General features: G+C 69.5%; 88 protein-coding genes and 5 pseudogenes (2 of these 93 only partly in view). 39 read left to right on the top strand and 54 right to left on the bottom strand.

Annotation, left to right across the window (positions count from 1 at the left end):
* Positions 1–1,900, top strand: partial view of a M4 family metallopeptidase gene (locus ABZ453_RS07650; RefSeq protein ID WP_359012555.1) — the 3' portion only. The gene continues 365 nt to the left of window position 1, outside the view; 1,900 of the gene's 2,265 nt are visible here — the last part of the coding sequence; its start codon lies beyond the left edge, outside the window; the stop codon is at positions 1,898–1,900.
* Between the two features lie 86 nt (positions 1,901–1,986).
* Here the strand turns inward: ABZ453_RS07650 and ABZ453_RS07645 are convergent, their stop codons facing one another.
* The gene (locus ABZ453_RS07645) at positions 1,987–2,628 is read right to left on the bottom strand and encodes a hypothetical protein (protein ID WP_359012553.1); all 642 of its coding nucleotides are present in this window, start codon (positions 2,626–2,628) and stop codon (positions 1,987–1,989) included.
* Between the two features lie 242 nt (positions 2,629–2,870).
* Between ABZ453_RS07645 and ABZ453_RS07640 the strand changes: the two genes are divergently transcribed.
* A complete protein-coding gene (locus ABZ453_RS07640; protein WP_359012551.1) occupies positions 2,871–3,680 on the top strand; it encodes an SDR family NAD(P)-dependent oxidoreductase in 810 nt (269 codons plus the stop codon).
* Positions 3,681–3,753: 73 nt separating this feature from the next.
* Here ABZ453_RS07640 and ABZ453_RS07635 read toward each other — a convergent pair.
* The 11 genes and pseudogenes from ABZ453_RS07635 to ABZ453_RS07585 all read right to left on the bottom strand — a co-directional run.
* Positions 3,754–3,906 (bottom strand): annotated as a pseudogene (locus tag ABZ453_RS07635) (cytochrome P450); the annotation flags it as partial.
* A 138-nt stretch (positions 3,907–4,044) separates the two neighbouring features.
* Positions 4,045–4,764, bottom strand: a complete 720-nt coding sequence (locus tag ABZ453_RS07630; RefSeq protein ID WP_359012549.1) for a beta-glucanase — start codon at positions 4,762–4,764, stop codon at positions 4,045–4,047.
* A 190-nt stretch (positions 4,765–4,954) separates the two neighbouring features.
* Positions 4,955–8,053 carry an alpha-N-acetylglucosaminidase TIM-barrel domain-containing protein gene (locus tag ABZ453_RS07625; protein ID WP_359012547.1) on the bottom strand — a complete coding sequence of 1,033 codons (3,099 nt, stop codon included), beginning with the start codon at positions 8,051–8,053 and terminating at the stop codon, positions 4,955–4,957.
* A 20-nt stretch (positions 8,054–8,073) separates the two neighbouring features.
* On the bottom strand, positions 8,074–8,970 hold the full coding sequence (locus tag ABZ453_RS07620) for a CARDB domain-containing protein (protein ID WP_359012545.1): 897 nt from the start codon (positions 8,968–8,970) through the stop codon (positions 8,074–8,076).
* Positions 8,967–9,896 (bottom strand): hypothetical protein, encoded by a 930-nt coding sequence (locus tag ABZ453_RS07615; protein WP_359012543.1) that lies wholly within the window; start codon positions 9,894–9,896, stop codon positions 8,967–8,969. The genes ABZ453_RS07620 and ABZ453_RS07615 overlap by 4 nt, the downstream gene beginning before the upstream one ends.
* Before the next feature lie 5 nt (positions 9,897–9,901).
* Complete coding sequence (locus ABZ453_RS07610) at positions 9,902–11,332, bottom strand: alpha-L-fucosidase (RefSeq protein WP_359012541.1); 1,431 nt, start codon at positions 11,330–11,332, stop codon at positions 9,902–9,904.
* A gap of 10 nt (positions 11,333–11,342) precedes the next feature.
* On the bottom strand, positions 11,343–13,442 hold the full coding sequence (locus ABZ453_RS07605) for a GDSL-type esterase/lipase family protein (RefSeq protein WP_359012539.1): 2,100 nt from the start codon (positions 13,440–13,442) through the stop codon (positions 11,343–11,345).
* A gap of 104 nt (positions 13,443–13,546) precedes the next feature.
* Positions 13,547–13,900, bottom strand: coding sequence for a beta-galactosidase (locus tag ABZ453_RS07600; protein WP_359012537.1), 354 nt, complete (start codon positions 13,898–13,900; stop codon positions 13,547–13,549).
* Positions 13,897–17,535 (bottom strand): beta-galactosidase, encoded by a 3,639-nt coding sequence (locus tag ABZ453_RS07595; RefSeq protein WP_359012535.1) that lies wholly within the window; start codon positions 17,533–17,535, stop codon positions 13,897–13,899. Before ABZ453_RS07595 ends, ABZ453_RS07600 begins: the two co-directional genes overlap by 4 nt.
* Positions 17,532–19,397 (bottom strand): glycoside hydrolase domain-containing protein, encoded by a 1,866-nt coding sequence (locus ABZ453_RS07590; protein ID WP_359012533.1) that lies wholly within the window; start codon positions 19,395–19,397, stop codon positions 17,532–17,534. Before ABZ453_RS07590 ends, ABZ453_RS07595 begins: the two co-directional genes overlap by 4 nt.
* A gap of 54 nt (positions 19,398–19,451) precedes the next feature.
* Positions 19,452–22,481: a TIM-barrel domain-containing protein gene (locus tag ABZ453_RS07585; protein ID WP_359012530.1), complete on the bottom strand. Its 3,030-nt coding sequence runs from the start codon at positions 22,479–22,481 to the stop codon at positions 19,452–19,454.
* Positions 22,482–22,864: 383 nt separating this feature from the next.
* Between ABZ453_RS07585 and ABZ453_RS07580 the strand changes: the two are divergent.
* Positions 22,865–22,969 (top strand): annotated as a pseudogene (locus ABZ453_RS07580) (sugar ABC transporter permease); the annotation flags it as partial.
* A gap of 143 nt (positions 22,970–23,112) precedes the next feature.
* On the opposite strand, the gene ABZ453_RS07575 reads toward ABZ453_RS07580, so the two are convergent.
* Positions 23,113–23,901: a DeoR/GlpR family DNA-binding transcription regulator gene (locus tag ABZ453_RS07575; RefSeq protein ID WP_359012528.1), complete on the bottom strand. Its 789-nt coding sequence runs from the start codon at positions 23,899–23,901 to the stop codon at positions 23,113–23,115.
* A gap of 373 nt (positions 23,902–24,274) precedes the next feature.
* The gene (locus tag ABZ453_RS07570) at positions 24,275–25,003 is read right to left on the bottom strand and encodes a FadR/GntR family transcriptional regulator (protein WP_359012526.1); all 729 of its coding nucleotides are present in this window, start codon (positions 25,001–25,003) and stop codon (positions 24,275–24,277) included.
* 334 nt (positions 25,004–25,337) lie between these two features.
* Between ABZ453_RS07570 and ABZ453_RS07565 the strand changes: the two genes are divergently transcribed.
* Positions 25,338–27,569 (top strand): alpha-L-fucosidase, encoded by a 2,232-nt coding sequence (locus ABZ453_RS07565; protein WP_359012524.1) that lies wholly within the window; start codon positions 25,338–25,340, stop codon positions 27,567–27,569.
* Positions 27,570–27,665: 96 nt separating this feature from the next.
* Here ABZ453_RS07565 and ABZ453_RS07560 read toward each other — a convergent pair whose 3' ends face one another.
* From ABZ453_RS07560 to ABZ453_RS07505, 12 genes are all read right to left on the bottom strand, one after another.
* Positions 27,666–28,385 (bottom strand): FadR/GntR family transcriptional regulator, encoded by a 720-nt coding sequence (locus tag ABZ453_RS07560; RefSeq protein WP_359012522.1) that lies wholly within the window; start codon positions 28,383–28,385, stop codon positions 27,666–27,668.
* Between the two features lie 2 nt (positions 28,386–28,387).
* Entirely contained in the window at positions 28,388–29,386 is a 999-nt protein-coding gene (locus tag ABZ453_RS07555) for an aldo/keto reductase (protein ID WP_359012520.1), read from the bottom strand.
* Positions 29,387–29,408: 22 nt separating this feature from the next.
* Entirely contained in the window at positions 29,409–30,446 is a 1,038-nt protein-coding gene (locus ABZ453_RS07550) for a sugar kinase (protein ID WP_359012518.1), read from the bottom strand.
* On the bottom strand, positions 30,443–31,072 hold the full coding sequence (gene eda, locus ABZ453_RS07545; RefSeq protein ID WP_359012516.1) for a bifunctional 4-hydroxy-2-oxoglutarate aldolase/2-dehydro-3-deoxy-phosphogluconate aldolase: 630 nt from the start codon (positions 31,070–31,072) through the stop codon (positions 30,443–30,445). Before eda ends, ABZ453_RS07550 begins: the two co-directional genes overlap by 4 nt.
* A complete protein-coding gene (locus ABZ453_RS07540; protein WP_359012514.1) occupies positions 31,069–31,830 on the bottom strand; it encodes an SDR family oxidoreductase in 762 nt (253 codons plus the stop codon). Before ABZ453_RS07540 ends, eda begins: the two co-directional genes overlap by 4 nt.
* On the bottom strand, positions 31,827–32,870 hold the full coding sequence (locus tag ABZ453_RS07535) for an alcohol dehydrogenase catalytic domain-containing protein (protein ID WP_359012512.1): 1,044 nt from the start codon (positions 32,868–32,870) through the stop codon (positions 31,827–31,829). The genes ABZ453_RS07540 and ABZ453_RS07535 overlap by 4 nt, the downstream gene beginning before the upstream one ends.
* On the bottom strand, positions 32,867–33,304 hold the full coding sequence (locus tag ABZ453_RS07530) for an RbsD/FucU family protein (protein WP_359012510.1): 438 nt from the start codon (positions 33,302–33,304) through the stop codon (positions 32,867–32,869). The genes ABZ453_RS07535 and ABZ453_RS07530 overlap by 4 nt, the downstream gene beginning before the upstream one ends.
* Positions 33,305–33,316: 12 nt before the next feature.
* Positions 33,317–34,204, bottom strand: a complete 888-nt coding sequence (locus tag ABZ453_RS07525; protein ID WP_359012507.1) for an amidohydrolase family protein — start codon at positions 34,202–34,204, stop codon at positions 33,317–33,319.
* Complete coding sequence (locus tag ABZ453_RS07520) at positions 34,197–35,522, bottom strand: L-fuconate dehydratase (RefSeq protein ID WP_359012505.1); 1,326 nt, start codon at positions 35,520–35,522, stop codon at positions 34,197–34,199. The genes ABZ453_RS07525 and ABZ453_RS07520 overlap by 8 nt, the downstream gene beginning before the upstream one ends.
* Before the next feature lie 92 nt (positions 35,523–35,614).
* Positions 35,615–36,655: an ABC transporter permease gene (locus ABZ453_RS07515; RefSeq protein ID WP_359012503.1), complete on the bottom strand. Its 1,041-nt coding sequence runs from the start codon at positions 36,653–36,655 to the stop codon at positions 35,615–35,617.
* A complete protein-coding gene (locus tag ABZ453_RS07510) occupies positions 36,648–38,213 on the bottom strand; it encodes a sugar ABC transporter ATP-binding protein (protein ID WP_359012501.1) in 1,566 nt (521 codons plus the stop codon). The genes ABZ453_RS07515 and ABZ453_RS07510 overlap by 8 nt, the downstream gene beginning before the upstream one ends.
* Positions 38,214–38,260: 47 nt before the next feature.
* Positions 38,261–39,325 carry a sugar ABC transporter substrate-binding protein gene (locus tag ABZ453_RS07505; protein ID WP_359012499.1) on the bottom strand — a complete coding sequence of 355 codons (1,065 nt, stop codon included), beginning with the start codon at positions 39,323–39,325 and terminating at the stop codon, positions 38,261–38,263.
* Between the two features lie 340 nt (positions 39,326–39,665).
* On the opposite strand from ABZ453_RS07505, the gene ABZ453_RS07500 reads away from it, so the two are divergent.
* Positions 39,666–40,190 carry a pyridoxamine 5'-phosphate oxidase family protein gene (locus ABZ453_RS07500; RefSeq protein ID WP_359012497.1) on the top strand — a complete coding sequence of 175 codons (525 nt, stop codon included), beginning with the start codon at positions 39,666–39,668 and terminating at the stop codon, positions 40,188–40,190.
* A gap of 277 nt (positions 40,191–40,467) precedes the next feature.
* Here the strand turns inward: ABZ453_RS07500 and ABZ453_RS07495 are convergent, their stop codons facing one another.
* A complete protein-coding gene (locus tag ABZ453_RS07495) occupies positions 40,468–41,784 on the bottom strand; it encodes a ferredoxin reductase family protein (protein ID WP_359012633.1) in 1,317 nt (438 codons plus the stop codon).
* A gap of 158 nt (positions 41,785–41,942) precedes the next feature.
* Here ABZ453_RS07495 and ABZ453_RS07490 point away from each other — a divergent pair, with 158 nt between their 5' ends.
* On the top strand, positions 41,943–42,992 hold the full coding sequence (locus ABZ453_RS07490; RefSeq protein ID WP_359012495.1) for a LacI family DNA-binding transcriptional regulator: 1,050 nt from the start codon (positions 41,943–41,945) through the stop codon (positions 42,990–42,992).
* Positions 42,993–43,007: 15 nt separating this feature from the next.
* Here the strand turns inward: ABZ453_RS07490 and ABZ453_RS07485 are convergent, their stop codons facing one another.
* Positions 43,008–43,964 (bottom strand): expansin EXLX1 family cellulose-binding protein, encoded by a 957-nt coding sequence (locus ABZ453_RS07485; RefSeq protein WP_359012493.1) that lies wholly within the window; start codon positions 43,962–43,964, stop codon positions 43,008–43,010.
* Positions 43,965–44,185: 221 nt separating this feature from the next.
* Here ABZ453_RS07485 and mgrA point away from each other — a divergent pair, with 221 nt between their 5' ends.
* Positions 44,186–45,229, top strand: coding sequence for an L-glyceraldehyde 3-phosphate reductase (gene mgrA / locus ABZ453_RS07480; RefSeq protein WP_359012491.1), 1,044 nt, complete (start codon positions 44,186–44,188; stop codon positions 45,227–45,229).
* Between the two features lie 48 nt (positions 45,230–45,277).
* Here the strand turns inward: mgrA and ABZ453_RS07475 are convergent, their stop codons facing one another.
* Positions 45,278–45,451 (bottom strand): hypothetical protein, encoded by a 174-nt coding sequence (locus ABZ453_RS07475; protein ID WP_359012631.1) that lies wholly within the window; start codon positions 45,449–45,451, stop codon positions 45,278–45,280.
* Positions 45,452–45,533: 82 nt separating this feature from the next.
* A complete protein-coding gene (locus tag ABZ453_RS07470) occupies positions 45,534–47,987 on the bottom strand; it encodes a SpoIIE family protein phosphatase (protein WP_359012489.1) in 2,454 nt (817 codons plus the stop codon).
* 518 nt (positions 47,988–48,505) lie between these two features.
* Here ABZ453_RS07470 and ABZ453_RS07465 point away from each other — a divergent pair.
* Positions 48,506–49,051 carry a hypothetical protein gene (locus tag ABZ453_RS07465; RefSeq protein WP_359012487.1) on the top strand — a complete coding sequence of 182 codons (546 nt, stop codon included), beginning with the start codon at positions 48,506–48,508 and terminating at the stop codon, positions 49,049–49,051.
* On the opposite strand, the gene ABZ453_RS07460 is transcribed toward ABZ453_RS07465, so the two are convergent.
* The 3 genes from ABZ453_RS07460 to ABZ453_RS07450 form a co-directional block, all read right to left on the bottom strand.
* A complete protein-coding gene (locus ABZ453_RS07460; RefSeq protein WP_359012485.1) occupies positions 49,033–49,884 on the bottom strand; it encodes a hypothetical protein in 852 nt (283 codons plus the stop codon). The two genes, ABZ453_RS07465 and ABZ453_RS07460, sit on opposite strands and share 19 nt — an antisense overlap.
* Positions 49,885–50,296: 412 nt before the next feature.
* Entirely contained in the window at positions 50,297–52,057 is a 1,761-nt protein-coding gene (locus ABZ453_RS07455) for a glycoside hydrolase family 6 protein (RefSeq protein ID WP_359012483.1), read from the bottom strand.
* A gap of 289 nt (positions 52,058–52,346) precedes the next feature.
* Positions 52,347–53,744 carry an IS1380 family transposase gene (locus ABZ453_RS07450; protein ID WP_359012629.1) on the bottom strand — a complete coding sequence of 466 codons (1,398 nt, stop codon included), beginning with the start codon at positions 53,742–53,744 and terminating at the stop codon, positions 52,347–52,349.
* A gap of 730 nt (positions 53,745–54,474) precedes the next feature.
* Here ABZ453_RS07450 and ABZ453_RS07445 point away from each other — a divergent pair.
* The 12 genes and pseudogenes from ABZ453_RS07445 (at position 54,475) to ABZ453_RS07390 (ending at position 75,676) form a co-directional block, all read left to right on the top strand.
* Positions 54,475–55,599 carry a cellulose binding domain-containing protein gene (locus ABZ453_RS07445; protein WP_359012481.1) on the top strand — a complete coding sequence of 375 codons (1,125 nt, stop codon included), beginning with the start codon at positions 54,475–54,477 and terminating at the stop codon, positions 55,597–55,599.
* Between the two features lie 224 nt (positions 55,600–55,823).
* Positions 55,824–56,846, top strand: coding sequence for a LacI family DNA-binding transcriptional regulator (locus ABZ453_RS07440; protein ID WP_359012479.1), 1,023 nt, complete (start codon positions 55,824–55,826; stop codon positions 56,844–56,846).
* Positions 56,847–57,419: 573 nt separating this feature from the next.
* Positions 57,420–59,018 (top strand): arabinofuranosidase catalytic domain-containing protein, encoded by a 1,599-nt coding sequence (locus ABZ453_RS07435; protein WP_359012477.1) that lies wholly within the window; start codon positions 57,420–57,422, stop codon positions 59,016–59,018.
* 93 nt (positions 59,019–59,111) lie between these two features.
* Entirely contained in the window at positions 59,112–61,562 is a 2,451-nt protein-coding gene (locus ABZ453_RS07430; RefSeq protein WP_359012475.1) for an RICIN domain-containing protein, read from the top strand.
* Positions 61,563–61,621: 59 nt separating this feature from the next.
* The gene (locus ABZ453_RS07425) at positions 61,622–62,767 is read left to right on the top strand and encodes a ricin-type beta-trefoil lectin domain protein (RefSeq protein WP_359012473.1); all 1,146 of its coding nucleotides are present in this window, start codon (positions 61,622–61,624) and stop codon (positions 62,765–62,767) included.
* A 138-nt stretch (positions 62,768–62,905) separates the two neighbouring features.
* Positions 62,906–64,306: pseudogene (locus tag ABZ453_RS07420) on the top strand (endo-1,4-beta-xylanase); the annotation flags it as partial.
* 406 nt (positions 64,307–64,712) lie between these two features.
* Entirely contained in the window at positions 64,713–66,140 is a 1,428-nt protein-coding gene (locus tag ABZ453_RS07415; protein ID WP_359012471.1) for an arabinofuranosidase catalytic domain-containing protein, read from the top strand.
* A gap of 42 nt (positions 66,141–66,182) precedes the next feature.
* Positions 66,183–67,811 carry a ricin-type beta-trefoil lectin domain protein gene (locus tag ABZ453_RS07410; protein WP_359012469.1) on the top strand — a complete coding sequence of 543 codons (1,629 nt, stop codon included), beginning with the start codon at positions 66,183–66,185 and terminating at the stop codon, positions 67,809–67,811.
* A complete protein-coding gene (locus ABZ453_RS07405; protein WP_359012467.1) occupies positions 67,808–69,283 on the top strand; it encodes an arabinofuranosidase catalytic domain-containing protein in 1,476 nt (491 codons plus the stop codon). The genes ABZ453_RS07410 and ABZ453_RS07405 overlap by 4 nt, the downstream gene beginning before the upstream one ends.
* 69 nt (positions 69,284–69,352) lie before the next feature.
* Complete coding sequence (locus ABZ453_RS07400; protein WP_359012465.1) at positions 69,353–71,185, top strand: RICIN domain-containing protein; 1,833 nt, start codon at positions 69,353–69,355, stop codon at positions 71,183–71,185.
* Between the two features lie 47 nt (positions 71,186–71,232).
* Positions 71,233–73,641, top strand: a complete 2,409-nt coding sequence (locus ABZ453_RS07395; RefSeq protein WP_359012463.1) for a ricin-type beta-trefoil lectin domain protein — start codon at positions 71,233–71,235, stop codon at positions 73,639–73,641.
* A gap of 52 nt (positions 73,642–73,693) precedes the next feature.
* The gene (locus tag ABZ453_RS07390) at positions 73,694–75,676 is read left to right on the top strand and encodes an alpha-L-fucosidase (RefSeq protein ID WP_359012461.1); all 1,983 of its coding nucleotides are present in this window, start codon (positions 73,694–73,696) and stop codon (positions 75,674–75,676) included.
* 25 nt (positions 75,677–75,701) lie between these two features.
* On the opposite strand, the pseudogene ABZ453_RS07385 reads toward ABZ453_RS07390, so the two are convergent.
* A pseudogene (locus ABZ453_RS07385) lies at positions 75,702–75,875 on the bottom strand (helix-turn-helix domain-containing protein); the annotation flags it as partial.
* Between the two features lie 161 nt (positions 75,876–76,036).
* On the opposite strand from ABZ453_RS07385, the gene ABZ453_RS07380 reads away from it, so the two are divergent.
* The 7 genes from ABZ453_RS07380 to ABZ453_RS07350 all read left to right on the top strand — a co-directional run bounded on the left by ABZ453_RS07380 (position 76,037) and on the right by ABZ453_RS07350 (position 82,585).
* Positions 76,037–77,377, top strand: coding sequence for a ricin-type beta-trefoil lectin domain protein (locus tag ABZ453_RS07380; protein ID WP_359012460.1), 1,341 nt, complete (start codon positions 76,037–76,039; stop codon positions 77,375–77,377).
* 204 nt (positions 77,378–77,581) lie between these two features.
* Positions 77,582–78,391, top strand: coding sequence for an alpha/beta hydrolase (locus tag ABZ453_RS07375; protein ID WP_359012458.1), 810 nt, complete (start codon positions 77,582–77,584; stop codon positions 78,389–78,391).
* Entirely contained in the window at positions 78,388–79,215 is an 828-nt protein-coding gene (locus tag ABZ453_RS07370) for an SDR family oxidoreductase (protein WP_359012456.1), read from the top strand. The genes ABZ453_RS07375 and ABZ453_RS07370 overlap by 4 nt, the downstream gene beginning before the upstream one ends.
* 78 nt (positions 79,216–79,293) lie before the next feature.
* Positions 79,294–80,283 (top strand): alpha/beta hydrolase, encoded by a 990-nt coding sequence (locus ABZ453_RS07365; protein WP_359012454.1) that lies wholly within the window; start codon positions 79,294–79,296, stop codon positions 80,281–80,283.
* 14 nt (positions 80,284–80,297) lie between these two features.
* Positions 80,298–80,777: a cupin domain-containing protein gene (locus ABZ453_RS07360; RefSeq protein ID WP_359012452.1), complete on the top strand. Its 480-nt coding sequence runs from the start codon at positions 80,298–80,300 to the stop codon at positions 80,775–80,777.
* A 43-nt stretch (positions 80,778–80,820) separates the two neighbouring features.
* Positions 80,821–81,705 carry an alpha/beta hydrolase gene (locus tag ABZ453_RS07355; protein WP_359012450.1) on the top strand — a complete coding sequence of 295 codons (885 nt, stop codon included), beginning with the start codon at positions 80,821–80,823 and terminating at the stop codon, positions 81,703–81,705.
* Between the two features lie 46 nt (positions 81,706–81,751).
* Positions 81,752–82,585, top strand: coding sequence for an alpha/beta hydrolase (locus ABZ453_RS07350; RefSeq protein WP_359012448.1), 834 nt, complete (start codon positions 81,752–81,754; stop codon positions 82,583–82,585).
* Positions 82,586–82,592: 7 nt separating this feature from the next.
* Here ABZ453_RS07350 and ABZ453_RS07345 read toward each other — a convergent pair whose 3' ends face one another.
* From ABZ453_RS07345 to ABZ453_RS07335, 3 genes are all read right to left on the bottom strand, one after another.
* On the bottom strand, positions 82,593–85,382 hold the full coding sequence (locus ABZ453_RS07345; RefSeq protein WP_359012446.1) for an AAA family ATPase: 2,790 nt from the start codon (positions 85,380–85,382) through the stop codon (positions 82,593–82,595).
* Between the two features lie 84 nt (positions 85,383–85,466).
* On the bottom strand, positions 85,467–88,181 hold the full coding sequence (locus ABZ453_RS07340) for an AAA family ATPase (protein ID WP_359012445.1): 2,715 nt from the start codon (positions 88,179–88,181) through the stop codon (positions 85,467–85,469).
* Between the two features lie 235 nt (positions 88,182–88,416).
* Positions 88,417–88,740, bottom strand: coding sequence for a hypothetical protein (locus tag ABZ453_RS07335; protein ID WP_359012443.1), 324 nt, complete (start codon positions 88,738–88,740; stop codon positions 88,417–88,419).
* A gap of 118 nt (positions 88,741–88,858) precedes the next feature.
* On the opposite strand from ABZ453_RS07335, the gene ABZ453_RS07330 reads away from it, so the two are divergent.
* Positions 88,859–90,502 (top strand): serine hydrolase, encoded by a 1,644-nt coding sequence (locus tag ABZ453_RS07330; protein ID WP_359012441.1) that lies wholly within the window; start codon positions 88,859–88,861, stop codon positions 90,500–90,502.
* A gap of 214 nt (positions 90,503–90,716) precedes the next feature.
* Complete coding sequence (locus ABZ453_RS07325) at positions 90,717–91,214, top strand: peptidoglycan-binding domain-containing protein (RefSeq protein WP_359012439.1); 498 nt, start codon at positions 90,717–90,719, stop codon at positions 91,212–91,214.
* Between the two features lie 42 nt (positions 91,215–91,256).
* Here the strand turns inward: ABZ453_RS07325 and ABZ453_RS07320 are convergent, their stop codons facing one another.
* From ABZ453_RS07320 to ABZ453_RS07310, 3 genes are all read right to left on the bottom strand, one after another.
* The gene (locus tag ABZ453_RS07320; RefSeq protein ID WP_359012438.1) at positions 91,257–94,085 is read right to left on the bottom strand and encodes a BTAD domain-containing putative transcriptional regulator; all 2,829 of its coding nucleotides are present in this window, start codon (positions 94,083–94,085) and stop codon (positions 91,257–91,259) included.
* 218 nt (positions 94,086–94,303) lie between these two features.
* A complete protein-coding gene (locus tag ABZ453_RS07315) occupies positions 94,304–94,603 on the bottom strand; it encodes a hypothetical protein (RefSeq protein ID WP_359012436.1) in 300 nt (99 codons plus the stop codon).
* 158 nt (positions 94,604–94,761) lie between these two features.
* Positions 94,762–95,223, bottom strand: a complete 462-nt coding sequence (locus ABZ453_RS07310; RefSeq protein ID WP_359012434.1) for a hypothetical protein — start codon at positions 95,221–95,223, stop codon at positions 94,762–94,764.
* Between the two features lie 749 nt (positions 95,224–95,972).
* On the opposite strand from ABZ453_RS07310, the gene ABZ453_RS07305 reads away from it, so the two are divergent.
* Positions 95,973–96,704 (top strand): alpha/beta hydrolase, encoded by a 732-nt coding sequence (locus tag ABZ453_RS07305; protein WP_359012432.1) that lies wholly within the window; start codon positions 95,973–95,975, stop codon positions 96,702–96,704.
* A gap of 127 nt (positions 96,705–96,831) precedes the next feature.
* On the top strand, positions 96,832–97,251 hold the full coding sequence (locus ABZ453_RS07300; RefSeq protein ID WP_359012430.1) for a hypothetical protein: 420 nt from the start codon (positions 96,832–96,834) through the stop codon (positions 97,249–97,251).
* A gap of 16 nt (positions 97,252–97,267) precedes the next feature.
* Here ABZ453_RS07300 and ABZ453_RS07295 read toward each other — a convergent pair whose 3' ends face one another.
* The 7 genes from ABZ453_RS07295 to ABZ453_RS07265 all read right to left on the bottom strand — a co-directional run bounded on the left by ABZ453_RS07295 (position 97,268) and on the right by ABZ453_RS07265 (position 102,964).
* Entirely contained in the window at positions 97,268–97,633 is a 366-nt protein-coding gene (locus ABZ453_RS07295; RefSeq protein ID WP_359012428.1) for a hypothetical protein, read from the bottom strand.
* Positions 97,634–97,741: 108 nt separating this feature from the next.
* A complete protein-coding gene (locus ABZ453_RS07290) occupies positions 97,742–98,329 on the bottom strand; it encodes a 3'-5' exonuclease (RefSeq protein ID WP_359012426.1) in 588 nt (195 codons plus the stop codon).
* A 190-nt stretch (positions 98,330–98,519) separates the two neighbouring features.
* Positions 98,520–98,936 (bottom strand): nuclear transport factor 2 family protein, encoded by a 417-nt coding sequence (locus tag ABZ453_RS07285; RefSeq protein ID WP_359012424.1) that lies wholly within the window; start codon positions 98,934–98,936, stop codon positions 98,520–98,522.
* Between the two features lie 87 nt (positions 98,937–99,023).
* On the bottom strand, positions 99,024–99,455 hold the full coding sequence (locus tag ABZ453_RS07280) for an Rrf2 family transcriptional regulator (protein ID WP_359012422.1): 432 nt from the start codon (positions 99,453–99,455) through the stop codon (positions 99,024–99,026).
* Between the two features lie 196 nt (positions 99,456–99,651).
* Entirely contained in the window at positions 99,652–101,097 is a 1,446-nt protein-coding gene (locus tag ABZ453_RS07275; RefSeq protein ID WP_359012420.1) for a HAMP domain-containing sensor histidine kinase, read from the bottom strand.
* Positions 101,094–101,834 carry a response regulator transcription factor gene (locus tag ABZ453_RS07270; protein WP_359012627.1) on the bottom strand — a complete coding sequence of 247 codons (741 nt, stop codon included), beginning with the start codon at positions 101,832–101,834 and terminating at the stop codon, positions 101,094–101,096. The genes ABZ453_RS07275 and ABZ453_RS07270 overlap by 4 nt, the downstream gene beginning before the upstream one ends.
* 722 nt (positions 101,835–102,556) lie before the next feature.
* On the bottom strand, positions 102,557–102,964 hold the full coding sequence (locus ABZ453_RS07265) for a peptidase (RefSeq protein WP_359012418.1): 408 nt from the start codon (positions 102,962–102,964) through the stop codon (positions 102,557–102,559).
* A 508-nt stretch (positions 102,965–103,472) separates the two neighbouring features.
* Here ABZ453_RS07265 and ABZ453_RS07260 point away from each other — a divergent pair.
* Complete coding sequence (locus ABZ453_RS07260; protein WP_359012625.1) at positions 103,473–103,742, top strand: alpha/beta hydrolase; 270 nt, start codon at positions 103,473–103,475, stop codon at positions 103,740–103,742.
* On the opposite strand, the gene ABZ453_RS07255 is transcribed toward ABZ453_RS07260, so the two are convergent.
* The 4 genes from ABZ453_RS07255 to ABZ453_RS07240 all read right to left on the bottom strand — a co-directional run bounded on the left by ABZ453_RS07255 (position 103,671) and on the right by ABZ453_RS07240 (position 108,128).
* Positions 103,671–105,101: an FAD-dependent oxidoreductase gene (locus tag ABZ453_RS07255; RefSeq protein WP_359012623.1), complete on the bottom strand. Its 1,431-nt coding sequence runs from the start codon at positions 105,099–105,101 to the stop codon at positions 103,671–103,673. The genes ABZ453_RS07260 and ABZ453_RS07255 overlap by 72 nt on opposite strands.
* A 28-nt stretch (positions 105,102–105,129) precedes the next feature.
* Positions 105,130–106,233: a DUF6545 domain-containing protein gene (locus ABZ453_RS07250; protein WP_359012621.1), complete on the bottom strand. Its 1,104-nt coding sequence runs from the start codon at positions 106,231–106,233 to the stop codon at positions 105,130–105,132.
* Between the two features lie 96 nt (positions 106,234–106,329).
* The gene (locus ABZ453_RS07245; RefSeq protein WP_359012416.1) at positions 106,330–107,523 is read right to left on the bottom strand and encodes an MAB_1171c family putative transporter; all 1,194 of its coding nucleotides are present in this window, start codon (positions 107,521–107,523) and stop codon (positions 106,330–106,332) included.
* Positions 107,520–108,128 (bottom strand): toxin, encoded by a 609-nt coding sequence (locus ABZ453_RS07240; RefSeq protein ID WP_359012414.1) that lies wholly within the window; start codon positions 108,126–108,128, stop codon positions 107,520–107,522. Before ABZ453_RS07240 ends, ABZ453_RS07245 begins: the two co-directional genes overlap by 4 nt.
* Before the next feature lie 317 nt (positions 108,129–108,445).
* Here ABZ453_RS07240 and ABZ453_RS07235 point away from each other — a divergent pair, with 317 nt between their 5' ends.
* From ABZ453_RS07235 to ABZ453_RS07225, 3 genes are read left to right on the top strand one after another with little or no spacing between them, the layout of a single operon-like run.
* Positions 108,446–108,844 carry a VOC family protein gene (locus ABZ453_RS07235; protein ID WP_359012412.1) on the top strand — a complete coding sequence of 133 codons (399 nt, stop codon included), beginning with the start codon at positions 108,446–108,448 and terminating at the stop codon, positions 108,842–108,844.
* Positions 108,845–108,868: 24 nt separating this feature from the next.
* Entirely contained in the window at positions 108,869–109,180 is a 312-nt protein-coding gene (locus ABZ453_RS07230) for a glycoside hydrolase family 2 TIM barrel-domain containing protein (protein WP_359012410.1), read from the top strand.
* Positions 109,128–109,721, top strand: a complete 594-nt coding sequence (locus ABZ453_RS07225; RefSeq protein ID WP_359012408.1) for a glycoside hydrolase family 2 TIM barrel-domain containing protein — start codon at positions 109,128–109,130, stop codon at positions 109,719–109,721. The genes ABZ453_RS07230 and ABZ453_RS07225 overlap by 53 nt, the downstream gene beginning before the upstream one ends.
* 34 nt (positions 109,722–109,755) lie before the next feature.
* On the opposite strand, the gene ABZ453_RS07220 is transcribed toward ABZ453_RS07225, so the two are convergent.
* Together ABZ453_RS07220 and ABZ453_RS07215 are read right to left on the bottom strand one after the other, a co-directional pair.
* On the bottom strand, positions 109,756–110,415 hold the full coding sequence (locus tag ABZ453_RS07220) for a zinc ribbon domain-containing protein (RefSeq protein WP_359012406.1): 660 nt from the start codon (positions 110,413–110,415) through the stop codon (positions 109,756–109,758).
* Positions 110,416–110,596: 181 nt separating this feature from the next.
* Complete coding sequence (locus ABZ453_RS07215; RefSeq protein ID WP_359012405.1) at positions 110,597–110,722, bottom strand: hypothetical protein; 126 nt, start codon at positions 110,720–110,722, stop codon at positions 110,597–110,599.
* A gap of 164 nt (positions 110,723–110,886) precedes the next feature.
* Here ABZ453_RS07215 and ABZ453_RS07210 point away from each other — a divergent pair, with 164 nt between their 5' ends.
* Positions 110,887–111,135: a hypothetical protein gene (locus tag ABZ453_RS07210; protein WP_359012403.1), complete on the top strand. Its 249-nt coding sequence runs from the start codon at positions 110,887–110,889 to the stop codon at positions 111,133–111,135.
* Positions 111,136–111,257: 122 nt separating this feature from the next.
* Here the strand turns inward: ABZ453_RS07210 and ABZ453_RS07205 are convergent, their stop codons facing one another.
* Complete coding sequence (locus tag ABZ453_RS07205; RefSeq protein WP_356950009.1) at positions 111,258–111,476, bottom strand: hypothetical protein; 219 nt, start codon at positions 111,474–111,476, stop codon at positions 111,258–111,260.
* Positions 111,477–111,688: 212 nt separating this feature from the next.
* Between ABZ453_RS07205 and ABZ453_RS07200 the strand changes: the two are divergent.
* The 3 genes and pseudogenes from ABZ453_RS07200 to ABZ453_RS07190 form a co-directional block, all read left to right on the top strand.
* Positions 111,689–112,036: pseudogene (locus ABZ453_RS07200) on the top strand (transposase); the annotation flags it as partial.
* Positions 112,037–112,524: 488 nt separating this feature from the next.
* The gene (locus ABZ453_RS07195) at positions 112,525–114,075 is read left to right on the top strand and encodes an alpha-L-arabinofuranosidase B (RefSeq protein WP_359012400.1); all 1,551 of its coding nucleotides are present in this window, start codon (positions 112,525–112,527) and stop codon (positions 114,073–114,075) included.
* Between the two features lie 146 nt (positions 114,076–114,221).
* A protein-coding gene (locus tag ABZ453_RS07190) for an alpha-L-arabinofuranosidase B (RefSeq protein ID WP_359012398.1) crosses the window boundary here: on the top strand, positions 114,222–115,343 show its 5' portion. Its footprint extends 435 nt past the window's final position; 1,122 of the gene's 1,557 nt are visible here — the first part of the coding sequence; its start codon is at positions 114,222–114,224; the stop codon falls past the right edge of the window.

The following is a 115,343-nucleotide window of genomic DNA, read 5'->3' as shown; positions in this document are numbered from 1 at the left end:
CCACGACAACAGCGGTCGTATCACCGTCACCAAGGCGAGCCGGGCGGCCCTCACCGTGTCCTCGCTCAGCGCGAGGATCCGTTCGGCCGTCGCCGCCGACAAGGCTGAGACGGCCTCCGAGCACGCCCGGGTCAAGGGCTCGAAGATCGAGCGCAAGCCGCGCCTGGTGATCTGGGCAGGCTCCGGAAAGCCCGTCCTGGCCTGGGAGAGCGTCGTCGCCGGCGTGCAACGGGACGGCACCCCCAGCGAGTTGCAGGTCGTCACCGACGCCAGCACCGGAAAACAGCTCCTGGCCGACGAGAAGGTGGACACGGGCACAGGCACCGGCGAGTACGTCGGCACGGTCCCGCTGGGCACCACCCAGTCGGGATCGACGTACCAGCTCACCGACCCCGACCGCGCGGGGCACAAGACGTACGACCTCAACCAGGGCACGTCGGGCACCGGCACCCTCTTCACGGACGACAACGATGTCTGGGGCAATGGACTGCCCTCGAACCGTCAGACCGCGGGCGTCGACGTGGCGTTCGGTGCCGCGGCCACCTGGGACTACTACAAGGAGACGTTCGGCCGCAACGGCATCCGCAACGACGGTGTCGCCGCCTACAGCCGTGCCCACTACGGAAACAACTACGTCAACGCCTTCTGGCAGGACTCCTGCTTCTGCATGACCTACGGCGACGGAGAGGGCAACACCCACCCGCTGACCGCGCTGGACGTCGCGGCCCACGAGATGAGCCACGGTGTCACCGCCGCCACCGCGGGCCTGAACTACTCGGGCGAGTCCGGCGGCCTCAACGAGGCGACCTCCGACATCTTCGCCGCCGCCGTGGAGTTCTACGAGAATCTCCCGGCCGATCCCGGCGACTACCTGGTCGGCGAGAAGATCGACATCAACGGCGACGGCACCCCGCTGCGGTACATGGACAAGCCCTCCAAGGACGGTGCCTCCGCCGACAGTTGGAGCCCCTCCCTCGGCGGCCTGGACGTCCACTACTCCTCGGGCCCCGCCAACCACTTCTTCTACCTGCTCTCCGAGGGCAGCGGCGCCAAGACCGTCAACGGCGTCTCCTACGACAGTCCGACCTACGACGGTCAGTCGGTCACCGGCATCGGCATCCAGAACGCCGCCGCCATCTGGTACCGCGCCCTGACGACGTACATGACCTCCACCACCGACTACGCCGGCGCCCGCACCGCCACCCTGTCAGCCGCCGCCGACCTCTACGGCGCCTACAGCCCGACCTACCTCGCCGTCGCCGACGCCTGGGCAGCGATCAACGTCGGCCACCGCATCGCCCTCGGAGTCAACCTCGCCCCGATCGTCGACCAGACCAGCGGTATCGGCCAGGCGGTCAGCCTCCAACTGGACGCCTACACCACCAACTCCGGAGCCGCTCTGACCTATGAGGCCACCGGGCTGCCCGACGGCCTGAGCATCAGCCCGAGCGGTCTCATCACCGGCACGCCGACCACCCTCGGCACCGGCGATGTCACCGTCAAGGTCACCGACAGCACGGGTGCGTCCGTCTCGAAGACCTTCAGCTGGCGGATCGCCTATGTCTACGCCAACTCCACCCGCGTGGACATCCCGGACAACGGACCCGCCGTGGAGTCACCGGTGACCATCACCGGCCGCGACGGCAACGCCTCCGCGACCACTTCCGTCTACGTCAACATCGTCCACACCTACCGCGGTGACCTGACCGTCGACCTGGTCGGTCCCAACGGCACCGTCTACTCCCTGCTCAACCGCAGCGGCGGCTCCGCGGACAACGTCGACCAGACCTTCACCGTCGACGCCTCCGCGCAGCCGCTCAACGGCACGTGGAAACTGCGCGTGCAGGACCGGGCATCCATCGACGTCGGCTACATCGCCCGCTGGCAGCTCACGCCCTGACCCATGAACGACACACCGCTGCCCGGACCCGCCGGTCCGGGCAGCGGCACGGAGACATACGGGGGAGTTGAAGTTCCACGGAGTCGTCAGACAGGCTGTTCCGTCTCGGCTTCGTCCTTCGGGTCGGGCTGGGTGGCTTCGGGGGTGGTGTAGAAGACCGAGCGGCCCTGCTTGGTGCGCTGCGCCTGGTTCTTGGCAACGAGCCCTTCGAGGGTCAGGCGCACGATCTTGGTCTTGATCTCCCGGTCGGGGTGCTGTTGTTCGAGTTCGGCGGAGATCTCGGCGGCGGAGCGGGGCTCGTGCAGGCCGGCCAGGTGTTCGCGGACGAGGTCGACGAGTTTGGGCACGGCTCGCGGCCCGGCCGATGAGGCGGCGGTGCTCCGCTTACGGGCCTCCTTGCCGGCCGGCGCGGCCTCCTTGCCGGCTGACTTGTCGGTCCGCCTCTGCTTGCCCGAGCGCGATACGGGCGCGGGCGCCCGCTTACGGGGCGCGGGCACTGCCGTGGCTGTTTCGGGCTCCGGTTGTGCGGGAGCGCTGGGAAGTCCGAGGGCCTGCTGGACATTCACCAGGATGGTGTGGTCGTGCTGGAGGGCGCCCAACTGCTCCTGAAGTGCCTCGATCTCCTCGCGGACACGGTCTTGCTCCTTGAGGTTGCGCTCCAGGTCACTGGCTACCTGTGCGCCGTACTGTGTCGTCAACTCGGTTGTCACAGCGTTGGTTTCGGACATGGTCCTCACTCCTTTTCCCGGTTGCCTCGGCCGCCGATCGGCAGACGGCAGCATGTGCGGTGTCCTATGCGTACGCTGCACGGCCTGGTGACGCGTGATTCGCCGTGGTTGCTGCCGCACAGCTGTGTCGTAGCGATGGTACGGAAGGAATGAGCATTGTTCTCCATTACATGTCTGAATGCCAGCGGAGCGGAAGCCTGACCGACCTGGTTGCCACCGGTGGAGTGGGTTACCCGGCCCATATGACTGACATACGACCCCTCGCCCTGGTCACGGGCGCATCCGGTGGAATCGGCCTAGAGCTGGCACGGCGGTTCGCCCTGCACGGCTACGACCTCGTGGTGAACGCCGAAGACGAACGGCTGGAGTCCGCGGCACGGGCTCTGCGGGAGACGGGCGCGGAAGTCCGCGCGGTGCGCGCCGATCTGAGGGCCGCCAAGGGCCGGTACCTGCTGCTGGACGCGCTGGATGGGCTGACGATGGACGTCGTCGTCCTCAACGCCGGGGTCGGCCAGGGCGGCGCGTTCGTGGACACTGATCTCACCGACGACCAGGAGGTCATCGATCTCAACGTCACCGCCACCGTGCGGCTGGCCAAGCCACTGCTTCGGGGCATGGTGAAGCGCGGCGCGGGACGGATCGCGTTCACCTCGTCCGTCGCGGCGACGATGCCCGGTGCCTTCCAGCCGGTGTACAACGCCTCCAAGTCGTTCGTGCAGTCCTTCGCCCAGGCATTGGCGGAGGAGGTGAAGGACACCGGTGTGACGGTCACCTCGTTCATGCCGGGCCCGACGGACACGGACTTCTTCCGCAGGGCGGGCACGGCGGACGACACCCGGATCGGCACCATGAAGAAGGACGATCCCGCCACAGTGGCCGAGCAGGCGTTCGAGGCGATCATGAAGGGCGAGAAGAAGACCGTGGCCGGCTCGCTGAAGACGAAGGCCCAGGAGATGGCGGGGAAGGTGCTGCCCGACGGGGTCAAGGCCGTGGCGCACCGGCGGATGGCGGAGCCGGGAACCGGCAAGGACCCCGAGCAGCCGACGGAATGACGTGAGAGCGACCGTCGTCGCGTACCACCGGGCACCGGACAGAGAGAAACGCCCGTGTCATGTCACACGGTCGTCAGCGTATGCGCGCCGGGCACCCGCACGTCCCGCACGTCCCGTAGGCGAAGCCACTGCGCACGCGCGCCGGCATGCGCCGCAGGGAGATCCTCAGGTCCTGGTCCGGGACGGTGAATTCAAGATCGTCCAGGCGGAGCGCGAGCGCCTCGAGCTTGGCGAGAGCAGGCAGCGAACGGTCGATCAAGGGTGAGGTCGGCACCTCCATGCCCACCGGGTGCCCATGCCCGGGGCCGGGACACGTGCGGCCGGCACGCACGCCCTGCCATGGGGAGCCGACGCTGTTCGCTGATCAGGAGCCGGCACCTGCCTCCCACTCGCTACGGGCGTCCAGGACTGCCTGGTGCGGCACCGAGGGCATCGGGGGGCGGTGCACGGCGAGGGTCTCGACGCGGAAGGACAGTTCGGTGGCTGCGGGGTCGGGGGGCGGGTGGTAACGGCCCGCGCAGACAGAGAGGTTGACGATCAGGTAGGCGTGCCAGTGAGCGCCTACGCCCCGTCCGTCGGCGAAGACCTCCGTCCCGTCGAGCGACCACACCACATCCCGGCGGCCGAATGTGACCTCCAGTTCGATGGTCGCGCCAGGACGTACCGCCGGACTTCGGAGATACTTCTGCCCTTGCCGGACATGGTTGGACAGTTCCAGGAGATCCGGGTTGTCGGGGTGGTACTCGAAGACGTCGACCTCGTTGCCTCCGTCCCGCCAGGTCCAGATCGCCGGCCACGCGCCCAGCCCGGCGGGCAGGCGGACCCTGGCCCTGAGCCGGTCGCCGGTGCGCACGGTGAAGCCTTCCTCGCTTCCCTCGGTGGTGAGCAGGCCGGTGTTCCACCAGCCGTCCGTTCGGCGGGTGGCGCGGAACGTTCCCGTGCGGGAGTAGGCGGGGTCCGACGTGAGGTAGTCCAGCTTGTTGTCGCCCGGGTTGGTCGGGCCACCGTCGGGATAGGCCCAGGAACGCCCCGCGACCCACTGGCGTTCGGAGGTGAAATCGGCTGTGAAGACAACATCGCTCACTAGCGTGCTCCGTGGTGGTCGAAAGCGGTGCGGGATCGTCCGAGTGCTGCCCGTGCGGGCCCTTGGCCACTCGGTTGTCACCGGACCGGGCTTCCTCTTCGTCCTCCTGAGGGAAAGGTGTGTGCGGTGGGGTCGAACGCGTGGATGAGACGCGAATGCAGGAACCCTTCTTGATGCCGGGTTGCAGGGGTCAGGTCACCTTGAAGCCGTCGAAGGTGACCATGCCCCGTGTGCCGGTCCAGCCGTTGGCCGCGGTCATGAAGATTCCGATGTCCTGTGCGGCGGCCGCACCCGAAGGGGTGGCGGTGCCCACCGTCGTCCAGGTGACGCCGTCCGTGCTGGCCTCCCCGAGGTACGAGGCGCCGGATCTGGTCAGCCGCAGCCGCACCGGCGCGGTGAAGGACCCCGACAGTTCGATCGAGTCGAAACGGCCGTCGCCGTCGGCGTCCCAGCTCAGCGCGCACCCGTTGGACGGCGTGACCGCCAGGTTCACATAGCCGGCGCTTCCCTGAGCAGCCAGGTCGTCGCGGACGACGATGCCTGCCCGCGCCCAGCCCCCGGTCGGATCCTGGGCGGTGACCCTGACCTCGGCGACGGTCGTGTCGAGACAGGCGCCCGCCCGGTACACGGCCCCGAATTCGTTGGTGGCGCCCCACAGGTCCGCCCCGGCGCCCTCGATGGCGATCTCGTCCCCGGACTGGCCGAACACCGCGTCGTTGTAGGAGACCGTGCGGTACGGGTCCTCGACTCCGGTGGCGGCCAGCAGCCGTACCGGCGCCACCGCCTTCCCGCCGCCCGCGTACACCGCCGCCGCGACGACCTGGCCGACCAGTTGCGTGGGCTCGCCCGCCAGAGAGATCTCGAAGCGGGCGGTGAACGTGCCACCGGACGTCACCGAGGGCGTGCGCACCGGATCGAGCGGTTTCGCCGTCATGCCCTTGGGGACCGCGACGGAAAGGGTCACATCGCGTGCGGGCGTGAACCCGTTTCGGTTGGTGAAGCTGACCGTCACCGTCGCGGGCGTGCCCTCGGCCACCGCCGCCCGGTCGGCCGCCGCGGCGAGGGCCGCCTGATGGGGAGAGGCGGCGAGCAGGTCGCGCACGCGGCGGGCCAGGACGTACGCGGAACCGTGGGGTTCGGTCGGATGAGTCTCGTGTGCGTGCGCCCAGCCGTCCTCCAGGGCGAACCAGTCGATCGTCGCCGGGTCCTTCTCCGTGGCGAGGGCGTCGAAGAACGTCTTCCAGCGGGTGCGGTAGAGGCCGCCGACCAGCCCGGACCACTCCCGGTTCGCGTAGTCGTGCAGGCCCTCTTCGCTGCTGGCGCGTCCGCCCCACGTGGTGAGGAGGGAGCGGACGTCGTACTCGAGGCGGTCCTTCTCTGCCCGGTCGCTGCCCCAGGAGCGGGCGTCGGCGAGCCACCGCCCCAGCAAGTGCGGGCCGGAGGTGGCCAGCAGGTCGTCGAGGAGGTCCATCCAGGTCAGCCAGGTCCTGGTCAGTCGGCCGAAGAGGGCTCTGTCCCCTGCCGCGTGCGCGGCTTTGATCTGCGGCAGCAGTACCCGGCTGCGGTTGGACAGGACCTGCCGGGCCACGTCCACGACGTCGTACCGGTAGGCCGAGCTGCCCCGCAACTCGGGGCGTACGGCGAGGAGTTCGGTGAGCGCGGTGTCGAAGGCCGTGGTGTCGTAGCGGTCCTTCTCCGGGCCCCAGGCGGCGGCCTTGTTCGCCGTCAGGCTCGGACGGGCGCCGAACAGGCCGTCGGGGGCCTCGCTCCAGGAGTCCGCGCGTGACATGTCATACGCGGTGTCGCGGATCGTCTGCCAGGCGGCGGCTGCGTGCCGGTCCCGGCCGCCGTAGCGGGAGAGGGCGTAGGCGGCGAACCAGTCGTCCAGGTCGACGGTTCCCGGTGTCCACGCGAGGTCCGTCAGCAGAGCCAGGGCGGGCGCGTTGTTGTCCGCAGCCTCCGGCATCGCCGCGATACCGGCGAGTGAACTGCCCTCCTTGTCACGCCATTTGGGGTACTGCTCGACCCAGTCCGGGGCATTGGCGCCGATCGGCGTGTGTCCGCCGAAGTTCCAGATGCTGCCGAAGGCGTACGGGGTGCCGCCCCAGTCGCTCTCCCGGTCGGTGACGGTGGTGTACCGGTCCGACAGCCCGTCCACGATCAGCATCCGGCTCCTGTCGACGCCGTCGAGCAGTGCCCTGGAGGGGTTGGTCTGCCAGCCGAGGATCGCCCACACGGCCCCCGGGTGTGCCTTCCGCAGCGCCGCCTCGACGGCTTTCGCGGCCTCGCCCACCGGCACGTCTCCGGGGTTTCCGCCTTCGTGGAGCAGGTCCATCTTGTACATCGTGCTGTCACCGAACCGCTCCGTCTGGGCGCGGTAGAAGGCGGCGGCCACCTCGCGGAAGGCCATGGTGCGCGGGTCGAGCCAGTCGGGGCGTTTGAATGCGCCCCAGGTGCCCTGTGCCACCACCGCCGCGTCCCCGCCGTGCTGGGCCGGGAAGTCGTCCGGAACGGTGCCGTAGTAGCCCGGCAGGACCGGCGTCATGCCCAGGTCGCGAATCCGGTCGACGATCTTCCCGGCGAGCGCGGCCCGCCGCTCGATGAGCTGCCTTGAGACCGGTCCGCCGAAGCCCGACATGTTCTGCAGCAGCCACCAGGGCTGGTGGGCGGGGGCCGGAATCCAGGCGCGCAGCGCGGCGTCGGAGTAGCCGAAGCGGCGGAAGGTGTCGTAGTACACGGCGTCACCGCCGATGTAGACGAGGACCCGGTTGACTCCGTGCAGGGCGAGCACGTCCAGCTCGTGCTGCCAGGCGTCCCAGGTGCGGTAGGCGCCGGTGTAGCCCTCGTTGGTGTCGTTGAAGGCGAAGCGGTGCGGCACGTCGGCCGTACCCGTGATCTCCTCGGCGGGCGCGGGGAGGGTGCGCGGCAGGTTCAGCTGCTCGCCGGTCCAGGAGACGGAGGCGTGCGCGGTCCGCCGCAGGTAGGTGTGCAGGCCGGTGAGCAACACCCCGGTACTGGTGCCCTCCACCGTGATGTGCCCGGCCCGGCCGGTGACCCGGAAGCGGTCGGTGTCGTCGGCGAGGGCCCGCAGGGTGATCTGCCGGTGGTGGTCGGGCAGCACCCGCTTCAGCGCCGCCGCGGCGGGGGCGGTGTCGAACAGGGTGCCGCCGGACGCGTACGCGCCCTGCGGCCGGGCCAGCAGTGCGCCGCCGCCCAGCGCGACCGTCCCCGTCAGGACCCGTCTGCGGGTGACACCTGTGACGCCTAGGTCGCCTCGGTTGCTGTGCATGAACGTCCTTCCGGCAGGGCTCAGTTGACCGTCATGGCGAAGATGTGCAGGGCGGGGACGCCCGACTGGAGGCCGTCGCTGACCTTGGGCAGGACCAGGGAGCGCAGCTCCTTGCCTGCCGTCAGGTCGACACCGAAGGTGAACAGGCTGACGGGGCTGTCGTCCCGGCCGGTCGCGATGTGGCGGTAGGGGACCACCACCGCGGCGGCCGAGCTCGACCCGTACCAGTCCTGGACGGCGACGGAGAAGGGCTGTTCCGTGCCGTCGCCGTAGACGACCTTGCCGTCGCCCCTGCCTTCTCCCCAGGTGCTGGTGCCGAGGAAGGACAGGCGGGAGCCGGAGCCCGACAGCAGCACGGTCTGGCCGGCACTGACGACGTTGTCGAGGTTGCCGGGCGCGGTGTCCGGCCAGGTGAAGGTCACGCCGTCGTACGTGACCTCGGCCCCCGGAGTCAGCCCCACCGACGCCAGCGCCTCGGCGGACAGGCTGGAGTGCGAGCCGTCGATGTCGGCGACGGTGAGGGCGTTGTCGGAGGCGATCCCCGCGTTGTCGAAGGCTCCGTGCAGCGAGCGGTAGGGCAGCAGGACGGAGGACGTGGCGCGCGTGCAGTCGGAGCCGTGGCGGTGCACGTCGAACAGGGCGTGCGCGGTGAAGGTCGTCCGGCCCTCGGCGTCGTCGGAGAGCCGGGTCCGCCAGGTGCGGGTCACCGACCGTCCGGGCGCGAGACTGCCCAGGCTGTCCGGTTCTCCGCTGCCGTCCACGGCGAGATAGAGCGTGGTGCCGCGCAGCGCGATCCTGCTGGTGTTGGTGAGCGTGGCGGTCAGGGTCACGGTCTTGCCCGGTTCGGGGGCGGCCGGGGTGACGGTGAGTGAGACGGGCGGCGGGAGGAAGTCCTCCTCGGGGCGGTAGGCGCTCAAGACTCCTCCACGGTGAAGCGGTCGAACACGGCCCTGATCGTCGTGCCGGGATGGTTGAGGTTCACCGCGCTGGCCACACAGCCGGCGTCCAGCGTGCCGGTCGCGGAGGGCACGGTCACGCTTGCGATCTCGTTCCAGGCGAGGCCGTTGGTGGTGGAGTACGCGGTATAGGTGGTGCCGGAGCGGATCAGGCGCAGCCAGGCGGGGTGGGTGGAAGCGCCGCCGCCCGCCCAGGTGTCGAGGTGTCCGTCGCCGTCGCTGTCGGTCATGAACTCCACGCCGTAGGACTGCGACATGGTGAGCACCGCGTAGCCGCCCTCCTCCGGAGCGGTCAGGTCGTGGGCGACGGCGATCCCGTATTTGGCGCTGGGGTTGTCGCTCCCGGTGAGACTGACCGTCTTGACCTGCACGACACTCGATGCGGCGACGGATCCGGGAAGGCGGATGCCGCCCTTCTCGTCACGGCCGCCGGACAGGTCGGCGCCGCCCGCCCAGATCACCAACTGGCTGCCGTACTGGCCGAACCGGGCGTCGTCGGTGGTGGCGAACGTCTGGTACGGGTCGCGCACGCCGTTCGGCTCATAGGGCACGCTGACGGTCTTCGCGGCCCGCGCGCAGTCGGAGCTGCGTCCGTCCACGTCGAAGACCAGGTGCGCGGTGAACGCGACGTCCCCGGCGACGTCGGCCGGCATCGACGTACGCCAGCTGCGGGTGATCCTGGCGCCGCGGCGCACGTCACCGAGCGGGATGGTGCGTGCGGCTGCCGTCGCGCCGGGGTCCACCAGGTACAGGACGGCGCCGCGCAGGGGGAACGGGCAGTCGTTGACGAGGACCGCGGTGCCGGTGACGGCGTCGCCGCCGGCCGGTTCGGTCGGTAGGGTGGTGACGGTGAGGAGGGGACCGAGGGTGTCCGTACGTGCGCTCACGCCGCTCACCGCCGCTCCCAGTCGACGGTGAACGTGTTGGCGATCTCGCTGGGCAGTGTCTCCGGGACGCCGATGTGGACCTTGCCGTCGGAACGGGTCCATTTCAGCGGGCGGTTGTGGCCGAGCAGTCGGATCCGCGAGGTCGCGGAGTGGGGGATGTCGGCCGGCAGTGAGAGGGTGCCGCTGGGGGCACCGAGGACGATGATGTTGAACTTGCCCGGGCTGACCGTGTACCGGATGCCGAGCGGGCTGCCCTCCTCCTCGGCCCGCAGCCACGGCGTCGAGCCGTACACCGCGGGCCCGTTCACCTTCAGCCACGCCCCGATGTCCCGCAGGCGCCGTTGCATGACGTCGGGAATGGTGCCGTCCGGCTTCGGCCCGATGTTCAGCAGCAGGTTGCCGTTCTTGCTGGTGACGTCGGCGAGCAGATGGACGAGGAACTCGGAGGTCTTGTAGTCCTCCTCGATCTCGAACTTGTTGTAGCCCCAGGAGTAGCCCATGGTGATGCAGCACTCCCACTTCTGGGGGTCCATGGTGGGGTTGGTGCGCTGTTCGTACGTGGCGAAGTCGAAGTGCGTGTCGAAGCGGTCGTTGGCCACGACCCCCTTGGGGCGACTGCGGTTCTTCGCCTGGTTGTAGTAGTGGGCGAGGGGCTCCTCGCTGCGCCACGGCGGATTCCCGGACGGCCGGAACCACTGGCCGTCCGCCCAGAGCAGTTCCGGATCGTAGCGGTCGATGATCTCGTACAGCTGCTTCAGTTCGTAGGCGCCGATGTAGTCCTCGACGGGCTGGTAGCCGGTCATCGGGACCTCGGCGCCGGTGTAGGCGTTCTTCATCGGCCGGCCGAGCGCCGGGTTGAAGAACTCGCCGAGCGAGTAGTACAGGCCGGGCCGTACCGTGCCGCGTCTGCGTGCGGCCGCCATCAGCTCGCCGACCAGGTCCCGCTTCGGCCCGTACTTGCCCGCATGACGGTCCGTCACCTTGCTCGGCCACAGGGCGAAACCGTCGTGGTGCTTGCTGGTCAGCGTGAAGTACTCGGCACCCGCCTGCTCGAACAGCCGCACCCAGGCGTCCGGGTCGTAGTTCTCGGCCCTGAACTGCGGGATGAAGTCGTCGTAGAGGAAGTCCTGCCCGTAGGTGTCGCGGTGGTACTTCCAGGTGGGATCGGTGTCGAAGCTCTGGTACCACAGGTACCACTCGGCGGCCATCTGGCGGGCGGAGCCGGCGGGGACGGAGTAGACGCCCCAGTGGACGAAGATGCCGAACTTGGCGTCCTTGTACCAGCGCGGTACGGGGTGGGTGTCGAGGGACGCCTTCGTGGGCCGGTAGTCGGGGATGCCGCCACTGATCGCGCGCGCGGCACCGGGCGGGGCGAGGAGCACAGCGGAGCCGAGGGCCGTGGCCGTGGTCAGGAAGCGTCTGCGGCTGACGTTCACAGGGGACCTCTCAGTCGGCGGTCGAGAAGGAGTCGAAGACGGCTGTGGTGGTCTGGTCGGGGTGGTCGAGGTTGACGGCGCTCGCGACCATCCCCGCGTCGAGACCGCCGGCTGCGGACGGCACGGTCGCGGTTCCGATCCGCCGCCAGGTGGTGCCGTCAGCGCTGGCGTACGCGGTGTAGGCGGTGCCGTCGCGCGTGAGCCTGAGCCAGGCGGGGTGGTACGAGGCGCCGCCGCCCGCCCAGGTGTCGAGCTTTCCGTCGCCGTCGCTGTCGGTCATGAACTCCACGCCGTAGCTCCTGGACATGGTCAGCACCGCGTAGCCGCCCTTGTCCGGGGCGGTCAGGTCGTCGGCGACGGCGATCCCGGCCTTGGCGGAGGGTCCGCTGCCGGTCTGTTCGACGACACGGGCGGTGACGCTGCCGGAGGCGGGCACGGCGTCCGGCACATGGATGGCGGCCTTCTCGTCCTTCCAGCCGGCCAGGTCCTGACCACCCGCCCAGATCGCGAACTGGTCGCCGTTCTGGGCGTATTGGGCGTCCTCGGCGGTGGTGTACGTCCGGTACGGGGGGTTGACCGCGGACGGCACGGGGGTGACGTCGGCGGTCACCGTGTCGGTGTCGTGGCGTGTCCGGCCGCCCTGTCGGAACGAGGTGCTTACGCCGATGTCGTACGGCCCCCAAGCCGTGCCGGCGGACGGGGTGACCCGCCAGGTGACGGTGCAACTCCCGCCGGGAACGAGGGAGTTGGTGCGTGTTGGCCCCTCGGCCTCGGCGGTCCAGCCGTGCGGCAGACGCAGTCCGGTGGTGACCCGGGTGACGGCCCGGGGGCCGGTGTTGGTGACGGTCGCGGTGATCTCCGTGGCGCGGCCGGTCGGCAGACTCGGACGGTGCGGGCTGAACCGGACGCGGGCCGACGGGCAGTCGCGGGCCACGCCGAGGCCGGCGAGGTCGACCGCGTCGGCGAACGCCTTCATCCCGTCGTCGTTGGGGTGGAGGTGGTCACCCGAGTCGAAGGCGGCGGCGTAGCGGGTGGCATCGTCCGGATCGCGTACCGCCTTGTCGAAGTCGGCGTAGCCGTCGAAGACGCCGTCGTCGCGGACGAACGCGTTGACCTTCTGCCGGTCGGCCTCCTTGGCCTCGGTCCAGTAGTCGCCCCAGCCGCGGTACGGAACGACGGTGGCGCCGATCACCCGCAGCCCGCGGGCGTGGGCGCGACGGGCGATCTCCTTCATGCCGGCGATCACCTGGTCGCCGGTGGCGCCGCCCCAGCTGAGGTCGTTGACACCTTCGAAGAGGATCACCGTCCGGGCGCCCGGCTGGGACAGGACATCGCGCCGCAGCCGGTCCAGTGCCGAGGGGTTGCCGTCGGTGCCGGCCGTGATGCGGTTGCCGCTGATGCCCTCGTTGAGCACCCCGGCGGTGGAGGTGCAGGCCGACAGCCGAGCCGCGAGGTAGTCGGGCCAGCGCCGGTTCGCGTCCGAGGTGGAGGCGGCCCCGTCGGTGATGGAGTCGCCCAGCGCGACGACGGAGCCCCGTGCCCGACCGCCCCGCACGTCGACTCCGGTGAGGAAGGGGAAGGTGGAATCGGTCTTGGTGAACGCGCCCCCACCGGCGTCCCCGGCGTGGTCGCCGCCGCCGTCGGGTGTCCAGTAGACCGTCTGGAGCCCCATCCAGTGCTGGCTGACGTGAGTGAGCCTGCCGGGGAAGTACAGGCTGACCACCAGATCGCCACGGGCCGCGACGGGAATCCGTAACCCGTCGCTCGCCGCCTGCCCGTGGGCCGGGATCGTCACGGCCGCCTTGCCGCCGAACGTCAGATCGCGCGGACCCGACACGGACGAGCCATCCGCGCGCCGGCCCACGGTCGCGTGGCCGATCGTCACCGGCTGGTCGGTGAACTCGTTGGTCAGCCGGATCCGCACGCTCGTCCCGCCCGCGCTGACGTGCACCGGGATCCGCACGGTCACCTCGGAGGTGCCGGGGTCGTACGAGGCGTGCTGCGCGGTCGCCCACGTCCCCGTCCACGCCTGCGGCCGGGTCCCGGCCTCGGCCGAGGCCGCCGGCAGCAGGGCCGCCAGTACGGCTCCCACGGCCGCGACCGAGTTCACGAAAAGTCGGTGCCCTCGCCGGTGTCCCAACAGTCCGTCCATGCGTCCTTTCCTTTGTCCGGCGTTCGCGGGATGCGGTCCCACCGCTTGTCCGCGTTCGGGCATCACGCGCCGCCCCCGCGACTCAGCCTGGCGTCTGCCCAGTCAGCGTGGTCGAGGGCGTTGCCGTCCCCGCCGTCGGAGACGACGACCGTGGAGCGGGCGCGGCCGTTCTGGGGCATCAGCCAGCCGGGGAAACCGCCGCCGTCCGTCTCGGCGTTGATGTACGGGCCGGGACGCGCGATGACGTACAGCCCCGCGTCCTGGGCCATGTCGAGCAGCTTGTCGACGTCACGGACACCCGAGAAGTCGTACGGGCTGGGCAGCCGCCAGTAGTGGAACTCGCCGGACCACACGGTCGGCAGCAGGGTGGACGCGAGGCCGGCCAGAGCGGTCCGCCATCGCTTGGCGAGGCTCATTCGGTGACTCCCGTGCAGGTGAGGTGGGCGGCGGCCCAGTCGGCGTGGTCGGTGGAGACGTCTCCTCCGCTGTCCACCGTCAGGTCCAGCCAGCGGGCGCCGGTGACGTCCACGTCGACCGGCGTGCCGGGGTCGGAGCCTCGGAGGGTCGGGGTCGTGAAGAGGTCGCGTCCGTCCGCGGTGAGCTTGAACGAGACGCTCCCGCTGTCCCCGACCTCGTCGTCCACACCGACCGTGGCCGTGAACCGGGTGCAGAGGCCGCCGAGGTGGACGCGTACCTGGCTGTCGGCGTGCACGCCCAGGCCCTTGGTGTACGTCGTGCCGGCGATGGTCAGGGTGTGTCCGTCACCGGCCGCGTTCTCGCCGTTGGAGGTGTCCTTCTCGACCGGACCCCAGCCGTTGACGGCCCGCACGAGCGGCAGATCGCTCACGTACACGTCCCCGGCGGGTGCGGGCGGCGGTACCTGCACGGCCCGTTCACCGACCGTCTGCGCGGTGCGTCCGCCCTGCCGGTAGGAGGCTGTCGCCGGCAGCAGGGCGTACGGAACTGGGTCGGCGGGCGGAGTGACGGTGTACTGGGCGGTGACCGTGGCACCAGGGGCGACCCGGGCGAAGTGGGTCGGGCCGTCCGCCTTGGCCGTCCAGCCGTCGGGGGTCCTCAACGTCAGGTTCACGTCGCGTGCCGCCTTCTCGGGGACGTGGAAGGAGACGGTCGCCCGGCCCGTCTCACCGGTGCTCAGGAAGGGCTCGGCGGCCACGGTCACTTCGGCACCTGTCGTCGGGTTCGCGTACGTCTTCGCGTCGTACGACGGTGCCCGCACCGTCCCGATGTGGATGCCTCCCGCGCTCGCGCCGAGGTCGACGAGGCGCGCGGAGTCCGGTCCGGAGCCGTCGTGCGTGGACCAGACCGCGAGGGCGATGGTGTTGATGCCGTGTTCGTCGAGCAGACCGCTCGGGATGACGAAACGGGACTGCGGACCGGTGTCGGCGAGATAGCGGCCGATGAGCCAGCCGTTCACGAAGATCTGGGCCCGGTAGTCCTTGCCGCCGTTGCCGTCGGCGAGTTCGAGGGCGAGGGGGGTGTCCTGGCCGCGGGGCAGGTCGAGCCGGGCCGTGGTGCGGTACCAGCGCACGCCCGGGCCGGACTGCGCGGACTGTGCGGGGAGGGTCGTACGGGTCCAGGATCCGTCCGGGTAGCCGGGCAGGGACCAGCCGGAACGCTCGCCGTACAGACCGCCGTTGTTGTATCCGCCGCGTGCCGTGTCGACGGGGTGTTCGCCACCTCGGGTGCCCTGGATCTTCCAGGTGATGGTGGAGTCGGCGCCGATGAGGTCGGCGGAGAGCAGTCCGCGCGGTTCCTTGGAGTAGTCGTGACCCCATTCCTCGTTGTGGCCGGCGTTCTCGGCGAGGATCGCCAGCACGTTGTCGCCGCCTTCCGCGAGGGCGCCGTCGGGGATGGCGAAGGTGTGTCTGCCGTCGCCGTAATGGCCGAGGTAGCGACCGTTCAGCCAGGCCGCGTAGCTGCCGTGCGGGCCGGTGTTCGTGTTCAGGGTCACCGCGCTCGTGCGGCCCGTGGTCCGGAAGCGGCCCCGGTACCAGACGTCGCCCTGGTGGAAGCCGTACTCGTCCATGGCGAGGACGGGGGTGTACCCGGCGAGGTCAGGGTTGTTGGCGGTGAGGTGGTCGGCGACGGTCCACGCCAAGTCGTCGAAGGCGGGTGCGGACTCGGGGTTCTCCCCCCGCGTCCGCCACTCGTCGAGGGCGGGGAGTTCCACCGGGCGGGGTGCGGAAGTGACCGTGGTGCGGCGCCCGTTCCACGTCACGTGCGTGGCGTCGGCGATGACCTCGATCTTCGCGGCCTTCGTCGAGTCGCCCGTCAACTTCACTGTGCCGTGGTCGACGTGAGCCGTACGGAGCAGGGACGGGCCTCGCACCAGCACCGGCCCGTCGCTCGTGTCCTGTCGCCACCACTGAGCGGTCTCCTGATCGTCCGCGATGAGCAGGACGAGGTCGCCGATGCGTACCCGGATGAGGCCCCGGTGGGTGTAGTTCAGCCGCACATCACCGCGTTCGGCGTCCCAGGTGACGTCCGCCTTGCCCTCCAGGACGGTGACCTTGGGCCTGGACCTGTACCGCAGTACGGTCTCTGCCGCCTCGCCCCTCCTCCCGTACAGCAGCGCCACGTCGTCGGCGCCGATGCGGGCGTGGGTCATGATCTCGGAGGTGGAGTAGACGAGCCGCTGCCGTTCGAGGTCATAGTCGGCGACCAGGATCTTGGCGTCCCGGCCCGCGACCGTGACGTTGCCCTGCTGCGGGACGCGTGGGTAGTCGCCGTCCCGGCCGGACAGGGAGAAGGTGGTGGTGTCGGTGGTCTTCACCCGGGTGTCGGCGTGGCGGAGGGTGAAGAACTGGGTGCCGTCGTCGGGGTTCACCCTCCTGTCGATCCGCAGTGCGTCGTCGCTCGGCGCCGGCGCCGGGGCCCTGTCCGTTCGGGCCAACGGCTTCACCGCGTTGACGAAGTAGCCGAGCCGCTTGAACTCCTGGTATTTGTCGGTCAGTTGCCGTGACTCGGTGATCGGTGCGCCGTAGTCGTACGACGTGTAGACGGCGTTGGGGTCGGCGAGCCAGCCCCAGTTGGTGCCGCCGTACGTCATGTAGAAGGACTGGCCGGTGACGCCCGCGGCGATGTTCATCTTGCTGAACACACGGCTGAAGGCCGTGCCGGTGAGCTCGCGGCAGGCGTCGTAGCCGGAGCCGCCCCACGGGTCGAAGGCACCGCCCTGTGCCTCGGGGATGATCAGCGGGGACTCGGGTTTGAAGTCGTTGACGTAGGAATAATCGGGCAGGTCCTTCCACGTATCGGGGGCGGAGCAGTCGAACCCCTGGGGGTAGGCGTCGAAGCCGTAGATGTCCGGGGCGCCCTTGCCGCTGACCCAGTTCCTGTTGGGGCCGCCGTCGTTGACGAAGGTCGGGATGTCGATGCCGTCCTCGCGCGCCCAGTCGATGAGGGTCTGCATGTAGTCGGCGGACAGGCCGCCGCCCTGGTACTCGTTCTCGACCTGGTACAGGATCACCGACCCCGTGCCGCGGGTGAGCTGGTGACGGGCGATGATCGGGTTGATCCGGCTCATCCACTCCCGGGCGTCCTTCATGTACCCCTCGTCGGAGGTGCGGTTCACGCCCGCGTGCGTCTTGCGCCAGGCCGGTAAGCCACCGCCGGACACCTCCGCGTTGATGTACGGGCCCGGGCGGGCGATCACATACAGGCCCGCGCGTTCGGCCTCGTCGAGGAGTCGCTCGACATCGCGGACGCCGGTGAAGTCATAGGAGCCGGGGGCGGTGGAGTGGTAGCCCCAGTCGAAGTACAGGGAAACGGAGTTGAATCCGGCGGCCTTGATCTTCTGCAGCACGTCGTGCCAGGCGTCGGGGCTCGGCAGCCGGAAGTAGTGCAGCTCGGCGCCCCACAGGTACACCGGTTTCCCGTCGATGCGCACCGAGTACCGGTCGTAGGTGACGGTGTGCGCCGGTGGCGCGGCAGTTGGCGCCGATCGGGGGGCGGCCTGCACGGCGGGCGCGGTCAGGCAGCAGGCTGCGAGCAGTGCGGCCGTGAGCGGCGCGAGCCAGGTTCTCCTCACGACGTCAGCGCCTTCACGACCGCGTCCCGCGCGGTTTCGACGTCGGTGACGTTCTTCGTGCGGCCGTCGAGGTCGCGTGTCGCCGTGTCGAGGGCCTGGGTCAGGACGTCGCCGTCACTGGTGCCGCCGTCCTTCGTGCGCAGCTCCTGGATCAGCTCGAAGTCCTCGATGCCGTCCTTGAGTTGCTCCCATCGGACACTGGACATCGGGCCGTTCTTGCCGGGATAGACCAGGTACTCGTCGCCCTGCGTGAAGATGTAGACCGGCTGGCTGAAGGGATCGGACGTCCAGCTGTTGTACGACCAGCGAAGGAAGCCGTCCAGGTGGCGCTGTGCGGCGATCCACGGCAGCATCCGGGCCTCCACGGCGGGGGAGTAGGACAGCGTGTTGGGGTGGGCCGGGGTGCCGTAGACGTAGAAGGTGGTGACCTTGCCCTCGGCGCGGCGCTCCTCGGCCTTCGCCGCCGTCATCTGGTCGATGGTGTCCCAGCTGACGGACAGGTCGGACGCGAGGTCGGCGGTGCCGGCCGAGCCGGCCACGGAGATTCTCTGGTCGAACTGCGGTGCGACCTCGTGGACGAAGTCCCTGACGACCGTCATGGATGCCACCGGCCGCTCGTCGAACGACAGATACGTCCGGTCCAGCCAGCCCTTGGCCCGCAGGTGCTTGACGAAGGCGGGCAGGAACGTCCCCCACGCCTCGCGCCAGCGGTCTCCGCCCAGGTCGACGTTCTGGTAGACGCTCTTCCCGGTCCGGGTGTCGGTGTAGGTGAGGTGCTCGCCGTCCTGGAACGCGAGCATGGAGAACGCCCCGATGTCGGGGCCGACTCCTGCCTTCAATGCCGTGCGGACGTACCTGTCCCAGCGGGAGAAGTCGAAGGAGAACCGGGTGCCGTCCCACTTCCAGGCGACCATGCTGGAGTAGGGGGTGGCCGTCTGCGACCGGCGGGTGCCCAGTGACCACTGGTGGTGCCACGGGTTGTCGACGACGGTGGTGTTGACGACCTTCTGGCCGTGGCCCGCCAAGTCCTTGTCGTAGGCCTCGATCAGCTTCCAGTGCCGGTCCGACCAGGGCTCGACACCGGCGTTGAGCGCCATGGTCTCCGGCTGTGCCCACACGTCGAGGAAGAAGCGGTAGTCCTTCGGGTCCGGTAGGGCGGCGTTCGCCACCTGGACGGAGAGCGGGTGGGTGACCTTGGTGCCGTCGTCGGCGCTCACCCTGAGCGTGCCGGTGTAGGTGCCCGGGGCGGCGGTCTTCGGGATGTGGAAGGTGAACCACAGCGGCTGTGCCGCGTAGGCGGGTACGTCGACCGAGGGGCTCTCCTGCAGCGCGTCGCCGACGACGTCCGGGTCCCGGTCGCCAGAGACCTCGGTCGGGGAGCTGACCTGGTCGATGGTGGCCGACCAATCCATCTCGGTCTTGGAGCGCTGCACGGGCACGTACTTCACGAAGCGGACCTGTGTCCCCGCGCCGGAGATCCTCGCCCCGCCGGGCCCGGTGAGGTCGCCGACACTCGCCCGCACGCCGTGCAGGTCGTGGCCGGAGGCGATGGCCAGCTGGGCGGAGACCTGCTCGTTGCGGACGGCGGAGAGGGACAGGTCGCGGGTGTCCTTGCCCTGGATGGCGGTGGTCGGGTAGCGGGGGACGCGCACCTCGGCGGAGGAGGCGAAGGATCCGGTGGGCACCCAGGTGATCGTGTCCCTGGTGCCCATGGCGTCGGCGACCTTGACGGTCAGCCAGGTGGTCGTCGCTCTGTCGTTGACGTCCGTGGTGGATCTGCCGGTACCGGCGATCGCCGTGGTTGTCGCGGCTATGACAACCCCGGCGGCGAAGGCGGCGACGGCCGTCGGAACGCGTGACATGGTCCGGGCCCCTCTCAGGCTCGTACTGGACTTGGTCGAAGGCCGGGCGGTGGTTCAGGAAGTGACGGAGAAGGCCTTGAAGTCGGCTTCGGACGTGGACCCGGGGTAGTTGGCGTTGACGGCGCTGGCGACCAGCCCCGCGTCCTCGTTCCCGGCGGCCGACGGCACCTGCGCGGTGCCGACCGTCGTCCAGGTCTCGCCGTCCTTGCTGGTGTACGCGGTGTACGTCGTGCCGTCCCGGACCAGCCGCAGGTGGGCCGGATAATACGTCGAGCCGCCACCGGCCCAGGTGTCGAGGACGCCGTCGCCGTTGCTGTCGGTCATGAACTCGAGCCCGTAGCTCCTGGTCATGACCAGGACCGCGTAGCCGCCCTTCGCCGGGTCGGTGAGGTCGTTCGCGATCGCCACCCCGGACTTGGCCGCCGGGCTGACGCCGCTCTGCGAGACCAACTGCGCCTGGACGCTGGCCTGTTCGCCTGCCGCGCCGGCCAGATAGAGGGCGCCCTTCTCGTCCTTCCAGCCGGACAGGTCCTGACCGCTCGCCCAGATGGCGAACTGGTCGCCGGCCTGCGCGTACTGGGCGTCGGTGGTCTGTGCCGTGCGGTAGGGATCGTGGACGGCGCCGGGGGCGGCTTCCACCGTGGCCCGCACGGTGTCGTCGACGGTGACGGTCCTCCCGGCGGTGGTCCTGTAGGTCACCGTGCCGGTGAGGTCGTGGCCGCCCCAGTCCGCGTCGGCGGCCGGGGTGACCGTCCAGGTGGTGGTGTACGCGGCGCCGGGTGCCAGGGAGCGCGCGGTCGCGGCACCGGTGGGCCGTGCGGTCCAGCCGTCGGGCAAGGTCAGGGAGGTGCGGACGGCGTTGAGGGCCGTGGTGCCCCAGTTGGTGGCCGTGGTGGTGACCTCGAAGGGCTTGCCGGAGCCGGTGCTGGGTGCGGCCGGGCCGAACAGGACGGACGCGGCCGGGACGTCGTCGCGCTTCAGGGCTCGGATCGCTTTCAGGGCACCCTTGGCGCCGAGCTTCACGAACGTGGGTGTGACCCCGAGCGGCGCGGCGTACCCCTTGAGGGTCGCGGGGCCGTGGACGACCGTGCCGTGGTTGACGTCGAACCAGGCGCCGGAGGGCAGGTACACCGTGCGGGTGGCGCCGGAGCCGAGCTTGGGCGCGGCCAGCACGGCCGGGCCCAGCATCCATTCGTCCGCGACCGTGTAACTCGGTTGGTCCTTCGGGAAGTCGAAGAACAGCGGGCGCATGATCGGGTCGCCGGTCCTCAGCGTGGCCCGCACCTGGTCCCACAGGTAGGGGGCCAGCCGTTCGTGCGCCTTGATGGCGGCTCTGTACAGGTCGATGGTCTGCTGGTCGTATGTCACTTTCTGGCCGGTGGTGACGTCGTTGGTCTCCACAGGTGAGGTGGAGGCGTACATCAGTGGCATGAGCGACGCCGACTGCGCCCACCTGATCAGGACGTCCTTACTCGGAGCGGCCTGCCCGCCGGAGCCTCCGATCATGTCGGACTCGACGAACGGGTAGCCGATCGTGGAGATCGCCAGGTTCTGGCTGACGGACGCCTTCAGGGAGTCCCAGCCGGTGCCTTTGTCGACCTGGCGGGTGACGAAGCCCGCCTGGTGGGCGGTGGAGTTCCAGTGGACCCGGATGCCGGCGCCCTGCAGGTCGTAGGTGTCGGCCAGTTGGGTGCCGAGCTTCTGGTAGTCCGTGGCCTGGTGGCCCTGGCGTGGCGCGCACTTCTCGTCGAAGAAGCGGGTGTCGAACTTCAGTCCGTCGATGCGGTACCTGTCCATCAGGGTCTTGAGGTTGCCCTCGTACCAGGCCTTGGCGTCGGGGTTGGCCAGGTCGATGATTCCGGCTTGGCCGTTCCACCAGGTCACCTCGCACGGCTTGCCGGTGTCCTTGGCGTCCATGAGCAGATAGCCGTGGTCGGCCGCGTACTGGTAGTTGGCGGAGTCGAGGTTGATCCACAGGGTGACCCAGAGACCGAAGTCGAACCCCATGGCGTGGATCTTGTCGGACAGGCCCCTGGGATCGGGGAAGGTTGTGGGGTCCCAGGTGAGGTTGCCGTAGTTCGACTCCCACTTGTCGTCGAGCTGGATGGTGTGCCCGCCCAGGCCGTTGTCGTGGAGCTCGGTGGCGTAGGCGAGCAGCTTCCGCTGGTCGACCTTGGTGTAGAACTGCGCCCAGGAGTTCCACAGCGGCTTGGCGTACTGCTCGTACGTGGCGTCGCTCTTGGCCGGTTTGCCGACGATGCCGATGTAGTCGCGGTAGACGGCGAGCGGGGTCGACTCGACGAAGACGGTGGCCTTGTAGGTGGAGGCCGCGTCGACGGTGAAGCGGCCGAGGCCGTCCTTGCCGCCGTTGATCGAGACGTCCATGGTGTCGCCGGTGTCGACGCGCAGTCCGGTCGAGGCGGAGGTGTACCAGAACGGATCGATCATGTTGTACGAGGCGGGGCCGAAGCCGGTGTGCTCCACCTGGCCGCTGTCCAGCGGCCAGGGCTGGTCGACCCCCGGTCCGCCCTGCGGCGTCTGCGCCTCGCCGTGGCCGTACCAGTGACCGGCCGAGGACAGGTCGTAGACGAGGCCGAGTTGCTTGGGTCCGCCGCCGTGGACGTCCCAGTCGAGCTCGTAGCGGTCGGCGCGAGGCGTGATCCGGGCCTCCACCGTGGCACCGTCGAGCGTGCTGTCGGCGGTGACGGTCAGGACCCCGTTCTTCCACGTCCAGCCCGTGACACCGGTCGCGTGCTGCCAGGTGCCGTCCGCCGTGGTGAAACGCAGGGCGCCCGTGTCACCGGAGGCGGTGGCGAGGACCGTCCTCCCGGCCCGGCGCGTGGTCAGGGCGAGTTCGTCGGTGGCCACGTCGAGGCTGTAGCCGGGGGCGTCGGCCGAGCCCGGCACGGAAACGGTGACGGCGTGCGCGGAGCGGGTGACCTTCGGCCCACCGGTGGCGGGTGCGGCGGGGCGGGTGGAGGCCGCTGCCGCGACGGTGGATCCGGTGACGGGCGCCACCAGCAGCGCGCAGCTCAGGATGGCAGCGATCAACAGGCCGCCGGTGCTGCTCAGTCGGGGGTGCACTCGTGTCCTCCTGTCGGACAGGACGGGGGCTCGGAAGCGGCGGTACGAGGTGCGGGTCGACGTGCGGAGTGCACGGCCACGACGAAGCGCGTGCCGGGCAGGGCGGGCGAAGTGCTTGTTGTTGCGTGAGCATGCAAGATTTCAAGCGATTTCGCACATGCTCTTGCTGTAGGCGCCACCTGTCAACATGTCAGGCACGCGGCCTTCCGAGCCTCCCGGGGACCGTCGTCGACCCGCTGTCGTCCCTGGTGGCGGTCGGTTCCGTGCCTTTGGTGAGAGGCCTTGCCGGGCCCAGAAACCGCTTGTAACGGAGGGGTAAATTCTGCGCCCCCGTCGCGATCCGCCCCGCCGGGATACCCCCCGAGGCGCCGCCGGGTCAGGCCATCAACGTCATCGACGTGTTCAACTCGTTCCCCTTCATCCGGGCCATGACGCGCGGCGGTCCCGGCTTCGCCACCGACACGACCACCACGTACCTGTACAAGCTCGCCTTCGACAACCAGTCGCGTGTGAATCCTCAACGCGTACTTCACGAGCATCCCCCAGGAACTGGAGGAGGCCACCACGGCGCCGGGCTGACCGTGGGCGGTGTCCGGGGACGACGCCGGAGTACACACCGCGGCCGGTGGCGTCAGGCGCGGATGACCTCGACGCCGGCCGCCATGAACGACTCGGTCAGCTGGTCCGAGGCGGCCTTGTCGGTCACCAGGACGTCGATGTCCTCCACCGGGCAGATGCGGGCGAAGGCCCGCCGGCCCAGCTTGGAGGCGTCGGCGACCGCGACGACCTGCTGCGCCCGGCGGGCCAGCGCCCGGTTGATGCTGGCCTCGCCCTCGTGGTGGGCGGTCGCCCCGTGGGCCACGTCGATGGCATCCACCCCGATGAAGACCTGATCCAGCGCGATCTCCGCGAGCAGTTCGGTGGCCAGCGGTCCGATCAGCTCATAGGACGCCGGCCGGGCCACCCCGCCGGTCACCACGAGCTTCACATGACGCCGTACGACCAACTCGTTGGCGATGTTCAGCGCGTTGGTCACCACGGTGACCGCCGTCTCCGCACCGCCGGAACTCAGGTCGGCGCGGGTGGCCAGCGCCCGCGCCACCTCGGTGGTCGTGGTGCCGCCGTTCAATCCCACCACGGCGCCGGCCTTCACCAGCCCGGCGGCCGCGTGCGCGATCCGCTCCTTCTCCGGAGCGTTGCGCGCGGCCTTGTAGCGCAGCGGCAAGTCGTAGGCGATCGCGTTGATCACGGCTCCGCCGTGCGTGCGGGTCACCATCTGCTGGCGGGCCAGCTCGTCGAGGTCGCGCCTGATCGTCGCGGCGGAGACCTGCAACTCCTCGGCGGCTGCCTCGACTTCGATCCGCCCGTCGCGGGTCAGCATCTCGAGCAGCGCGCTCCACCGGGCCTGCGGTGCCGCCATGTCTCACAACTCTCTGTCGCTGGTGTGCGCAGCGACGTGCGCACCTCCATGGAACCAGTGTGCGGGATTGGGTATTTTATGGCCTTCAAACGAGCAAAATGCTGCACCTTTGCCAAACTTTTCTCGCGACCGCACTCCCCGAAGTCCGCGACCGGAGGTCGGCGGTGGCACTGACTCCCGCATTCCGTCAGATCAGCGAGAACGCCGTACGGTTCGACGGCGGTCGGCTCGCCCGGAGATCCCGAAAAGGCACGCGCCGCGCCCACCGCTGTCGACCCCCGGCCGGCCCTCACCGCGGCGCGCCGGGCCATGGCCGACGCGGTCGCGTCCGCACTGCGGACCCTGTCGAACGGCGGACAGGGCGGGCGGACCGTCAGCCCTGCTTCTCCGGCGTCCCGTTCTCTTGTGTGGAACCGGCCGCACGCAGGTGTTCTCGCAGCCAGTGCTCGGTGTTGCTGACGTGGAGCAAGGCCGCTGCCTGGCTCACCGCGGCGTCGCGGGTGAGGAGGGCCTTGTAGATCGCCTCGTGTTCGGCGAGGGTCCGCCCGGAGGACTGGTCGTCCAGCTGGCCCCGCCAGATGCGGGCACGCAGGGTGCGGCCCGAGATGCCTTCGAGGAGCGTCAGCAGGCTTTCGTTGCCGGTGGCGGCCACGACGGCGCGGTGGAAGGCCGCGTCGTGGGCGTTGAGCCGCTCGACATCGTCGCTCGCCTCCCGCATCGCGTCCAAGTGGCCCTTGACCTCCGCCAGTTGCTCATCGGTGATCCTGGCGGCGGCCAGTCCGGTGGCGAGTGGTTCGAGCAGCCGGCGGACCTCCATGAGATCCAGCAGGGCACCCGTGTCGCTCTGCAGCAACTCCACCGCGCCGCCGAGTCCCTCCAGCAGCAGGCTGGGCTGGAGGCTGGTCACGTAGGTGCCGTCGCCGCGCCGCACCTCGAGGACCCGGGCCACGGCCAGCGCCTTGACCGCCTCGCGGGCGAGGTTGCGGGAGAGGCCCAGCTGCGCGGCGAGCTCCGGCTCCGGGGGAAGCTTCGCGCCCGGCGGCAGTGCGCCGGAGCGGATGAGCTCACGGATCTGCCCGATGGCCCTGTCTGTCAGGGACAACGTGAGCTCCTTCCGTGAGTGCGTCATGCGGTCCGGTACGCCGGTTGCCGCGGCGGCGCGTCAGGTGTGGCGCTGATGATACCGGGAGGTGATGGGGGTCCGTCGCCGTAGCTCCAGAGCCTCAAGACATTCTATGTTTGCGTGTATACATAGAGTATCGAAAGGTATTTTCGGGAGAAAATCGCAGGTGAGAACCTGTTTTCATCCCTGCACGCCCGTTGACATGATGCGGACACATGGCGGAGCTTCTTCCGTAACAACCGGCGCAGCGGGTCGTGGGCGTCGCGCCGGTCGCACCTCTTCCGTCTGCTTCCGTCCGTCACAGGGATGCCCCATGCCCAGTTCGATCAACAGACGTCAGTTCCTGGCCGGTGCCACCTGTGTGGCCGCGGCAGCCGTCGCAGGGGGAGTGTTCGGCGCCGGCAGTGCGCAGGCCGCCCCCAGCACCTACACAGCCACGTGGACGTCGGTCAACCAGCACCCGCCCGCTCCGGAGTGGTTCCAGGACGCCAAGTTCGGGATCTACTTCCACTGGGGAGTCTTCAGCGTCCCCGCCTATGACAGCGAGTGGTACCCGCGCAACATGTACATCGGCGGGAGCAACGCCAACACGCACCACGTCGCGACCTACGGCGACCCCTCGGTGTGGCCGTACCACAACTTCATCAACGGAGCGAACGACAAGGCGGGCCACTTCACCCAGTTCGCACCCAAACTCAAGTCCGCCGGAGGGAACTTCGACCCCGACGAATGGGCCCAGCTGTTCGTCGACGCCGGAGCGAAGTTCGCCGGACCGGTCGCGGAGCACCACGACGGGTTCTCCATGTGGGACTCGCAGGTCAACGAGTGGAACTCGGTCGCCAAGGGTCCCAAGCTCGACCTGCTGAAGCTGTTCACCACGGCGATCCGCGCCAAGAACCTGAAGCTGCTGGTGGCGATGCACCACGCCTACAACTTCAACGGCTACTACGACCACGTGCCGGCCCAGACCGACCCCAGCCTGAAGAAGCTTTACGGGCAGTTGGGCACCACCGCGGAGAACCAGCTCTGGTACGACAAGCTCAAGGAGGTCATCGACCGCGCCCAACCGGACATCCTCTGGGAGGACTTCGACCTGAACAAGGTCGACGAGACCCAGCGCCTGAACTTCCTGTCGTACTACTACAACCAGGCCAACTCCTGGGGCAAAGAGGTCGTCGCCACTTACAAGGACGGCTACAACGGCCACGGCGAGATCTTCGACTACGAGCGCGGCGGCCCGGCCGACCTGACCGCGCCCTACTGGCTCACCGACGACAGCATCTCCAGCTCGAGCTGGTGCTACACGCAGGGCATCGGCTACTACAGCACCCAGCAGATGCTGCACTCCCTGATCGACCGGGTCAGCAAGAACGGCAACATGCTGCTGAACATCGCGCCGATGGCCGACGGCACGATCCCCCAGGCACAGAAGGACGTCCTGCTGGGCATCGGCGACTATCTGAAGCGCTTCGGGGAGTCGATGTACGCGACCCGGGCCTGGACGCAGTACGGCGAGGGCCCGACCCGGATGGGCGGCGGCTCGTTCACCGCCCCGCTCGTCGGCACCGCACAGGACATCCGCTTCACCCGCAGCAAGGGCAACACGGTGCTGTACGCCACCGTCCTCGGCTGGCCCGGCAGTTCACTGAAGATCAAGACCCTGAGCTCGGACCGGATCAGCCTCTCCTCGCTCACCTCGGTGAAGCTGCTCGACTCGACGGCCGGCACCTACATCAACCTGGCCGCCCCGACACAGGACTCGTCCGGGCTGACCGTGACGCTGCCCTCTTCGGCGCCGTACTCCGCGGGCGCCTACGTCCTCAAGCTCAGCTTCTCCGGCCCGATCCCCCCGCTGAAGCCGGCGGTCGGTGCCGTGGTCTACCAGGACGTCAACTACTCCGCGAACTACGCGGTGCTCGACCCTGGCACCTACACGGCCGACCAGCTGCAGCTGGCCGGGCTGGATGCCCAGAGCATCTCCTCCCTGAAGCTGGCGGCCGGGAACCAGATCATCGCCTACAGCGGCGACAACTTCACCGGCACGTCCTGGACCTTCACCGCCGACAATCCCGACCTCCGGGTCACCGGCCAGAACGACCAGATCACCTCCCTGAAGGTGCAGTTCAATCCGGCCACCTACTTCCGCATCACCAACGTCACCGACGGCCTGGCCCTGGACAGCGGCGGGAACGTCGCGTCGGGATCCAACCTGAAGCAGTACACGTGGGACGGCAGCCCCAACCTCCAGTGGCAGCTCGTCGAGGTCGGCGGCGGCTACTACAAGCTGGTCAACCGGACCAACGGCATGGTCGCCGACGGCTGGGGTGCCACGTCCAACGGCTCCGCGGCCCAACAGGCGGCGTGGAACGGCAGCAACAACCAGCAGTGGACGGTCACCCACCGCGGAGAGGGCATGTGCAGCATCGCCAACCGGGCCACCGGTCTCGTCCTGGACGGCGGCGGCAACGTGGCCTCCGGGTCGGTCACCAAGCAGTGGGGCTACGGCAGCAGCACCAACCTGCTGTGGACCTTCACCGCCCAGTGACACGGGCGTGAAGCCGGCGAACTGAGGGGATGCCCGGACGGAGAACCGTCCGGGCATCCCCTCGCTCTCCGTCGCGGCGGCGCGGACGCCTTCGTCTCACTCATGGGATCCCGTCATCGACACGGCCTCCGTGGACTCCAGGTGTTGCCGCAGCCACTGCTCGGTGTTGTTGACGTGCACCAGGGCCGCGGCATGGCACAGCACGCCATCACGTGCGGCCAGGGCAGCGTAGATCGCCTCGTGCTCCGCGAGCGTACGGGCCGCAGCGCGGGTGTCCACCAGACCACGCCAGATCCGGGCACGCAGGGTGCGGCCCGAGATGCCCTCCAGCAGGGTGATCAGCGTCTCGTTGCCGGTGACGTCCACGATGGCGCGGTGGAACGCCACATCGTGCGCGTTGAGCCGCTCGACGTCGTCGCGCGCCTCGCGCATGGCGTCCAGATGCCGCTTCACCTCCGCCAGCCCGTCGTCCGTCAGCCGGGCGACGGCCAGGGCGGTGGCGGCGGGCTCGAGCAGCCGTCGCACCTCCATGAGGTCCAGTACCGCCCCGGGGTCGCCCTGGAGCAGTTCCACCGCTCCGCCCAGGCCCTCGAGCAGCAGGCGCGGCTGCAGGCTGGTGACGTACGTGCCGTCGCCCCGTCTGATCTCCAGCACGCGCGCCACGGACAGTGCCTTCACCGCCTCGCGTGCGAGATTGCGGGAGAGCCCGAGCTGGGCGGCCAGCTCGGGCTCCGGAGGCAGTTTCGCGCCCGGAGGCAGAGCTCCGGAGGCGATGAGTTGGCGGATCTGGGTGATCGCCTTGTCGGTCAGGGACACGGTCAACTCCTACCGCCGGCTGCGAAGGGGGTCTCGGGTCGGAGGAGCCCTTGGTCACGCAGGTCGTGCCAGAGTTCCCGGGGAATGCGCTGTTGGTGCAGCCGCGCGTTGCGCCGGACCTGTGCGGGGTCGCGCATGCCGAGCGTGACGTTCATGACGCTGGGATGAGTGAGGGGGAAGGCGATCGCGGCGGCGGGCAGGGTGGTGCCGTGGGCCTCGCAGACGTCGGCGATGGCGCGCGCACGGTCGACGAGTGCGGGCGGGGCGGCCTGGTAGTCGTACTTCATGCCCTCGGCGGGCCGGTCCTTGGAGAGCAGGCCGGAGTTGAAGACGCCGACGGCGACGACGCTCTTGCCGTGTTCCTGCGCGGCGGGCAGGACGTCGTCGAGGGCGGACTGGTCGAGGAGCGTGTAGCGCCCGGCCAGCATCACCACGTCGGCGGCGGTCTCGCGCAGGAAGCGGGCGAGCATGGCGGACTGGTTCATGCCCGCGCCGATCGCCCCGATCACGCCTTGGTCGCGGAGTTCCGCGAGGGCGGGCATGGCCTCGTCGGCGGCCTGTTGCCAGTGGTCGTCGGGGTCGTGGAGGTAGACGATGTCGAGCCGGTCCAGGCCGGTGCGTTTCAGCGTTTCCTCGAGGGAGCGCAGCACGCCGTCGCGGCTGAAGTCCCATTGGCGGCGCAGGTCGTCGCGGACGACGAAGCCCTCGGTGTCGACGCCTGTCGGGTGTTCGTTGGGGACGAGGAGGCGGCCCACTTTGGAGGAGATGACGTACTGCTCGCGGGGGCGGCCGCGCAGGGCGGCGCCCAGGCGGTGCTCGGACAGGCCGAGACCGTAGTGGGGAGCGGTGTCGTAGTAGCGGATGCCCGCGTCCCAGGCGGCGTCGAGGGCGGCGGCCGCCTCCCCGGCGGTGGTGGTGCGGTAGAGGTTGCCGATGACGGAGGCACCGAAGCCGAGTTCGGTGACCTCGACGGCCGTGTGAGGAATCTTACGGCTGCGCAAGGGGTGCTCCTGACGGGGGCGTTCAGCGTTGGACGTGGGCCGTGGTGCCTGCGAGGAGGGCCTCGACCTCGGTGAGGGTGGCCATGGAGACATCGCCGGGAGTCGTCATCACCAGGGCGCCGTGGGCGGTGCCGTAGGCGAGGGCGCGTTCCAGGCCGGCACCGGTGAGCAGCCCGTAGATGAGGCCCGCGGCGAAGCCGTCACCGGAGCCGATCCGGTCCAGGACGTGCAGACCGGGCATGCGGGGGCCGCCGACCAGGCCGGTCTCGGGTGACCAGGCCAGCGAGGACCAGTCGTTGACCCCGGCCGAGGGTACTTCGCGCAGAGTCGTCGCCAGCACTCTCGCCTGCGGTATCCGGGTCGCGACCGCGGCGAGCGCGTCGGGTACCTCGTCGTGGGTCAACCGCAGGGCGCCCGGGTGTGGGCCCGCGAGTCCGAGGGCACCCACGACGACGTCGGCGTGCCGGGCCAGGCGCAGGTCGGTCTCGCGGGCCCGTTCGGCGCCACCCCGGCCGTCCCACAGGCTGGGCCGGAAGTTGGGGTCGTAGGAGACGGTGACGCCGTGCCGGCGGGCGGCCGCCATGGCCTCGTCGGCGACGTCGACGGTGGTGTCGGACAGTCCTGCGAAGATCCCGCCCGTGTGGAACCAGCGCACCCCGGCCGAGAACACCGTGTCCCAGTCGATGTCCCCCTTGCGTAGTTGGGAGACGGCGGTGTTCGCGCGGTCGCTGACGCCCAGCGCCCCGCGGACGCCGAAGCCGCGCTCGACGAAGTTCAGGCCGTTGCGGGCTGTGCGCCCCATGCCGTCCGCCGCGACCCAGCGAAGGTGCGAGGTGTCGACGCCGCCCTGGAGGATCAGGTCCTCCACGAGGCGGCCGACCGCGTTGTCGGCGAGGGCGGTGACCACGGCGGTGCGCAGTCCGAAGCAGCGGCGCAGTCCGCGTACGACGTTGTACTCGCCGCCGCCCTCCCAGACCTGGAAGCTGCGGGCGGTACGGATCCGGCCCTCACCGGGGTCGAACCGCAGCATCACCTCGCCCAGGGCGATCACATCGGTCACGGTGCAGTCCTCTCCACTGCCTCGGCGGTCAACCGGCGGATCTCGTCGTACGCGCCGCGTTCGAGATGGCCGGGCGTGGCGATCCAGCTGCCGCCCACGGCGAGGACCGACGGGTGGGCCAGATAGCCGAGCAGGTGGTCGGGGCCGATGCCGCCGGTCGGCACGAAGCGCGCCTGCGGGAAGGGGGCCGCGAGCGCGCGGAGCATCCCGGTGCCGCCGAGCGGTTCGGCGGGAAACAGCTTGACCGTGTCGATGCCCGCCTTCAACGCGCGCATCAACTCGGTCGCCGTCGCCACGCCCGGCGCGACCGGTACCCCCAACTCGCGTGCCTTGGCGATGACTTCCTCGTCGAGACCGGGCGAGACGAGGAACCGGGCCCCGGCCGCCACGGCCCGCTCCGCCTGCTCCGCGGTGACCACGGTCCCGGCGCCGACGGTCAGCGCGCCGTGCGCCGCCATCGCCTTGACGACCTGTTCGGCGTCGCGTGTGCGGAAGGTGACCTCCGCACAGCGGGCGCCGCCCGTCGCGAGCGCGTCGGCCAGGGGGCCGGCACTCGCGACGGACGGCACGGTGAGCACGGGCAGCAGACGCGACCCCGCCAGTACGGCGGCCAGGTCGGTGGTCATCGTCCGAGCCATCCGCCGTCGACGGGCAGGATCGTGCCGTGGATGTAGTCGGCGGCGGGGGAGGCGAGGAAGACGGTGGCGCCGGCGAGGTCGTCGGCGCTGCCCCAGCGTCCGGCGGGGATGCGTTCCAGGATGGCCTTGCTGCGGGACGGGTCGTCCTGGAGGGCCTGGGTGTTGTCGGTGGCGATGTAGCCCGGGGCGATGGCGTTGACGTTGACGCCGTGCGGCGCCCACTCGTTGGCCAGCGCCTTGGTGAGACCGGCGACGCCGTGCTTGGCGGCGGTGTAGCCGGGGACGGTGATGCCGCCCTGGTAGCTGAGCAGGGAGGCGGTGAAGACGACCTTGCCGTGTCCACGGTCCACCATCGTGGCGCCCACGGCCCGGGTGAGCGCGAACTGCGCGGTGAGGTTGACCTGCAGGACCAACTCCCAGTCGGCATCACTGTGCTGGGCGGCGGGGGTGCGGCGAATGGTGCCGGCGTTGTTGATGAGGATGTCCACCGGGCGTTCGCGTCCGGCGAGGTTCTCGCCCAGGGCGCGTACGGCGGCGGGGTTGGCGAGGTCGGTGCGGATCGCCTCGAACGAACGCCCGGCGGCGACGACGTCCTTCTCCACCTGGCTCCCGGACTGTTCCAGGTTGGCGCTGACGCCGATCACGTCCGCTCCGGCTTGGGCGAGCGCGCGGGCCATCGCCCGGCCGATGCCGCGTCGGGCGCCGGTGACGACGGCGAGCTTCCCCGTGAGGTCGAAGATGCTCATACGGCGGCTCCCTGGGTGTCGTCGGTGCAGTCCACGAGGATTTTCATCACGTCTCCGCCGCTCTCCAGCGCCTCGAAGGCGGCCGGTGCCTCGGTCATCGGCACGATCTTGGTGATGAGGCGCTGAGCGGGGATGGTGCCGTCGGCGACCAGGGCTACGGCCCGTTCGAAGTCGCCGCGGTCGTACAACCGGGCGCCCACCAGGGTGAGTTCGCGCCAGAAGAAGCGGTGCAGGTTGATCTCGCGGGGCCTTGGGTGGATGGCGACCAGGCACAACCGGCCCCGCACGCCGAGGGCGTCGACGGCGGTGTCCACACCGCCGGCGGCGCCGGAGACCTCGAAGGCGACGTCCGCTCCCGCCTCGCCCGTCCACTGCTGGACGAGTTCGGTGATGTCGGCGGCGGCCGGATCCCAGGTGCTCAGGCCCAACTCCTCGGCCAGCAGCCTGCGGTGGGCGTTGAGTTCGACCACGCGTACCTCGGCGCCGGTGGCCCGGGCGACCAGGGCGATGAGGATGCCGACGGGTCCGCCGCCGACCACGACGACCTTCTCGCCGTTCTTCACCGCCGCTCGGCCCACGTCGTGCACCGCGACCGCGGTCGGTTCGACGAGCGCGGCCCGGTCCAGGGGCAGGGTGGCGGGCAGCCGTATGAGGGTGGAGGCGGGCACCGTCCAGCGCTGCTGCATGGCGCCGGGGGAGTCGATGCCGATGAAGTCCAGGTGCTGGCAGATGTGTTGGTGGCCGGCGCGGCAGGCCGGGCAGGTACCGTCCCAGCGCAGCGGCATCACGGTCACCGCGTCCCCGGGCCGCCAGCCCTCGACGCCGGGTCCGACGCGGACGATCCTGCCCGCCATCTCGTGTCCCAGTACGGCGGGCGTGGCGACCCGGGCATCCATGTCGCCGTGGAAGATGTGCAGGTCGGTGCCGCAGATGCCGACGTAGGCGGGGGCGAGTTCCACCTCGCCCGGGCCGGGCTCGGAGCCTGCGGCGGGCGCGGTGTCCAGGGTACGGGCGGAGGTGTAGCGGACGGCGAGAGTCATCGTGGGGTCAGGGTCCCTTCCGCGCGGACGCCGATGGTCAGCAGCAGGTTGGCGTAGGTACGGGTGTCGCCGGTGACGACGGCGAGGGCCAGGTCGGGGGAGCGGGCGGCCTCGTAGAACGCGAAGCGGCCGAGCGTGTCTATGGGCACGGGTGCGAGTCGGGAGCGGTATTCGGCGATGGCCGCAGGTTCCGGCTCGCCCTCGGGCGGAACCATCACCTGCGCCGACTCCACGGGCAGGGCGCGCAGCAGCACGTCCAGGACGGTGGTGACGTCGAGGGTGCCGGGTGCCAGGTTGAGGTGGACGGTTCTGGCTCGTTCGCCGACGGCGGTGCTGGCGGGGTAGTGGCCGTCGGCGAGCAGGACACGGGCACCGTGTCCTGCTCCGGCCAGTGCTTCGAGGATGCCGGGGTGCAGTAGTTCGGTCAGCAGCACGCGGTCCTCTCCTTACTTCTGGTTCTCGTGGTCGGACAGGCGGTAGAAGGCTGTCGCCGTGTCGCAGAGCACCGCCTGCTTCTCATGCGGCGAGCAGTCGTCCAGCAGGTGCTCGACGGTGGCCGCCCAACGGGACCACCCTCCGGCGAGGACACAGACGGGCCAGTCGGAGCCGAACATCAGCCGCTCGGGGCCGAAGGCGGTCAGCAGGACGTCCCAGACCGGGCGGATGTCGTCGATCGTCCAGGTGCGGTGGTCGGCCTCGGTGATCAGTCCGGAGACCTTGCACCGCACCTGGGGGTAGTCCGCCAGCACGCGCACCTGGCGCGCCCAGTCGGACAACGAGGCGTGTCCGATGGGTGGTTTGCCCGCGTGGTCCAGGACGAGCGGGAGGTCGGGGAAGCACTGGGCGAGGCGGATCGCCTGGGGGAACTGGTGACTGCGAATGAGCACGTCGTAACCGAGGTCCCGGTCCTGCACGGCGCGCAGGCCCCGTTCGACGGACGGCTGCTGCAGCCACTCCGGGTCCGACTCGCCCTGCACCAGGTGGCGCAGGGCCCGCAGGTACCCGCCCCCTGGCCGGGCGCGCAGTTCGTCGAGTACGTCGCCGATCGCGGGGGACGTCAGGTCCGCCCAGCCGACCACAGCGCCGACCAGGCGGTCCTGGCCGGCGAGGTCGAGCAGATCCGCCGTCTCCTCCGCGGAGGTCACGCACTGCACGACCACCGTGCTGGTCAGCCGGCGCCCAGCGAGGGGCCGCTCGGCGGCCCGTCGCAGGTCCTCGATGCCGTGACTGCGGCGGATCGGCTCGAGACCGGGCTCCTCCAGCCATGGCTGGGGCCGGCGGTCCAGGTCCCACACGTGGTGGTGGGCGTCGACCAGGGGGAGGGATTCAGACACGGGCGGACCAGACGGGACCGTCGGGGTAGCTGTACTCCTTGAGGGAGGCGGGGTGCATCTGTGCGCTCAGTCCGGGCAGCGTCGGCGCGAGGTAGTGGCCGTCGACGATGCGGACCGGGTCCACGAAGTGCTCGTGCAGGTGGTCGACGTACTCGATGACCCGGTCCTCGGTGGTGCCGGAGACGGCGACATAGTCGAACATCGACAGGTGCTGCACCATCTCGCACAGGCCGACGCCGCCGGCGTGCGGGCAGACAGGCACGCCGAACTTCGCTGCCAGCAGCAGGATGGCGATGTTCTCGTTGACGCCGCCGACGCGGGCGGAGTCGATCTGCACGATGTCGACCGCGCCGGCCTGCAGCAGCTGCTTGAACACGACGCGGTTGGCGATGTGTTCGCCGGTGGCGACCTTGATGGGGGTGAGCGCCTTGCGGACGGCGGCGTGTCCGAGGATGTCGTCGGGGGAGGTGGGCTCCTCGATCCAGTACGGGTCGTAGGGGGCCAGGGCGCGCATCCAGTCGATGGCGGGCTGGACGTCCCACCTCTGGTTGGCGTCGACGGCGATGCGGATGACCGGGCCGACGGCCTCGCGGGCGACGCGCAGGCGCCGTATGTCGTCCTGCAGGTCGGCGCCGACCTTCAGCTTGATCTGCGTGAAGCCGTCCGCGACGGCCTCGCGGGCGAGGCGGGCCAGCTTCTCGTCGGAGTAGCCGAGCCAGCCAGGGGTGGTGGTGTAGGCGGGGTAGCCCTGGTCGAGGAGGCGGGCGATGCGCTGCTCGCGGCCCGGTTCGGCCCGGCGCAGGATGTCGAGCGCTTCTTCGGGAGTGAGCGCGTCCGACAGCCAGCGGAAGTCCACCTGGGCGACCAGCTCCTGCGGCGACATCTCGCCCAGCAGACGCCACACGGGCTTGCCCGCGCGCTTGGCGGCCAGGTCCCAGGCGGCGTTGACGACCGCGCCGGTCGCCATGTGGATGGCACCCTTCTCCGGTCCCAGCCAGCGCAGCTGCGGATCGTGGACGAGGGAGCGGGAGAAGGCGCCCAGGTCGGAGCAGACCTGCTCCACCGACAGGCCGACCACGTACGGGGCGAGGGTGGCGATGGCGGCGGCCTGGGCGTCGTTGCCGCGTCCGGTGGTGAAGGCCAGGGCGTGACCCTCCAACCCGTCGCCCGCATCGGTGCGCAGGACCACGTAGGCGGCGGAGTAGTCGGGCTCGGGGTTCATGGCGTCCGAGCCGTCGAGGTGTTCGGAGGTGGGGAACCGCACGTCCAGGACGTCCAGGGCGGTGATGCGGGCGGATGCGGGAACGGGGGAGGACATGGCGGCAACTCCTGTGAGTGGCAAGGGAGATGGGTCCCCTTGCGACGAGACGTGAACGCGGCGGAGGTCGGGCGGCCTACGGGCCGCCCGGGTCACTCCTGGACCTTGCCGCCGGTGATGCGGGAGATGGCGAGGGCGACCAGGATGATCAGACCGTTGAGGGCGCCGATCCACTGGGCCGGGACACCGGCCAGCGTCAGCACGTTCTGGATCATGAAGAGCAGCAGGATGCCGCAGAACGCGCCGAACATGGTGCCCTTGCCGCCGTTGAGGCTGATCCCTCCGATGACGGCGGCGGCGAACACGGTGAAGATGTAGCCGTTGCCCTGCGCGGAGGCGACCGAGGCCAGACGTCCGGAGAGCAACAGCCCGGCGAGCGCGGCGAGCACGCTGCCGGTGACGATGACGATCCACAGCACCCGGTCGGTGCGGATGCCGGCCGCCTTCGCGGCGTCGACGTTGCCGCCGATGGCGTACAGCGAGCGGCCGAAGCTGGTCCAGCCGAGCACGACGATCGCGACGGCGAACAGGGCCAGGCAGATCCAGATGGAGGCGGGCATGCCGAACCATTCGGCGGTACCGGCGTAGAGCATCGACTGCGGGAGCTGGAAGAAGGTCTGGCCGCCGGAGATGCCGGTGAGGATGCCGCGCAGCACGATCAGCATGCCGAGCGTGACGATGAAGCCGTTGAGGCCGAAGCGGATGATCAGCAGCGAGTTGATCACACCCACGAGCGCGCCCACGGCGAGGGTGATGGGGACCGCCCAGGCGCCGGGGAGCAGACCGAGTCCGTGTCCGGCGCCGGCCGGGACGACCAGCCAGGCCGCGACGCCGGGCGCCAGGCCCATCGTGGACTCCAGGGAGAGGTCCATCTTCTTGACGATCAGGATCATCGTCTGGGCGAGGACCAGCAGGGCCATCTCGGACATGGTCTGCAGGACGTTGATGAGGTTGTCGGCCTGCAGGAAGACCGGGTTGACGATCTGGCCCACGATCGCGATGACGACGATCGCCGGGACGAGCGCCAGATCGCGCAGCCGTGCCAGGGGGATCCGGCCGCCGAGCAGCGCGGTGCGCTTGTGCCCGGGGTCGACGGACTGGGCGGCGGCGTCCGCGAGGACGGTTTCAGGCATCGAGGTCCACTCCTTCCATCGCGGCCACGAGGTCGTGGTCGTGCCAGCCGCGGGGTATCTCGGTCGTGACCCGGCCCTGGAACATCACCAGGATCCGGTCGCACATGCGCAGGTCGTCGAGTTCGTCGGAGGCGATGAGCACTCCGGTGCCGGACTCGGCGGTCTCCTCGACCTTGCCGAGGAGGAACTCCTTGGAGCGCACGTCCACGCCGGCGGTCGGGTTGATGAGGACCAGCAGGCGGGGGTCGTCGGCCAGGGCGCGCGCCATGACGACCTTCTGCTGGTTGCCGCCCGACAGGGAGGAGACGGGCAGGTCCGGTCCGGGGGTCTTGATCGCCAGGTTCTCGATCATGCCCTCGGCGAGCCGGTCCCGGCGGCCGCGGCTGAGGAAGCCGTTCTTCCCGAGCCGCTTGGGCACGGACAGGGTCGCGTTGTCGGCGATCGACATGTCCGGCACGAAACCCTGGTGGTGCCGGTCCTGCGGGACGAACCCGGCGCCGGCCGCGAGCGCGGCGGGCACGCTGCCCGGCCGGGGCCGGCGCCCGGCGATCTCCAGCTCCCCGGTCGCCGCGGCCCGCAGTCCTACGACGGTCTCGGCGACCTCCGTCCGTCCGCTGGCGGCGGCACCCGCGAGGCCGACGATCTCACCGGCGCCCACCTGGAAGGTCACGTCGGTATAGGTGTCGTCGCTGCCCAGGGCGTGTACGGACAGCGCGGGTGCGCCACTCTCGTCCAGGCTGCTTGCGCGCTCCTGCCGCCGGTCGGCCGCGGCCTCACCGGTCATGGCGGCGACCAGCTCGGCGCGGGGCAGTTCGGCGACCGGTGCGGTCACGATGTGCCGGGCATCGCGGAACACCGTCACCATGTCGCAGATCTCGTAGACCTCCTGGAGATGGTGGCTGATGAACAGGAAGGTCACGCCCTGGCGTTGCAGGTCGCGGATGCGGTCGAAGAGCCGGTTGATGGCCGCCGCGTCGAGCTGTGCGGTGGGCTCGTCGAGGATGATGAACCGGGCCCCGAAGGACAGCGCCCGGGCGATCTCGACGAACTGCCGCTGCTCCACGCTGAGTTCGCCCGCTGGGGACTGCGGGTCGACGTCCACCGACCAGGCCGACAACAGCTCCTGCGCCCGGTGGCGGACGTCGGTCCAGCTGATCAGCCGGTTGCGGCCGTGGTGGTGGCGGTTCAGGAAGAGATTCTCGGCGACGGTCAGCGTGGGGATGATCGTCGACTTCTGGTAGACACAGGCCACGCGCCGGCGCCACGCGTCGCGGTCGCTGACCCGTGGTGCCGGGTCGCCGCCGAAGGTGACCGTGCCCTCGTCGGGGGCCTGCAGGCCGGTCAGGACGGACACGAGGGTCGACTTGCCGGCCCCGTTGCGGCCGACGAGCGCGTGGGTCTCGCCGGGCCTGATGGTGATCCGTGCTCCGTCGAGGGCAACCGTCGGACCGAATCGTTTGACTATGCCCGCCGCCTCGACGACGGGCGGGGCCGCGGAGGCCCGCCCGTCGTCCGCCGGGGCGGGCGCGGGGGTGACAGTACGCTCCCCGTCGCTCATCTCAACCGCCTTGTACTGGATAGCCGTTGGGTCCCTGGGAAGGCAGGTCAGCCGAGGTTGTTGCCCCACAGCGACGTGTCGTCGCTCTTGACGCTGGCCACGCCGCCGTAGGTGGCGCCGTCGGCGGTGACCAGGGGAGCGGAGAGCTGGTCCTCCAGCACACCGTCACGGACCTTGATGATCGTGCTGTCGTGGTCGGTCTTGCCCGGCTTGAACGTCTTCCCGTCGATCGCGGCCTTCAGGTAGTACAGGGCGTACTTGGCGTACAGGTCGGCGGGCTGGGAGACGGTGGCGTCGATCTTGCCCGCGGCGATGTCCTTGAGCTCCTCGGGGATACCGTCGTTGGACACGATGAAGACGTGCTTCTTGTCCTTCGGACCCACCAGCAGGTTCTTCTGCTTGAGCACCTGCAGCGTGCCGGCCAGGCCGAAACTGGACTCCATGTAGACGCCCTTGATGTCCGGGTTGGCGGTGAGGTCCGTCTGCAGCTTCTGCGCCGCGACGGCGCCGTCCCAGTTCGTGGCCTCGCCGAACACCTTGATGCCGGGGTAGTTCTTCTTCATGCAGTCGTTGAACGCCTCGGTGCGGTCACGGCCGTTGATCGAGTCGAGGCCGCCCTCCAGCATGACGACCTTGCCCTTGCCGCCGAGCTTGGTGCCGAGGAACTGGCAGGCCTTCTCGCCGTAGGCGCGGTTGTCGGCCCGTACCACCATGAACACCTTGCCGCTGTCGGGACGGGTGTCGACGGTGACGACGGGGATCTTCTTCGCCTCCAGCTGGGCCAGGGTCGGCGCGATCGCCGCGGTGTCCTGCGGCGCCATGGCTATGCCCTTGACGCCCTGGCTGATGAACGTCTGTGCGTTGGCGGTGAGCTTGGCGACGTCGTTCTGGGAGTTCGTGGTCTTGAGGGACAGGCCGAGCTGCTTGGCGAAGTCGGGCGTGTACTTGATGTACGAGTTCCAGAAGTCGGTGTCGGACCGCGGGTAGTCGACGCCCACGAGCGGCTTGTCGCTCGACGAGGCGGAGCTGCCGGAGCCGCCGCTGCACGCGCTGAGCAGCGTCAGTGCGCAGACGACGGACGCGGTGGAGCTGAGTGCGGTTCTGAGTCTCATGGGTACTTCCTCGCGCTTGTCCCGGAGGCGGGGTTGTTACGCCGGTGCGACGATTGGGTGTCGCTGGTGGAGAGATGGGATGTTTATAGATTGGGGGCTGCGGGGTTGTCTAGGGGTGGGACGAAAACGGGGGAGGATTTGCGGGAGGTAATGGGGCAGGGATGATGCGACATGGGATGTCGACGTCAGATCCATCCCATCAATGTTGCTCATCTGTGATGGGATGTCTCTTGCGTCGAGATCGCGACCGATGAGTTTCGTCGCGGACCCGGGTCATCACCAGGAGACGGCGCCGGCTCGCCGACGCCCACGGCTGACCATGCCTGAGAGGGGCCACGCCATGCTGACCAGCGAACCGGATGTCTTCCTGGGACCCTTCTCGTCCCCAAGCGCGCGAGCGACGCCGTGGGAGTCGGCGTTGGCGGTCATCGCTGAGGCGGAAGTGTTCTGGCTGTCCACGGTGCGGCCTGACGGGCGACCGCACGTGACACCGCTGCTGGCTGTCTGGAGTCTGGGCGGACCGTGCTTCACCACCGGCGGCCAGGAGCGCAAGGCGCGAAATCTCGAACGCAATCCCCGCTGTGTGCTGACGACCGGCACGAATGCCTTGAACGGTGTGGACGTCGTCATCGAGGGCGCCGCATACAGAGTGGACGGGCGCTCCGAGCGGGAACAGGCCGTTGCGGATTTCGAGCGCAAGTACGGCACGCATCTGACCAGCTCTGAGGGCACCTGGTACGGGTTGGGCGAGGCCGTCGTCGCCGGCGACGTCAGGCTGTATCGAGTCGAGCCGACTGTGGGATTCGCCTTCGGCAAGCTACCGACGTCCAGCGAGACCCGCTACGCATGGCCGCCGCGTCGGTGACTCGAAGGGGGCGCAGGGTGACGCCGAGCCGCAGTGGCGCCCGGGGACCAGGGCCGGCTACCACTCGTTCACCTTCGCGGCTCCTTCGCGAGTTGATGTCGGGCCGCTGCCATGAATGGCTGTCCACTCGGGCACATAGGTGCTCGGCAGAACGAAGACACCACGTTCGGCTGGGTGGGCGGGGGCGGCAGCCACGGCTATGCCGACCCCGCCACCAGCACCTCCTTCGCCATGACCAAATGTCGACACGAGGGACGTCCTGGATCCCGCCCGCGTCTCAGGCCAGGCCGAACCGCTCCGCGTGCACCTGCCCTCGGGACACCCCCAGCGTGCGCAGCGCACCGAGTACGGTCGACGTCATCGCCGGCGGCCCGCAGACGTACACGTCGCGTTCGGCCACGTCCGGCACCAGGGCCCGCAGACCGTCCGGCTCGAAGGGCGACGCCCCCTCGCCCCGCCGGCCAGTGAGCAGGTGCAGCCGGCCGCCGCGGCGGGCCACCAGCGTACGCACCTCGTCGACCAGGACCGCGTCGCTCTCACTCCGCACGCGGTACAGCACGACGACATCACCGGCCGAATCCTCCTCCAGCAGCGCGCGGATGGGCGTGATACCGACACCTCCGGCGATCAGCAACGCATCGGACCGGGTTCGGTGCAGTGACGTGAACGCCCCGTACGGGCCCTCGACGAAGGCGCGGCTGCCGACCTTGAGGTGTCGCAGTCCGGCGCTGGTGCTGCCGAGCGCCTTGGCGGTCAGGCGCAACGTCTTGCCGTCGGGCGCCGCCGACAGCGAGAACGGATTGGCCAGCCACCAGGGGTTGTGCCCGGGAAACCGCCAGATGCAGAACTGCCCGGCACGGACCGGCAGTCTGTCGAGATGGCGACCGGTGACGTGCACCGAAACCACGTTGTCGGATTCCACCACCACCGCGGCGACCTTGAAGCGGTGACGGACGTTGCGCCACAGAGGCATGACGACCCGCCCCGCGATCAGGGCACCGAAGGCGAACAGCCACAAGGCCCACCAGTAGATCTCCGCGAAAGCCGAGGACTTGAACGTGGTGGTCTCCCGCAACTGGTGCACGAACGCCAGCCCCAACGCCACGTACAGCAGCAGGTGCAGACCGTGCCAGACCTCGTAGGGCAGCCGCCGTCTCACGTAGCGGGCGGAGACCCCGGCGATCACCACGACGATTGCCGCCGCACACATCCCCAGCAGGGAGGCCGGCACGTCGGCCAGCGAGGAGAACGTCTTCGGTACCGACGTGCCACTCAGTTTCGCGAAGCCCAGCACCACCAGGACGGCGTGGGCGAGGATGGTCCACAGCAGGGTGAAGCCGACCCATCGGTGCCACACCGTCAACCGGTCCATGCCGATGCGGCGGTCGAGCCACGGCAGCCGTGCCACCAGCAGCAGCTGGAACAGCATCAGTACGGCGGCGTGCAGGCCGAAGAACTTGGCGACCGTGAGCACTCCGTTCTGACCGGTACCTGCCGTGAGGAAGAGCACCTCGATGATCACCAAGTTGACGACGACGAAAGTCCACAGCGCCCGACGCGCCGCCACGACCGGAGATGTGGTGCTTCGCCGCACCTGCGTATATGTCGCTTCCACCGAGTCCTCTTCATGTCCTGGTGACGTGTTCACGCTTGAGCCCCGTCCGCCGGCAGCCGGAGCCGTCGCCGGGCACGCTGACTGATTAAGCTCTTAACCACAAGGCGTCACAGGGCAGTTGGGAACGTGGGGTCCGTATGACGAGTTCGCGTGTCTGGCGACGTCCCACGCTGGACGCCGTGGCCGCCTGGGCCGGCGTGTCCACGGCCACGGTGTCCAACGCGCTCAACGGCACCGGTCGGCTCTCCGAGGCGACCAGGCAACGCGTCCTGGCCGCAGCCGGCGAGCTCGGCTACGCCCCCGCCAGCACTGCCCGCGCCCTGGCCCGCGGTGCCACCGGGGTGCTCGGCCTGACCATGACCACGTACGGCGACCTGCCCGTCCCCTACACCGAGATCCCGTTCTACGCACACCTGGTGCTGGCTGCCATGGCGGCGGCACACCAACGCGGCTACCTGCTGCAGGTGATGCCGAACTCGATGTCGCCGTGGATGTGGCTGAACACCCCGATGGACGGCGTCATCCACGTCGGTCCACGCGCGGACGACCACGTACGTTCCCTGCTGCGCGAGCGCGGCATCCCCATGGTCTGCGAAGGCCGGCCGCCCGAAGCGCATTGGTGCGACGCGTGGGTCGACGCCGACCACGACACGGGTCTGCGGCTCCTGCTCGACCACCTCGTGGACTCCGGTGCCCGGAGGATCGGGCTCACCCTGCCCGTGCACGACGACGCGTACCCGCACCTGATCGCCGACGCCTACCGGACCTGGTGCGCCGAACAGGGCGTGCCCGTCCTGGTGGAGGAGTACGCGTCGATGCCCGACTACTTCACGGCGGAACAGGAGGCGGCCGCCCGGCTTCTCGACCACGATCCGAGACCGGACGCCGTCCTCGGCGTCTACTCCGACTCCGGTCACAACATCCTGGCCGCCGCGCGCCACCACGGTCTTCGGGTACCGCGGGATCTGCTGGTGGCCTGCGTCAGCGAGGACCCCGACTACGCCACGACCACCCCACCCGTCACCACGCTCAGCCTCCGCCCGGACCGCACCGGCGACGCGGCGGTCGACCTGCTGATCGCCGTCATCAACGGCCGCGCCGGGGTGGACCGGCGTCGGCTCGTACAGCCGGTGCTGATCCCTCGCCGGTCCACACGGCGCCCGTCGAGGGATACGCGACGACCGTAGCTGTGGCCCGCGTGCTCAGTGGCGGGCGAACTGCACCTGGGTGTGCTGCACGACGTTCGGCTTCACGGCGAGGCCGCTGACGGTCAGTTGCTGGCCGTAGATGTCCGTGATCCTTATGGAGCTGCCGCATCCGGCGCCGTCGGCGGAGAGGAAGTAGTTGTAGCCGGTCCGCGGCAGCCGCCGCCAGCCGCTCCCGGTCCGTACCTCCAGTCCCGTCACCGGGTTGCGGTGGTCGATGACCTGGATGCCGCACCAGTAGGCGCTGGACCCCGTCTTGTACCGGATGGAGATGTTGCCGATCGAGCTGGGGCTCACCAGGCTCCAGGTGATCGCGAGCCGGCCGACCTGGAGATCGGCGAGTTTGGCGAAGGCCTGCTGGCTGAGGTCGAGTTGCCCGGGAGCGCAGGGCAGTGGGCATTCATTGGTGATCCGTACGGTGACGGACCTGCCGTTGGCCGCGCGCACGAGCACGTACGCGCCGCACGCCCTGGACGTCTCGTAGTCGGTGGTGTTCATCGCCGCGATCATGAGGTCGGGGCTCGGGCCGAACAGACAGGCACCGTCGCCGTCCTTGGCCTCGTAGGCGGTGGCGACTCCCTTGTAGGAGGTCCCGGGCTGGATCCGCCCTGCCGACGACGTAGTGGCGGCCGTCCTGCGCGGTGCCGGCGGGGTGACCTTGACCGACTTCCGCGCGGCGGGGGTGGCCGCGGAAGCTGTCGGCTTGGGCGTGCCGGTCGGGGAAGCAGTACTGGCCGACGCGTCCGGTGTGCCGGTCTCAGCCGTGGTGGTGGATGTGACCGCAGTGGTCGCGACCGGCGTGGCCGCGGCGGCGACCGCATCGGCCTTTCTGTCCGGGACCAGCCCCATGACGAAGTAGGCGAGAACGCCGGCGACGCCCACCCCCACCGTGGCCCCCAGCACGAGCCTGCGTCTTTGCCTGCGCCGCCGCGCGGCCTGCCTCGCTGTCTGCATTGTCTGTCCGTTCGGGAGATCGAGCTGATGGTGCACTCTTCAGTGACCGCCCGAGGCGAAAAGGTTGCCGGACCCTGGACGCCCCGCCTGCGCGGATTCAGAATCGACGGTGCTGAATCCGATGCGCGGGAAGGGTTGGACTTCTCGATCACGGCGGAGGAAGGTGGGCACGGTTCCCGCCCCCCGGGGCATCCCGCATCGCACCACCCGGAGACCATCCGATGAACCACGTGGCGAACCCCGAGCGCTACGACGGCCCCATGCGTTACCGGCGCACCGGACGCTCGGGACTCGACCTGCCCGTCCTGTCCCTCGGCTACTGGCACAACTTCGGTGACGACCGCCCCTTCGAAGTGCAGCGCGAGATCGCCCTGCGCGCCTTCGACCTCGGGGTCACCCACCACGACCTGGCCAACAACTACGGGCCGCCCTACGGCTCCGCCGAGCGCAACTTCGGGCGTCTGCTCAAGCAGGACCTCGCGCCGTACCGCGACGAGCTCGTGATCTCCACCAAGGCCGGCTGGGACATGTGGCCCGGACCCTACGGCCAGGGTGGTGGCTCGCGGAAGTACCTGCTGGCCTCGCTGGACCAGTCCCTGCAGCGGATGGGTCTGGACTACGTCGACATCTTCTACTCCCACCGGCTGGACGCGAGCACGCCCCTCGAGGAGACGATGGGCGCGCTCGACACCGCGGTCCGTCAGGGCAAGGCCCTCTACGTCGGCATCTCCTCCTACGACGCCGACCGCACTCGGCAGGCGGCCGCGATCCTCCGGGACCTGGGCACTCCGCTCCTCATTCACCAGCCGTCGTACAGCATGCTCAACCGCTGGATCGAGACGGACGGGCTGCTCGACGCGGCGCAGGAGGAGGGCTTCGGCGTCATCGGCTTCACCGCGCTCGCGCAGGGCCTGCTGACCGGCCGCTACCTCGACGGGATCCCCGAGGGTTCGCGCGCGTCGCGCGGCACGTCCTTGGACGCCGCCTGGCTGACCGACGACATGCGTGAGCGTCTGAATGCCCTCAATGACATCGCCGGACGCCGCGGCCAGACCCTGGCTCAGATGGCCCTGGCCTGGGCCCTGCGCGACCCGCGTGTCACCTCCCTCGTCATCGGCGCTTCCAGCACCGAGCAGCTGGAGCAGAACGTGGCCGCCCTCGACCACCTCGAATTCACCGCCCAGGAACTGGCCGAGATCGACAAGTACGCCACCGACGGCGGGGTGGATCTCTGGCGCGACGCCCGACTGGGAAACCTGGGCTGACCCTACCGGCTCCCGCACCAGGGCCTGGGCGGCCCGATGGCCGTCGGGTCAGGATTCCTGACGGGCCCGTGGACCGACCAGGCCCTGGTACAGGTGCCGCCGCTCTTCGGAGCCGTCCTCGGTCGCCGCCAGCGCGGCATCCCACTCCTTCTTGATCTCGTCGAGGAAGCCGCGCCAGTCTCCGCCGGCATGGGCCTTGCCCAGCCCTGCGAGTTCGACCAGGCGTTCGCTCCTTCAGCGCTCCGCGGCTCCACGTTCACCCCGTGGTCTTTCGCCTTGTTCCGCGAAGTGCTTGTTCGTCTCATCAGGCCGATCCGGGCTGGGGGAGGGACTGCGCGCACCAGATGGTCTTGCCGTGGGGGGTGTGCCGGGTGCCCCACCCCTGGGTGAGCTGGGCGACGAGCAGCAGGCCGCGGCCGCCCTCGTCGAAGGCGCGGGCCCGGCGCAGATGCGGGGCGGTGTTGCTGCAGTCCGAGACCTCGCAGATCAGGGCGGTGTCACGGATCAGCCGAAGCCTGATCGGGGGCTCGCCGTATCTGATGGCGTTGGTGACCAGCTCGCTGACGACCAGCTCGGTCACGAAGGCCGCCTCCTCCAGGCCCCAGGCCTCCACCTGGTCGATGGCGACCTTCCTGACGCGCGGCACCTGTGCGAAGTCCGGCTCGACATCCCAGTCGGCCACGTGCTGGGGATCCAGGGCGCGGGTGCGGGCGAGCAGCACGGCGGCGTCGTCAGTGCGGTGGTCGGGAAGGGTGGTGTGCAGCACCGTGTCACACAGGGCTTCGAGAGAGCACGCCGAGGGGTCCAGAACCCGCAACAGCTCGTCGATCCCCTGGTCGACGTCGCGCACGCGGCTTTCGACCAGCCCGTCGGTGTAGAGGGCGAGCAGGCTGCCCTCGGGCAGCTCGATCTCGGTCGCCTCGAACGGCAGCCCGCCGATGCCCAGCGGAGGGCCCGGTTGCGCGGAGACGGTGGTCCTGGTCCCGTCCGGGGAGAGGACCAGCGGAAGCGGATGTCCCGCGCTGGCCAGCGTCAGCCGGCGGGTGACCGGATCGTAGACGGTGTACAGACAGGTGGCGCCCGTCTCCCCGGTCGTCTGGAAGTGACTGGTCGGCTGGAGGTCGCTGGCCAGGTGGAGGACCAGGTCGTCGAGGTGGGTCAGCAGCTCGTCGGGCGGCAGGTCGACGTCGGCCAGGGTGCGGACCGCTGTGCGGAGTCTGCCCATGCTGGCCGAGGCGTGCAGGCCGTGGCCAACGACATCGCCGACGATCAGCGCGACCCTGGCTCCGGACAGGGGGATGACGTCGAACCAGTCACCGCCGACTTCCGCGCCGGTGCCCGCGGGAAGGTAGCGCGATGCGACCTCGACCGCCTCCTGGTTGGGCAACCCCTGCGGCAGCAGGCTGCGTTGCAGCGTCAGTGCGGTGGTGCGCTCGCGTGAGTACCGGCGGGCGTTGTCGATGGCGACCGCTGCCTTGGCCGTCAGCTCTTCGGCCAGGATCAGGTCGTCCGCGGTGAACGCCTCCGGCCGGTCCGTGCGGGAGAACGTCACCACTCCGAGCAGTGCCCCGCGCGCACGCAGCGGCACCGTGATCCGACCGGTCAGTCCGTTCTCGGCGAGAGAGGCGTCGATCAGCGGATTGCCCGGCGGCCAGTGGGCCGGGTCGGCGGCGAGACCGGGCCCGAAGGCCCATTCGCCGCCCGGACCGGGCTCGCCGGCGAGCTCGACCTGGGAGGTGCCCGCGGCCATGCAGCGGGCGGCGACGGAGTCGGGGGCGAGGGTGATGGGTGTCGGAGGTCCGATGTGCCCATCCCTGCCGTCCCCGGCACTGTGCCGGACGGCACGGCTGAGCGTGAGGCTCTCCCCGCTGGTGATCAGCGATGCGGAGGGCGGTTCCTCTCCGCGCAGCACCTCGTCGAACAGGTCCACGGTCACGAGGTCCGTGAAACGGGGCACGGAGCTCCTCGCCAACTCCTGGGCCGTTCCGATCACGTCGAGCGTCCGGCCGATGTCCCGGCCGGCTTCGTTGAGCATGAGCAGCCGTTGCCGGGCCCAGTACTCGGCGCTCATGTCGAATCCCCAGTTGGCGACCGCGCGGACCTTGCCCTCGGCATCCCGGACGGGCCAGATACTGGTGGCCCAGGCATTGGCGTAGTTGCTGCCCAGTGGACGGAAGACGGTGATCAGGCGGGCGGGCCGGCCCGTCCTGGCCACCTCGGCGAGCTTGTCGGTATAGGGCTTGTCGTCCCGTTCGGGAAACAGCGAACGGTCGAATTCGGGAAGCACCTCGCGGTACTTCTTGCCGACCACCTGTTCCTCGGAGTGGGCGATGACCCGGCCCGAGGAGGCGTTGATCCACAGGAACCGTAGTTCGGGGTCGTAGGCGCCCAGAGCGAAGGGGCACTGCTCGAAGGCCCGGTCGACGATGACCGGCCGCCGGTCCCACCGCTGCACGGTCATCACCCGGCCCTGCGCCTGCCCGTGAGAGCCGAGCAGCGGCTGGACCGTCACCACGGCGTCCACCGACGCGCCGTCCCGGTGACGCAGGGTGATGGGACCGGAGGGGGTGGCGCCGGTGCCGGGACTGCCGAGGAGACCGGCTGGCGGAGAGCCGGCCAGCAGGTCCGTCACGGGCCGTCCGACGGTGTCCTCGGCCGTCCAGCCCAGCAGGTGAAGCGCTCCTTCGCTCCAGCCGCTCACCCGGCCGTCCGGGTCGACCATGACGACGGCAGTCGGAGCGTCCTGTGGGTCGGCCATGTCCACGCGCCACACCTCCGTCCGGACCGTGGTGCCCGCGAGGGCTCGTCTCCAGAGGCCGTTTTCCAGCCTAGAGGCACTCTTGCCGCACGGCGTTCCGACCGGTCCGAACGGGCCGCGCAAGCCGGTCGCGGTGCCGCGGCCTGACTACGCTCGGCAGGGGCTCCCCGCGTACGATCCGACGGCCGCTGCCAGGCATCCGACCGACGCCATGCGGGCGCCCCCGGGCCGCGCTTCCGACGACAAGGGCTCCGTCAGGCCCTTGTCGTCGGTGTCGGGCCGTATGAGCACGGCTGCGGTGTGTGACGTGATCGAGGCGAGGCGCTGGGCGGCTGTACCGACGCCGACGGAACAGCGTTCCTCATCTCGACCGGCCTGGCTTGGGCGGCGCCGACCGATCAGGTCCGATCCGCACCCCGGCCCGGATCGCCTGGGGAGGTGGGGACCGCCGGGCCAACGGGTCGTGTTCGGGTGAAAACCCTTCGACCGGGGACGTCCGGTACTTGGATGATGAACGGATGACTCCGGCTGAAGCGGCAGCGAGAACTCTGCAGGACCAGGCCGCCCTGTGGAGTGTCAGGGAGATCGGTGCCGGCGACGTCGTCACGGCAGCCTGTGACGCGCTCGTCGCCGGACTCGACAGCCCGGCCTTGCGCATTCTCGCCGCATGCACACGCGCCGAGGCAGATTACGACGTCCCGGATCTCCTGCCCCCGGCGCTCGACGAACTCGGTCTCAGCCTGTACTCGAGGGACAGCGTTGCCGGACAGGAGGCCGCGGCACGGGCACTCGCCCGGCGTATGCTCGCCGGCGAACTGACGCCTCGGGAACTGGTCTTCCGGATCCACCAGCGCTTCGGACACACACTGGCCTCGGTTGAGCGGCTCGCCCAGCTGGACGACGAGTACGACTTCCTCGAATGCGAGGACCCGACACGGGAACAGGTCGACGCGGAAGTCCACGCCGAAGCTCGCCGACTCCTGGAACATCCCACCGATGACCCAGCTGACGCGTCAGCGGCAGCGGCAGACAAGGCAGGGTACACCTACCGGACGTCGACGTAGTCGCCGGCCGCCGTCGAGGCGCCGGTGGTGGGGTTGGTGGCGAAGGCGAAGCGGTAGTACCCGTCGGCCTTGGCGAGGGTGGTGGCCTTCAGCGCGCCGCCGGTCCCGCTCGTGACCTTCTTGAGGGTGGTGTAGGTGTTGCTTCCCTTCTTGCGGTACTGCAGCAGCACCGGCTGACCCGTGTAACCGGCGTACGTGCCGTTGTTCCAGTTGGCGCGCTTGAGGCGACCGGTGACCGTGATGGTCCTGCCCTTCTTCACGGGCTCCGGGGCGGCGTCGGCGGTCAGCGTGGACGCCTTCTTGATCCGGGTGGTGGCGACGTCGTCGTTGTAGCTGGCGTTCGCGTAGAGGTCGTATCCGCCCAGGAACAGTTTCCAGGTGCCCGCGACACCGTTGTTCTTCAGGTCCGACGCGGCGTTGATGGGGAAGACCGCCTTGCAGGCGTAGACGCCGGTCTGCGTCGTCGACTCGGTGCAGACGGGGTCGTCGTCGGTGCCCAGGGAGCCGGTGATGGTGTCCGTGCTCGAGCTGTCGGTGCCCTGCCACAGAAAGGCTTCCGTGAGGGCGACGCCGCTCGAACTGGTCGCCGTGTAGGTCACGGTGACGGATTTTCTGGTCGTGGTGCCCAGAACGATGTCCTTACCGTCGTTGATGACAGCGTGGGTGAAACTGATGTTGCCCAGCGAGGTCTCGGGGCGAACGGAGTGCGCGGTGAAGGAGCGGAGCTTCGCTGTCGCGTCCGTACGTTCCGCCGCCTGCGCGGCTAGCGGGAAGCAGATCGCGGACAGAGCGACGGCGCTGGGAAGGACGATCGATATGGCACGTGTACGCATGTGATTCCCCGCCAGGTCGATGGTGCACCCGCCGGAGGTCTCCGAGCGGGCCGGCCGAGCGCGTGCGGCACACGGGTCTCGTGCAGCACGCCGGTCTCGTCTGCGAACGGTACGTGGCGGGGTCCGGGTGTCCGCATCGGTGGAATCACGGAGTTCACCACTGATGTCTGTCGCTGGCCTCGGAACGGCAGCGGGGGGATTGCGGACTGTGTGGGGGGCACGGCTCCTTCCCCTCATCAGCGCGCTCCGGCACCCCCTGGACGCGGGTGCCGGAGCGTTGTACGGCCAGGTGCGGAAGCCGGCGTCCCGTGGGGGAGCCGCTCGCGGAGTCGGCGGGAAACGGGACGCAGCGGACGACCCGCCGGGCCGGTCCTCCCGAGAGACCGCCCGGCGGGCGCACCGCGTCAGGTGGCTATGGCAGCGGCGGGTAGGCGTTCTGCATCAGTTGCCGGAACTGGGCGGAGAACCAGTGTCCGGCCAGTGGCGCGTTCGCCAGGGCGCCGGTGGGGTTGTTGCCGTTGAGCACGTTGCCGCCGTAGGTGGGGTCGCACATGCGGTCGAAGCCCTTGCCCTCGTCGTTGGGCACGGCGGTGCTGGAGCCGTCGGACTCGCCCGGCGGCTTGACCCACACGTAGGCGTCGATCCCGGCGGCCGGGGCTGCCGTGGGTCGTTCACCGAGTCCGGCGCCGCTCTGGTTGCACCAGTTGCCGGCGTGAATGCGCCGGTCGATGCGACTGCCGTTGACGTAGTCGTCGACGGAGGTCGTGGGGCCGGGGCCGGTGGGCCGGGCGGAGCCGCCCCAGCCGTTGCGGGAGGTGTCGATCAGCATGCCCAGGCCGGAGTTGAACCCGGCGGCGACCAGCTTGTCCCGCAGGGCGAGCGCGTACGACTGCTCGTCCACGTACTGGTTCCAGTCGACCCACTTCGACTGGCGGACGGTCTGGCCGTTCACCGTGTCGGTGATCTTGAAGTTGGGCTCCTTGACGGGGCTGTAGTTGGCGGTGTTGGTGATGAACCCCGCCACGTCGTTCACGCTCGCGCCGTTGGTCGTGGCGACCTTGGCGAACTCCTGCACGGCCGGGCCGAGGTTGCTGTCCCAGCCGAGCCAGCCGTGGTGGCCGGCGTCGATGTAGTTGTAGACGTTCGGAATGGCGCCGAGCTTGTCCAGGGCGTAGGAGACGCCCTTCTCGTAGTTGCCGTTGTTCTTCATGGTGACGCATGCCGCGGTTGTGCTGTTGGTGCCACCGGCGTTGGTGACCAGGTTGGGCAGCGAGTCGGGCTCGATGACGGTGGCGATCCGCAGAGCCGCGTACTTCGGATCGGAGAGGATCGAGGCGATGGGGTCGATGTACTGGCTCTTGTACCTGTCGATGTCGTTCGGACCGAGTTCGCCGTTGGAGGCGAGGGCGGCGCAGTCACGGCCGGGCAGGTCATAGATCACCAGCTCGATGACCAGGTCACCGGAGCCCTTCTGCCTCAGTGCCTCGTCGAGGTGCGCGCGCAGACCCATGCCGCCGTTCACGCCGTTGATCGCGGCGATGCGGTCGAGCCAGACGGCGGTGGACTGCTGGGCCACACGGCTGCCGCCCGGCTCGGCGGCGGCCTCGGCCGACCACTCGGGGTTCACATATCCCTTGGCCCCCACATAGGGATTGTCGACCCGGCTGCCTGTGCCGCCACCGGTACCGCCGCCTGTGCCGCCACCGGTACCGCCGCCTGTGCCGCCACCGGTGCCCCCGCCCGATCCGCTGCCGTCGTCGACATTGCAGGTGACCCCGTCGAGGGTGAAGGTGGTGGGCACGGCGTTGGTGCCGCTGTAGGAGCCGTTGAAGCCGAAGCTCACCGAACCGCCGTTGGCGAGCGCGCCGTTGTAGCTCTCGTTGGCGGCGGTGACGCCGGCACCGCTCTGGGTGATCTTCGCGTTCCAGCCGCTGGTGACCTTCTGATCACCGGCGTACGACCACTTCAGGGTCCAACTCGATTTGGCCGCCGCGTTGTTGGTGATCGTGACGGCGGTGGTGAAGCCGGTGTCCCACTGGTTCTGCACCTTGTAGTCCACCGTGCAGGGGACCGAGGCGGTGGCGGCACCGGCGGGAGACGTGAGAAGTGCCATCCCTGAGGTGCCGGCGGCCAGCGCCAGCGCGGCGACGAGCGACATTCTGGTACGACTCATGAGTGCGGGTTCCTTCTGCTTCGGGGGTTGTTCACTGCCTGAGCACAGGTACGTGGTCACTCAGGTCCCTGACGTTCGCTGAGAACTCAGGGGCGCCCCGGGGCGAAAGCGCGTGGCAGCTGCCTAAGCCTCGATCCACCGACGTGGCTCGCGGGTGATCTTCTGAGGGGCTTGTGGGCCGGGTGTGGAGCGGTGGCCGTGACTGGGCAGGGGGGTATCCGCTGGTCTGCCCAGCTCTTCCACGCATGCGGCTCCGGTCGGGCCCTGGCGGGCGGGGTGGTCGGGGGCGTCAGGCTGCTTCGGGCGGGCCATGGACGGTGTCGAACAGGTGCGTCCAGGCATGCTGCCAGGGCCAGTTGCTCGGCAGGTGCAGGGTGAGGCGCCGGGCGGAGCGGGCGATCCTGGCCGGGACACGGACAAGGTGGGCGCGCAAGGTGGCGGTGGTGGCCTTGGCATGGAAGGCCGAGGTCAGGGCGCCGGTGGCCCGCAGCAGGTTGTAGGCCATCGCCCACAGGACCAGCCAGGCCGCGTTGGCATGGAAGTGTCCCGAGGGCAGGTGGGCCAGGGCGGAGGCTTTGCTGTCGGCGATGACCTGCTCGACGACGGTGTGGCGGCGGTGTTCCCTCTCGGCCTGGAGGGTCTCGGCGGGGTTGTCGGTGAAGAACGGGTGGTAGCGCCAGACGGGGAAGAGTTCGCCCTGTTCACCGACGACGGCGGGTTTGGCCAGGTCACGGACCCGGCGCACGATGAGGCGGGCCGTGACGCGCTCGGCCTTCTTCCGGCTCGCGAACGCGGTGTAGGCGGGGATCTCGGCGACCTCTGCGTCGAAGATGAGCTCGCCGGTGTCGGGATCGGGCACGGCGGTGGGGTAGGTGATCTGCTGCCATGCGGCCTCGTCGATGGCCAGGACGGCCCGTTTGACGGAGGGGTTCATGCCGCAGGTGATGGAGAAGCGGGCGCCGGCCCGGCGGCAGGCGGCGATCACACCGGCGTTGTAGAACTGCGCGTCCGCGCGCAGGATGCGCAGGCCGGTGCAGCCGACCTCGCGGGCCGTGGCCAGGGCCTCGCTGACCAGCTTCGGGGCGCCGCGGGAGTCGGCTGCTTTGCCGCGGCGCAGCCGCATGGTGGCGATCACCGGCCTCGAGGTGGGGGTGCAGATCGTGGCGAGCAGGGGGTGCAGGGTGCGAATGCCCTTGAACCGGCCGTACTCGGCGCCCTGCTTGGTGCGGCCGTAGACGCGTTTGTGGGTGGAGTCGACATCGATGAACGCCATCTCGCCCACGCCGGGCAGCAGCGGGGTGTGCGCGGCCAGTTGGGCCAGGAACCTGCGGTGCACGGCGTGGAGTTGGAGGGCGTGGCCGTGGGTGAACGCACGCAGGAACGTGCCCAGCGTGGAGGGGGCACGGACCCCTGCGAACAGGGCCGTCATCGCGCCGTGCCGCAGGACGTCGAGGTCGTCGATGCTGTCCGCGCCCGCGACCATGCCGGCCACGATGCTGGTGACCTTGGCATCCGCCGCCGCACCCGCGCCGTTCTTCACCCCGCCAAGCTTCACCTTGTCCGCCACCAGACGGGCAAGCCCGCATCGTTCGGCCAGCCGCATCACCGGGACCAGCCCGGCATAAGCGACCAGATTCGTGTCATCGAACGCGGCGGACACCACCGCAGCCGCATGGGAAGATTGCATCTCGCGGATGCACTCCGATTCTGTGGACATGGAACCCTAGGAAGTCCCATCGTCCCAGCTCAGAGGGCATCCGCGTCTTCATGTCCAAGCCCTGGACCGGCCATTGCCCGGTGGATCGAGGCTAAGACTGCTGAACGCGGGGGTGTCGCATGAGCGACTCCGTGCGCCTCGGGGGCGTCGTTACAGACGCGTCGAGTGATGGAATCGCTCCCACTGGTGCAACGGACCGTAGCGCCAACGCGACGGATTGCACAGGGCCGGTGCTTCATTTTTCTCAACGGGTTCAGTTCGCGTCATTCAACTTCTTGACGTCTTGACCTATCCGACGTCCGTCCCCACTATTGGGAGCGCTCCCACTGGTTCATGCCTTGACCCCCCTCGAGCCGCACTCCGGCAAGGAGGAACCAGCACCATGGATCCCGAACGCAGACGCAGAGCCGTGCGCCGGCTCTGGGCGGCCGCTGCCGCGACCCCGGGCCGGGCAGACATGGCTCCGGCCGTGGACTCGTGCGCGGAGCTTCTCGAATGACCCCCCGCTGAGGCTTCGTGTGCGCGACCCCGTCGCCGGGTGACGGGGTCACCCAGCCGGGCGGCCCTCGGCCCCCCAGGGGCCGCCCGGCTGCATTGTCAGGAGCATGATGATCGCATCAGCCCTGCGAGTCCGTATTTGGGAGCGCTCCCAGGATGAGGCGCTCTCGCAACGCCCCCCACCTTCTGGCGGAGGATCCGCATGCAACTCTTGAACCCCCACGGCAGGGCACGGGCCCTGCTCGGCGCGCTGCTCACCGCACTCCTCGCGCTGACGGCCCTTCTCGCCACCGCTCCGCCGTCGCACGCCGACACGACCATCTGCGATCAGTTCGGCTCCACCACGATCCAGGGCCGTTACGTCGTCCAGAACAACCGCTGGGGTACCAGCGCCACACAGTGCGTCAGCGTCAACGACTCCGGCTTCCGGATCGTCCAGGCCGACGGCTCGGTCCCGACCAACGGCGGTCCGAAGTCCTACCCGTCGGTGTTCTACGGCTGTCACTACACCAACTGCTCACCCGGCACCAACCTCCCCGCCCGGCTGAGTTCCATCTCGAGCGCGCCCACCGGCATCTCCTACAGCTACGTGAACAACGCGGTCTACGACGCCGCCTACGACATCTGGCTGGACCCCACGCCCCGAACCGACGGCGTGAACCGCACCGAGATCATGGTGTGGCTCAACCACGTCGGGTCGGTGCAGCCGGTCGGCTCACAGGTCGGCACCGCCACCGTCGCCGGGCGTTCGTGGCAGGTGTGGTCCGGCAACAACGGCTCCAACGACGTGCTGTCGTTCGTCGCGCCGTCGGCGATCGGCAGCTGGAGCTTCGACGTGATGGACTTCCTGCGGCAGGCCATCTCGCGTGGACTGGCGCAGAACAACTGGTATCTGACGAGCGTTCAGGCAGGCTTCGAGCCGTGGCAGAACGGCGTGGGCCTGGCGGTGACGTCGTTCTCCTCGAGCGTGAACACCGGCGGGGGCACGCCTGGCGGTCCGGGCGGCTCCTCTGCCTGCAAGGTGGCCTACGGCACGAACGTGTGGCAGGGCGGTTTCACTGCCGACGTCACCGTGACCAACGCGGGTACGTCCCCCGTCGACAACTGGAAACTCGGGTTCACGCTGCCCTCCGGACAGAGGATCACGAGTGCCTGGAGCGCCGACCTCTCCGCGTCGTCCGGAGCGATGACGGCCGGCGGTATGGCGTACAACGCGACCATCCCGCCGGGCGGCCAGGTCTCCTTCGGATTCCAGGGCACCTACGACGGCGCCTTCTCCAAACCGGCCGGCTTCACTCTCAACGGCACGTCCTGCACCACCGGCTGAAGGCGCCGGAGGCCACCCGCACGGTCCTGTGCCCTCTCGATCGCCCACCGAGTCGATACGGGCTGTCGTCCTGTCGAAGCTGGGCCGAGACTCGCCGGCCGCCCGACTGCGAGAGACCTCGCCGGAGTTCGCGGTCTTCGAGCCGGGTCGGCCGATCGTCTGCTCCAGTCGCATGCCCCGTCCCCCGAGGTCGTAAGATCGGTGATCTCGTGGGGGAGGTGGTCATGGCCAAGCGACGCCCTGAGGCGCCGACGCTGGAGGAGGTGGCCGCCCACGCAGGGGTGGGGCGGGGTACGGTCTCCCGGGTCGTCAACAACGCGGCCGGCGTGAAGGAGTCGACGCGCCGGGCCGTGCAGCGCGCGATCGAGGAGTTGGGATACGTGCCCAATCTCGCGGCCCGGTCGCTGGCCGGGCGGCGCGCCGACGCCGTGGCCCTCGTCCTGACGGAGCCGGACTGGAGGATGTTCGCGGAGCCGTTCTTCTCGGAGGTCGTCAGCTCGCTCGGAGACGCGTTGGCGGACACCGGTATGCAACTGCTGCTGACGCTGGTCCGCTCGGAGGAGGAGCGCAGGCGCTTCCTGGAGTACGCGCGTGGCGGCCGTGTCGACGGAGTCCTGATGATGTCCGTGCACGCCGGCGATCAGCTGCCGGACATGCTCGCCGAGGCGCGGTTGCCGACCGTGCTGCTGGGGCGCCGCTCGGGCGACGAGCACGTCAGTTACGTGGACGCGGACAATGTCGGCGGCGCTCGCGGCGCCGTCTCGTATCTGCTGAAGGAGGGGCGCAGAGCGATCGCCACCATCACGGGACCGCTGGACATGTATGTCGCGCAGTGCCGGTTGCGCGGCTACCAGGACGCCCTGGTGTCGGCCGGTCTGGAGAACGGGCCGTCGTGGGTGGCCGAAAGCGACTTCACCGAGGACAGCGGACGCCGTGCCATGGCGGAACTCCTGGAACGCCATCCGGAGATCGACGGCGTCCTCGCGGCGTCGGACACCACGGCGGCAGGAGCTCTGCAGGCGCTGCGCATCGCGGGACGACGGGTGCCCGACGACGTGGCGGTGATCGGGTTCGACGACTTTCCGCTGGCTCAGTGCACCGAGCCACGGCTGACCACGGTGCGTCAGCCCTTGGGGGAGATGGGGCGGGCCATGATCAGGCTGCTCCTGGAGGAGATGGAGGAGCCGTTCGTGGCATGGCGGCAGGTCATCCTCCGTACCGAACTCGTCGTCCGCGAATCGGCCTGACGGCGTCGGGTCCCGGCAGGCCGAAGGCTCTGACGTCCGGCGCATGCAGGGCGAACCGATTCGACGCAAGCGCTTCGACGGACTGCGACGACCGGCGTTGCTCCGGACAGTCCTTGCCGCGAAGCGCAAACGGTTCCAACTCCCGTTCAGGGGTGCCCGCTTGGCCGAGCACCGTACGCTCCGGTGCTCCGCGCTCCGCAGCCGTGCGACATCCTCCCTGTTCGGCGGTGTGATGGAGAGTCATTCCAAAGGTCGTGTCTCGGCCGCCGACTGCGCTCACACGGCCTGGGGCACTCACGTGTCGGCCGGCCGGGTCCGCGCCCGGTGCCGCCACTTCGCAACTTTTCGTGCCTGCCAAGAGCTTGCGCACCGCGGCGATCAGCAGTCGAATCGATTCCGCAGCAAGGTTCGCAGGAAGCGTCCCCCCACCCTGGACAGCCCTGCGAGACCGGGAGCACCGTCTCCCCCGGTACCACTCTGCAATCCCACTGCATCACGGCACGTTCCAGCGCTTCGGCAGGTGCCGGCGCACCGCGGCCCGACCCGGTCGCGCCGACACGGTAGGGAGTCCGGATGGGAACCACACGTACAAGACGCCGCATGCTGCCCGGGCGCGACGGCGTCGCGCGGTTGCTCGCGGCGGTACGCCACCGCGGGAGGCACCGGGACACGCCGTCTCGGACGCCCCTGCCCCCATCGGCCGGGCCGGTTCGCTCCCCATGGGCGACGTTCGCCCGGGCAGGGGCGGCAGCCGCGCTCGTCGCGGGCGCTCTGGCCGGCGCCACCGTCACCGCCGGCACAGCCCGGGCCGCCACGTCCGGGCCGTGTGACATCTACGCGGCGGGCGGCACACCCTGCGTGGCGGCGCACAGCACCACAAGAGCGCTGTACGCCGCGTACAACGGGCCGCTGTACCAGGTCCAGCGCGCCTCGGACAACTCCACCCGCGACATCGGTGTCCTGAGTGCGGGCGGAGTCGCCGACGCCGCCACCCAGGACTCGTTCTGCTCGGGGACGACCTGCCTGATCACGGTCGTCTACGACCAGTCCGGCCGCAACAACAACCTCACCCAGGCACCCGGCGGCGGCGCCGCGGGCGGCCCCGACAATCTCGCGAACGCGACCGCCGCGCCCACCACGGTGGGCGGACACAAGGCCTACGGCGTCTTCGTGGCGCCCGGCACGGGCTACCGGAACAACCACACCAACGGCATCGCCACCGGGGACAACGCCGAGGGCATGTACGCGATCTTCGACGGCACGCACTACAACGGCGGCTGTTGCTTCGACTACGGCAACGCCGAGACGGACAGCAACGACGACGGCAACGGCACGATGGAGGCCATCTATTTCGGCAACATCAAGGTGTGGGGCTACGGTTCGGGCAACGGTCCGTGGATCATGGCCGACCTGGAGAACGGCCTCTTCTCCGGGGTGAACCAGCACTACAACGCCAACGACCCCACCATCAACTACCGCTACACGACCGCCATCATCAAGGGCGGCCCGAACCACTGGGCGATCCGTGGCGGCAACGCGCAGGCCGGCGGCCTGTCCACCTTCTACGACGGAGTACGCCCCAACGTCTCGGGATACAACCCCATGCGCAAGCAGGGCGCCATCATCCTGGGCACCGGCGGCGACAACAGCAAGGGCGCCCAAGGCACCTTCTACGAGGGCGTGATGACCTCCGGCTACCCGTCCGACGCCACGGAGAACGCCGTCCAGGCAAACATCACCGCGGCCGGGTACACCAACTCCGCGGGCGGCGGGACGAGTACCGGCGCACTGCACGCGGTGGGTGCGGGCAAGTGCCTGGACGTGCCGAACTCCTCCACCACGGCCGGCGCACAACTGCAGATCTGGGACTGCAGCGGTGGTGCCAACCAGACGTGGACCCGCACGTCCTCGGGCCAGCTGACCGTCTACAGCGGCAGCAGTCAGATGTGCCTGGACGCGTACAACAACCAGACGTCCGCCGGTACCAAGGTGGTGACCTGGCCGTGCAACGGCGGTGCCAACCAGCAGTGGCAGGTGAACTCGGACGGCACCGTCAAGGGTGTCCAGTCGGGACTGTGCCTCGACGTCACCGGTGCCTCCACGGCCAACGGAGCCCTGGCGGAACTGTGGCCGTGCAACGGCGGATCCAACCAGCAATGGAGCCTGAACTGACCTGAACGGCTCCGGTCCGCGGCCGGCCCACCGCCGACCGCGGACCCTCGTCGGCAGCCTCAGGACGACACGCGCCACCACCGGAGGAGGACCATGTCCAGAGTCAGAGCGCTGTGCGGCCTGTGGGCCGTTCCCACGGCTCTGCTCGCCCTGCTGGCCGGCAGCCCGGCCACCGCCGGGGTCGCGTACGCGGAACCGGCTCAGCGCCAGGCGGGAGTCGCCGATCTGTACGTGGTGGCGAACGCATCACCCGGCGGGGACGGCACCGCCGGGCATCCGTTCGCCACCATCGACCAGGCACGGCAGCCCGCGCACCGGATGTCGGCCGACGCGGACGTCGTGGTCCATCTGGCCGGTGGCGTCTACCGGTTGTCCGAGCCGCTGAGCTTCGGCTCCGGCGACGGAGGCCAGAACAACCACACCATCACCTACCAGGGCGCGCCCGGTCAGCAGCCGGTCGTGACCGGTGCCCAGCAGATCACAGATTGGCAGGTGCATGATCAATCCAAGAACATCTGGTCGGTGCATGTCGGCAGCGGCGTCACCACCCGCCAGCTCTACGTCGACGGCAAGGAGGCACCGCGGGCAGCGATCCAGGTACCCCGCTCGGCCTTCACCTTCACCCCGACCGGTCTGACCGTCACCGACTCCTCGCTCGACTACCTGGCCGGCCTCTCGGACCAGAGCCACATGGAAGTCGAGAGCATCAACTCCTTCACCGACCGCTACGCGCCGGTCCAGTCGATCAGCGGCAGGACCGTCACCATGCGGCAGCCCGCGTGGAACAACAACTCCTGGGGCTACGACACCGTCAACGCGCCGTTCGCCGGCGGGACGATGTACCTGGAGAACAACTACGCGTTCCTGCAGCAGGCCGGCCAGTGGTATCTCGACGCGTCCACCGGCGACCTGTACTACCGCGCCCAGCCGGGCCAGAACCCCAACGCCCTCGACGTCGAACTGCCCAGGATGCAGAACCTCCTCGGCATCAGCGGCAGTTACGGCTCACCGGTGACGGGTCTGGGCTTCACCGGCATCCGGTTCACGGGCACATCCTGGCTCGGCCCCAGCGGACCCGACGGCTACGCGGACCAGCAGAGCGGCGCACACATCACCGGCACCTACGCGATGCCCGCCAACTGGCTCAGCACCTGCAGGTCGGGCTGCACGCAGTTCGAGGCCACCCGCAACCACTGGGCGCAGATGCCCGCGGCCGTCCAGGTCTCCGCCGCCACCGGCATCACGTTCTCCGGCGACACGTTCTCCGAACTCGGGCAGGCCGGACTGGGCGTGGGCAACGACGGTGTCGCCACGGCCTCCGGTACCGGTCTGGGCGCGAGCGGCATCACCGTCACCGGCAGCACCTTCACCGACATCGCCGGCAGTGGCATCCAGGTCGGCGGGATCCAGCCGGACGCGCACCACCCGAGCAACCCGCAGATGACCAACCAGAACATCACCATCAGCAACAACAAGGTCAGTGGGGTGGGGACCGACTACAAGGAGACCGCCGCCATCCTGTCCACCTACGTCACCAACGCGACGATCACCCACAACCAGTGCGACCACCTGCCCTACGACGGCATCGATATCGGCTGGGGCTGGGGCGTCAACGATCCCGGTGGCAGCCAGGACTACGTCAACCGGGGCACGTACACCTACCAGCCCGTCTACAGCACCCCCACGACGCTCAAGAACAACACGGTCTCGCACAACCTGATCTACGACACCAAGAACGCGATGTTCGACGGCGGCAGCATCTACAACCTGTCCGCGAGTCCCGGGTCGGTGATCTCCGGCAACTACATGTACGACAACAACCGCACCACCGCGCTGTACCTCGACGAGGGCTCCCGTTACCTGACGGTGTCTGACAACGTCGTGCAGGACGCCGGCAACTGGGCGCTGACCAACGCCAACGCGAACAACCACACCGACGACAGCACCTTCTCCGGCAACTGGTACAACGGCGGCAACACCTACGTGGCCACCGGGCCTCCGCACAACAACGTCCTCACCGGCAATGTCCAGGTCAGCGGCACCAACTGGCCGCAGGGCGCCCGGCAGGTCATCCAGCAGGCAGGAGTCCAGTACTCCGGCGGCACGGACGGATTCCCGGCCGGCTACCACCAGTTGGTCATCGGCAGCGACAACCTGTGCCTGGACGTGCACGGCAACTCCGCCGGCGCGGGCGCCGCCATCGACCAGTGGACCTGCAACGGGCAGAGCAACCAGCAGTTCCAGTTCGTGCCGGCCGCCGGTGGTTACGGGCAGTTGCAGGCGCGGAACTCCGGTCTGGTGGTCGCGGTGTCCGGTGGTTCGACGGCCGCCGGTACGCCCGACATCGTGCAGCAGACGCCCGGCGGAGCAGCCGGTGGTCTGTGGTTGCCGGTGCGGCAGTCCGACGGCTCGTATTCCTTCCAGAACCAGAACAGCGGCCTGTGCCTGGACGTGTACGGCGGCGTCGGCAGCCCCGGCCAGCAGCTGGACCAATGGCCCTGCAAGAACACGGCCGGCAGCAACCAGGACTTCGCCCCCCGCTGACCGTTCGATTCGTGTGCTCGTTCTCCCCACCCACTGTCCCGCACCAGTGAGGAACGCTCGTGAAGAAGTGCTCGGTATCCCTGGCTGCCGCGCTGACGGCCGCCCTCGCCATCGGCGCCGCACCACCCGCGGCGTCCGCCACCGCCACCAGGACGCCGTCCTCGGCCGAAGGCGCCGCCGCGCCCACCTCTGTGCGGCTGATGCCGTTGGGCGACTCGATCACCTGGGGCGTCGGCAGCCCCTCCGGTAACAGTTACCGTGGTTTCCTGTGGAACCAGCTGTCGGCCGAGGGCCATGCCGTGGACTTCGTCGGCTCGGGCCGCAACGGCACCCTGTCCGACCCGGACAACGAGGGCCACTCCGGCTGGCGGATCGACCAGATCGCCGGCATCGCCGACTCCGTGCTGGCCCGGTACCGCCCCAACGTCGTCACCCTGGAGATCGGCACCAATGATCTCAACGGCAACTACCAGGTCCCGACCGCTCCGGACCGGCTTCGCGCGCTCATCGACCAGATCACCCGCGACCTTCCCGACGTGACCGTTCTGCTCGGCACCGTGATCGTCTCCACCAGCGGCACTGAAGAGGCCGTCCGCCCCGCGTTCAACGCCAAGCTCCCCGGAATCGTGCAGGCCGAGCAGGCCGTCGGCAAGCATGTACGGCTGGTGGACATGAGCGCGCTGACCAGCGCGGACCTCTCCGACGCGCTGCACCCCAACGACAACGGCTTCCGCAAAATGGCGGACGCCTTCAACACCGCAGTCCAGGCCGCCGACGCGGCCGGCTGGATCAAGCCGCCGGCTTCGGCGGGCGGTGAGGTGCGCTCCGGAGTCGCGGGGAAGTGCCTCGACGTCGCGAACGGCAGCAGCGCCAACGGGACCCCCGCGGACATCGCGGCATGCAACGGCTCAACCGCACAGCAGTGGTCGTCGCCCTCCGACGGCACCCTGCGAGCCCTCGGCAAGTGCCTCGACGCGACGGGCCGTGGTACGGCCAACGGCACGAAGATCGAGGTCTGGGACTGCAACGGCGGCGGCAACCAGCAATGGCAGGCGTACAACGGCGGCTACCGCAACCCGGCCTCCGGGCGCTGCCTCGACGACCCCGGCTCGTCCACCACCGACGGCACCCAACTGGTCCTGTGGGACTGCCACGGCGGCGCCAACCAGCAGTGGACCGCGTTGCCGGTCACCTCCCTCCAGTGAAGTGACCCCACCTGACCGGGGTGCCGACACCTGGTCGATGCCCCACCCCCCCCACATACACAAGGAGACTGATCCCTCATGTCCTGGCTCAACGAAGAGCCCCGTCTGCGCAAGGTGCTGGCCCTGGCCGCCGGACTGATGGCCGGCACGGCGCTGGCTCTCGCCGGTCCGGCGAACCCCGCCGCCCACGCCGCCTCCGGCACACTGGGCGCGGCCGCGGCCGAAAGCGGCCGCTACTTCGGCACGGCCGTGGCCTCGGGGAAGCTCGGTGACTCGACGTACTCCACGATTCTCGACCGGGAATTCAACATGATCACCCCGGAGAACGAGATGAAGTGGGACACCACCGAACCCTCGCGCGGCAGCTTCAACTTCGGCCCCGCCGACTCGATCGTGGGCCACGCCGCCGCGCACGGCCAGCGCATGCGCGGCCACACCCTCGTCTGGCACTCCCAACTGCCGGGCTGGGTCAGCTCCATCACCGACGCCAACACCCTGCGCAGCGTGATGAACAACCACATCACCACCGAGATGACCCACTTCAAGGGCAGGATCTACGCCTGGGACGTGGTCAACGAGGCGTTCGCCGACGGCAGCAGCCAGCACCGCAGCTCGGTCTTCCAGAACGTGCTGGGCAACGGCTTCATCGAGGAAGCCTTCCGCACGGCCCGGACCGCCGACCCCTCCGCCAAGCTCTGCTACAACGACTACAACATCGAGAACTGGACCGACGCCAAGACGCAGGGCGTCTACGCGATGGTCAAGGACTTCAAGTCCCGCGGCGTGCCCATCGACTGCGTCGGCTTCCAGTCCCACTTCGGCGCAGGCGGCCCGCCGTCGAGCTTTCAGACCACGCTCTCGAACTTCGCCGCGCTCGGTGTCGACGTCCAGATCACCGAACTCGACATCGCCCAGGCACCCGCCACGGCCTACGCGAACACCGTCAAAGCGTGCATGAACGTGGCGCGTTGCACCGGCATCACGGTGTGGGGCATCCGGGACAGCGACTCCTGGCGGAGTGGGGACAACCCCCTGCTGTTCGACGGCGGGGGCAACAAGAAGCCCGCCTACGACTCGGTTCTGACCGCGCTGGGCGGCAGCGGGGGCGGCAACTCGGGCGGCATCGTCTCGGGGACGGTGTACTCCTTGACCGACGTCGCCGCGGGACGGGTGCTGGACGTTCCTGGCGGGCAGACGGCGAACGGCACGCCTTTGCAGGTCTGGGACACCCATGGCGGTGCGAACCAGCAGTGGCGGGCGAGCCAGAACAGTGATGGCTCATACACGTTCACGAATGTCGGCAGCGGGCGGGTTCTGGACGAGCCGGGTGGTCAGACGGGCAACGGCACGCGGATGGAGATCTGGGACGCCAACGGCGGGGCGAACCAGCACTGGCGGGCGAGCCGGAACGGCGACGGTTCGTACACCCTCACCAATGTCGCTTCCGGCAGGGCGCTGGAGGTGCCCGCGGGGCAGACCGCCAACGGGAGCCCCGTCCAGGTCTGGGACTCCAACGGTGGCTCGAACCAGCACTGGAGTCTCGGGTGAGGTGATCGGCGCCCGGTAGGGGCCCTCGGAGCGGACACCCGCGCCCGGTACGGCGGTCGTCGCCGGACGCGGGTTCCGGCATGCCCTCAGACGGTTCAGACAGGCGATAGACATGGGATGTATCAAGCCGTGAATCACCAAGTGCCGTCTATTGACAGCGTGTTGGGCCTGTGGGATCACTATGCGACATGGGATGTATGAGTGTTCCCTGTGCGTGCTTACGGGCGCGCCGACAGGAGCGGTCGACACCCCAACCGAACGCTCTCGGACAGGCACGGCACTCTCCGTCCCCTTCCCCCCGCATACGCGAGGACACAGAATGCAGCCTTCATCCGCTCCGCCTCGTCACCGCACCGCCCGCCTGTCGCGCTTACCGGCGGCCGCCGCCGTATGCGTGATGGGACTGCTGACCGTGCTGCTGGTGAACGGGCCGACATGGTCCGCCCCGACGTCGCCGGCACCCCTGGTCGGCTCGGCGTCGGGCCGATGCCTGGACGTCAAGGGCAACGTCGACACACCGGGTACGACCCTGGACATCTGGGACTGCAACGGCCAGGCCAACCAGGCATTCCAGCCGACCTCGGCCGGCGAGCTGAGGACGATGAACGGCACCCGGTGCGTGGACGCCCTCGACGGGCGGACGACGCCCGGAGCCCCCGCGGTCATCCGCTCGTGCGACGGGCGGGCGACCCAGGTGTGGCGGCAGAACGCCGACGGGTCCCTCACCGCTGCCGCGTCCGGTTTCTGCCTGGACGCCGACGGAGCGGGCACGGCCAACGGCACCGCGGTCATCCTGTGGACCTGCAACGGCCAGGGCAACCAGAAGTGGACCACGCCGGCCGCCCCGCCCCCGCCCGGTGGGTCGGGCCCGTGCGACCTCTACGCCGCGGGCGGTACCCCGTGCGTCGCCGCACACAGCACGGTGCGCGCCCTCTACGGCTCGTACAACGGCCCGCTCTACCAGGTCAGGCGCAGCTCGGACAGTGCGACCCGGGACATCGGCGTGCTGGCACCGGGCGGCTTCGCCGACGCCGCGGCCCAGGACGCGTTCTGCGCCGGCACCAGTTGCGTGATCACGGTCGTCCGCGACCAGTCCGGACACGGCAACGACCTGTGGTACCAGGGCTCCGCCCAGGTCCCGGGGTCGAGCCAGAGCAGCCCCGCGAAGGCGACCTCCGAGTCGCTGACCGCCGGGGGCACCAAGGCGTACTCGCTGTACATCAACCCCGGGAACAGCTACTGGCGCGACGGCCACCTGACGGGCGTGCCGACCGGCGCGGCACCCGAAGGGGCGTACATGGTGACCAGCGGCACCCATGTCAACGGCGGCTGTTGCTTCGACTACGGCAACAGCGAGACGACCAGGAAGGCCGATGCCGCCGGCGCGATGGACGCCATCAACTTCGGCACCGAGTGCTGGTTCGGCGGCTGTTCGGGAAGTGGCCCCTGGGTGCAGGCCGACCTCGAATGGGGGCTCTACCCCGGCGGCAGCCAGTCCTGGAACCCCGGCCAGCGGGCGTTCACCGGCAGGTTCGTGACCGCGATGCTGAAGAACAACGGCACGTCGAGGTTCGCCCTCAAGGGCGGCAACGCCCAGTCGGGCGGCCTGACCACCCTGTGGGACGGCGCGCTGCCCGGCGGATACAGCCCCATGAAGAAGCAGGGAGCCATCGTCCTCGGCAGCGGCGGCGACTGCTGCAAACCCGGCGGCGGCGCCAACCTCAGCGCCGGCACCTTCTACGAGGGAGCCATCGTCGCGGGCTATCCCTCCGACACGACCGACAACGCGGTGCAGGCCAACATCACGGCCGCTGGCTATCGCTGAATGCCTGTCAGTTCTCCCATCCGGTCCAGGAGTAGATGCCCCATGCCCACGACCCCTCCGCCGCCCCCATTGCCGTCCCTGCGCAGAACCCTGGCGCTCACCTTCTCGGCCGTGCTGCTCGCCGTGGCAGCACCCCTGCTCGCCCTCGGCACGGCACACCCCGCCGCCGCCCTCGGCAACGGACTCGCGCCGACCCCGCAGATGGGCTTCAACGACTGGAACGCGTACGGCTGCAACGTCTCCGAGTCGCTGATCAAGTCCACCGCCCAGGCGATGCACACCAACGGCATGCAGGCGGCGGGCTACACGTACGTCAACATCGATGACTGCTGGATGACCCACAACCGTGACTCCGGCGGCCACCTGGTGCCGGACCCGGCCAAGTTCCCCGACGGCATCAAGGGCACCGCCGACTACGTCCACTCCTTGGGCCTGAAGCTGGGCATCTACGAGGACGCGGGCACCGCCACCTGTGCCGGATACCCGGGCAGCCTCGGCCACGAGAACACGGACGCGCAGTCGTTCGCGTCGTGGGGCGTGGACTACCTGAAGTACGACAACTGCAACAACACCGGCGTCCCGGCCCGGACCCGGTACACCGCGATGCGGGACGCGCTCGCGGCCACCGGCCGGCCGATCCTGTACAGCCTGTGCAACTGGGGCCAGGAGAACGTGTGGACCTGGGGCGCCGACGTGGGCAACAGCTGGCGCACCACGGGAGACATCAGCCCGACCTTCTCCAGCATGCTGTCGATCTTCCACAGCAACGTCGGGCTGGCCTCCTACGCCGGCCCCGGCCACTGGAACGACCCGGACATGCTGGAGGTCGGCAACGGCTCGATGACGGCGACCGAGAACCGCAGCGAGTTCAGCCTCTGGGCGGAGATGGCCGCGCCGCTCATCGCCGGCACCAACATCCCCCAGGCGAGCGCCTCCACCCTGGCCACGCTGACCAACTCCCGGGTGATCGCGGTCGACCAGGACCCCCTCGGCAAGCAGGGCACCATGGTGTCGTCCGCCGGCGGCCTGGACGTGCTGGCCAAGCCGCTCGCGAACGGGGACGTGTCCGTCGCGCTGTTCAACGAGACCGGTTCCACGGCGACCATCACCACCACCGCGGCCGCCATCGGGAAGACCGGAGCGTCCTCCTACACCCTCACTGACCTCTGGTCGGGCGGATCGTCCACGACCTCCGGCACCATCAGCGCCTCGGTACCGGCCCACGGCACCGTCATGTACCGGGTCGCGGGCGGCACCAGCGGCGGGGGCACCGCCGTGACAGGGGCACTGCACGCGGTCGGCGCGGGCAAGTGCCTGGACGTACCCGACTCCACCACGACCGCCGGCACCCACGTGGAGATCTGGAGCTGCAACGGCGGCGCCAACCAGACCTGGACGCACACCGCTTCCGGTCAGCTCACCGTCTACTCCGGCACCGCTCAGATGTGCCTGGACGCCTACAACAACCAGACCACGCCGGGCACGAAGGTGGAGATCTGGCAGTGCAACGGCCAGAGCAACCAGCAGTGGACGCTGAACTCCAACGGCACGATCACCGGCGTCCAGTCCGGCCTGTGTCTGGACGTGACCGGAGGGGCCACGGCTGACGGAAGTCTCGTCGAGCTCAGGACCTGCACCGGCAGCAGCAGCCAGCGATGGACGCTGGCATGAACCGCCTCCCGGCCGCAATCCTGATCGCACTGGTGATGGCCCTGGCCGCACTCGGCACACCGGCCTCCGCGACGTCCCCGCGAACCGCCGCGCCCGCCGCCGCGGAGCTACCGTGCGACCTCTACGCCGCGGGCGGCACACCGTGTGTGACCGCGCACTCCACGACCAGGGCGCTGTTCGCGGCGTACAACGGGCCGCTGTACCAGATCCAGCGGTCCTCCGACCACGCCTACCGCGACATCGGGCTGCTCGCCGCCGGCGGGTACGCCGACGCCGCGTCCCAGGTCTCGTTCTGCGCCGGCACCTCGTGCACGATCACCAAGATCTACGACCAGACCACCCGCCACAACGACCTGCCGATCTCCTGGGGCGGCTACTGGAAGGGACCCGGCCCCAACGGATCCGACGTGGGAGCCGACGCCATGGCCCTGCCGGTGACCGCGGCCGGCCGCCAGGTCTTCGGCGTCAAGGTCACCCCCGGAGTCGGCTACCGCATCGACCACGCGAGCGGCGTCGCTACCGGCTCCCAGCCCGAAGGCATCTACATGGTGACGTCGTCGAACTACACCAACCAGTGGTGCTGCTTCGACTACGGCAGCGGCGAGAACTCCCACACCGACACCGGCAACGCCACCATGAACGCCATCTACTGGGGCAACGCCTGCTGGTTCAACGGCTGCACGGGCACCGGCCCCTGGGTCGAGGCCGACCTCGAGAACGGCATGTTCCACACCAACACCGGCTCCAACAAGGACCCGAACAACCAGGGCGTGCACTACCCGTTCGTCAGCGCGTGGCTGAAGAACAACGGCACCAGCAACTTCACCCTCAAGTACGGCAACGGCGCCGCCGGAGGCCTGACCACCACCTTCTCCGGGCCCCTTCCCAACGGCTACTCACCCATGAAGGTCGACAGCTCCGTCCTCCTGGGCACCGGCGGCGACAACAGTGTCTCGGGACAGGGCGAGTTCTTCGAGGGCGCGATGACGGCGGGTTACCCCTCCGACGCCACCGAGAACGCCGTCCAGGCCAGTGTCACCGCCGCCGGGTACGGAACGTCGGGCGGCGGGGGCGGTTCCACCGGTGCGCTGCACGCGGTGGGCGCGGGCAAGTGCCTGGAGGTACCCGGCAGTTCGACGACACCGGGCACGCAGACGCAGATCCGGGACTGCTCCGGCGGGGCCAACCAGACCTGGTCCCAGACCACCTCCGGTGAGCTGACCGTCTCCCTCGCAGGCAACCGCCTGTGCCTGGACGCCTCCGGGCAGGGCACCAGCCCCGGCACGAAGGTCATCACCTGGACCTGCAACGGCCAGAGCAACCAGCAATGGACGCTCAACGCCAACGGCACCGTGACCAGCGCCCCGTCCGGGCTGTGCCTGGACGTGTCGGGTGCCGCCACCGCCAACGGAACCCCCGTACAGCTGTGGACCTGCAACGGCCAGTCCAACCAGAAATGGACGCTGAACTGACCCCGTGAGCCCATGCGCCCGACCCCGGGGCGGCGGCATTCCACCGCCGCCCCGACCCAGGAGGACCCGATGAGGATGAGAGCGAGACCCGGACTTGCGGCACTGGTGAGCGGCATCGTCCTGGCACTCGTCATGGCGCTGCTGACCACGGCCCCGAGCCAGGCCGCCGCGGGCACGTCGCTGCGCGTCGACCTGGCCTCGCCCCGGGGGCCGTCGACCGGCGTGGGGGAGGGGTTCCTCTACGGCATCAGCCAGGACGGCACCCAGCCCGTCGACCAGTTCCTCCAGCCGCTGGGCATCAACGCGTTCCGCGGCGGCGGATGGTTCTCCGGCGGCTGGATCAGGGACGGCTACCAGTACGGGGCCGCGACCCGGGCCGACCTCGACTCGATCACCGCGCAGGCCCGGCGACTCACCCGGCCGCCCTACCACGCGCAGTACCAGGTGCTGGTCAGCGACATCTACGGCGTCAACGGCGGCCAGCCCTCGAACACCAGATATCCGTGCGACAACGGCGACTGCTCGAACTGGATCAGCTTCATCGACGCCACGGTGGGCGCCCTTCAGGGGTCAGGGCTCACGTTCTCCTACGACATCTGGAACGAGCCGGACATCTCCGTGTTCTGGACCCGGGGTGTCAACAGCGCCCAGTACTTCCAGATGTGGGACACCGCCTACCGGGAGATCCGGCGCATCGCCCCCGGGGCGCGGATCGTGGGGCCGTCGCTGGCGTTCACCCCGCAGCGCAACCCGGGGGAGTGGCAGACCTGGCTCGCGCACGTCAAGGCCGCCGGCACCGTCCCCGACATGATCAGCAACCACAACGAGGGTGACGTCGACGACCCCGTCACTGTCGCCCAGAGTCTGCGCAGCGCCCTGAACTCGGCGGGCATCGGTCCGCTGCCTCTGTCCTCGAACGAGTACCAGCCCGCCGACCGGCAGACCGCCGGCGTGACGGCCTGGTACCTGGCCCGGTTCGCGCAGTCCGGATACACCAACGCCATGCGCGGCAACTGGGTGTGCTGCGTCACACCGAACCTGACGGGAGTGCTCACCCAGAGCGGAGGCACCTGGCAGCCGACCGGCAACTGGTGGGCGCTTCGGGACTACGCCGACATGACGGGAACCCTGGTCGACACCTCCGGCCAGGCCAGCTCCACGGCCGTAGCCGCCGCCGAGGACTCCGCCACCAAACGCGCCGTGGCGCTCATCGGCGACTCCAACGGCTACACCGGGGCCGCCTCCGTGACATTCGACGGACTGTCCTCGGTGCCCTGGCTGACGAACGCGGGCAACGTCCATGTCACCGTGCACCGTATCCCGGACCAGGCCCCGCTGAGTGCGCCGCAGACCGTGTACGACCAGGACGTGAGCACCTCCGGCGGCTCGATCACCGTGCCGTTCACCTTCCAGGGCGCGCACGACGCGTTCGCCGTCCACCTGACCCCGGCCTCCTCCGGCGGCACGGGCTTCCCGGACGGCTACCACCAACTCGTCGTCGCCGACGACAGCCTGTGCGTGGACGTCTACGGCAACTCCACCGCCGCGGGCGCCGCGGTCGACCAGTGGACCTGCAACGGGCAGGACAACCAGCGGTTCCTGTTCGTACCGGCCTCCGACGGCTACGGCGAACTGCGCGCCCAGCACTCGGGCCAGGACGTGGCGGTCGCGGCCAGTTCCACGACGGCCGGCACCCCGGACACCGTGCAGCAGGCCCCCGGCACCGCCGCCAACGCCCTCTGGCTGCCCGTGCGCCAGTCGGACGGCTCGTACACCTTCCAGAACCGCAACAGCGGCCTGTGCCTGGACGTCCACGGCGCCGTCAGCACCCCGGGACAGCAACTGGACCAGTGGCAGTGCAAGAACGCGCCGGGCACCAATCAGGACTTCCTCGTCCGCTGATACCGCACCCGACGCGGATCCCACCGACCTGCGAAAGGAACCCCACCGTGTCAGCACTCAGACGGCTGCTGCGTCGCCTGCGCGCCTCGACGGCCGTGGCCACGGGCCTGCTCCTGGCCGTCGGCGGCCTTGTCGGTACCGTCGCCGCTCCGGCCCACGCCGCCACCTCGATCACCATCAACGGCGCGTCCGGGGGCCGGACCTTCGACGGCGTCGGCGCGATCAGCGGAGGCGGCGGCAACAGCAGGCTCCTGATCGACTATCCCGAGCCCCAGCGCGGCCAGATCCTCGACTACCTCTTCAAGCCCGGCTACGGGGCCTCGCTGCAGATCCTCAAGGCCGAGATCGGCGGGGACACCAACTCCACCTCCGGCGCCGAGCCGAGCCACCAGCACACCCGTTCCGACCTGAACTGCGACCGGGGCTACGAATGGTGGCTGATGGAGCAGGCCAAGGCGCGCAACCCGGACATCAAGCTCTACGGGCTCGCCTGGGGCGCGCCGGGCTGGATCGGCGGCGGGAACTTCTGGTCCACCGACATGGTCAACTACCTGATCTCCTGGCTGGGTTGCGCCAAACAGCACGGCATCGCCATCGACTACCTCGGCGGCTGGAACGAGCGCGGCTACAACGTCTCCTGGTACGAGCAACTGCGCAGCGCGCTCAACTCCAACGGCTACGGCAGCGTCAAGATCGTCGCGGCCGACTCGGACTGGACCGTGGCCAACGACGTCAACTCCAACTCGGCGTTCGCCGCCGCGGTGAGCGTCATCGGCACGCACTACCCCTGCGGTTACCGTTCCTCCCAGTCCAACTGCTCGGTGCCGTCGGCCGCCACGACGTCCGGCAAGCCCCTGTGGGCCAGTGAGAACGGCTCGGACGACTACAACGGCGGAGCCCCCGCCATGGCCCGCGGCATCAACCGCGGGTACATCGACGGCAGGATGACCGCGTATCTCAACTGGCCGGTCGTCGCGGCCATCACGCCGAACCTGCCGTACCCCACCATGGGCCTCGCCCTGGCCGCGCAGCCCTGGTCCGGCCACTACGCGATCGGCAAGAACACCTGGGTCATGGCGCACACCAGCCAGTTCACCGCACCGGGCTGGAAGTACCTCGACTCCTCCAGCGGCTACATCGGCGGCAACCGGAACAACGGCAGCTACGTGTCGCTCAAGTCCCCGAACAGCTCCGACTACTCCACCGTCATCGAGACGATGGACGCCGGCAGCGCCCAGACCCTGAACTTCGACGTCACCGGTGGCCTGTCCGGCGGAACCGTCCACGTCTGGTCGACCGACGTCAACTCCTCGAACCCGGCCGACTACTTCGTGCACAACGCCGACGTCACCCCCTCCGGCGGAGGCTTCAGCCTGACCGTGCAGCCCCATCGCGTCTACACCCTGACCACCACCACCGGGCAGGGCAAGGGCACCGCCACAGGCCCCGCCCAGGGCGCCATGAGCCTGCCGTACGGCGACACCTTCGACGGCTACACCACCGGTACCGAGGCGAAGTACCTCATGGACTGGCAGGGTGCCTTCGAGGTGACGGCCTGCGGTGGTGGCCGCGGCGGCAAGTGCGTGCGTCAGATGAGTCCGCAGAAGCCGATCACCTGGGACGCGCTGTCCGATCCGCACGCCCTGCTCGGTGACGTGGGCTGGAGCAACTACACCGTCTCGTCGGACGTGCTGCTGGAACAGCCGGGATACGCCGAGCTGATCGGCCGTGCGAACGGCCAGGACTACAGCAGCACCGGCGGTCTGAACGCCTACCACCTGAGGGTGAGCGACACCGGTGCCTGGTCGATCCTGAACTCGGGCACCAACGGGACCGTCTCCACCCTCGCCCGCGGGACGACCACGGCGCTGGGCACCAACCGGTGGCACTCTCTCGCCCTCACCTTCTCCGGGACCACCATCAGCGCGGTCATCGACGGTTCCACGGTCGGCTCCGCCAACGACCGCACCTGGGCCGGCGGACAGGTCGGCTACGCGACCGGCCAGGGCGAGACGGCACAGTTCGACAACCTCTCCCTCACCCCCGGAAGCGGCGGTGGAGGAGGCGGTACGACCGGCCCGATCGTCGGGACCGCCTCCGGCCGGTGCGTGGACGTGCCCAACCAGTCGCAGACCTCCGGAACCCAGGTGGAGCTGTGGGACTGCAACGGCGGCAGCAATCAGCAGTGGACGAGCACACCGGCCGGTGAACTGCGGGTCTACGGCAACGCATGCCTGGACGCGGCGGGCAGCGGCACCAGCCCCGGCACCAAGGTCGACATCTCGGGCTGCACGGGCGCCGGCAACCAGAAGTGGACGCTCAACGCCGACGGCACGATCACCGGAGCCCAGTCGGGCCTGTGCCTGGACGCCACCGGTGCCGGAACGGCCAACGGCACCCTGCTGGAGCTGTGGACCTGCACCGGCGCCGGCAACCAGAAGTGGACACGCGAGTGACCGGCCCCGGCCGAGACCGCCACCCCGTCACCTGACCCTGAAGGACCCCCACATGACTGCCTCCCCCCGCCCGATCAGCCGACGCCGCCTGCTCGCGGCGAGCGGCGCGGCCACGGCCGTAGGACTGCTGCGTTTCGCACCCCAGGCCGCCGCGACCGACGGCCCGGCCAGCTACACGGCGAGCTGGTCCTCCGTGGACCAGCACCCCCCGGCGCCTGCCTGGTTCAAGGACGCCAAGTTCGGCATCTACTACCACTGGGGTGCTTTTAGCGTCCCCGCGTTCGGCAACGAGTGGTATCCGCGCAACATGTACATCGGCGGTTCGAACGAGAACAAGCACCACATCGCCACCTACGGCGACCCCTCGGCGTGGCCGTACCACAACTTCATCGACGGCGCCCGCGACAAGGCCGGCACCTTCGTGCAGTTCGCGCCGAGACTGGCATCCCAGGGCGGCAGTTGGGACCCCGACGCCTGGGCCCGGCTGTTCAAGTCCGCGGGCGCCAGGTTCGCCGGCCCGGTCGCCGAACACCACGACGGCTTCTCGATGTGGAACAGCCGCGCCAATCCGTGGAACTCCGTCCAGCACGGCCCCCGGCTCGACCTGGTCGCACAGCACGCCCAGGCAATCCGCGCCCAGGGCCTGAAGTTCATGGCCTCCCTCCACCACGCCTACCACTTCAACGGCTACTACGACCACGTGCCGTCCCAGTCCGATCCGGCCCTGCGCATCCTCTACGGCCAACAGGGCACGGCGGCCGAGAACAAGCTCTGGTACGACAAACTGGTCGAGGTCATCGACGGCTACCAGCCCGACCTGCTCTGGCAGGACTTCGACCTGAACCTGGTGCAGGAGTCCTACCGGCTGCAGTTCCTCGCGCACTACTACAACCAGGCGGTCGCCTGGAACAAGGACGTGGCCGCGACCTACAAGGACGGCCTCGACAACAAGGGCGAGGTCTTCGACTTCGAACGCGGCGGCCCGGCAGGTCTGCTCACGCCCTACTGGCTGACCGACGACAGCATCTCCTCCTCCAGCTGGTGCTACACGGTGGGCATCGGCTACTACTCGACGCAAGCGCTGCTGCACTCGCTGATCGACCGGGTCAGCAAGGGCGGCACCATGCTGCTGAACATCGCCCCCATGGCCGACGGCACCATCCCCTCCGGGCAGCAGTCGATCCTGCTCGCCATGGGGGACTGGCTCGGACGCTTCGGAGAGGCGGTCTACGGCACCCGCTCCTGGTCCAGTTACGGCGAAGGCCCCACCAAGATGGGCGGCGGCTCCTTCAGTGGACCGGTGGCCGGCAAACCGCAGGACATCCGCTTCACCCGCAGCCAGGACAACAAGGTCCTCTACGCCACCGCGCTGGGCTGGCAGGGCGCCACCTTGAGCATCGCCACGCTGAACTCCAACCAGATCAACCTCAGCACCCTGACCGGCGCGCAGCTGCTGAACAACGCCGCCGGCACCTACGTCAACCTGCCCGCACCCACCCAGGACGCCTCCGGCCTGCATCTGACCATGCCCTCGGCGAACCCGCCGTTCAACGCCCTCGCCTACACCCTCAAGCTCACCTTCTCCGGCGAGATCCCCGTCCTGGGCGCACCCGGAGGCTCCACCACCTGGATGAAGATCGCCAACGTGACCAGCGGACTGGTACTCGACAGCGGGGGCAACGTCGCCTCCGGCTCCAGCCTCAAGCAGTGGAACTACGACGGCAGCGCCAATCTGCAGTGGCAGCTGATCGACCTCGGGAACGGTTACTACCGGATCATGAACCGCGCCAACGGCATGGCCGCCGACAGCTGGGGCAACTCCGCCAACGGCGCACCCGCCCGGCAGGAGGCGTGGAACGGCGGCAACAACCAGCAGTGGTCGTTGAACAGCCTCGGCGGCAACCGCTACCAGATCATCAACCGCGGCACCGGTACCGCCCTCGACGGCAGCGGCAGCACCGCGGTGGGGTCGACCACGGTGCTGTGGGCGCCGAACTCCAGCACCAACAACCAATGGACGGTCACCGGCGTGTGAAGCACGCCCCAGAACCGACGCGCTCAGACGACTGCACGTAGGAGATCCGGCGCTGCTCGCCGTACCAGGCCCGCGTGCGGTCCTCCAGCGCCTTGTTGTAGACGAGGCGGACGCAGCCGAACGTGCGGGACAGCTCGGCTGCCTGTTCGTCGGTGGGGTGGAAGCGGTACTTGAATGCCCGCTTGACCTGCTGCGTCACGTGTCACGCCGTATCAGGTTCCGTGTGAGCGGCGGGTGTCGGTCGGTGGACCGCGCACGCCGGTCCGCCCTGGCGGCGAACCGGTTTTCCCTGCCCCGCTCCGCAGGAGCTTCGTTTCCTCCCCCGGCCAAAGCCGGCGGTATCCACGAAGGAGAGCCCCGATGAAACACAAACCGCTCTTACTGCCCGTCGTGGCGGCGATGCTTCTCGTCCTGTCAGCCGCCGGCACCTCGTTCGGCAGAAGCGCCGCCGCACCCCCGTCGGCCACCGCCGCCGCAGGGTCGACGGCCGGCTGCGGCAAAGCCCCGGCCCTGACGAGTGGCAACCACACCATCCAGAGCGGCGGACAGACCCGTAGCTACATCCTCCGGATCCCCGCCGGCTACGACAACAACCACCCCTACCGGCTGATCTTCGGCTTCCACTGGCGCGGCGGCACGGCGGGCGACGTCGACTCCGGCGGAACCGACGGATACAACTGGTCCTACTACGGCCTGCGGCGCCTCGCGGACAACGCGAACAACAGCACGATCTTCGTCGCCCCTCAGGGCATCGGCAACGGCTGGGCCAATTCCGGCGGTCAGGACGTGGCCTTCGTCGACGCGATGGTCAGCCAGATCGAAGCAGGCCTGTGTGTCGACACCACCCAGGTGTTCTCCGCGGGCTTCAGTTACGGCGGTGCGATGTCCTACGCCCTCGCCTGTGCACGGGCGAGCGTCTTCCGCGCGGTCGCGGTCTACTCCGGCGCGAACCTGAGCGGCTGCAACGGCGGCAACCAGCCCATCGCCTACATGGGTCTGCACGGCCTTAGGGACAACGTGCTGCCCATCCAGTCGGGACGGGACCTGCGCGACACCTTCGTCCGGACGAACGGCTGCACCCCGCAGAACCCGCCCGAACCGGCCTACGGAAGCCTGACCCACATCATCACCACGTACTCCGGATGCCGGTCCGGCTACCCCGTCGTGTGGGCGGCCTTCGACGGAGCGGGCCACGACCCCGGCCCCATAGACGGTTCCACCGGTGACGGCTGGCGCACCTGGACGTCGGCAGCGGTGTGGCAGTTCTTCACCCAGTTCGGCTCCAGCACACCACCGCCACCGCCTCCGCCGTCCGGCAGCCAGGAGATCGTCGGCCAGCAGTCGGGGCGCTGCCTCGACATCAACAACTCCACCACCGCCAACGGCACCCAGGCACAGCTGTGGGACTGCAACGGCGGCTCCAACCAGCGGTGGACCCATACCGCCGCCGAGCAACTGATGGTCTACGGCAACAAGTGCCTGGGCGTGGGCCAGTCCGCGGGCAGCGGCACCCCGGCCGCGATCTGGGACTGCAGCGGGCAGGCGGACCAGCAGTGGAACGTCAATGCGGACGGCACGATCACAGCGGCACAGTCGGGACTGTGCCTGGACGCCAGCGGCCAGGCAACCGGCAACGGGACGAAGGTCCAGCTGTGGACCTGCACGGGCGGCGCGAACCAGCACTGGCACCTGCAGAACTGACAGAAGCGGCCGGGCACGGCACAAGCCGGCCCGGCCCCTTTTTTTCGCGCCGTGCGCCGGCAGGCCCGGCCCTGAGGACGACGGCTGCGGCGTCGATGCTCGGGCGCTGCAACCACTGGGGTGTCACCCTGGTGCGAGCGCGGCCGGGCTCGGGTTTCCTGTGGACATGCCGGGTCAGCACACCCACAGAAGAGAGGCCCAGCCATGACCGTCCCGCTTCCCGTGGTCTTCGTCCACGGCCTCTGGCTGCACAGCACCTCCTGGCAACCCTGGATCGACCTGTTCCGCGCGGAGGGCTACGACCCCTCCGCGCCCGGGTGGCCCGGCGACCCCGACACCGTGGAGGAGGCCCGCCAGAACCCCGAGAGCGTCGCCGGCTACGGCATCGACGACGTCGTGGAGCACTACGCGGCCCTGATCGAGACCCTGCCCGCGCGGCCCATCCTGATCGGTCACTCCTTCGGCGGGATGATCGCGCAGAAGCTGCTCGGCCAGGACCGTGCCGCGGCGGCCGTCGCGATTGACGCCGCGCAGATCAAGGGCGTTCTGCCGCTGCCGCTGTCCGCGCTCAAGGCGACGTTCCCGGTCTTCAGGAACCCGGCCAACAAGCGCCGGTCGGTCTCCCTGACCCCGGAGCAGTTCCGGTTCGCCTTCGGCAACGCTGTCCCGGACGAGGAATCGGCGGCCCTGTACGAGCGCTGGACCATTCCCGCGCCGGGCAAGCCGCTCTACGAGGCCGCCTCCGCCAACTTCAACCCCCACTCGCCCGCGAAGGTCGACACGGAGAACAGCGGACGCGGCCCGCTGCTGCTCATCTCCGGCGGCAAGGATCACACCGTGCCCGAGGTCGTCACCCGGGCCACCCTCAAGCAGTACCGGCACTCCGAGGCCGTCACCGACATCATCAACTTCCCCGACCGCGGGCACTCCCTGACGATCGACGGCGGCTGGCGCGAGGTCGCGGACGCGGTTCTGAACTGGCTGCGGAAGCAGAGCCTGGGGAGCGGACGATGACGTCGACCTCCCGGGGCACCACGAACCCCGGTGCCGACGCGGGCGTGGCCGGTCGGACCGTGGTGGTCACCGGCGCCGGGCGCGGCATCGGGCTGGCCGTCGTCGAGGCCTTCCTCGCGGCCGGCTCCCGCGTGGTCGCCGGATCGAGGGAACGTACCGAAGCCCTCGACGCTCTCGTGAAGCAGGGCGTCGAACTCACCGTCGTGGAAGTCGACCTCGCCACCCCCGACGGACCGGCCGCGCTGGTCGCCGAAGCCGTAGCGGTCCACGGCGGGGTCGACGTCCTGGTGAACAACGTCGGCGCGGTACGGCCGCGCATCGACGGCTTCCTGGCCGTGACGGACGAGGACTGGGAGTGGACGTTGACGGTCAACCTCATGGCCGCCGTCCGCACCACCCGGGCCGCCCTGCCACACCTGCTCGCCACCGGCGCGGGACGTATCGTCACCGTCTCCTCGGTCAACGCCAGACTGCCGGACCCGCTGGTCATCGACTACGGCGCCGCCAAGGCGGCGTTGACCAACTTCTGCAAGGCCCTGTCCAAGGAGGTGGGACCGCGCGGCGTGCGGGTGAACACCATCGGCCCCGGCCCGGTGGAGACGGCGCTGTGGCAGGGCGCGGACGGGGTCGCCGCCACCGTCGGCGAGTCCCGGGGCGTGGACCCCCGTGAGGTGGCGCGCGGCGCGGCGGACCAGTCGGTGACCGGCCGTTTCACCCGTCCGGCAGAGGTGGCCGATCTCGTCCTCTACCTCGCCGGTCCGGCGGCGGCGAACATCACCGGCGCCGACTTCGTCATCGACGGTGGGCTCGTCGAGTCCCTCTGACCCGCCGTCACGGGACTGCCGTCAGCGACATCGCCGCTCCTCGCCCAACCCCCACCTCCACCTCCACTGGAGTGACCAGTGAGATTTCGCCTGCCCCGATCCCGCCGCCTGGCGGCCGGGGTCATCGCCCTGGCCGTCGGCCTCGGCACGACCACCCTCACGTCCGCGGCCTCCGCCAAGCCGGCACCGTCGGCCGGTGAACGAATCCCCGCCGGCTTCAGCGAGCACAAGACCCGCGTCGCCGGAACCGGCATCAACTACGTGATCGGCGGCCACGGACCGACTCTGGTCCTGATCCACGGCTATCCCCAGACGTGGTACGAGTGGCACGGCGTCATGCCCGCGCTCGCCCGGCACTACACCGTCATCGCCCCGGACCTGCCCGGCGCGGGCCACAGCGACGCCCCGGCGTCCGGCTACGACAAGAAGACCATGGCCGCCAAGCTGCACGCACTGCTGGTGTCGCTGGGTAAGGACCACGAGGTGAACGTCGTCGGCCACGACATCGGCACGATGGTCGCCTACTCCTACGCAGCGCAGTTCCCGCACAGTGTCAGGAAACTCGTCCTCAGCGAAGCCCCCATCCCGGACCAGGACATCTACCAGCACCCGGCGCTGACGGCCCAGGGCCCCGGCGCATGGCACTTCGGCTTCTTCTCCCTGCGAACCGGCCTCCCGGAGAACCTGATCCAGGGCCGTGAGCTGGCCTGGACGACCGGCTTCATGCGCGGCATCGCCGTACACAAGGACGCCCTGACCCCGGACGACCTCAAGGTCTTCGCCTCCTACCTCCGCGACCGCGCGCGCCTCGAAGCGAGCTTCGCGTGGTTCAGGACCTTCCCGCAGGACATCGCCGACGACGCGCGGTTCCAGAAGAAGCCCCTGACCATGCCGGTGCTCGCGATCGGCGCCTCCGCCAGCCTCGGTACGTCCGTCGCGCAACAGGTACGCCGGTACGCCACCCATGTCACCCCGGCTGTCGTCCCCGACTCCGGCCACTGGATCTACGAGGAGCACCCGCAAGAGATGACCCACATACTGCTGCATTTCCTGGGGGAGCACCGATGACGTCAGGAGCGCAAGTGACGCGTTTCTTCCCGACCTTCGCGCCCACGGCCGAACGCGAACCCTTCTGGTTCCTCGGCGGCCAGGCCAGGATCCTGCTTCCCGGCACCGCGACCGACAACCGGCTCAGTCTGATGGAGTTCGCCGACCCGGTCGGCCACGCACCGCCGCACCACGTCCACGAGGACGAGGAGGAGGTCTGGTTCGTCCTCGACGGCGAGGTGACGTTCTTCGTCGGTGACCAGCGCCACGACCTGGTCCCTGGCCAGGTCGCCCACGGACCGCGCGGCATCCCGCACAGCTACCTGGTGCGCTCGCCGGAAGGGGCGCGGATCGCGGTGCTGTTCAGCCCGGCCTGCATCGAGGAGTACTTCAGGGCCAACGGCACCCCCGTCGCCGAAGCGGGAGACCTGCCGCCGGAGTTCGATCTCGCCGCGGTCGTGGCCTCCGCCGAGGCATTCCACCTGCGGGTCACCGGACCGCCGCCGTCCCTCTGACTGAGACCGCCCCGCAAAAGCAGGAAAGACGAGGAGAACAGCCATGACAGGCAACGAACCCGTCCGACCCCGCCAGGGCGACAAACGCCGAAGAAGACGGATGCTCACGACGCTGGCCGTCGGAACGCTGCTCGCGGTCCCGGCGCTGTCCGCCGCCACACCCGGCGCCTCACCCGCCGGCACGGCGTCCACGGCGAACGCCACGAAGGCGTCGGCGGCACCGAACTCGCCCAAGCCGACCGTGGTCCTGGTCCACGGTGCCTTCGCGGACTCCTCGAGCTGGGACGCGGTCACAGCACGGCTCCAGCGCCAGGGCTACCCCGTCATCGGCGTCGCGAACCCCCTCCGTGGCCTGGCTGACGACTCTGCCTACGTCTCCAGCGTCCTGGACACCATTCCGGGGCCGGTCGTCCTGGTCGGCCACTCCTACGGAGGCGCCGTCATCACCGACGCGGCGGTCGGCCACCCCCAGGTCAAGGCGCTGGTCTACATCGCCGCGTTCGCTCCCGACCAGGGCGAGTCCGGCCTGGAGATCCTCGGAAAGTACCCGGGCAGCAAGCTCCCGCCGGCGCTGACGGTCCGGCCGTTCCCGGGCGGGCAGGACGCCTACGTCAACCCTGCGGACTTCCGGCAGGTCTTCGCCGCCGACGTACCGGCCGGCAGGACCCGTCTGATGGCGGCCGGGCAACGGCCGGTGGCGCTGGCCGCCCTCGAACAACCCAGCAGCGCCCCGGCCTGGAAGAGCATTCCTTCCTGGTTCCTGGTCGCGGGCGCCGACCGCGCCATCCCTCCCGCCGCAGAACAGGCGATGGCTCTGCGCGCGGGTTCGCACACCGAGGTGATCCGCACCGCCTCGCACGCCGTCCTCGTCTCACACCCCGGCGCCACCGCACACATCATCGAAACCGCTGCCCGCGCCACCTCCTGACCCGGCATCAACGCTCTGTTCCAGCAATCCCCGAAGGGAAGCCGACATGCCCTACGTCACGGTCGGACAAGAGAACTCCACAGACATCGAGCTGTACTACGAGGACCACGGCAGCGGACAACCCGTCGTCCTGATCCACGGCTACCCGCTCGACGGCCACTCCTGGGAGAAGCAGCTGCCTGCCCTGCTCGACGCCGGACACCGGGTCATCACCTACGACCGGCGCGGCTTCGGCCGGTCGTCGCAGCCGACCACGGGCTACGACTACGACACCTTCGCCGCCGACCTCGACGCCCTTCTGACCCGGCTGGACCTCACCGACGCGGTACTCGTCGGATTTTCCATGGGGACCGGAGAAGTCGGCCGCTATCTCGGCACGTACGGCTCGCAGCGCATCGCCAAGGCCGCCTTCCTGGCCTCCCTCGAACCCTTCCTGCTCAAGACCGACGACAACCCCGGCGGCGTCGACCAGTCCGTCTTCGACGGAATCCTGCAGGCGGTCACGAAGGACCGCTACGCCTACTTCACCGGTTTCTACGAGGCCTTCTACAACCTCGACGAGACGCTCGGCAGCCGCATCAGCGAAGAGGCCGTACGGGCCGGCTGGAACGTGGCAGCGGGTGCGTCGGCGTACGCGTCGGTGGCCTGCGTGCCCACCTGGCTCACCGACTTCCGTGCCGATGTCGCCAAGATCGACGTACCGACGTTGATACTGCACGGCACGGGAGACCGGATCCTGCCGGTCGACGCCACCGGGCGGGCCTTCCACGCGCTGCTGCCCTCGGCCCAGTACGTCGAGATCGAGGCCGCCCCACACGGCCTGCTGTGGACGCACGCCGAGGAGGTGAACGTCGCGCTGCTGGCCTTCCTGAGCAAGTGACACCGTGTCAGTCGACGGCGGTCGCCGGGCCAGGATCGCCGATCGCGCCGGGGATGTGCTTGCGGGAGGTGATGCCGAGCTTGCGGAACACCTTGCTCAGATGGAACTCGACCGTCGAGGCGGTGACGAACAGCGTCGTCGCGATCTCCCCGTTGGTCAGTCCGGAGGCTGCCATGGACGCCACCTGCCGTTCCCTCGGTGTGAGATCGAACCGGGTCTCCTCCGACCGCCTGCGGGCCGTCGCCCCGGTGGCGAGCAGTTCGAGCCGGGCCCGCTCGGCGTACGGCACGGCGCCGAAGGTGTCGAAGCTCTCGTACGCGGCACGCAACTGCGTCCTGGCCTCGGAGCGCCGCTTGCGGCGACGGAGCCACTCGCCGAACAGCAGCCGCGCGCGGGCCTGTTCCAGAGCCAGCGGACTCTGCTGCAGCAGTTCGACCGACTCCTCGTAGAACTTCCCGGCGTCGTCGCCGTCGGCCGTCAGCGCCCGGCCGACGGCCAGACTGCCCAGTGCCCACGGGGTGGCGGCGAGCGGGGCGCGTTCCTCCAGCCGGGCCAGGACCGCGTTCGCGCCGGCTCGGTCGCCGGAACGGACACAGGCCTCGACGAGCAGCGGCAGGACGAGGTTGCCGCAGGCCGGGGGGTCTTCCTCGAAGACCGTTCGGGCGTGCTTCGCCGCCTGCCGGTAGCGGCCCTGCCCCAGCGCGGACAGGGTCAGTGCGTGCTGCGCCAGGAGTTGGAGCACGCCGTGGCCCATGCTCCTCATCCCCGCGGCCCGCCGGACCGCCGCGCGCAGTTCGGCCTCGTGGCCGGTCAGGGCGAACAGGTGGAGCCGGTTGATGTCTCCGCCACCGAGGAAGCCGGTGGCGGCGGCGATGTCGTCGAACTCGGCGTAGCGGACCTCCGCCTGCGTGAACCGTCCGTCCAAGAGGTCGTAGCGCGCCTGGACGAGCAGCGTGATGCTCAGCGCGAACAGCGCGCCGGTGTCGCGGTCGGCCGCCGCGAGGCGATCGGCGAGTTCGCGCCCGGCCTGGACCTCCCACAGATCGTCGCAGGCCATGGAGAGCATCACCGCGAAGGGGCTGTTCGCGTCACCGATCCCGCCCTCGCGTCGTAGTGAGTCGAGGGCGGCGCGCAGCGCGGGCGCGCCGCGTTCGTAGCCCTCGGCCATGCGACGGGCCAGAGCCTCCATCAGAAGATCGCGGCCGCCCCCGGTGGAGTGCGGGGTGCGCTGCCGGGCGGTGAGGGCGGCGGCCGCGACCTCGGTCGGCGACGTGCCCTGCGCACAGTCGTGGGCTACCAGGACGGCGTGCAGCGCCTCGCAGAGCAGTTCCCAGGTCAGCCCCGGGTCTTGCGGGCCCAGCCTGGCCACGGCGTCCAGGAGCATCGCGGGCACGTCGGCGACGGCGATCTGGAACATCTGTGCTGTCGCTCGTGTGCGCAGCTCGCGGGTGCGCAGCACCGGGCCACGGATGTCGGCCCCGGCGAGGTCCAGGGCGGTGTGTGCCGCGGGCGCGTCACCGGACATCAGATGCGCCTGTGCCGCGTCGAGGAGTCGTTCGGCGCGTTTGTCCGGGTCCTTGGTGAGGTCCGCGGCGCGGGAGAGAAACAGTGCTTGCTGGGAGTATCCGCCGCGGGAGCGGGCCCGCTCGGAGGCGGCTTCCAGGTCGTCGGCGACGCCGTCGTCCGTTCCCTCCGTGGCTTCGGCCCGGTGCCAGGCGCGGCGGTCGGCGTCGCGTACGGGGTCGCAGGCGGCGGCCAGTGCCGCGTGTGCCCGGCGCAGCTCGCCCGGTTCGGCTCCGGAGTGCAGCGTCGAGCGGATCAGGGGATGGCGGAAGGCTGTCGGCGTGTCCCGGCCGAGGATTCCGGCGGCGATCGCGGGCTGGACGGCGCGGGCCGACAGCCCCAGACGCCCGGCGGCCCGCCACATCATCCCCGTGTCGTCCGAAGGGGCCGTGGCGAGCAGGAGCAACAAGGTGGCGGTCTCGGGCGGCATGGTTTGGACCAGGCGTCGGAAATGGCCCTCGACAAGGCTGCTCACGGGCAGCGGATCGGGCAACGGGGCGACACCGGCCAGTTGTTCGGCGGCGAGGGCGTCGGTCAACTCCAGCAGGGCGAGCGGATTCCCGCCGGTACCGGCGACGATCCGCTCGGCCACCGCCGAGTCCACCCGCCGGGTGGCGAAGGAGAGCAGGATCCTGGCCTCCGGCTCCGGCAGACCGGTCACGGCGTGCCCGCCCAGCGAGTCGAACAGGCTGGTGTCCCCGAGTCCGTCCCGGAGGGCGATGATCATGCCCAGGGAGTCGGCATGCAGCCGCCGAGCGGTGAACGCCAGCGCCTCGGCCGATTCCCGGTCCACCCACTGCGCGTCGTCGAGCAGGAACAACAGCGGCTGGTCGGCGGCGGCCTCGGACAGCAGTGTCAGCGTGGCGAGCCCGACCAGGTAGCGGTCCGCGGGCGGCCCTGGGACCAGTCCCAGGGCCGCATCGAGCGCGGTCCGCTGCGGTCCGGGCAGCCGGTCCGTCCGGTTCAGGAAGGGCCGCAGCAAGCGGTGCAGTGTGCCGAAGCCGAGACCGGTCTCGGACTCGACCGCGGTCAGGCGGACCACGCGAAGTTCCGCGGCCTGCTCCGCGGCGTACTCCAGCAGCCGGGTCTTGCCGATCCCGGGTTCGCCGGTCAGGACCAGGACTCCGCTGAGGCCGTCGCGCACGGCGGCGAGAAGCCGGCCGATGGCTTCCCGTTCGGCCCGGCGGCCGACCATCGGCGGCCCGGGTGCACGGTGGACGCCGTTCCACGCCATGGGACCGATCCCCTCGTCGATGTTCTGACGTGGGGAAACGCTACGAGCGCCGTGCCGGCGGAAGCGAGCGTCATGTGACGGTCGTCAGCGCAGTGCGCTGACCACCGTGCGCAGCTCGGCACGCGAGACCACGCCCAGCTTGGGGAAGATCCGGTGCAGATGCGAGCTGACGGTGCGGTGCGAGAGATACAGCCGCTGGCCTATCTCGCGGTTGGTCAGGCCGTCGGCGGCGAGCTGGACGATCTGCAGTTCGTGGGCGGTCAGCCGGTCCCGGGCGTCGGGGGCCCGACGGCGGCTGGTCTCGCCCGAGGCGCGCAGTTCACGGCGGGCCCTCTCCCCCCAGGGGATCGCACCGAGGGCGTCGAACATGTCGCGCGCGGCCCGGAGATGGTCGCGGGACTCCACACTGCGCCGTCGGCGCCGGAGCCATTCGCCGTAGGCCAGGTGGGTACGGGCTCTGATCAGCGGCCAGGCGCCGAGGTCGGCGCTCAGCGCGCCCGTGAAGAGCGGATCGGCGTCCTCGTCGGCGGCCAGCAGCGCCCGGACCAGGCGCAGTTCGGCGTGGAGTACCGGCGCGGAGGTCACCGTGGCGATCTCCTCCAGCTCCGTCACGACCGGCAGTACGGCCTCCAGCCGCCCGCAGTGCGTCGCCGCGTCGACGAGGTCACCCACGGCGGTCAGTCGCAGGGCGACCTGGAACGCGGGATCGGCCGGATCGTGGAGCCGGCGCAGATGACCGAAGGCCTCCTCGAATCGTCCCGCTCCCGCCGCGGCCAGCCCGCGTGCCATCGATGCGGTGGCCAGCACCGGACGTGCCCCGGCCGGCAGCCCGATGCCCTCCGCCTCCTCGGCCAGCTCCAGGGCGGCATCCACCTCACCGCGCAGTGCGGCCAGCTTGGCCGCGGTGGCGGTCATCAACGCGTACATCATCGTCTGGCTGGTCTCGCGCGCCAGCCGCCGTGACTCCTCGGTCGCGGCGATCGCCGCGCCGAGATCGCCGACCACGAGCGCGCTCCACGCGTCCGCACCCACCGTCCGGGCCAGCAGGCCCAGACGTCCCTGGGCGCGCAGGGGCGCACCGCCCGCCGCGGAGAACGCCCGCGCCAGGTCGAAGCCGCCGACGAGGAGTGAGGCGGTACTGAGCATGCGGTAGGAGCGGCCGTCGTCGCCCTCCTTCAGGGCGATGTGCCGGGCCCGGTCCAGGACGAAGGTGCCGCGGTCGACCGGGGCGGCGTAGGCGCAGATGGCCAGGCGCCACGGATCGAGTTCATCGAGCTCCAGCCGCTCCACCGCCTGCAGGACCGCTCGGCGGCCCTCCGGCCCCGGGTCGGACCAGAAGCACAGCTGCGCGGCGCTCCACAGGATCCGCAGCGCCAGCGCCCGGTCCTCCACGGCCATCTCCTCGGCGAGCGCCGTCAGTGAGTTGGCTCCCGAGGCGTGACTGTGCAGTCCCTCGTCGAAGCTGCCGCGCAGCCAGACGACCGTGGCGTGCTGCCGCCGCGACAGCGGCCCGGTGAGAGCCTGGTCCAGCAGCCGGGTCACCGTCTCGGGCCGGCCGAGTTCGACGGCGAAGTCGGCGGCACGCAGCAGCCGTTCCGCCCGGCGGTCGGCGTCCTCGCTGAGCACGGCGGCCTGTTCGAGGGCCGTGACGGCCGCCGCGATGCCGCCACGGTGCGCCGCGCGGTGTGCGGTGTCCTCCAACGCCGCGGCGACGGCTTCGTCCGGGTCGTGGGCAGCGGCGGCCCGATGACGCAGCTGGCGGTCGGGATGCTCGTCGAGTACGGCGGCGAGGGCGGCGTGCGCGGCGTGGCGGACGCCGGTGGGCATGGTCTGGTGGATCGCCGACCGCATCAGCGGATGCCCGAACGACAGCTCCGTACCGACGACTTGGACGAGCCGAGCCCGTACGGCAGGGTCGAGCTCCGCGGTTCCGGCCGTGACGCCGGTCAACTGCCGGGTCGCGCGGTAGATCTCGGGGAGTGACGAGCTGTCGTTGAGGGCCGCGATCCGCAGCAGACTGCGGGTGATGTCGGGCAGGGTCTCCAGACGGTGGGTGAAGGCCCGCTCCAGCCGCTCGGTGAGCGGTAGTTGCGACAGGTGCGGATCGGCCAGCGCGCCGAGGGTCCGGGAGAGCTCGGTCAGGGCCAAGGGGTTGCCTGCCGCCTCGGCCAGCAGCCGCCGATGCGCGCTCGGCCGCAGCTTCGGGGCGCGGTCCGCCAGCAGCTCCCGGGACTGCCCGTCCGTGAGCGGTCCCAGGGGCAGGGAGGTGAGTTCGTCGGAGTCCAGCCGCGACCGGTAACCCTCCCGTGCGGCTCCCACGATGACCACCGCCTCCGTACCGATCCTTCGCGCCACGAAGGCCAGGACGCTGGCGGTGGCGTCGTCGAGCCACTGGACGTCGTCGACGAGAACCAGCACGGGCACGAGCGCGGCCGCGTCGGCCAGGAGATTGAGAACCGCCAGACCGACCAGGAAGACGTCGGGAACACCGGCCTCGGCGTGCCCGAGAGCGGTGTCCAGGGCCTGTTGGTGCGGTGCGGACAGCTCGGCGGCCGAGGCGGCCAGCGGACGCAGGACGAGCTGCAGACCGGCATAGGGGATGTCGCTCTCGGCTTCGACACCGCTGGTGCGCAGCACACGGTAGCCGAGCCCCTCGGCGAGGTGGGCGGCCTCGGCGAGCAGCGCCGTCTTTCCGATACCGGGCGCCCCGCGGACCAGCACCGCGTCCTTGTGGCTCCGCGGCTCGGCCAACAGCCGACGCAACAGGTCCAGCTGGTCGTCCCGACCGATGAGCTCCACGTTCCCCCCATCAGACCGGGTCGCCGGACGCGGTCTGTTTGAAAGGTCAGACTACTGCGCCGCGTCCGTGGACCTGAACGAAAAGCCAGGCCGCGACGGCCTGGCCCCCACCCCCCAAAGGCCCGTCCTCCCAGGACACGAGCCGGTACGGGACATTCGTCAGCCGAGCCTGTGCAGCACGTCGGCGACGGCGGCCCGGTACGTCCTCAGCGCCCGCAGCCCCGCGGTATGGCGGTCACGGTGTCCGGCGATGTCCGCGGTCTGTTTCCGCGCCCGCACGGCGTGCCAGAGTTCGGCCGCGTGATGGCGGCGCTTGCAGGCGGCGTCCGCGGTGGCGGTGGCCCGCGCCGTATGCCGGGTGTTGCAGGCGCGGGTCGCGCTTGCCGGCCTTGTCGACCTGGATCTCCCGGGTCTGGGCGCAGGCGGGCGGCATGACCTGGCGGAGGGTGGCCAGGGTGCGGGCGGCGTCCTCGGCGACGGTGGTGCCGGTGTTCGCGGTCTGCAGGATCTGGTCGGGTCCCTGTCGGCGGACCCCACGATTGAGTGCGTTCACCGGCATGCTGCCGGGGTCCGCAATCCCGCGACAAAGGGTCCCCGCCGGTCGGGTGGAGTGGCGGCGCACCTCGATCCCCCGAACGGCCTGCCAGGGCGCGACAGGCACCGGGGGAGGGGCTCCCATGGAAGACATGTCCCGACCCAACGGCGCACACCCGCGCTCACTTCGCTCCGCCGCGGCCCTGGGCCTGGTCGCGGCCCTGGCCGTCGGCTGCACCGCGGCCGATGCCGACACCACCGTCGCGGGCCGTGCGGCCGTCGGGACGTCGCCGCTGCCCACCGTTCCACCCGCCCAGCCGCCGGCACAGCTCACCCGGGTCAAGGTCGAGACCGCGGTGAACCGGCTGGACGCGGTCGTACGGGACGCCATGCACCGCACCGGTGTGCCCGGAATCGCCGTGGGTGTGGTGTACGACGACAAGGTGATGTACCTGAAGGGGTTCGGCGTGCGGAAGGTGGGCACGAAGGACCAGGTCGGAGCGGACACGGTCTTCCAGCTCGCCTCGGTCTCCAAGCCCCTTGCCTCCACCGTGGTGGCCGCGGCCGTGGGCGAGAAGACCGTGGGATGGGACGACCCGGTCGTCAAGTACACCCCCGGTTTTGCGTTGAAGGACCCGTGGGTCAGTCGCCATGTCACGCTGGCCGACCTCTTCTCGCATCGCAGCGGACTGCCCGACCACGCCGGCGACATCCTGGAGGACCTCGGCTACGACCGCTCGTACATCCTGGACCACCTGCGCTACGAACCCCTGGCCCCCTTCCGCGCCCACTACGCGTACACCAACTTCGGGCTGACCGAAGCCGCCGTCGCCGCCGCGCGGGCGGCGGGGACGAACTGGGAGAAGCTGTCCGCCGACAAGGTGTACCGGCCGCTGGGGATGGACTCCACCAGTTCTTCGTTCGCCGACTACGAGAAGGCGGGCAACAAGGCCTCCCTGCACGTGAAGACGGGGAGCACCTGGCGCGCCGCGTACGTACGTGACCCGGACGCCCAGAGCCCGGCGGGCGGTGCCAGCTCCACGGTCCGGGACATGACGAAGTGGCTGCGGCTGCAATTGGGCAACGGCAAGTTCGAGGGGCGGCAGGTCGTCGACGCCGCCGCTCTGGAGGAGACGCACGTGCCGCACATGGTCTCCGAGCCGCCGCACTCGCCCGCTGGCAGGACCGGGTTCTACGGGCTCGGCTGGAACGTGAGCTACGACGACCAGGGCAGGCTGAAGCTCGGCCACTCCGGCGGCTTCGCGCTGGGGGCGGCCACCAACGTCGCCCTGCTGCCCTCGGAAAAGCTCGGCATCGTCGTCCTGACCAACGGTGAGCCGATCGGTGTGCCGGAGGCGATCTCCGCCACGTTCCTCGACACCGCGCAGACCGGCGGGCCGACCGTCGACTGGCTGAAGTTCCTCGGGCCGATCTTCCAGCAGACCCTGCAGGGGGAACGCTCGGAGGTCGACTACAGCAAGCCCCCTGCCTCGCCCGCACCCGCCAAGGCGAACAGCGCCTACACCGGAACGTACGCCAACGAGTACTACGGCCCGTTGACCGTCAGCGCCCAGGGGAACGAACTCACCATGCAGATCGGGCCCAAGAAGCAACGGTTCGTCCTGGTCCACTACAACGGTGACATGTTCAGCTACCGCACCACCGGCGAAATGGCCGTCGGCCTGACCGGCGTGACCTTCACCGTCGGCTCCGGCGGACGCGCCGACAAGGTGCGGGTCGAGAACCTCGACACGAGCGGTCTCGGCACCTTCACGAGGAACGACTAGCTGTTCTGTCTCGGGAGGTTGTGGACGGGGCGCAGGAGGCCGTGTGGCCTGCATCCGCGCCAGCAAGGTTCCGGCAAGGTTCCGACAAGGCTCGCTGCCCATTGTCGTCCTGTGCACCGAGGCGACCACGCCTGCCACAGGCGCGGAAGGTCCCGCCGGCGCACGGCCCTGGCGCATCTGCGCGAGGGGCGTGGGACAAAGGGAGAGGGAATCAATGCGGACGACACGACGGGCGAGGCTGGCTTCGTTGACGGCGGTGGCGGCGCTCGCCGTCCCGGCGCTGGTGGCGGGGGGCACAGGAACGGCGTCGGCGCAGGTCGCGTCGAAGACGGCCGCCGCCGAGGTCGAGTGCACCGGCTTCACCAACGTGAGTGTCGGTGGCGGCTGGTACCTCCATGTGCCGTCGGCGGGCTCGGGAAACTACAACTGCGTCGTGGCCCGGGGGATGAACGGCATCCCCGTACTGGTCGTGCAGGAGAGCCTCAACACCTGCTTCGGCCAGCACATCGCGGAGGACCGGGACTTCGGCGGCAACACCGAGCAAGCGGTGAAGAACGCCCAGACGAAGATCAACCAGAGCTGGAGCGCCGCCAAGCTGAAGGTGGACGGTCGTTTCGGCCCCAAGACCAGCTCCTGGTTCGTCTTTGAGGCATACGACTACAGCAACGGCGAAAACGGCAGCCACACGGGCTTCTGCTACAGGCGTCCTTGACGTGTCCGCACGGCGGCTCAGCGGACGTTGAGCAGTACCTACTCAGGATCCGGCCGGCAGGCCGAGGCGGCGCATCCGGGCGCGGACGCCGTCCGAGTCCGGCACGCCGAGTTCGTTGAGGATGTCCGCCGCGCGGCGCGCGGCCCGCTGGGCCGCCGTGGCGTCGCCGGCGGCCCGGTGGCTCGCGCTGAGGTGGGCCAGCACGTCGGCCTCGAAGTAGCGGTCCCCGAGACCGTGGAACAGCGCGACGGCGTTGTCGTAGCAGGCCGCGGCCCGGCGGTGGTCGCCCAGGTGCTGGTGGGCGTAGCCGAGACTGTCCCAGGTGTCCGCCTGTCCGTCGCGGACGCCGAGTTCGGTGAAGAGCTCCAGCGCCTGTCCGCAGAACGCGAGGCACTGCCGGTGGTCGCCGAGTTGCGCGTGGTACCAGCCGACCGAGTTCAGGGCCCGGGCCTGCCCGGTGCGGTGGCCCAAGGAGGCGTACTGGTCAAGGGCCTCCCGGGCACAGGCCAGCGCTTCGGGGTAGGCGTCCCGCCGGGCGTGCAGGCGGGCCAGGTCGAGGTGGGTGTGGGCCAGCTCGGTTCGGTCGCCGAGGGCTTTGTGGAGATCCAGGGCACGGGCCAGGTGGGTGAGCGCGTCGTCCAGCCGCGTCAGGCGGGTGCAGGCGCGGCCGAGGCCCCTGTGGGCGTCGGCCTGCCCGGCGGCGGAGGCCGAGCGGAGAGCGGTGTCCAGCGCGGCCTGCTGGGCCGTGGCCCAGTCGGACCAGTGGCCGCGTCGCTGCAGGAACGTGGTCAGGGCGCGGGTCAGCTGCCAGGTCGGGGCGTCCGGTGTCCGCGTGGTGGTGCCCGACCGGTGCACCACCGCGAGAAGCACGGGGTGCTCGGTTGTGAACCAGGCAAGGGCCGTCGGGTGGTCCGCGGCGTGTTCGGGGGAGACGCCGGGGACCACGGGCGGCAGCGCGACCGGGTCTCGGTGTGGATCCAGCATGCGGTCCGCGGAGTGGGCGGAGTGCAGGTAGTGGCTGAACAGGCGGTCTTCGGCCGCTTGCGTCTCGCCGGCGGCGTTCACGGTGTCGGCGAGTTCGGCGGCGTACATCCGCAGCAGGTCGTGGAGTACGTATCTGCCGTGCGAGTGCTCTGTGACCAGGCAGCTGTCGGCCAGCGCGGTCAGTAGTCGGCCCGCGTCCGGGACGGGGATCCCGGCCAGGCTCGCGGCGGCGGGCACGCTGATGTCCGGGCCGGGGTGTACGCCGAGCAGCCGGAACATCCGGGCGGCCTGGGGGCTCAGGGTGCCGTACGACCAGGAGAACACGGCCCGTATGTCCGCCCGCGAATCCTCGCTGCCGAAGCTGTCCAGCCCGGATGGGGAGTCCTGGGCGTCCCGGAGTTCTGCGGCGAGCCGTGCCAGGCCGAGACCCGGCTCGATGGCCGCGCGGGCCGCCACGATCACCAGGGCCAGCGGCAGCCGTGCGCAGCGACTCACGATCTCGTCGACCGCCAGCGGTTCGGACATCACGCGCTCGGCCCCTGTCCGGCGGGCGAGCAGCCGACGGCACTCCGCCGCGGGCAGCACATCCAGGACAAGACTCCGGGCGCCTTCCAGGGCGATCAGGCCGGAGAGCCGGTTTCGGCTGGTCACCAGGGTGAAGCACCCTGGACTGCCGGGCACGAAGGCCCGTACCTGTTCGGCGTCCCGTGCGTTGTCGAGTATCACCAGCATCCGGCGCCCCGCCAGCATGCTCCGATACAGCCCGGCCTGGGCCTCCGGGCTGACCGGCATGTGCTGGGGGAGCACACCCAATGCCTCCAGCAGCCGGGGCAGGGCCTCCGCCGGGGTCACGGGTGGCCGCGAGGGCTCGAAACCATGGAGGTTCACGTAGATCTGGCCGTCCTCGAACCAGTCGGCCACCCGGTGCCCCCAGTGGACGGCGAGAGCCGTCTTCCCTACGCCCGCGGTCCCGGAGAGTGTCGAGATCACCGCCACCGTGGGGCTGCCGATGTCGTCCGCGAGGATCTTGTCGAGCTGGGCCAGTTCTTCCTGCCGGCCGGTGAAAGCCGGTACGTCCAGGGGCAGGTGCGCCAGAACCGGCGCGGACCGCGGACGGGCCGAAGGCGGCGGATCCGTGGCCTCGGGCGGCCGGGGGGCGCCCTGCAGGATCGCCTGGTGAAGTTGCCGTAGCTCGGTCCCCGGATCGGCGCCCAGTTCGTCGGCCAGCCGTTTCCGGGTCTCGGCGAAGCACTCCAGAGCCTCGGACCCGCGCCCCGCCTCATGCAGTGCCCGCATCAGTACGGCGACCAGCGGTTCCACGAGGGGGTGTTGGTCGACCAGTTCGGGCACGCGGTCGATCACCACCGCGTGGTTGCCCACTGCCGTCTCCGCGTTCGCCCAGGCGGTGACCGCGTCCAGCCGCTGCCGTTGCCAGGTGTCGCGCATCCGCGTCGCCCACTCCCCGGACAGTCCGGCGAGCGGCTCCCCGCGCCACAGGTCCAGGGCCTCACGGAGTGTCGTCACCTGCTCGGCGTCGCTCCGGCCGGCCCTGCGGGTGTCGGCGACCAAGCGATGGAACCGGTGCAGGTCCACGTCTTCGGGGTCGGTGTCCAGCACGTAACCGCCGCTGCGCCGCAGCAGGCCCGGCGTCCGCACGGACCCGGCGGCCGCCAACCCCCGCCGAATGCGGGCCACATGCGCGTACAGCGCCTGGCGCGCCCCCTCCGGCGGATCGTCACCCCACACACGCCTGATCAACGTCTCGATCGGCACCGCGCGGCCGGCGTCCACCGCGAGCGCCGCCAGCACGCTCCGCCGCTGTGGGGGACCTGTGTCGATCGGACCTTGACCCCATAACTCGACGGGCCCGAGAAGTCTGAACGTCACCACGGCAACCCCCGGCGATCAGACGCGGACACGCTCCGCACCTTCCCCTGGCCGGTGATCCCCTTCACCGGCATCGCCCTGGCGACACATCCCAGGCACCAGGCCACGACACACGCTACGCGCGGGTAAGACAGCCCCACAAGCCTCAGCCCAGCCAGGTCTTCTCCAGCACCTGGCCGTGCCACCGCCCTCAAGCCGGGCCGAGGGCCGCGAGGTGGTCAGCGGCCCGATATGCGCCCACTCTCGCGCTCGCGGTCGAGTCGAGTCAGGTCAGAGGCCAGGCCGGAGCTGTGCGCGTTCTGGTTCATCGGAGCGGATGCGATTTGAAGGCCGCCCTTCATCGCCGAGGTGGCCGCTTCCACGGGGTCGGGGTGTTTCCGCCGAGCGAAGTACGCGATGGCCACGTCCCTGAAGTGATCCTCGCAGAGCTTGCGAACTGTCCCGGTGGGCCGTTGTTCCTCGCCTGTGCAGCGGACGCACGGTTCACCGCGTATGAACATAACCTCGGTCATGATCATTCCGACCCACCGTTCCGTACGGTCAGTGAAAATCACTAAAAGTCACTGGCGAAAACCGTCACATGTCCATGCTGCGCCCGTACGGGTCACTCGGCTACCCCCGGGGCCGTCGCCGTTTGGCGGCGGCTGAGCGTGGCACCGGACCTGATGACTGAGCTCTATGGGGATGTGGTCCAGCGAGGTGCGGTGTCAGCCCAGGCGGTGTCCCAGGCGGCGAGGTTGTGGCGGTGGATGATCCGGCCGGCGACACCGTAGGCGGCGGCTGCGCCGGCGCGGACTCCGAGGGCGGCGCTGACGGCCCAGCCCGCGGCACGGCTGCGGATCTGGTCCGGGCTCAGGGGCGGGTCGGTGATCTTTCCGTCGGTGTCTGCCCAGACGCGGACGGTGGCGCCTTTGGGAAGGGCGGGCTGGACGTCGGTCTTCGCGGTGTGCGAGTGACCGCTGCGGTCGGTGAAGCGGACCTTGGCCGGATAGAGGGTCTTTCTCGCTTCGGCGGAGCCGGGTTCGGGATGGCGCCGGGTGTCCTCGAGGAGGACGGCAGTGGTCTGGTGGCGAGTGCCGGCCTGGTGCTGGGCGGTGCGCGTGTAGTGACGGTGAGCGGTGTCGCGGGCCAGGAGCACGGCGGCGAAAGTGGCGGCCGGTAGGGCCAGCGGCAGGGCGAGGCCGATCCATGCCTGGATCAGGTCGCTGCGGCGGCGCAGGGGGGTTGCGTCGCAGCCGCCAGAGCCTGACCGGTGGCGAATCCTGTGGCGGCAGCGGAGGTACGCGGCCGGGCATGTCTCCTCCTTTCGGCGGGGCTGCGACCGGATGCGGGGACGAGGGCGCGGCTTGGCGTGGCTGGGCGGGGAGTGGGACGGGGCCTGCGGTGGAGGGGTGGGTGTGGGCGGCTTGCAGGAGCTTGGCGGCGCCGCGCACGGCTGCGGTGTGAGGGGCCGCAACCACGTGCAGTGGCGCTGGTAGTGCTCCGGTGAGGCGACGGGTGATCTCGGGCCGCAGGGCGCCTCCGCCGGCCAGGAGGATGCCGCGCCGCAGGGCTTTGTCTTCCCCGTTCTGACGGCGATGGCGATGCCGACGGCCGGATGTGCGGCCGACGCGGCAAGCCTCCTCTGCCGCCGCCTGTCGAGCAGTTGGCCCAGGTGCCCGATCGGGGGTGGTGACAGCACCACCCCCGATTCTCTGTCATCCAACAGCGCGCAAAAACCGTTTGGTGGACCGACGCGACCACTGCTACGTTTCCCGAGGCCGTGCGACTGATTGAGGAGGTGGTACCCGTGAACGCAGTATCGACGTGGGTGCTCCCCTCCGGGGTCACGGTCGGGCGATAGGTCGTCCGGGAGCGCCGTTGTGTGCACTCCCGAAAGGCACGACCATGCATTTCACTTCTGAACGGCGCCTCGACGACGGCGTCCTCGAGCGCGAATTCACCCTCGGCGTGATCCCCGGCATCCTGTGGACACCCGGATCCGCTTCCGCACCGGTGCCGCTGATCCTGCTCGGCCACCCCGGCGGACTGCCGAAGATGTACCCCCGGCTGGCGGGGCGGGCCCAGCACTCCGCGGCAGAGGGTATCGCCACGGCCACCATCGAACTGCCTGGAAGCGGTGACCGGCCCCGTTCGGCCGCCGCCGAACGGGCCCGAGCCGACCTGCGCCGGGCGCTGAAGGCCGGCGAGCCAGTCAGCGAAGAGATCATCGACGCCCTCGTCCTCCCGCTGGTCGAGAAGGCGGTCCCGGAATGGCAGGCCGCCCTGGACGCGCTGCTTGCGCTGCCCGAGATCGGCGGCCCGGTCGGCTACTCGGGAGGAGTGATCTCCGTCGGCGTCCGGCTGGCGGTGGTCGAACCGCGCATCGTGGCCGCCGGTCTGTTCGCCGGGAGTTTCATCCCTCGCGCCATGTTCGAGGAGGCCCGCCAGGTCACCATTCCGCTGCACGTCCTGCTCCAGTGGGACGACGAAGGCAACGACCGGCAGGCGGCCCTGGACCTGTTCGACGCCTTCGGCTCCAAGGAGAAGTCCCTGAACGCCAATATGGGCGGCCACACCGGCGTCCCGCAGTTCGCAGGGGAAGCCGCGGCCAGGTTCTTCACCCGGCACCTGAAGTGACGTCGGGCAGTCAGGCCACCTGATCGTGCCGCGGGCCTCTGCCAGTTGGGCAGGGGCCCGCGGTTTCGATGTGATCAGATGTCGCCAGGAGAATCCGATGTGATCAGATGTCGCCAGGAGAAAGGGCATGGCAATGGACGAAGACGAGTGCCTCGACCGCTACGGTCTGCACCCTTTCGGCGTGGGTCTCGACGAGATTCGCGGGCTGCTCCGAAAGCAGATCCGGCTGGAACGGCAAGCTCAAGGCCACGGCGACACCGAGCTGATGAAATTGTGCTGCGTGCAGTTGTTCAACGCCGGCAGTCTCGACGACGTCCTGCTCGTCTGGGAGGCCAAGTCCGCCAGCATGGACGCCGCCTGCTCGATCGACATCCAGTTGTTGTGCGGCAGCGGACTGGCCAGAACCAAGGAATACCTGTTGTCGCAGCGTCTACCCGAAGCCGATGCGGCGCTGCAGCGATTGGTCGACTGCGAGAAGGCCGGCGACTTCGATGACTTCTCCGTCGAGGGACAATCCGCCCAGTACGCCGCCTACTACACGCCGTGAAGCACAAGCGGGCAGCTCAGAGTGATGCGATCCAGGACGCGAAGTCCACGGACTCGACTTCGAAGTCTTCAGGACCCAGGTCGCCCAAGTCTGAGGAGAACACGGCCGAGTCGGGATCGTCGGCACGCAGGAGGAACCCGCGGCCACCACTGTCATCGCCGATGAGAAGGAAACCCGGTGCGTACCGCGCAACTTCGTAGGTGGTGTTGCGTTCGCCGATACAGCCGGCTGAGTAGACCGTCACGCCGGCATCACTCATCAAGCCGTTCGTCACCTCCCACAAGGCCACCAGCGGAGCGGGAAGGCTCAACGCAATCTCGGCCTGAGCGCGGGCCACATCAGCCGCCGTGGCCGCCGTCGACCCTGGTACCGACTCTGTCATGTCGACGTCGCTCCTCCACCCTGGCGGACTCGCGGCCCCGGATTCCCGAAGCGCGGCTGCCACATACAAGCACGGGAACGGACACTGCCACCCAGGCCGCACCACTACCTACACGACGGTGGCTGTGACTGGCCATGCCCCGCGGTCCAGCAGATCGAGGACGAGTGCGGCGATGTTCCACGCGTCGTCCTCGCCGCGGTGATGGCGTCCCTCGAGCGGCAGTCCGGCGATCTGCAGGGCGTGGTCCATGCCGGGCTTCCTGCGCAGCCCGTAGGCCGTGGCGAATACGGCCTTGGCGTTGCTGTGGGTGCGCTCAGTCGGATAGCCGAAGGGGTAGGCCACTCCGTCGGCCTGACTCTGCCGAGCGAACTGCCGACGGTCGTACTCGCCCCAACTCGTCCAGGGGCGTTCGCCGGCCCCGTACTGCTCGACGAGGATCCGGCAGGCCTCGGCGAAGGTGACGCCCTGTTCCACCTCGGCTTGAGTCAGTCCGGTCAGCTCGGTGCAGAAGTCGCTCACCGTCGAGCGGGTGGGCCGTACCAGAACACGGTGCCGGGATACACGGCGCCGTGCCGGCACGTCCACGACGGTGAGACCGATCTCGATGATCTCGTTCACGGAGCCGGGAGGCGGCCGGCCATCCCAACAGGTGGCTTCCACATCAATGACGTTCAGCAGGGCGGATTGGGGGCGCATGGGACCGAGGGTAGGGACGCGAGCCCGGATCCAGCACGCGAATTTCGGGGCGTCGGTGCACCCGCCCGATCCATACGCAGGGGGAGCGACGCCTGGTCCGGCGGTGGCAGGCAGCCGCAGCTCAGCGGCGACCTGCGACTCCTGGGTCGTGGTTTTGGACGCTGAGGTGTTGTACGGCCCGTAGTCGCTCTCACTCAGAGCTGAATGCTCTGTCGACGCTCAGCGTGTCCTCGTAGAGGTGCATGCGGACGATCTCGCCGTCTTCGACCGCGAGGTGCATGGCCGACGGCGTGGTGAACTCCTTGCCGGTGGCCGCGACGGTGTGCGTGAAGACGCCGAGCAGTATCACGTCAGCGCCGTCGACGATGATCCGTTCCAGCACGACCTTGCTCTTGCCGGGTACGAAGTGCGGCCACATCGTGGTGAAGTACGGCGCGACGTCCTCCCGGTGGGTACGGCGGCCGGTCCAGGGCAGTTCGTCGTTGCCGGGGACGTACCAGTCGATCTGTGCCGCGAACAGTTCCTGGATGCCGTCCTGGTCCTGCTTGCCGAGACGCTCAACGAACTGCTCGGCCACTGCCCGTGAGGTCCGGGTGTCTGTTGTCATTGTGCTTGTCCTTGTCTCTCGTACGTGTGTGGTGTGGGTGTGTGCCGCAGGCGCCTGAAACGTGGCGCCGCCGGTGACCCGGGTGAGCTAGGCGGTTTTGAGGACGTCCTGCAGGACGTCCTCCAGTGTGGTTTTCGCCAACTCCCTGCGGAGCGCGGCCTCGATCTCGTCATAGACGGAGGTCAGTGCCGGTCCGATGCCGTGACCCACGACGCACTCGGGGTCAGGCGTCGAGCGGTGCAGAGCGAAAATCGGCCCGGCGTCGATCGCGTCATGGACGTCGAGCAGGGTGATTGCCGACAGGTCCCGTCGGAGTGTCCAGCCCGCGCCTGTGCCTCGCCGCGAGTCTGCGAGGCCGGCTTTGCGCAGCTCGGCCAGGAGGCGGCGGATCACCACCGGATTGGTGTTGACGCTCGTCGCGATCTGCTCGGAGGTGGCGACCTCGTGACCTCGACGCTGATAGAGCCCAATCCACGTGAGGGCATGAACTGCGATGGTCAGCCTGCTGTTGGCGCTCACCTCGGACCTCGCTTCCCTCTACCCTTCCATCTCGTCGTAACAGTAGCAGTTACAACGGCACGGGCAAATCTCTGCATTACTCGACCCGAGCCGAGCGCCTGGACGTGCACGTGGATCCGGTCAAAGGCCGAGTCGGGAAAGCGCGGCCCGGCGTAGTGGGGCTGCGCTGTGCGACCTGGTCGTGCCCGGGACGAGTTCACCTTCGCCGCCCTGCAGGCGTTCTGTGTCCCCGGGGGCCACGGGAGTCGAAGTCCTCCCCGCCCGAGCGTGGCGCGGGGAACGGTGGGGCGAAGGGCCGCAGGCGGATGTGGGCGTCGAGGCCGGTGCCGGGTGCGGGGTGGAGGGTGATGGTGCCGCCGGAGGCGTCGACGAGGTGGCGGACGATGGGCAGACCGAGACCGGTGCCGTCGTGGTGGGCGTCGGAGGAGCGCCAGAAGCGGTCGAAGGCGCGCTCGCGGTCGGCGGCGTTCATGCCGGGGCCCTGGTCGACGACGTGGAGTTCGGTGCCTGGGGTTCGGTGGAGGGTGATGGTGGTGCCGGGCGGGGAGACGCGCAGTGCGTTGGCGAGGAGGTTGTCGATGATCTGCTCCAGGGCGCCGGGGATCGCCCACACCCGGCCGGCGGGCGGGCCGCTGATGTCGATGGCGACGTACTGCTCGGCCGCCAACGGCTCCCACATCGCCGCCCGTTCGGCGATGACGGCGTCGAGGTCGACCGGTTCCGGGGTGGTCGCGGTGTTCTCGAGGCGGGCCAGGGCGAGCAGGCCCTGCACCATCCGGCCGAGGCGTTCGACCTCGCCGACGGCCTCCTCCAGGCTGCCGTGGGCCTGTGGGTCGAGGTGCGGTTCGAAGTTCTCCAGACGCAGCCGCAACGCGGTCAGCGGGGTCTTCAGCTGGTGGGAGGCTTCCGAGGCGAACGCCTGCTGGGCCTTGAGCAGGTGCTGGAGCCGGGTGGCGGTGCGGGTGAACGCGGCGGCCAGGCGCCGCAGTTCGGGCGGTCCGGTGGTCGCGTCGGGCGGGTGGCTGAGCTGTCCGTCGGCGAGCTGGGTGGTCGCGGCCTCCAGGGTCCGCAGAGGACGGGTGATCCAGCGGGCCAGGCTGAAGCCGACCAGGGCGACCGCGGCGAGGATGCAGGCTCCGGCCAGGGCCAGGGCGCCCCAGATGCGGTGCACCCGGGTGCTGACCTGGTCCAGGGGATAGGTCAGGCGCAGGGTGCCGCGGACGAGGGTGCCGGACGAGCCGGGCATGGTCGCGGACAGCACATCGCGTCCGGCGCTGTCGGTCGTGGTGGTGACACTGGGCCGGTTGTTCAGCGCGCGGGCGATGTCCGGCTGGCCGGCGAGGCTGATGCCGGCGCGGCCGGCCGGGTCGGAGTCGGCCAGTACGATGCCCCGCTTGTCGGTGACGACGACGTGGCCGCCGGTGCGGGCGGCGTAGTCGCCGACCACGTCCGGCAGCGCGTCGAACCGGCTCTGTTCGATGTTCTCCTCGGTGACCTCGGCGAGCGTGGACGCGTCACGTTCCACGCTCTGGGAGGCGCGGGCGGTCTCGCCGCGGGCATAGATGTAACCGAGGGGAATCTCCAGGCCGGCCAGCACCAGCACGGTCAGGGCGAGGTAGCTCAGCAGGAGACGACGGGTCATCCGGCCGCCTCTGCGGCAGCGGCGGTGTGGTCGCCGGGGACGGTGAGGCGGAAGCCGACCCCGCGGGCCGTGGTGATCCAGCCCGGGTCGCCCAGCTTGCGGCGCAGGGCGGCCACGTGGGCGTCGAGGGTCTTGGTCGGGCCGAAGAAGTGCGGGTCCCAAACCGTGTCCATGATCTGCTGCCGCGAGTACACCGTCCCGGGATCGTCGGCAAGGAAGGCGAGCAGGTCGAACTCCCGCGGTGTGAGGGCGACGGGCCGCCCGTCGAGATGGACTTCACGGGTGCGGCGGCTGAGCGTCAGCGGCCCCAACGTCTGGGCGGTGCCGGCAGGTTGGTGCGGTTCGGGTGTTTCCGCGGCCTCGGTCGGCGTGTAGGCGGGGGCGCCCGAACGACGGATGACGGCGCGGATGCGGGCGATCAGCTCCCGTACCCCGAAGGGCTTGGCGAGGTAGTCGTCGGCGCCGAGTTCGAGCCCGACGATGCGGTCCGCCTCCTCGCCCCGCGCGGTGATCATGATGATGGGCACGGCGGAGCGGGCACGCAGACTGCGGCAGACGTCCAGGCCGTCCATGTCGGGCAGGCCGAGATCGAGCAGGACCAGGTCCGGTGCGGCCGTGGTGCCGGCGAGTCCGGCGGCGCCGGTGCGGACGTGGTCCACAGTGAAGCCGTAGCGTCCCAGCCCCTCGGTGAGGGGGCCGGCGATTCGGTCGTCGTCTTCGATGAGCAGCAGCCGCATGGCGCCAGGCTCGCACAGCTGTGCCAGGGGAGTTGGAGGGTTCACGGGAAGCCACCGGGGATGAGGGAAGACGTACGGGACGAGGGTGGACAAGCAGGTGCCGTCCGGCTGACGGGGACGGGAGGACGGCGTCAGCCGGGCGGCGGTGGCGGGCGGCGGTGGCGGGACGTCGGCGGTGCCGGCCGGGGAGTCAGCCGTCGGCGTCGTCGCCGTCCTTGCGTTCTTGGTCCTCACCGCGGTCCCGGTGCTCGCCCGTTCCCGGCGGCACGCCCTTCCGCATGGGTGTGGCAGTTGGGCGCGCGGCGCCGCCAGACGGCTCCGTGGTGACTGGCGCGGGAGGCGAGAGCAACTGGGCGGTGGGCGACTTCGGCACGGACACCTGGACAGTGCCACCGGGTCTGAGCGGGGAGGTGACCGCGTCGCAGACCGTGGCCAGCGCGCGCCCGAAAGCGCCCAGTACCCCGAGTGCGGCAACTGCCGTCAGGACGGACCGGTGTGGGATCGCCGTTCAGCATCAGCCGTCCGCGCTCCGTGCGGCCCGTGCTGTGGGCTCCCGAAGCCTCGCAGGCCCCTGCGGCTCAACACCCGCTTCCCCGGCGCCTGTCGGGGCCGGGCCGCTCGAGGAGGAGGAGTCGAAGGCGTCCTCCACGAAGCGGCCGCCTGCCTGCTCGGGCTCGGCCGGCATCGGGTTCATTCCCTTCTGGCGGGTCAGATCCCGGCCGTCATCCGGCGTCCTCGGTCTCCTCCGTGCCTTCCTTCTTGGTGTCGGTGACCTTGAAGGACTTGTCGAGGTAGACCTCGATCGAGGTTCCGTCCGCTTGCTCGACCTCCACCGCGTACATTCCGGGCTTCTCCGCGTCCTCCTCGGACTTCAGGACCGTGCCCGGGTACGCGGCCACCGCGGCGGCCTCCGCCTTGGTCTTGATGTCACCGGTCAGCGGCGGCTCCTTCTTGTCGTCGGTGTCGCCGCCGGTCTGGTCCGCCGCCTCGGCGCCACCCGCGCTCTGGGCCTGCTGCTGGGTGTCCGCGGCCTTGGAGGTGTCGGAGTCGGATCCGCCACAGGCGACCAGGGCGAACGCCAGCACGGCGACCGGAGCGGCGAACAGGGCACGACGGGGCAGAGCACGCATCAGGATGTCTCCAAACACTGGGAACGACTGGCGAGTTCGGAGAACCGTGGGAGCGGATCTCCGGGGGGACGACAACGACCCTAGAAACCCGCTGTTGAGAGGCAGCCCAGCAGATTGACAGGAGCAGACCAGCAGCGCGTCAATCTTTCGCCATCGGATGCTGTCTTGCCGAGCCCGCGCATCGGAGCCGCCGGCTTGCCGGCAGCACCAGCCGCGGCATCGGCCGGTCCGCCGAGTCCCAACACCACCAGCCGGCGGACTGCAGCGTCGCAGGCACCCCGCTGGACGGACGCGGCACCGCGAACAGTCGCAGCGGCTCCAGCGCCACCCGGCGGCAGCCGATCAGACAGACATCGAGGGTGCCACCCGATTCCGTGGGGGCCGACATGGCATGGTCTGAACATGTGCTGACGCGAGACGGTGTCCGGCTTGCCTGCCGGGACTGGGGCGGGTCGGGACACCCATCGTGCTGGTGCTCAGCGTGGCCGGTCAGGCGGGTGAACGGGACATGCTCACACGGGACTTGAGCTACCGGTATCGCCTCATCGTGGTCGACCAGCGCGGGCACGGCGCCCTCGAGCGCCACCCGCGGGACGTGTCCCGTGCCGCGTACGTCGCCGACGTAACCGCCGTGGTCGACCACTTGGCACTACGGCGGCCCGTCCTGGTCGGCCAGTCCTTGGACGGGCACACGGCCGTGCTCGTTTCAACGCGATTCGTGTGGTTCCCCATTGACATGGGTGAGACGTTGCAGGATCTGTCGTTCCGAAGGCTGTAGCGGGGGTTCGTCTGTCCGGGGCAGCGGTGGTCCGTTGAGGGTGGCGAACAGGGCTGCCGGGCGCAGCAGCCGCGATGCCGGGGCTTTCAAGCTGGTCACGTCCCACAGGGCCGCCGCGGCGTTGAAGGATCCGGTCGCGGCGCGGGTCAACCGGCGTGCGTAACCGGCGGCGAGCCGGTCGGCGATGGTTGCCTTCTCACCTCGGACGTCCGGGTACAGGACGTCCATGGCCACGGCGGTGGACCATGCGGTGTCGACGTGGCGGGCGGCGCTCACCAGGACGCGGCGGGACAGGCCGGGGGTGGAGATATCGCTTCGGACCAGTTCCTGGAACAGGTCATGCGCTCCCAGAGCGGCGACGGACATTCCCTGCCCGTAGGCAGGGTTGAAGGTGGCCAACGCGTCGCCGAGAACAAGAAAACGCTCCGGCCACACCGGGGACTTCTCGAAGTAGCGCCGGACGTTGCTGGTGCTGCGGCTGACCGCCACGTCGGTGAGGGGTTCGGCGCCGGAGATCAGCTGGCTGACAATCGGATGCGGAAGGCCGGCAATGTAGTCGAGGAAGCCCTGTGGGTCGTTCGGGGGCTCGCCTCCTCGGGTGCCGCCGGCACTGACCATCCACCGGTTGCCCTCGATCGGCAGGACCATGGCGCTTCTGCCGGGCCGGCCGCTGTAGGGATTTGCCTGGATCATGGTCAGGGGGAAGGACTCGGCACCCGGTGGTGTGCGGTAGATGCGGGTGGCATTGGTGAGGCCGGAGTCGATTTTCCTCTGTTGCACACCGCTGACGCCGATGGCTGTGAGCCACTCGATGTTGCGGGAACCGCGTCCGCTCGCGTCGATGACGAGGTCTGCCTCCACCTCGCTGCCCAGGGCCGGGTCGGCCCCGCTGATGCGTACACCGCGAATGCGCCGCGTGTCGCCCAGCAGCCCCTCCACCACCGCCTGATGGATGGAGACCTTGCTCGTCTGCTGCAGCAGCGTTTCGCGGACCACCCAGTCCAGCAGGCCCCGTGTACAGGTGATCATGCGGGAGGCATTCCACCGGTACCGGCGGAACCACCCGGCGTCGGGGGAGAAGGCCAGCATGCCGTTGGCCAGCGAGATCTCGTGTGCGCCTGCCTCGAAGAGGCGCTTGCGCACGTCTTCCCTGAACAGACTCTCCATCGCCATCCACCCGCCGGCCATGAGCAGGTGGGCGTGCTGTCCCTGGGGAACACCTCGGCGGTTTGCGGGACCGGAAGGAAGCACATCCCTGTCGAGAAGCACGATTTCCGCCTCGGGGACCGCACGGGACACTGCTGCTGCAGCGAGCAGCCCGGCTATGCCCGCTCCGATCACGACAGCTCTTTGCGACACAGGTTCTCCTTGTTGCGGTCGTACGTGTTCACTGTGCCCGTACGTGATCCGGTGCCGCATGCTGCGTCCCGCTCACGGCGTTTGCCAGTTCGACCAGATCTATGGTGAGGCGGAGCTTTTCCGGCGGATCGGCAGGGCCGCCGATCCGCCCCGATGCCCGGAGTATGCCATCCGTGATCATCGCCTTCTCCGCGGCGATGCGGGCCCTGTCGCGACTTTCGCCACGACCCACTGCGGCTGCGTAGGCGGTCTCGCCGACGCGCTGGTCGAGCTGAGCGGCCAACTGCAGCAGGGCGTCGCGGATGCGCGCTTCGAGCAGATATAGGCGGCGGCTGGGCAGTTGCCACCAGAACTGCCACCATCGAGGGGCGGCCTGGGGGGTGGTGGTGACATCTTTGACTGCGGTCCACAGGGGCAGCAGCGCCCGGTAGTTGACCAGGCTCTGCTTCTCCGATGCAGCCGCCGAAAGACGCGGAAGGACGAACCCGGCGGAGTAGATGAGCGCGCCGAGGGAAGCGGCGGGCGGCGCCACCGTCGTCGACAGGAAATCGAGGTTGTACCCGCACCACCGGGCCACGACCGCCGTGACTTTGGTCAGCTCGAATCCGAGGACGTCCAGGAGCAGGCCCGCCAGGATCAGCCGGAGTCCGACGCGGAGTAGACCGGTGACTTCATCGCGCGCCCACTTCAGACACACCACGCTCAGAACTATGGTGCTGGCCAGGTGCCCCAGGAGGTAGAGGACGATCATCTCCCGCATGTACGGGGTGTTGGCGTAGTAGGTGTCCAGGTCGGTGAGGCGCTCGGTGTCCGCGTCCGCGAGAGAGAACAACACGATGATGGCGAGGATGAGCAGGGCGTAGACCGCGATGCTGATCCGCACCATCCGCCGTATCTGCTGGGCGGGTCCGCCCCTCCAGTGGATCAGCAGGATGATCAGTGAGCAGCTGAAGGCCGAGATGGAGCTGTAGGTCAGCGGCGCACCGACGTTCGGGATCCCGGTGACGCGGTTGACGGCGGCCAGCGTCGCCGGAGCCGCGCAGATGAAGCAGATGGCGCCGAGAAACGCCGTCGCCCGGGTAGGAACCGTCAGCGAGGTGAGAGCGGTCGTACGGGATCGGCGGATCACCATCGCGGCCACCACTAACAGCAGCGCCGCCAGATATACGACAAGGCTCATGCCGGGGGCTCCGTTCCGCCGACTGTGGGGTGCAGGAGGTGGCGCGCGTCATGCCGATCCGGCCCGGGCGGGGTCGGTCGCGGCGTAGTGAGACTCACGCTCGGATCTCCTTATGGCGTCGGCGATCAGGACCAGCATCCTTGGATTGCGCGGCAGTGCCAACGGGGCCGGTTCACCGGATGGCTCCGACGGCCGGATGCTCTGCTGCGCCGCCGCGGCGATGGTGGCCGCCCATGCGGCGGAAGCGGCCAGTTCGTGAGCGGTCACTGAGCGGCCGCGTCGGCCACCCCGCTCCTGCAGCCTCCTGAACTCGGTTTCCACGACGTGGTCGTAGAGCCCTCTGTCGAAAAGCGTCTCGATCTCGTGGAGGCCGTTGAGGATGGTGCTACGGCGCCAGGTAGCCCACAAGAAGGGGGAGCGAGGGCGCTCCAGCCGCAGGGCGCGATCCGTCAGCACCGGATCGAGCACGGCATCGAGCGGGGCGAGTCGAACGAAGTCGCCCCAGGACGAAAAGTGATGCCCGGCCAGCGGCAGCAAGACACCGGTCACCGTCAACAACGCACCCAACCCCGCGAACAGCGGAGGAATGGAGATCCCCAATGCGGGCCAGTCCCTGCCGGACCAACGTGCCCCGACGGCAGCCAGTTTGGAGATGCTGTAGCCGGCGCTGAGCACGGTGCCAGTGCCGATCGTCAAGAGGCTGGCCCGAAGCCAAGGACGCTGTCGAACCTCCTTCTCGCGTGCCCAGCGCAACGCCCATGTGGCGCTGACCGTAACGGCCGTCAGGTGCGCCAGCAGATACAGCACGATCATCTCGGCGACCCAGGGAGTCTTCGCGAAATAGGTGTCGAAGTCGGTACGCCGCTCCTCGGCCGGGCTGCCTACGGCGAAGAGGACGGCGATGCCCGCGAGCACAACCGCGTAGCCGTAGATCCATTTGCGGGTCGTACGACGCATGGACGGCCCGTCCCGCCAGCAAGCGATCAGGATCAGCAAAGCCGCGCTGTACGCGGTGATCGCCGCGTAGGTGAGCGGCGCGGCGATATTGGGCACACCGGTCAGCCGGTTGATGAGCGCCACTGTCGGGGGAGCCCCGAACAGGAAGCACAGGGAGGCAAACCCCAGCACGGCGACGATGGCCCGCAAGGACGGATCGATCCGGCGTCGGGCCAGATCGGGCAGGCGGAACAGGAGCGCGATCCACAGCAGAGCACAACTGATGTAGTTGATCGCCCCACTCATCTGCGGTTCCTCTGGTAACCGAGGGAATCCGCGATCCGGCGGGCCGTGTCGCCGGCGATCACGTCGCGATCCATCAGGGACCGCATCTGCTGCCCCACGAGAATCCCGAACAACTCGGCTTCTTTCTCTGGATCTTCGTCGAAGCGGGACCGCGCAGCCGACGGCTGGTCGGCGTGCAGATGCCCCGACCCCGTTGTGGCGCAGGCTTCGGCCGCCAACTGCTCGGGCGTCAGCCCGTCCTTCTGCCTCATGTGCCAGAGTTCGTGGCCGAGGATCTGCGCCTGGTGCCACACTTCGGCATCCGCCTCAATGATCACGTCGTCCTGATCCTGCCGCTCCACCCACATGCCGGTAGCGCCGAACTTGCGTGGAATGCGGACTCGGTGGACCTCGAGCGGACGATCACCGCGCCATTGCCTCGCGGACTCGACAAGGGCCTGGAACAGGGCTTCCGGGTCAGCCGGACGCTGCCCGCCCGACGCGCCGGCCTGCTCACCGGCCAGACGCTCGCGGATGGGACCGATGAGTACGTCGGCGAACTGCTGCATGTCCCTGTCGCGGCGCCGCATCTGTCGCCACTCGCGCAGCCCGGTCAGAGGATTCATCTCAGCTCTTGAGGTTCGAGGGGAGGGCGACGACGCTCGTCACGGCGTCCGGAAGCGTGATGTGCGAGTGAGGGGACAGCGCGGCTCGAGCTGGCTCAAAGGCCTCACCAAACAAGGAATTTGCCCTCCCTGGTCACGTCGTCCTGACCTTACCGGAGCGCTTACCGGCGCGGGACGGCAAGAAGGCCACCGCACGAAACCACTGCCCACTTCTTCCAAGGATGCGAGTGTTGTGCGGTGTCGAGCAGGGGCGGAGCGGGAGATTCTCAGTGGGCGGCCTCATAGGCTGAGCCCCGTCCGTCGCGTCTGGGGGAGAAATGACCAGTAGGTTCACCGAGTTGGTTGTCGACTGCCATGATCCGGAGCGGCTCGCGGCCTTCTGGTGCGCCGTATTGGGTTTCCAGGTGATCGACCGGAGCGAGGGCAAGGTCGAGATCGGCTCCTGGGAGCCGACCGTCGAGGAGGTCCGGGCCCGCCAGATGCCGCCCACTTTGGTGTTCATCCGGGTGCCCGAGCGCAAGGCTTTCAAGAACCGGCTCCACCTCGACGTCAGCCCGGTCGACGGCAGTACGGACGACGAGGTGGCCAGACTGCTCGGCCTCGGCGCAGCCAAGCTGGACGTGGGTCAGGGCCCCGGCCGGAGCTGGGTGGTCATGGCCGATCCCGAGGGCAACGAGTTCGACGTCCTGCGCACCCTGGCACCGTCCGATTCATGATCGGAGGACGGGCCCGACGCGCTGATGGTCCACGCCTTCGCACTGATGGAGTGGACCGGCGCGAACTCCTTCAGAACCTCGCAGTATCCCTACGCGGAAGAGGTCCTCGACTACGCGGACCGACACGGCGTGGTCGTGATCGACGAGACCGCGGCGGTCGGCCAGAACCTCAACATCGCCGGGGGAGTCTTCGCCTCCGGCAAGCAGATGTCGACGTTCTCACCCGACACCATCGGGGGGACAGGCCGCCCAGCGCACCCATCTGCAGGCGATCCGGGAACTGGTGGCCCGCGACAAGAACCACCCCAGCGTGGTCCTGTGGTCCATCGCCAATGAATCCGACAACGTCCAGCCCGAAGTCCGCGACCACTTCACACCACTGGCAGCCGAAGCCCGCCGCCTGGACTCCACCCGACCGATCGCCTACGTCAACGCGTTGATGGGATCACCGGACCAGTGCGCGGTCACCGACCTCTTCGATGTCGTCCTGCTCAACCGTTACTCCGGCTGGTACTTCGGCCCCGACGACCTGGCGACGGCCGAGACGCAACTGGAAGCCGAACTGCGCCAGTGGGCCGAGCGGCACGACAAACCCATCGTCATCACCGAGTACGGCGCCGACACCTACCCCGGCCTGCGCAGCACCGTACCGAGCCCGTGGACGGAGGAATACCAGACCGAGCTGCTCGGCGTGTACCACCGCGTGTTCGACCAGGTCGACGCCGTGGTCGGCGAACAGGTCTGGCACTTCGCCGACTTCGCCACCGCACCCGGCGTCTTCCGCGTGGACGGCAACAAGAAGGGCGTCTTCACCCGCGAACGCCGCCCGAAGAGCGCCGCGTTCAGCCTGCGGACACGCTGGCGCAAGGGCGACTGAGAGCGGCGGCGCCCACCCGCCGCCGATGGGTGCACTACCTCCGTGTGCCGCATCCGGGGCAGAACGCCGCGCCGTCCGGTACGACAGCCGAGCAGGAGGAGCAGTGGTCGGACTGGGCCAGGTGGTAGCCGCAGCCGGAGCAGTACGCGGCTCCGTGGGTCTCGGTACGGCACTGGGGGCAGACCAGTTGCCGGGGCGTGGTGGGGTCGTAGTTCTGTCCCACGTGCTGCCCGGCGGCGTAGGCCCGTTGTGAGGCCATGTCGTTCAGGCCACGCTGCTGGGCCGCCATGGCCTCGGCCGCGGTGTCGGGGACGCAGTTCAGACACAGCCCCTGGCCTGCGTTCCAGCAGCGACCGCAGACGTAGTTCGTGCAGCGGGCGCAGCGGTTGAAGTGCCCCTGTGCGTTGCCGATCGCCCGCTGGAAGGCGTGGTCGCGGGCCTGTCCCCAGCCGGCCCCGGCGAGCCCGTCGGCCGCCGACGTCACACCCCGCCCCGTGTTGCCCAGCAGGCTCCAGGCCAGGTCGGTGCCTTTCCTGAGCCAACTGGCCGCGCGCTCACCGGTGTACGCCTCGAAGGGCGACCGCCAGGTGTCGTAACAGCGCGAGCAGGAGAACTCGAACTGGAAACCTGCTCCGGTGCCCGTGCGCTCGCACAGGTCCCGGTAGTTGTGGCTGAAGTAGATCTCGCTGCTCACGTGGTCCCCCCACAGGCCAAGCCGTCGGCACACTGCCCTACGACGCAAGCGGAAGAGTACTGGTTCTGTGTGGCTGGAAAGTGACGTCCCCGCTGTTGCGCCCGGTCTCAGGCCGCGTCGTGCTCGGCTGCGGTGGGCGTGGCCGGATGTGGGCCGGTGGTGAGGGTGGCCGTGGCGTCGGTCATTCTCCGGGCGCGAGCACCTCGTCGGTCAGGACGCCCACGATCCCGATCGTGGCCGCGTCGCACCCGGCCGACACCACCAGCAGCACCACCGAGACCAGCACCACCGCATGGTTGACGCTCACCAGCGGCCAGAAGATCCGGAAGGCGGCCAGAGGGGAGAGGCGGGCATGACGCGTGGGGTGGATGCTCCGGTGGCGGCCACGGCTATCGTGACCGGCGCTGCGCGGCTCATGTGCGGAACACTCCCAGGGAAAATGCGCGAACCAACACCGTGCCAGGACCCCTCGTGCACTCGTCGGTGCGCCCGGATCCCGGCACGGTGTTCTTGTTCGGTGGTGTTTGCGGCGCCGTGTTACCTGGCGGCGTGCTTCTTGTGCTTGTGGTGGTGTTTCTTCTTGTGGTGGTGCTTGGCCTTGCCGGCGCAGGCTTCCTTCTTCTTGGCCTTCTTGGCCAGTGTGATCTTTGCGAAGGATACGGTGTGGCCCTCCTTTCCGGTGACTTGTCTGTCTGGTCAACTGGCTCTGGTCACCGTTGACTTGACCTGTGTGGCACCCGTGAATACGGAGGCTGGGAGAAATCCCGCTCGAAGCAAATGTTGAGGACTGAGTATCTTTCTCTTGCCGAATGCACGTACTCGGAATTCGAGGAGCTCCGGCGTCATGAGGTTTTCCACTGGTCAGGGCCGCCGCCGCGCCATTCGATCAGGGCGGACCCTGCGACGTCCATCTCGTCCCAGTCCTGCAGACCTGCCTCCTGAAGGAGAACGGCTACATCCAGGAGCCCATAGGCGATACCGACGAAGTGATCTCCGATGCGGACACGCCGGCCGCCGTCTTCCGTCGGTGGATAGATGATGACGCTCTGGTCAGTGGGCATGTTTCCAGCGTGCGGGGTGTGCCGGGTTCGCGCATATGGGGCTGGTGCCGCCGGGCAGCGCGATGTCCGCGTAAGACCGGCCTGATCTCCGGCACCCACCACCTGGGGCACCTGGGGCGTCACCCTCATGGCGCAGCACTTCGCCGGAGCGTTCGGTGACCTGACTGCCACTCGGGGCGGCTGTGAGCTGGGATCTCATTTGGTTCGATACGCTGCCGGTCGTGCTCTCGATCGTTGAGCGGCTGGTGCCGGACGAGTTGTGGCAACTGTTCCAGCGGGTGGTTCCCGAGCCCCCGTCGCGACCTCAGGGCGGCGGCCGACGGCGGCACGGTGACCGGGAGGTGCTGGCCGCGATCGTCTTCGCGGCGACATCGGGCTGTACGTGGCAGCAGTTGCCGTGCGCGTCGTTCGGTCCTGCGGGAGCCACCGTTCACCGGCGCTTCGCCGAGTGGACGAACGCCGAGGTGTGGACCGAGCTTCGCCTGCTCCGCAAAGAACTCGGCGTCCGTGGCGAGCAGGAGTGGTCCCGTTGGGCGATCGACTCGGTGAACGCACGAGCCCGCAACGCGGGGCGCTGCCATCGCTGACCCGTTCGAGCGCCCCACCGCCGTCGCCTGCGCCCTGCTCCGCTGCAGCGGACCCACCAAATGAGATGCAATCTGGTAGTGCGGCCCCTCACTGCCGCACTCGTGGAACGTGCGGTTCAACCTCTTGACGTGGATGGGGTGTTCGCCGATAGTCGTGGCTTGATCCGGCCGACCAAGTGGCGGTCTGATTGCTCCTTGAATTGTGAGCGCTAACAATCCGGGGTTGCCCGCGGTTGGGCCCGCTCGCCATACATGTCCACCCACCTCAAAGGATCGACCGAGGACCCAGCCCGTCCAGAATTGTTAGCGCTCACAATTCCAGTGCGTGCTCCGATGCCTGTCCCCGGTCGTCGGACACGTTTGCCCACCTCAGTCCCCATCAGCCCGCTCCCCAGAGCCCACCGCGAAGCCGGTTGGGGGCGCGGCCTGCCGCTCAGTACCGACGAACAAGGGAGTTCAAGGTGCCTGCCCTGTTCCATTTCCGCCGACTGCGCCGCAGAGTGGCCGTCTTCCTGGCCTCGATCGCGCTCGCCTTCGCCGGCCTTGTCGCCTTCAGCGGCACATCGCACGCCACCACGCAGGAGCCTTGCGACATCTACGCGGCGGGGGGCACCCCGTGCGTCGCCGCGCACAGCACCACGCGCGCGCTCTTCGCCGCCTACGACGGCCCCCTCTACCAGGTCCAGCGAGCATCGGACGGTGCGTCGCAGAACATCGGGGTACTGTCCGCCGGAGGAGTGGCCGACGCCGCGGCCCAGGACTCCTTCTGCGCAGGCACCACCTGCACCATCACACGCGTATACGACCAGACCGGCGCCGGCAACACCCTGGTCTACCAGGGGCCCGGCGGAACCGGCGGCGCCGACACGGCGGCCAACGCGACCACCGAAGCGGTCAGTGTGGGCGGCCAGAAGGCCTACGCGCTGTACATCAACCCCGGCAACAGCTACTTCGCCTACAACTCCACCGGGGGCGTGCCGACCGGCAGCTCACCCGAGGGCGAGTACATGATCACCAGCGGCACCCACGTCAACAACGGCTGCTGTTTCGACTACGGCAACACCGAGACCGACCACCACGCCGACGGCAACGGCGCCATGGACGCCATCAACTTCAGCACGGAATGCTGGTTCGGCGGCTGCGGCGGAACCGGCCCGTGGGTGCAGGCGGACCTCGAGAACGGCCTGTTCGCCGGCGGCAGCAAGGCGTGGAACCCCAACCAGGTCTCCGAGACCAGCCACTTCGTCACCGCGATGCTCAAGAACAACGGCACCACCCAGATGGCCCTCAAAGGCGCGGCCGCCCAGTCGGCGAGCCTGACCCAGTTCTACAGCGGCGCCCTGCCCAGCGGGTACAACCCGATGCACAAGCAGGGCGCCATCATCCTGGGCAGCGGTGGCGACTGCTGCCAGACCAACCACAACGCGAGCGCGGGCACCTTCTACGAAGGCGCCATGGTCAGCGGCTATCCCTCCGACACCACCGAGGCGGCGGTCCAGGCCAACATCGCAGCCGTCGGCTACAGCACCAGCACCCCCTTCACCCCCGGCGCCAAACTGTCCCTGCAGGCCACCACCTCCTGCTGCACCGGCGACTACCTGCAGCACGACACCAGTGACGACAAGGTCGTCATCGCGCCGGTGACCTCCTCCAGCTCGGCCACCGACAAGGGCGACGCGACCTGGATCGTGCGCGCCGGCCTGGCCAACAGCAACTGCGTCTCCTTCGAGTCGGCCAACGCATCCGGCAAGTACCTCAGGCACTACGCGTTCCAGCTCCACCTCCAACCCAACGACGGCACCAGCCAGTTCGCCGCCGACGCCACCTTCTGCCCCACCTCGGGCAACAGTGGCACGGGCTACTCGCTGAGATCTTTCAACTACCCGGCCAAGTACATCCGCCACTACAGCTTCACCGGCTACATCGCGAGCGACGGCGGCACCAACACCTGGGACACCGCCTCGATGTGGGCCCAGGACACCAGCTGGCTCGCAGCCTCCCCCTGGAGCTGACGAGCAACAAGCCCCGGGGCCGGTGCCGAAGAAGAGCCGTAGCCACGCCGAACCCGGTAGGAGTCCACGCGACCCGCGCCGTCCGCGCAGCCGGACACCGGGAACCGCCGACACGCACATCACCCACCCTGTGAAGGAGTCTCCGCATGTTCAAACCACCGTGGATACGCAGCGTCAGACGCTCACTCCTCGCGGCCGGTGCCACAGCCGCCCTGGCCGCCGGCCTCCTCACCGCCACAGCAGCCCCCTCCCAGGCCGCCGCCCAGGGGCCGTGCGACATCTACGCCGCCGGCGGCACCCCCTGCGTCGCCGCGCACAGCACCACACGCGCCCTGTACGCGGCGTACAACGGCCCGCTGTACCAGGTCAGGCGCGCCTCGGACAACGCCACCCTGAACATCGGCCTGCTGAGCGCCGGCGGATACGCGAACGCCGCCGCCCAGGACACCTTCTGCGCCAACACCAGCTGCGTCATCACCGTCATCTACGACCAGTCGGGCAAGGGCAACAACCTCACCCAGGCACCGGCGGGCGGAGCAGCCGGCGGACCGGACAACCTCGCCAACGCCTTCGAGGCGCCGGTCACCGTCGGCGGACACGAGGCGTACGGCGTGTACGTCGCCCCCGGCACCGGCTACCGCAACAACAACACCAACGGCATCGCCACCGGAGACCAGTCAGAGGGCGAGTACGCGATCTTCGACGGCACCCACTTCAACGGCGGCTGCTGCTTCGACTACGGCAACGCCGAGACCAGCAGCACCGACACCGGCAACGGCCACATGGAGGCCATCTACTTCGGCAACAGCAAATCCTGGGGCTACGGCAGCGGCAACGGCCCCTGGATCATGGCCGACCTGGAGAACGGTCTGTTCTCCGGCGTCAACCAGCACCTCAACTCGGGCGACCCCACCGTCACCAACCGATTCCTGACCGCCATGGTCAAGGGCGGCCCGAACCAGTGGGCCATCCGCGGCGGCGACGCCCAGTCCGGCAGCCTGTCCACCTACTACAGCGGCGTACGCCCCAACGTCTCCGGCTACAACCCGATGCACAAGGAAGGCGCGATCATCCTCGGCATCGGCGGCGACAACAGCAAGGGCGCCCAAGGCACCTTCTACGAAGGCGTCATGACGTCCGGCTACCCCTCGGACGCCACCGAGAACGCCGTACAGGCCAACATCACCGCCGCCGGGTACAACAGCGGCTCGACCAGCACCGGCTCGCTGACCCCCGGCTCCCGGATCTCCCTGCAGGCCACCACCTCA

The organism is Streptomyces sp. NPDC005799 (genome assembly GCF_040630525.1).
GTDB lineage: Bacteria > Actinomycetota > Actinomycetes > Streptomycetales > Streptomycetaceae > Streptomyces > Streptomyces griseorubiginosus_B.
The sequence above is the reverse complement of the archived record's forward strand: the minus strand, read 5'-3'. Positions and strand labels throughout refer to the sequence as shown.

What these genes read in the sequence shown, in the direction of transcription:
- ABZ453_RS07250 (WP_359012621.1), bottom strand. Translation starts at nt 106,233, where the DNA reads ATGGTGATCCGCCGATCCCGTACGACCGCTCTCACCTCGCTGACGGTT.
- ABZ453_RS07490 (WP_359012495.1), top strand. Translation starts at nt 41,943, where the DNA reads ATGACGAGTTCGCGTGTCTGGCGACGTCCCACGCTGGACGCCGTGGCC.
- ABZ453_RS07230 (WP_359012410.1), top strand. Translation starts at nt 108,869, where the DNA reads ATGGTCCACGCCTTCGCACTGATGGAGTGGACCGGCGCGAACTCCTTC.
- ABZ453_RS07450 (WP_359012629.1), bottom strand. Translation starts at nt 53,744, where the DNA reads ATGCAATCTTCCCATGCGGCTGCGGTGGTGTCCGCCGCGTTCGATGAC.
- ABZ453_RS07270 (WP_359012627.1), bottom strand. Translation starts at nt 101,834, where the DNA reads ATGCGGCTGCTGCTCATCGAAGACGACGACCGAATCGCCGGCCCCCTC.
- ABZ453_RS07285 (WP_359012424.1), bottom strand. Translation starts at nt 98,936, where the DNA reads ATGACAACAGACACCCGGACCTCACGGGCAGTGGCCGAGCAGTTCGTT.
- ABZ453_RS07485 (WP_359012493.1), bottom strand. Translation starts at nt 43,964, where the DNA reads ATGCAGACAGCGAGGCAGGCCGCGCGGCGGCGCAGGCAAAGACGCAGG.
- ABZ453_RS07455 (WP_359012483.1), bottom strand. Translation starts at nt 52,057, where the DNA reads ATGAGTCGTACCAGAATGTCGCTCGTCGCCGCGCTGGCGCTGGCCGCC.
- ABZ453_RS07460 (WP_359012485.1), bottom strand. Translation starts at nt 49,884, where the DNA reads ATGCGTACACGTGCCATATCGATCGTCCTTCCCAGCGCCGTCGCTCTG.
- ABZ453_RS07300 (WP_359012430.1), top strand. Translation starts at nt 96,832, where the DNA reads ATGGCAATGGACGAAGACGAGTGCCTCGACCGCTACGGTCTGCACCCT.
- ABZ453_RS07430 (WP_359012475.1), top strand. Translation starts at nt 59,112, where the DNA reads ATGTCCAGAGTCAGAGCGCTGTGCGGCCTGTGGGCCGTTCCCACGGCT.
- ABZ453_RS07540 (WP_359012514.1), bottom strand. Translation starts at nt 31,830, where the DNA reads ATGAGCATCTTCGACCTCACGGGGAAGCTCGCCGTCGTCACCGGCGCC.
- ABZ453_RS07515 (WP_359012503.1), bottom strand. Translation starts at nt 36,655, where the DNA reads ATGCCTGAAACCGTCCTCGCGGACGCCGCCGCCCAGTCCGTCGACCCC.
- ABZ453_RS07535 (WP_359012512.1), bottom strand. Translation starts at nt 32,870, where the DNA reads ATGACTCTCGCCGTCCGCTACACCTCCGCCCGTACCCTGGACACCGCG.
- ABZ453_RS07415 (WP_359012471.1), top strand. Translation starts at nt 64,713, where the DNA reads ATGGGACTGCTGACCGTGCTGCTGGTGAACGGGCCGACATGGTCCGCC.
- ABZ453_RS07275 (WP_359012420.1), bottom strand. Translation starts at nt 101,097, where the DNA reads ATGACCCGTCGTCTCCTGCTGAGCTACCTCGCCCTGACCGTGCTGGTG.
- ABZ453_RS07295 (WP_359012428.1), bottom strand. Translation starts at nt 97,633, where the DNA reads ATGACAGAGTCGGTACCAGGGTCGACGGCGGCCACGGCGGCTGATGTG.
- ABZ453_RS07510 (WP_359012501.1), bottom strand. Translation starts at nt 38,213, where the DNA reads ATGAGCGACGGGGAGCGTACTGTCACCCCCGCGCCCGCCCCGGCGGAC.
- ABZ453_RS07330 (WP_359012441.1), top strand. Translation starts at nt 88,859, where the DNA reads ATGGAAGACATGTCCCGACCCAACGGCGCACACCCGCGCTCACTTCGC.
- mgrA (WP_359012491.1), top strand. Translation starts at nt 44,186, where the DNA reads ATGAACCACGTGGCGAACCCCGAGCGCTACGACGGCCCCATGCGTTAC.
- eda (WP_359012516.1), bottom strand. Translation starts at nt 31,072, where the DNA reads ATGACCACCGACCTGGCCGCCGTACTGGCGGGGTCGCGTCTGCTGCCC.
- ABZ453_RS07380 (WP_359012460.1), top strand. Translation starts at nt 76,037, where the DNA reads ATGAAACACAAACCGCTCTTACTGCCCGTCGTGGCGGCGATGCTTCTC.
- ABZ453_RS07390 (WP_359012461.1), top strand. Translation starts at nt 73,694, where the DNA reads ATGACTGCCTCCCCCCGCCCGATCAGCCGACGCCGCCTGCTCGCGGCG.
- ABZ453_RS07600 (WP_359012537.1), bottom strand. Translation starts at nt 13,900, where the DNA reads ATGAGCCTCGCCAAGCGATGGCGGACCGCTCTGGCCGGCCTCGCGTCC.
- ABZ453_RS07445 (WP_359012481.1), top strand. Translation starts at nt 54,475, where the DNA reads ATGCAACTCTTGAACCCCCACGGCAGGGCACGGGCCCTGCTCGGCGCG.
- ABZ453_RS07355 (WP_359012450.1), top strand. Translation starts at nt 80,821, where the DNA reads ATGACAGGCAACGAACCCGTCCGACCCCGCCAGGGCGACAAACGCCGA.
- ABZ453_RS07345 (WP_359012446.1), bottom strand. Translation starts at nt 85,382, where the DNA reads ATGGCGTGGAACGGCGTCCACCGTGCACCCGGGCCGCCGATGGTCGGC.
- ABZ453_RS07350 (WP_359012448.1), top strand. Translation starts at nt 81,752, where the DNA reads ATGCCCTACGTCACGGTCGGACAAGAGAACTCCACAGACATCGAGCTG.
- ABZ453_RS07575 (WP_359012528.1), bottom strand. Translation starts at nt 23,901, where the DNA reads ATGGCGGCACCGCAGGCCCGGTGGAGCGCGCTGCTCGAGATGCTGACC.
- ABZ453_RS07240 (WP_359012414.1), bottom strand. Translation starts at nt 108,128, where the DNA reads ATGAATCCTCTGACCGGGCTGCGCGAGTGGCGACAGATGCGGCGCCGC.
- ABZ453_RS07505 (WP_359012499.1), bottom strand. Translation starts at nt 39,325, where the DNA reads ATGAGACTCAGAACCGCACTCAGCTCCACCGCGTCCGTCGTCTGCGCA.
- ABZ453_RS07465 (WP_359012487.1), top strand. Translation starts at nt 48,506, where the DNA reads ATGACTCCGGCTGAAGCGGCAGCGAGAACTCTGCAGGACCAGGCCGCC.
- ABZ453_RS07520 (WP_359012505.1), bottom strand. Translation starts at nt 35,522, where the DNA reads ATGTCCTCCCCCGTTCCCGCATCCGCCCGCATCACCGCCCTGGACGTC.
- ABZ453_RS07325 (WP_359012439.1), top strand. Translation starts at nt 90,717, where the DNA reads ATGCGGACGACACGACGGGCGAGGCTGGCTTCGTTGACGGCGGTGGCG.
- ABZ453_RS07245 (WP_359012416.1), bottom strand. Translation starts at nt 107,523, where the DNA reads ATGAGTGGGGCGATCAACTACATCAGTTGTGCTCTGCTGTGGATCGCG.
- ABZ453_RS07265 (WP_359012418.1), bottom strand. Translation starts at nt 102,964, where the DNA reads ATGCGTGCTCTGCCCCGTCGTGCCCTGTTCGCCGCTCCGGTCGCCGTG.
- ABZ453_RS07335 (WP_359012443.1), bottom strand. Translation starts at nt 88,740, where the DNA reads ATGCCGGTGAACGCACTCAATCGTGGGGTCCGCCGACAGGGACCCGAC.
- ABZ453_RS07590 (WP_359012533.1), bottom strand. Translation starts at nt 19,397, where the DNA reads ATGTCACGCGTTCCGACGGCCGTCGCCGCCTTCGCCGCCGGGGTTGTC.
- ABZ453_RS07370 (WP_359012456.1), top strand. Translation starts at nt 78,388, where the DNA reads ATGACGTCGACCTCCCGGGGCACCACGAACCCCGGTGCCGACGCGGGC.
- ABZ453_RS07375 (WP_359012458.1), top strand. Translation starts at nt 77,582, where the DNA reads ATGACCGTCCCGCTTCCCGTGGTCTTCGTCCACGGCCTCTGGCTGCAC.
- ABZ453_RS07305 (WP_359012432.1), top strand. Translation starts at nt 95,973, where the DNA reads ATGCATTTCACTTCTGAACGGCGCCTCGACGACGGCGTCCTCGAGCGC.
- ABZ453_RS07290 (WP_359012426.1), bottom strand. Translation starts at nt 98,329, where the DNA reads ATGCGCCCCCAATCCGCCCTGCTGAACGTCATTGATGTGGAAGCCACC.
- ABZ453_RS07315 (WP_359012436.1), bottom strand. Translation starts at nt 94,603, where the DNA reads ATGATCATGACCGAGGTTATGTTCATACGCGGTGAACCGTGCGTCCGC.
- ABZ453_RS07500 (WP_359012497.1), top strand. Translation starts at nt 39,666, where the DNA reads ATGCTGACCAGCGAACCGGATGTCTTCCTGGGACCCTTCTCGTCCCCA.
- ABZ453_RS07260 (WP_359012625.1), top strand. Translation starts at nt 103,473, where the DNA reads ATGCTCACACGGGACTTGAGCTACCGGTATCGCCTCATCGTGGTCGAC.
- ABZ453_RS07565 (WP_359012524.1), top strand. Translation starts at nt 25,338, where the DNA reads ATGCCCAGTTCGATCAACAGACGTCAGTTCCTGGCCGGTGCCACCTGT.
- ABZ453_RS07435 (WP_359012477.1), top strand. Translation starts at nt 57,420, where the DNA reads ATGGGAACCACACGTACAAGACGCCGCATGCTGCCCGGGCGCGACGGC.
- ABZ453_RS07645 (WP_359012553.1), bottom strand. Translation starts at nt 2,628, where the DNA reads ATGTCCGAAACCAACGCTGTGACAACCGAGTTGACGACACAGTACGGC.
- ABZ453_RS07640 (WP_359012551.1), top strand. Translation starts at nt 2,871, where the DNA reads ATGACTGACATACGACCCCTCGCCCTGGTCACGGGCGCATCCGGTGGA.
- ABZ453_RS07400 (WP_359012465.1), top strand. Translation starts at nt 69,353, where the DNA reads ATGAGGATGAGAGCGAGACCCGGACTTGCGGCACTGGTGAGCGGCATC.
- ABZ453_RS07625 (WP_359012547.1), bottom strand. Translation starts at nt 8,053, where the DNA reads ATGCACAGCAACCGAGGCGACCTAGGCGTCACAGGTGTCACCCGCAGA.
- ABZ453_RS07405 (WP_359012467.1), top strand. Translation starts at nt 67,808, where the DNA reads ATGAACCGCCTCCCGGCCGCAATCCTGATCGCACTGGTGATGGCCCTG.
- ABZ453_RS07440 (WP_359012479.1), top strand. Translation starts at nt 55,824, where the DNA reads ATGGCCAAGCGACGCCCTGAGGCGCCGACGCTGGAGGAGGTGGCCGCC.
- ABZ453_RS07235 (WP_359012412.1), top strand. Translation starts at nt 108,446, where the DNA reads ATGACCAGTAGGTTCACCGAGTTGGTTGTCGACTGCCATGATCCGGAG.
- ABZ453_RS07410 (WP_359012469.1), top strand. Translation starts at nt 66,183, where the DNA reads ATGCCCACGACCCCTCCGCCGCCCCCATTGCCGTCCCTGCGCAGAACC.
- ABZ453_RS07470 (WP_359012489.1), bottom strand. Translation starts at nt 47,987, where the DNA reads ATGGCCGACCCACAGGACGCTCCGACTGCCGTCGTCATGGTCGACCCG.
- ABZ453_RS07205 (WP_356950009.1), bottom strand. Translation starts at nt 111,476, where the DNA reads ATGCCCACTGACCAGAGCGTCATCATCTATCCACCGACGGAAGACGGC.